The 115,343-nt window shown below is 37.8% G+C and carries 90 protein-coding genes (1 of these 90 running past the window's edge); 44 read left to right on the top strand and 46 right to left on the bottom strand.

What is annotated here, in order from left to right; genetic code table 11:
- The 4 genes from CLV62_RS03180 to CLV62_RS03165 form a co-directional block, all read right to left on the bottom strand.
- On the bottom strand, window positions 1–984 hold the 5' portion of the coding sequence (locus CLV62_RS03180) for an efflux RND transporter periplasmic adaptor subunit (RefSeq protein ID WP_110309350.1). The gene continues 171 nt to the left of window position 1, outside the view; only the first 984 of its 1,155 coding nucleotides appear in the window; the start codon lies at window positions 982–984; its stop codon lies beyond the left edge, outside the window.
- Between the two features lie 70 nt (window positions 985–1,054).
- A complete protein-coding gene (locus tag CLV62_RS03175) occupies window positions 1,055–2,311 on the bottom strand; it encodes an ABC transporter permease (protein WP_110309349.1) in 1,257 nt (418 codons plus the stop codon).
- A gap of 112 nt (window positions 2,312–2,423) precedes the next feature.
- Window positions 2,424–3,680, bottom strand: a complete 1,257-nt coding sequence (locus tag CLV62_RS03170; protein ID WP_110309348.1) for an ABC transporter permease — start codon at window positions 3,678–3,680, stop codon at window positions 2,424–2,426.
- 66 nt (window positions 3,681–3,746) lie between these two features.
- On the bottom strand, window positions 3,747–4,427 hold the full coding sequence (locus CLV62_RS03165) for an ABC transporter ATP-binding protein (protein WP_110309347.1): 681 nt from the start codon (window positions 4,425–4,427) through the stop codon (window positions 3,747–3,749).
- A 348-nt stretch (window positions 4,428–4,775) separates the two neighbouring features.
- Here CLV62_RS03165 and CLV62_RS03160 point away from each other — a divergent pair, with 348 nt between their 5' ends.
- The 9 genes from CLV62_RS03160 (at window position 4,776) to CLV62_RS03120 (ending at window position 13,564) form a co-directional block, all read left to right on the top strand.
- Complete coding sequence (locus CLV62_RS03160; protein ID WP_110309346.1) at window positions 4,776–6,674, top strand: amidophosphoribosyltransferase; 1,899 nt, start codon at window positions 4,776–4,778, stop codon at window positions 6,672–6,674.
- A 200-nt stretch (window positions 6,675–6,874) separates the two neighbouring features.
- Window positions 6,875–7,303, top strand: coding sequence for a type II 3-dehydroquinate dehydratase (aroQ, locus tag CLV62_RS03155; RefSeq protein WP_110309345.1), 429 nt, complete (start codon window positions 6,875–6,877; stop codon window positions 7,301–7,303).
- A gap of 24 nt (window positions 7,304–7,327) precedes the next feature.
- Complete coding sequence (pyk, locus tag CLV62_RS03150; RefSeq protein ID WP_110309344.1) at window positions 7,328–8,791, top strand: pyruvate kinase; 1,464 nt, start codon at window positions 7,328–7,330, stop codon at window positions 8,789–8,791.
- Between the two features lie 105 nt (window positions 8,792–8,896).
- A complete protein-coding gene (locus tag CLV62_RS03145; protein ID WP_110309343.1) occupies window positions 8,897–9,352 on the top strand; it encodes a GNAT family N-acetyltransferase in 456 nt (151 codons plus the stop codon).
- Window positions 9,353–9,356: 4 nt separating this feature from the next.
- Window positions 9,357–9,992, top strand: coding sequence for an O-methyltransferase (locus CLV62_RS03140; protein ID WP_110309342.1), 636 nt, complete (start codon window positions 9,357–9,359; stop codon window positions 9,990–9,992).
- Window positions 9,993–10,054: 62 nt separating this feature from the next.
- Complete coding sequence (gene rbfA, locus CLV62_RS03135; protein WP_110309341.1) at window positions 10,055–10,414, top strand: 30S ribosome-binding factor RbfA; 360 nt, start codon at window positions 10,055–10,057, stop codon at window positions 10,412–10,414.
- Complete coding sequence (locus CLV62_RS03130; RefSeq protein WP_110309340.1) at window positions 10,411–11,640, top strand: ABC transporter permease; 1,230 nt, start codon at window positions 10,411–10,413, stop codon at window positions 11,638–11,640. The genes rbfA and CLV62_RS03130 overlap by 4 nt, the downstream gene beginning before the upstream one ends.
- Before the next feature lie 230 nt (window positions 11,641–11,870).
- Complete coding sequence (locus tag CLV62_RS03125) at window positions 11,871–12,518, top strand: DUF47 domain-containing protein (protein WP_110309339.1); 648 nt, start codon at window positions 11,871–11,873, stop codon at window positions 12,516–12,518.
- A 14-nt stretch (window positions 12,519–12,532) separates the two neighbouring features.
- Window positions 12,533–13,564, top strand: coding sequence for an inorganic phosphate transporter (locus CLV62_RS03120; protein WP_110309338.1), 1,032 nt, complete (start codon window positions 12,533–12,535; stop codon window positions 13,562–13,564).
- Window positions 13,565–13,844: 280 nt separating this feature from the next.
- Here the strand turns inward: CLV62_RS03120 and CLV62_RS03115 are convergent, their stop codons facing one another.
- Genes CLV62_RS03115 through CLV62_RS03100 form a run of 4 tightly spaced genes read right to left on the bottom strand, consistent with a single transcriptional unit; the run spans window position 13,845 to window position 18,860 of the window.
- A complete protein-coding gene (locus CLV62_RS03115; RefSeq protein ID WP_110309337.1) occupies window positions 13,845–16,928 on the bottom strand; it encodes an Ig-like domain-containing protein in 3,084 nt (1,027 codons plus the stop codon).
- Between the two features lie 16 nt (window positions 16,929–16,944).
- Window positions 16,945–17,454, bottom strand: coding sequence for a hypothetical protein (locus CLV62_RS03110; protein WP_110309336.1), 510 nt, complete (start codon window positions 17,452–17,454; stop codon window positions 16,945–16,947).
- The gene (locus CLV62_RS03105; protein WP_146212690.1) at window positions 17,451–18,152 is read right to left on the bottom strand and encodes a hypothetical protein; all 702 of its coding nucleotides are present in this window, start codon (window positions 18,150–18,152) and stop codon (window positions 17,451–17,453) included. Before CLV62_RS03105 ends, CLV62_RS03110 begins: the two co-directional genes overlap by 4 nt.
- Before the next feature lie 27 nt (window positions 18,153–18,179).
- Complete coding sequence (locus CLV62_RS03100; RefSeq protein ID WP_146212689.1) at window positions 18,180–18,860, bottom strand: hypothetical protein; 681 nt, start codon at window positions 18,858–18,860, stop codon at window positions 18,180–18,182.
- Window positions 18,861–19,526: 666 nt separating this feature from the next.
- Between CLV62_RS03100 and uvrB the strand changes: the two genes are divergently transcribed.
- Window positions 19,527–21,545 (top strand): excinuclease ABC subunit UvrB, encoded by a 2,019-nt coding sequence (gene uvrB / locus CLV62_RS03095; protein ID WP_110309333.1) that lies wholly within the window; start codon window positions 19,527–19,529, stop codon window positions 21,543–21,545.
- 66 nt (window positions 21,546–21,611) lie between these two features.
- On the opposite strand, the gene CLV62_RS03090 is transcribed toward uvrB, so the two are convergent.
- The 4 genes from CLV62_RS03090 to CLV62_RS03075 form a co-directional block, all read right to left on the bottom strand.
- Window positions 21,612–22,469: a GIN domain-containing protein gene (locus tag CLV62_RS03090; protein ID WP_110309332.1), complete on the bottom strand. Its 858-nt coding sequence runs from the start codon at window positions 22,467–22,469 to the stop codon at window positions 21,612–21,614.
- A 300-nt stretch (window positions 22,470–22,769) separates the two neighbouring features.
- Complete coding sequence (locus tag CLV62_RS03085; RefSeq protein ID WP_110309331.1) at window positions 22,770–23,084, bottom strand: heavy-metal-associated domain-containing protein; 315 nt, start codon at window positions 23,082–23,084, stop codon at window positions 22,770–22,772.
- A gap of 99 nt (window positions 23,085–23,183) precedes the next feature.
- Entirely contained in the window at window positions 23,184–25,394 is a 2,211-nt protein-coding gene (locus CLV62_RS03080; protein WP_110309330.1) for a TonB-dependent receptor, read from the bottom strand.
- 147 nt (window positions 25,395–25,541) lie between these two features.
- Window positions 25,542–25,991: a hypothetical protein gene (locus CLV62_RS03075; protein WP_110309329.1), complete on the bottom strand. Its 450-nt coding sequence runs from the start codon at window positions 25,989–25,991 to the stop codon at window positions 25,542–25,544.
- 203 nt (window positions 25,992–26,194) lie between these two features.
- Here CLV62_RS03075 and CLV62_RS03070 point away from each other — a divergent pair, with 203 nt between their 5' ends.
- From CLV62_RS03070 to CLV62_RS03050, 5 genes are all read left to right on the top strand, one after another.
- Window positions 26,195–27,352: a TlpA disulfide reductase family protein gene (locus CLV62_RS03070; RefSeq protein WP_110309328.1), complete on the top strand. Its 1,158-nt coding sequence runs from the start codon at window positions 26,195–26,197 to the stop codon at window positions 27,350–27,352.
- A gap of 146 nt (window positions 27,353–27,498) precedes the next feature.
- Entirely contained in the window at window positions 27,499–27,969 is a 471-nt protein-coding gene (gene greA / locus CLV62_RS03065; protein WP_110309327.1) for a transcription elongation factor GreA, read from the top strand.
- Between the two features lie 87 nt (window positions 27,970–28,056).
- Window positions 28,057–28,458: an HIT family protein gene (locus CLV62_RS03060; RefSeq protein ID WP_110309326.1), complete on the top strand. Its 402-nt coding sequence runs from the start codon at window positions 28,057–28,059 to the stop codon at window positions 28,456–28,458.
- Window positions 28,459–28,745: 287 nt separating this feature from the next.
- Window positions 28,746–29,249, top strand: coding sequence for a hypothetical protein (locus tag CLV62_RS03055; protein ID WP_146212687.1), 504 nt, complete (start codon window positions 28,746–28,748; stop codon window positions 29,247–29,249).
- A 273-nt stretch (window positions 29,250–29,522) separates the two neighbouring features.
- Window positions 29,523–31,970: an ABC transporter permease gene (locus tag CLV62_RS03050; RefSeq protein ID WP_110309324.1), complete on the top strand. Its 2,448-nt coding sequence runs from the start codon at window positions 29,523–29,525 to the stop codon at window positions 31,968–31,970.
- A 24-nt stretch (window positions 31,971–31,994) separates the two neighbouring features.
- Here CLV62_RS03050 and holA read toward each other — a convergent pair whose 3' ends face one another.
- Both holA and CLV62_RS03040 read right to left on the bottom strand, forming a co-directional pair.
- Window positions 31,995–32,999: a DNA polymerase III subunit delta gene (gene holA, locus CLV62_RS03045; protein ID WP_110309323.1), complete on the bottom strand. Its 1,005-nt coding sequence runs from the start codon at window positions 32,997–32,999 to the stop codon at window positions 31,995–31,997.
- A gap of 6 nt (window positions 33,000–33,005) precedes the next feature.
- Complete coding sequence (locus CLV62_RS03040) at window positions 33,006–33,785, bottom strand: AMP nucleosidase (RefSeq protein WP_110309322.1); 780 nt, start codon at window positions 33,783–33,785, stop codon at window positions 33,006–33,008.
- 94 nt (window positions 33,786–33,879) lie between these two features.
- Between CLV62_RS03040 and CLV62_RS03035 the strand changes: the two genes are divergently transcribed.
- Complete coding sequence (locus CLV62_RS03035; RefSeq protein WP_110309321.1) at window positions 33,880–34,338, top strand: type I restriction enzyme HsdR N-terminal domain-containing protein; 459 nt, start codon at window positions 33,880–33,882, stop codon at window positions 34,336–34,338.
- A 65-nt stretch (window positions 34,339–34,403) separates the two neighbouring features.
- Here the strand turns inward: CLV62_RS03035 and CLV62_RS03030 are convergent, their stop codons facing one another.
- Together CLV62_RS03030 and CLV62_RS03025 are read right to left on the bottom strand one after the other, a co-directional pair.
- The gene (locus tag CLV62_RS03030; protein WP_110309320.1) at window positions 34,404–34,844 is read right to left on the bottom strand and encodes a carboxymuconolactone decarboxylase family protein; all 441 of its coding nucleotides are present in this window, start codon (window positions 34,842–34,844) and stop codon (window positions 34,404–34,406) included.
- 162 nt (window positions 34,845–35,006) lie between these two features.
- Window positions 35,007–37,307, bottom strand: a complete 2,301-nt coding sequence (locus CLV62_RS03025; RefSeq protein WP_245903983.1) for a GH92 family glycosyl hydrolase — start codon at window positions 37,305–37,307, stop codon at window positions 35,007–35,009.
- An 830-nt stretch (window positions 37,308–38,137) separates the two neighbouring features.
- On the opposite strand from CLV62_RS03025, the gene CLV62_RS21465 reads away from it, so the two are divergent.
- Entirely contained in the window at window positions 38,138–38,329 is a 192-nt protein-coding gene (locus CLV62_RS21465; protein ID WP_146212686.1) for a hypothetical protein, read from the top strand.
- A gap of 593 nt (window positions 38,330–38,922) precedes the next feature.
- Here the strand turns inward: CLV62_RS21465 and CLV62_RS03015 are convergent.
- A complete protein-coding gene (locus CLV62_RS03015; protein ID WP_110309318.1) occupies window positions 38,923–39,336 on the bottom strand; it encodes a helix-turn-helix domain-containing protein in 414 nt (137 codons plus the stop codon).
- A gap of 156 nt (window positions 39,337–39,492) precedes the next feature.
- Here CLV62_RS03015 and CLV62_RS03010 point away from each other — a divergent pair, with 156 nt between their 5' ends.
- Window positions 39,493–39,732 carry a hypothetical protein gene (locus tag CLV62_RS03010; protein WP_110309317.1) on the top strand — a complete coding sequence of 80 codons (240 nt, stop codon included), beginning with the start codon at window positions 39,493–39,495 and terminating at the stop codon, window positions 39,730–39,732.
- A 103-nt stretch (window positions 39,733–39,835) separates the two neighbouring features.
- On the top strand, window positions 39,836–40,234 hold the full coding sequence (locus tag CLV62_RS03005) for a hypothetical protein (protein ID WP_110309316.1): 399 nt from the start codon (window positions 39,836–39,838) through the stop codon (window positions 40,232–40,234).
- 102 nt (window positions 40,235–40,336) lie between these two features.
- On the opposite strand, the gene CLV62_RS03000 is transcribed toward CLV62_RS03005, so the two are convergent.
- The 10 genes from CLV62_RS03000 to CLV62_RS02955 all read right to left on the bottom strand — a co-directional run bounded on the left by CLV62_RS03000 (window position 40,337) and on the right by CLV62_RS02955 (window position 54,080).
- Window positions 40,337–41,464, bottom strand: coding sequence for a metallophosphoesterase (locus tag CLV62_RS03000; RefSeq protein ID WP_110309315.1), 1,128 nt, complete (start codon window positions 41,462–41,464; stop codon window positions 40,337–40,339).
- Entirely contained in the window at window positions 41,461–42,579 is a 1,119-nt protein-coding gene (locus tag CLV62_RS02995; RefSeq protein ID WP_110309314.1) for a metallophosphoesterase, read from the bottom strand. Before CLV62_RS02995 ends, CLV62_RS03000 begins: the two co-directional genes overlap by 4 nt.
- Window positions 42,580–42,688: 109 nt before the next feature.
- Window positions 42,689–43,369, bottom strand: a complete 681-nt coding sequence (locus tag CLV62_RS02990) for a zinc metallopeptidase (RefSeq protein WP_110309313.1) — start codon at window positions 43,367–43,369, stop codon at window positions 42,689–42,691.
- Window positions 43,370–43,583: 214 nt separating this feature from the next.
- Entirely contained in the window at window positions 43,584–44,858 is a 1,275-nt protein-coding gene (locus CLV62_RS02985; protein ID WP_110309312.1) for an adenylosuccinate synthase, read from the bottom strand.
- Window positions 44,859–44,874: 16 nt separating this feature from the next.
- Entirely contained in the window at window positions 44,875–45,366 is a 492-nt protein-coding gene (locus CLV62_RS02980) for a Fur family transcriptional regulator (RefSeq protein WP_110309311.1), read from the bottom strand.
- Between the two features lie 119 nt (window positions 45,367–45,485).
- Complete coding sequence (locus tag CLV62_RS02975; RefSeq protein WP_110309310.1) at window positions 45,486–46,925, bottom strand: SusD/RagB family nutrient-binding outer membrane lipoprotein; 1,440 nt, start codon at window positions 46,923–46,925, stop codon at window positions 45,486–45,488.
- Between the two features lie 18 nt (window positions 46,926–46,943).
- A complete protein-coding gene (locus tag CLV62_RS02970; RefSeq protein ID WP_110309309.1) occupies window positions 46,944–50,054 on the bottom strand; it encodes a SusC/RagA family TonB-linked outer membrane protein in 3,111 nt (1,036 codons plus the stop codon).
- A 375-nt stretch (window positions 50,055–50,429) separates the two neighbouring features.
- Entirely contained in the window at window positions 50,430–51,845 is a 1,416-nt protein-coding gene (locus CLV62_RS02965; protein ID WP_110309308.1) for a tetratricopeptide repeat protein, read from the bottom strand.
- A 102-nt stretch (window positions 51,846–51,947) separates the two neighbouring features.
- Window positions 51,948–53,639, bottom strand: coding sequence for a glutamine--tRNA ligase/YqeY domain fusion protein (locus tag CLV62_RS02960; RefSeq protein ID WP_110309307.1), 1,692 nt, complete (start codon window positions 53,637–53,639; stop codon window positions 51,948–51,950).
- Between the two features lie 120 nt (window positions 53,640–53,759).
- A complete protein-coding gene (locus CLV62_RS02955; RefSeq protein ID WP_110309306.1) occupies window positions 53,760–54,080 on the bottom strand; it encodes a hypothetical protein in 321 nt (106 codons plus the stop codon).
- 267 nt (window positions 54,081–54,347) lie between these two features.
- On the opposite strand from CLV62_RS02955, the gene CLV62_RS02950 reads away from it, so the two are divergent.
- The 4 genes from CLV62_RS02950 (at window position 54,348) to CLV62_RS02935 (ending at window position 61,983) form a co-directional block, all read left to right on the top strand.
- The gene (locus CLV62_RS02950) at window positions 54,348–56,753 is read left to right on the top strand and encodes a TonB-dependent receptor (RefSeq protein WP_110309305.1); all 2,406 of its coding nucleotides are present in this window, start codon (window positions 54,348–54,350) and stop codon (window positions 56,751–56,753) included.
- Between the two features lie 328 nt (window positions 56,754–57,081).
- The gene (locus CLV62_RS02945; RefSeq protein WP_110309304.1) at window positions 57,082–58,218 is read left to right on the top strand and encodes a PepSY-associated TM helix domain-containing protein; all 1,137 of its coding nucleotides are present in this window, start codon (window positions 57,082–57,084) and stop codon (window positions 58,216–58,218) included.
- A 404-nt stretch (window positions 58,219–58,622) separates the two neighbouring features.
- Window positions 58,623–61,004, top strand: coding sequence for a transglycosylase domain-containing protein (locus CLV62_RS02940; RefSeq protein WP_110309303.1), 2,382 nt, complete (start codon window positions 58,623–58,625; stop codon window positions 61,002–61,004).
- Between the two features lie 133 nt (window positions 61,005–61,137).
- Window positions 61,138–61,983, top strand: coding sequence for a beta-1,6-N-acetylglucosaminyltransferase (locus tag CLV62_RS02935; protein ID WP_170120005.1), 846 nt, complete (start codon window positions 61,138–61,140; stop codon window positions 61,981–61,983).
- A gap of 56 nt (window positions 61,984–62,039) precedes the next feature.
- Here the strand turns inward: CLV62_RS02935 and CLV62_RS02930 are convergent, their stop codons facing one another.
- Window positions 62,040–63,470: a CCA tRNA nucleotidyltransferase gene (locus CLV62_RS02930; RefSeq protein WP_110309301.1), complete on the bottom strand. Its 1,431-nt coding sequence runs from the start codon at window positions 63,468–63,470 to the stop codon at window positions 62,040–62,042.
- 194 nt (window positions 63,471–63,664) lie between these two features.
- On the opposite strand from CLV62_RS02930, the gene CLV62_RS02925 reads away from it, so the two are divergent.
- A complete protein-coding gene (locus CLV62_RS02925) occupies window positions 63,665–64,522 on the top strand; it encodes an outer membrane protein assembly factor BamD (RefSeq protein ID WP_146212685.1) in 858 nt (285 codons plus the stop codon).
- Here CLV62_RS02925 and miaA read toward each other — a convergent pair.
- Window positions 64,502–65,422, bottom strand: coding sequence for a tRNA (adenosine(37)-N6)-dimethylallyltransferase MiaA (gene miaA / locus CLV62_RS02920; protein ID WP_110309299.1), 921 nt, complete (start codon window positions 65,420–65,422; stop codon window positions 64,502–64,504). The genes CLV62_RS02925 and miaA overlap by 21 nt on opposite strands.
- Window positions 65,423–65,995: 573 nt before the next feature.
- Here miaA and rsfS point away from each other — a divergent pair.
- The 5 genes from rsfS to mtgA all read left to right on the top strand — a co-directional run bounded on the left by rsfS (window position 65,996) and on the right by mtgA (window position 71,968).
- Window positions 65,996–66,355: a ribosome silencing factor gene (gene rsfS / locus CLV62_RS02915; protein WP_110309298.1), complete on the top strand. Its 360-nt coding sequence runs from the start codon at window positions 65,996–65,998 to the stop codon at window positions 66,353–66,355.
- Between the two features lie 98 nt (window positions 66,356–66,453).
- Window positions 66,454–68,499: an ATP-dependent zinc metalloprotease FtsH gene (gene ftsH / locus CLV62_RS02910; protein WP_110309297.1), complete on the top strand. Its 2,046-nt coding sequence runs from the start codon at window positions 66,454–66,456 to the stop codon at window positions 68,497–68,499.
- 187 nt (window positions 68,500–68,686) lie between these two features.
- Window positions 68,687–69,538 (top strand): phosphatidate cytidylyltransferase, encoded by an 852-nt coding sequence (locus CLV62_RS02905; RefSeq protein ID WP_245903981.1) that lies wholly within the window; start codon window positions 68,687–68,689, stop codon window positions 69,536–69,538.
- 361 nt (window positions 69,539–69,899) lie between these two features.
- Window positions 69,900–71,048 (top strand): porin, encoded by a 1,149-nt coding sequence (locus CLV62_RS02900; protein ID WP_110309296.1) that lies wholly within the window; start codon window positions 69,900–69,902, stop codon window positions 71,046–71,048.
- A gap of 239 nt (window positions 71,049–71,287) precedes the next feature.
- A complete protein-coding gene (mtgA, locus tag CLV62_RS02895) occupies window positions 71,288–71,968 on the top strand; it encodes a monofunctional biosynthetic peptidoglycan transglycosylase (protein ID WP_110309295.1) in 681 nt (226 codons plus the stop codon).
- On the opposite strand, the gene CLV62_RS02890 is transcribed toward mtgA, so the two are convergent.
- Window positions 71,934–73,256, bottom strand: a complete 1,323-nt coding sequence (locus CLV62_RS02890) for an MATE family efflux transporter (protein ID WP_110309491.1) — start codon at window positions 73,254–73,256, stop codon at window positions 71,934–71,936. The genes mtgA and CLV62_RS02890 overlap by 35 nt on opposite strands.
- Before the next feature lie 373 nt (window positions 73,257–73,629).
- Here CLV62_RS02890 and CLV62_RS02885 point away from each other — a divergent pair, with 373 nt between their 5' ends.
- From CLV62_RS02885 to mutL, 5 genes are all read left to right on the top strand, one after another.
- On the top strand, window positions 73,630–75,603 hold the full coding sequence (locus CLV62_RS02885; protein WP_110309294.1) for a peptidylprolyl isomerase: 1,974 nt from the start codon (window positions 73,630–73,632) through the stop codon (window positions 75,601–75,603).
- 103 nt (window positions 75,604–75,706) lie between these two features.
- On the top strand, window positions 75,707–76,549 hold the full coding sequence (locus tag CLV62_RS02880) for a peptidyl-prolyl cis-trans isomerase (protein ID WP_110309293.1): 843 nt from the start codon (window positions 75,707–75,709) through the stop codon (window positions 76,547–76,549).
- Between the two features lie 104 nt (window positions 76,550–76,653).
- Window positions 76,654–78,024 carry a peptidylprolyl isomerase gene (locus CLV62_RS02875; RefSeq protein WP_110309292.1) on the top strand — a complete coding sequence of 457 codons (1,371 nt, stop codon included), beginning with the start codon at window positions 76,654–76,656 and terminating at the stop codon, window positions 78,022–78,024.
- 211 nt (window positions 78,025–78,235) lie between these two features.
- Entirely contained in the window at window positions 78,236–79,888 is a 1,653-nt protein-coding gene (locus CLV62_RS02870) for an OstA-like protein (protein ID WP_245903979.1), read from the top strand.
- Between the two features lie 44 nt (window positions 79,889–79,932).
- Window positions 79,933–81,777 (top strand): DNA mismatch repair endonuclease MutL, encoded by a 1,845-nt coding sequence (gene mutL, locus CLV62_RS02865; RefSeq protein ID WP_110309291.1) that lies wholly within the window; start codon window positions 79,933–79,935, stop codon window positions 81,775–81,777.
- Between the two features lie 85 nt (window positions 81,778–81,862).
- On the opposite strand, the gene CLV62_RS02860 is transcribed toward mutL, so the two are convergent.
- From CLV62_RS02860 to CLV62_RS02815, 10 genes are all read right to left on the bottom strand, one after another.
- Window positions 81,863–82,468: a cysteine hydrolase family protein gene (locus CLV62_RS02860; RefSeq protein WP_221409210.1), complete on the bottom strand. Its 606-nt coding sequence runs from the start codon at window positions 82,466–82,468 to the stop codon at window positions 81,863–81,865.
- Between the two features lie 94 nt (window positions 82,469–82,562).
- Complete coding sequence (gene pncB, locus CLV62_RS02855; RefSeq protein ID WP_110309289.1) at window positions 82,563–83,723, bottom strand: nicotinate phosphoribosyltransferase; 1,161 nt, start codon at window positions 83,721–83,723, stop codon at window positions 82,563–82,565.
- A gap of 131 nt (window positions 83,724–83,854) precedes the next feature.
- Entirely contained in the window at window positions 83,855–85,264 is a 1,410-nt protein-coding gene (rlmD, locus tag CLV62_RS02850; RefSeq protein ID WP_110309288.1) for a 23S rRNA (uracil(1939)-C(5))-methyltransferase RlmD, read from the bottom strand.
- Window positions 85,265–85,448: 184 nt separating this feature from the next.
- Complete coding sequence (locus CLV62_RS02845) at window positions 85,449–86,045, bottom strand: hypothetical protein (RefSeq protein ID WP_110309287.1); 597 nt, start codon at window positions 86,043–86,045, stop codon at window positions 85,449–85,451.
- 10 nt (window positions 86,046–86,055) lie between these two features.
- Window positions 86,056–86,544, bottom strand: a complete 489-nt coding sequence (locus CLV62_RS02840) for an RNA polymerase sigma factor (RefSeq protein WP_110309489.1) — start codon at window positions 86,542–86,544, stop codon at window positions 86,056–86,058.
- Window positions 86,545–86,671: 127 nt separating this feature from the next.
- Window positions 86,672–88,102, bottom strand: coding sequence for a POT-type proton-dependent oligopeptide transporter (locus tag CLV62_RS02835; protein ID WP_110309286.1), 1,431 nt, complete (start codon window positions 88,100–88,102; stop codon window positions 86,672–86,674).
- 125 nt (window positions 88,103–88,227) lie between these two features.
- Window positions 88,228–88,944 carry a porin family protein gene (locus CLV62_RS02830; RefSeq protein ID WP_110309285.1) on the bottom strand — a complete coding sequence of 239 codons (717 nt, stop codon included), beginning with the start codon at window positions 88,942–88,944 and terminating at the stop codon, window positions 88,228–88,230.
- Entirely contained in the window at window positions 88,941–90,113 is a 1,173-nt protein-coding gene (locus CLV62_RS02825) for an ABC transporter substrate-binding protein (protein WP_110309284.1), read from the bottom strand. The genes CLV62_RS02830 and CLV62_RS02825 overlap by 4 nt, the downstream gene beginning before the upstream one ends.
- Complete coding sequence (locus CLV62_RS02820) at window positions 90,110–91,906, bottom strand: amino acid ABC transporter substrate-binding protein (RefSeq protein WP_110309283.1); 1,797 nt, start codon at window positions 91,904–91,906, stop codon at window positions 90,110–90,112. The genes CLV62_RS02825 and CLV62_RS02820 overlap by 4 nt, the downstream gene beginning before the upstream one ends.
- Before the next feature lie 174 nt (window positions 91,907–92,080).
- Window positions 92,081–92,815, bottom strand: a complete 735-nt coding sequence (locus CLV62_RS02815) for a lysophospholipid acyltransferase family protein (protein ID WP_110309282.1) — start codon at window positions 92,813–92,815, stop codon at window positions 92,081–92,083.
- Window positions 92,816–93,159: 344 nt separating this feature from the next.
- Here CLV62_RS02815 and CLV62_RS02810 point away from each other — a divergent pair, with 344 nt between their 5' ends.
- The 5 genes from CLV62_RS02810 (at window position 93,160) to CLV62_RS02790 (ending at window position 100,456) form a co-directional block, all read left to right on the top strand.
- Window positions 93,160–93,957, top strand: a complete 798-nt coding sequence (locus CLV62_RS02810; protein ID WP_245903977.1) for a LicD family protein — start codon at window positions 93,160–93,162, stop codon at window positions 93,955–93,957.
- 282 nt (window positions 93,958–94,239) lie between these two features.
- Window positions 94,240–95,418 carry an efflux RND transporter periplasmic adaptor subunit gene (locus CLV62_RS02805; protein ID WP_110309281.1) on the top strand — a complete coding sequence of 393 codons (1,179 nt, stop codon included), beginning with the start codon at window positions 94,240–94,242 and terminating at the stop codon, window positions 95,416–95,418.
- Entirely contained in the window at window positions 95,415–98,543 is a 3,129-nt protein-coding gene (locus CLV62_RS02800) for an efflux RND transporter permease subunit (protein WP_110309280.1), read from the top strand. Before CLV62_RS02805 ends, CLV62_RS02800 begins: the two co-directional genes overlap by 4 nt.
- Before the next feature lie 47 nt (window positions 98,544–98,590).
- Window positions 98,591–99,976 (top strand): efflux transporter outer membrane subunit, encoded by a 1,386-nt coding sequence (locus CLV62_RS02795; protein WP_110309279.1) that lies wholly within the window; start codon window positions 98,591–98,593, stop codon window positions 99,974–99,976.
- Between the two features lie 120 nt (window positions 99,977–100,096).
- Window positions 100,097–100,456 (top strand): hypothetical protein, encoded by a 360-nt coding sequence (locus CLV62_RS02790; protein WP_110309278.1) that lies wholly within the window; start codon window positions 100,097–100,099, stop codon window positions 100,454–100,456.
- A 66-nt stretch (window positions 100,457–100,522) separates the two neighbouring features.
- Here CLV62_RS02790 and CLV62_RS02785 read toward each other — a convergent pair whose 3' ends face one another.
- Genes CLV62_RS02785 through CLV62_RS02775 form a run of 3 tightly spaced genes read right to left on the bottom strand, consistent with a single transcriptional unit; the run spans window position 100,523 to window position 102,115 of the window.
- Window positions 100,523–101,002, bottom strand: coding sequence for a nuclear transport factor 2 family protein (locus CLV62_RS02785; RefSeq protein ID WP_110309277.1), 480 nt, complete (start codon window positions 101,000–101,002; stop codon window positions 100,523–100,525).
- Between the two features lie 17 nt (window positions 101,003–101,019).
- A complete protein-coding gene (locus CLV62_RS02780) occupies window positions 101,020–101,799 on the bottom strand; it encodes an SDR family NAD(P)-dependent oxidoreductase (RefSeq protein WP_185144243.1) in 780 nt (259 codons plus the stop codon).
- 25 nt (window positions 101,800–101,824) lie between these two features.
- Window positions 101,825–102,115, bottom strand: coding sequence for a putative quinol monooxygenase (locus tag CLV62_RS02775; protein WP_110309276.1), 291 nt, complete (start codon window positions 102,113–102,115; stop codon window positions 101,825–101,827).
- Between the two features lie 123 nt (window positions 102,116–102,238).
- On the opposite strand from CLV62_RS02775, the gene CLV62_RS02770 reads away from it, so the two are divergent.
- The 3 genes from CLV62_RS02770 (at window position 102,239) to CLV62_RS02760 (ending at window position 104,295) form a co-directional block, all read left to right on the top strand.
- Complete coding sequence (locus CLV62_RS02770; protein WP_110309275.1) at window positions 102,239–102,544, top strand: MerR family transcriptional regulator; 306 nt, start codon at window positions 102,239–102,241, stop codon at window positions 102,542–102,544.
- Between the two features lie 174 nt (window positions 102,545–102,718).
- Window positions 102,719–103,354 (top strand): nitroreductase family protein, encoded by a 636-nt coding sequence (locus CLV62_RS02765; RefSeq protein ID WP_110309274.1) that lies wholly within the window; start codon window positions 102,719–102,721, stop codon window positions 103,352–103,354.
- Entirely contained in the window at window positions 103,351–104,295 is a 945-nt protein-coding gene (locus tag CLV62_RS02760; RefSeq protein ID WP_110309273.1) for a DMT family transporter, read from the top strand. Before CLV62_RS02765 ends, CLV62_RS02760 begins: the two co-directional genes overlap by 4 nt.
- Window positions 104,296–104,413: 118 nt before the next feature.
- On the opposite strand, the gene CLV62_RS02755 is transcribed toward CLV62_RS02760, so the two are convergent.
- Together CLV62_RS02755 and CLV62_RS02750 are read right to left on the bottom strand one after the other, a co-directional pair.
- The gene (locus tag CLV62_RS02755) at window positions 104,414–109,990 is read right to left on the bottom strand and encodes an alpha-2-macroglobulin family protein (RefSeq protein ID WP_110309272.1); all 5,577 of its coding nucleotides are present in this window, start codon (window positions 109,988–109,990) and stop codon (window positions 104,414–104,416) included.
- A 353-nt stretch (window positions 109,991–110,343) separates the two neighbouring features.
- Window positions 110,344–110,772 (bottom strand): helix-turn-helix domain-containing protein, encoded by a 429-nt coding sequence (locus tag CLV62_RS02750; RefSeq protein WP_110309271.1) that lies wholly within the window; start codon window positions 110,770–110,772, stop codon window positions 110,344–110,346.
- Window positions 110,773–111,398: 626 nt separating this feature from the next.
- On the opposite strand from CLV62_RS02750, the gene CLV62_RS02745 reads away from it, so the two are divergent.
- Window positions 111,399–111,764 (top strand): hypothetical protein, encoded by a 366-nt coding sequence (locus CLV62_RS02745; protein ID WP_110309270.1) that lies wholly within the window; start codon window positions 111,399–111,401, stop codon window positions 111,762–111,764.
- Between the two features lie 798 nt (window positions 111,765–112,562).
- Window positions 112,563–113,432: an OmpA/MotB family protein gene (locus CLV62_RS02740; protein ID WP_110309269.1), complete on the top strand. Its 870-nt coding sequence runs from the start codon at window positions 112,563–112,565 to the stop codon at window positions 113,430–113,432.
- A 106-nt stretch (window positions 113,433–113,538) separates the two neighbouring features.
- Here the strand turns inward: CLV62_RS02740 and CLV62_RS02735 are convergent, their stop codons facing one another.
- Window positions 113,539–115,254: a hybrid sensor histidine kinase/response regulator transcription factor gene (locus CLV62_RS02735; protein ID WP_110309268.1), complete on the bottom strand. Its 1,716-nt coding sequence runs from the start codon at window positions 115,252–115,254 to the stop codon at window positions 113,539–113,541.
- Between the last annotated feature and the right edge of the window lie 89 nt (window positions 115,255–115,343).

The raw sequence follows: 115,343 nt of genomic DNA, 5'->3' as shown, positions 1-115,343 counted from the left end.
AAATGCAGAATCGTTACTGAAAGACACCGTACTCTCGGGCACTGTTAATACACCTTTTGCATTAGCCACAATAATCTGGGCATTAGCACTGTAACCTGCACGTATACTTATAGTATCCGTAATTTGGGCAGCTGCTTTAATCTCGAAAAGGATTGCTCCGTTTTCTTCAACACCTTTAGGTGCAACATACTCAAGCGATGCATCAAATTTCTTATTATCAATAGCTCCAATCGACAATTTAATAGGCATTCCGGTATGTATACGTCCTACCTCTGTTTCATCGACCTTACCGATAAAAATCATATCGCTCATGTTTGCAACTGTAGCAATAGTAGTTCCTTCATTGAAATTATTAGATTGGATTACTGAGTTACCTACTTTTACAGGGATATCCAGAATCATACCGTCTATCGTAGAACGAATCTGAGTATTACTATATTTTGCCGTTTTCTTAGAAACTCCCGTACGTATAATATCCAGATTATCTTTTGCATTCTCGGCATCTTCTTGTGCCTTTTTGTAATCTGCCTCAGCTTTATCCATCTCCTCTTTAGCAATTACTCCTTTGTCGAATAATTGTTTTTGACGATTGTAATCTGCACTGGATAAATTCAAATTAATCTTTGCAATATTCAGTTGCGATTCGGCACCACTCAACTGAGCAGACTCGGGAACAACCTGTATGGTAGCAATTACTTCGCCTGCTTTTACAAAATCGCCTGCCTCCTTTAAAACGGTTTCTATGATACCTGCAATTTGTGGTTTGATAAGAACTTCGTCACGGGGAGAAACCTTTCCTGTTGCAACAGTTGCATTCTCAATATCACCCTCGACAACTTCTACAATTTCATAGATAACTTCTTTGGGTTGGCTTTTTTTCCACAGGAAAACAAAAATACCAACAACTACAACTGCTATAAGAACTACTCCAATTATACTGAAGATTTTCTTCACAGGACTTTTCTTTTTTGCGCTACTTTCCATATTTATTTGATGTTTATTTTTTGCTTTTAAGGTCGCAGACCTGTTTTTCTGTATCGGTATATTTAGTTATTTACTCTTCACGTATTGCATCAATCGCTTTAATACTCAAAGCCCGTAAAGCCGGTATCAGCCCTGCAAACAAACCCGAAGAGATAAGTATGGTCATCGAGATAATGGCTGTTCCGAAAGATATAAAAGGAGGGATAAAGAACATATCTTCACTGGCTCCTCCCCTCATTGCCGTACTTATCATCTCCAGAATAACTACGCCAAAGAATAAGCCCGCAAACCCTGCAATAAAAGTCAATACAAAACTTTCACTCACAATTTGAGAAACAATTGCCATTGGTTTTGCCCCTAAAGCACGGCGTACCCCAATCTCGCGGGTTCGCTCACGCACCGTAACAAGCATAATATTACTAACTCCGATAATTCCCGAGAGTAATGATCCTAGCCCTACGATCCAGATAAGCGATCGTATACCCAAAAACAAATTTGCAAAGGTTTGAAATTCCTTTTCAACATTAACACTTCGGGCAGCCTTGTCATCATTGGGGGCTATACTGTGATTTGTTTTCAAGATTGTTTTAATCTGATCTTCTAAAACGGATACAGGCACTCCCGGCTTGGCTGTAGCACCCATAAAGTGAATAATATCACCTTGGTTAAATGCTTTCTGCATAGTAGAGAATGGTATAAAGACAGAGGTCTCGGCATCTGCACCGATCTGAGCTTTAGAATTGGGGCGAATAACGCCCACTACCTGAAAATATATACCATTCACACGGATATAGGCGCCTATAGGGTTTTGTCCGCTATCAAATAAGTTTTCGGCAACAGTTTTACCTATTAAAGCGACTTTGCTGACTTTTCGAATATCCAGATCATTAAATAAGCGACCTCTTATTATAGTCTGAGTTTGTATTTTGAACTGATCGGGATAAACCCCCATCACCTGAGCAGAGGTCGATTTACGACCTATCACAACATTTTTGGAAGAACTTCCGCCAAATAACATGGGCGAAATATACTCAAGAGCCGTAGCCTTTTGCCTTATTATTTCAAGGTCACGATTATTCATATTCCATGAACGCCCTTTCCTGTAACCCTTATAAGGTTCGCTGGTTGCATTTGTCCAGAAGAATCCCGAATTTCGGGCAAATCCCTTTATGTTTTGCTCCATTCCTCCTTCGAGAGCATTACCTGCACCTATCAGGAAAACCAACATAAAAATCCCCCAAAAGACTCCAAAGCCGGTCATCACGCTTCGCATTTTATTTGCGGTGATGGTGCTCCATATTTCCTGCCACTTATCTAAATCGAACATAGTCTACTATTTCTTTTTGTTTTTAAGCAATTAGTGATGTCTGTATGGCATCCTACTAGTATTATATCTGTCTATTACTGCCATACTTCGAAAGCAAAAAACGTCTGCGGTCTTATTCGGAACGCATAGCTTCGATAGGACTGATACTTACCGCTTTCTTAGCCGGAATATATCCTGCAAACACCCCCGATACTATCAGAACCAAGGTGGCTGCTAAAACAATACCCAAGTCGACAGTAGGGTCTTTAAAGACACTGGGACCTCCTTCCGTCGAAGCAGGAGCTATCCTCATTCCTTCACTTATCAATTCGGTAAGCCCGACGCCGACTACCATTCCGATGTATCCAAATGCAGTAGTTATAATTATCGACTCCAATAATACCAGCTTCAATATAGAATACGGATTTGCTCCGATCGCTTTTCTGATTCCAAACTCACGGGTTCTTTCTTTTACGGTTATAAGCATAATGTTACCGACACCTACAATCCCTGCAATAAGCGAAGCAATACCTACAACCCATATAAACATGGTTATCCCGCCAAATATAGCCTCAGTTTGAACTGCCTCTTCTGCTGTATTCCATATCCATATTGCCGATTTATCTTCGGGATCAAAATTATGCAAAGCTCCCAGTTTCTCTCTCAACCTTTTAATAAAAGCTTCATTCTCGGGCATCGTCTTAATCCCTTTTACTGTAAAATCGAGTCTATCCACATTGTAGCCTTTACCATAGAGGCTTTGAGCTGTTGAGAAGGGAACAAAAGAGGGAATATTCGTACGTCCGCTTTCGTCTTTATATACACCTACCACCTGATAAGCAATCCCATCTGCTGTAACATACTTACCCAAAGGATCTTCTCCTTTAAAAAGAACTTCCTGCATCTCGGTATTAATGACGATTACTTTTCGTTTCTGATCCATATCTATCTGGTTGATAAACCGTCCCGTTCCTGTCGACATATCGATGTTACCGATATAAGCAGCATCGGGATATACTCCGTTCATCCCCCACGAACCATATTCTTTATTAAAAGAAATAGTTGATCTGCGTTCTATCTGAGCCGATACATAATCTACTTCGGGGATTTTATTTCGTAATAAGTCATAGTCCTTATTATCAAATTTAACTTGTCGGTCTACCGGCAAACCTTTGTAAGGCATCGAAACATATCCTGTCCCAACACTTACTGCATTTTTTGCCCGGTTCGAAAAATTAGCAGTTATCCCGTTTTTCAAACCATTGCCCGCACCCAGCAATACAATCAGCATGAAGATACCCCACGCAATAGAAAAGCCCGTCAAAAAAGTACGGAGTTTATTCTTACTGATAGTGGCACCAATCTCTCTTAATGAATCAAAATCAAACATAGATTTGGGAATTAGTTATCAGTTATCAGTCAGCAATAAACAAGTAACTGATAACTGTTGACTGTTTTAGCCTTTATTTATCTCTATCGACCCTATTATACCATCTTTTATATGTATCACCCGATCGGTAGCAGCAGCTACTCCTTGCTCATGTGTTACAATAATCATAGTCATGCCGTCAATCTCATTAATCTCACGAAGCAAACGCATCACATCTTCCGATGTTTTACTATCCAATGCCCCTGTAGGCTCATCTGCCAGAATGATCTGAGGCTGTGCAATCAATGCACGGGCTATCGCGACACGCTGCTTTTGTCCTCCCGACAATTCGTTAGGTAAATGCGTGGCATGGCTGGCCAATCCCATCTTATCGAGATATTCCATCGCCAGTATATTCCTCTTTTTGCGGCTTACTCCCTGATAATATAATGGAAGAGATACGTTTTCCAACGCATTCTTAAATGTTATCAGGTTAAAGGATTGAAAGATAAAACCGATCTTACGGTTACGTAGTTCTGCAGCTTTCGACTCACTGAGGTTTTTTATGAGTACATTATCTAAATAATAGTCTCCGGTGTCATAAGTATCCAATATTCCGAGAATATTCAACAGCGTAGATTTACCGGATCCCGATGCTCCCATTATAGAAAGGAATTCACCTTTGTCAACGCTCATATCTATACCTTTAAGTACATGTAAAGGTGAGCCTCCGTAGTACGTTTTATTGAGATTTCTTATTTGTATCACTTTAAGTCTGTTTATATATTTTTATCAGCCTTGCTTCTGTATTAGTATCATTTCGAAAGGAAATATCACAAAGTTCTAAATTATTTTTGTTTAGCAAACCTTTTATATATTTTTTTACCAAAACACCTGTCAAAAATTCTATTTTCAGTCAAAATGAAGGTTTAATTTCCACTCTTATCCAGTAAGACTCGGAATTTTATTATTGGTTACAAAAATTGCGCTTTTTTTTCTAACATTCTTTTTTTCTATTATTTTAAATTATTCTTCCTTTTTTTCATCCAAAATTCACCGTATATTTGTAGTATCTTTTTAAAGATAAGAAGAACATTTCCACCTTAGAATACTGTAATGACAGAAGCTTTAAAGCACGAATGCGGGATCGCAATGATCCGTCTTTTAAAACCACTTGAATATTATCAGGAAAAGTATGGTACATGGAGGCATGGCCTCAATAAATTGTATCTGCTTATGGAGAAACAACACAACCGCGGGCAGGAAGGAGCCGGCTTAGCAGTTGTGAAGCTGGATGCACAACCGGGTACTGAATTTATTTTCAGAGAGAGAGCAACAGGATCGAGTGCCATTTCCGAAATATTCGGTAATGTACACAACCACTTTGGTAAAATCTCTTCCGAGAACCTCGAAGATCCTATTTTCGCAAAGAACAACCTACCGTTTGCAGGCGAATTATTTCTAGGACACTTGAGATATAGTACTACCGGAAAAACAGGCTTGTCTTATGTACATCCTTTCCTCAGACGCAACAATTGGGCATCACGTAATCTGGCTCTTGCCGGAAACTTCAATATGACCAATGTTGACGAGCTTTTTAATGATTTATTAAAGGAAGGGCAACATCCTCGTGATTATGCCGATACTTTTGTCCTTTTGGAATCTCTGGGTCATCATCTCGATCGTGAGGTGCAATTCCAATACGATAAATACGGAAAAGATAAAACGGTAAAAGGAACTGATCTTAATAAGCTTATCGAAGAAAATCTGGACATACCATTTATGCTGCGCACTGCCAGCAAAAATTGGGATGGAGGATTTGTTATAGGCGGGTTGATAGGTTGCGGTGATTCATTTGTTTTCCGTGACCCATGGGGTATTCGTCCGGCATATTATTATATGGATGACGAAATTGTAGTGGTTGCCTCTGAACGTCCGGTTATTCAAACAACAATGAATCTCGATGTTTCCGATATTAAAGAATTGGAAGCGGGACAAGCTATCGTTGTAAAAAAAGACGGTCGTGTTATGTTTCCTCAAATATTAGAAAAGAAAGAATCGTTTGCACCTTGTTCATTCGAGAGGATTTATTTCTCGAGAGGATCTGATTCTGATATTTACAGAGAAAGAAAAGAACTCGGAAAACTATTGCTTCCACGTATTCTCAAATCTATTGATTCCGATCTTCGCAACACTGTATTTTCATTTATTCCAAATACAGCCGAAGTTGCATTTTACGGAATGACTCAAGGGTTAGAGGAATACATGCAGGAAGTAAGATTCAAAAAGATCAGAGAAAAAGGGGAACATGCAACCAATGACGATCTGAAACGAATATTAGCCATGAAAGTCCGCACCGAAAAGGTTGCAATCAAAGATATTAAACTAAGAACATTTATTTCCGAAGATAAAGGCCGTAACGATCTGGCAGCACACGTATATGACGTTACGTACGAGTCGATCCGTCCCTACAAAGACAACCTTGTAGTAATAGATGATAGTATAGTTAGGGGAACAACCCTGCAACAAAGTATCATTAAGATGCTCGACAGATTACACCCCAAGAAGATCGTAGTCCTATCTTCATCACCTCAGATCAGGTATCCTGACTGTTATGGTATAGATATGTCACGCATGAGCGAATTTGCAGCTTTCAGAGCAGCAATCCAACTTCTAAAAGACAGAAACCTGCAACAGATAATTGATGACGTTTATCAAAAATCAGCTGCTCAGCGCGATAAGCCGAAAGAGGAAATAGTTAATTATGTAAAGGAAATATATGCACCTTTCACAGAAGAAGAAATCTCTGAGAAGATAGCAGAAATGCTAACACCGGAAGGGACGGAAGCCAAGGTGGAAATCGTATTCCAAAGCATCGAGAATCTTCACAAGGCATGTCCGGACAACAAAGGAGACTGGTATTTCTCGGGCAACTACCCTACACCGGGAGGCAACCGTATGGTAAATACAGCTTTCCTTAATTATGTTGAAGGTTTAGAGAAAAGATCATACTAGGCATTAGACTTTAAATAGTACAATTCTATAAAAAAGCGACAGATTATTCTTCAAGAATATGGCTGTCGCTTTTTTTCACATTAACACATTCTTATTTTGCATAAAACTGCATCTATTTAGTATTTAATACACAAAAATTTGTCTATCTTTGTATGATTATTTCTCAGCAATCACTTTGTATAGCTAAAACACTATTATACATGAAGATATTGGTAATAAACGGACCTAATTTAAACTTATTAGGAAAACGTGAACCTTCAATATATGGCAATACTACATTTGACATGTATTTCGCCGAATTGGTTTCATTATATACTGATAGTTGCGAATTATTCTACTACCAATCTAATCACGAAGGAGATCTGATAGATAAGATACATGAAGTCGGATTTGAATATGATGGTATTGTTATAAATGCGGGAGCATACACCCATACCTCAATAGCTCTGCATGATGCAATAAAAGCGGTAACCACTCCGGTTATAGAGGTGCATATCTCTAACATACATGCGAGAGAAGAGTTTCGTCACAAATCGATGATAGCACCAGCCTGCAAAGGTGCAGTAGTCGGACTCGGACTCGAATCCTACAAATTAGCGATTGAATACATTATTAGAAATACAAAATAATTATTATAATTAAAAACTACTTTTATGTTTAAGAAAACGAAAATTGTTGCAACAATTTCAGACATGCGTTGTGATGTTGATTTCATCCAATCGTTGTACAACGAAGGAATCAATGTAGTTCGAATGAACTCGGCTCACATGACAGAAGAAGGATTCGTTCAAGTAATCAACAACGTACGTGCGGTATCTAAGACTATCGGTCTGATGATGGACACTAAAGGTCCTGAAATCCGCACAACTGCAACTGAGTCTGGTGAAAAGATTGTTGTGAAAACAGGTGACAGGCTGAAAGTGATCGGAAACATTGATGTAAAATCGACTCCAGAACAAGTAGCTGTATCATACCCAAGTATCGTAAAAGATGTTCCTGTAGGAAATCTTCTTCTTATCGATGATGGTGAAACTGCACTTAAGGTAATCGAAAAAGGAAATGACTTTCTTCTTGTAGAAGTTCAAAATAACGGAACAATCGGTAGCCGTAAAAGCGTAAACATCCCAGGTGTTAGCGTTAATCTACCTTCAATCACTGAGAAAGATAAAAAATGTATTGAAATAGCTATCAAATACGGAGCTGACTTCATTGCACACTCTTTCGTAAGACATAAAGAAGATGTTCTTGACGTTCAAAAAATATTGGATGCTCACAACAGTGACATTAAAATCATCGCTAAAATCGAAAATCAAGAAGGTGTTGATAACATCGACGAAATTTACGAACACGCTTATGGTGTAATGGTTGCTCGTGGTGACCTAGGTATTGAAGTTCCACAAGAAAACATTCCGGGAATCCAACGTTTGTTGATCCGTAAAGCAATCGAATACAAAAAACCGGTTATCGTTGCTACTCAAATGTTACACACTATGATCGAAAATCCACGTCCGACACGTGCTGAAGTTGCCGATATTGCAAATGCAGTATATTACGGAACTGATGCTGTGATGTTGAGTGGCGAAACTGCTTACGGTAAATATCCTGTTGAGGCTGTTCGCACAATGGCTCAAGTGGCTCGTGCTGCTGAAATCTCTAAATTGGAAGAGAACATTATTCCTGTTCCATTCAAAGATTCAGAATACGATAATACTTCATTCCTTGCAAAACAAGCTGTTAAATCGGTAAGCCAACTTGGTGTTAAAGCAATTATTACTGATAGTGTAACCGGACGTACTGCACGTACATTAGCTGCTTTCCGTAGCAAAAATACAGTTTATGCATTCTGTAATAAAGAGGAAGTTGCTCGTTATCTTTCGGTTTGTTATGGTGTTGACGCCCGTTTCCAAGAGGATACAGGTTACACTACTAACAAACACAAAGAATATTTCCTGAAAGCATTGAAAAATCTTACAGAAGTGAAAGCTCTGGATAAAGGTGATACTGTTGCATATTTAAGCGGAAGCTTCACTGAAGGTGGAGGTACAACTTTCCTTGAAATCAACAATGTAGGTAAAGTACTTGAAGCTGGTGACAAATATGATGTTCCGGTAGAATAATATTGCAACTTTGTATAGAAACAAAATAGCATAACTGCAACAGATGAGATAATAGCGACATAATAATCGCCTATTATCTCATTCGTTTTTTTAGCAACCATACACATGCAAATCAGAGAATACATTCCGGAAGACTTTTCTTGTTTGACTAAAATATTGCATCAGGCGGTACATAATATCCCCACCGATATATATACATATGAACAGCAAAATGCATGGGCACCCGATTCAATTCTGAAACAGAATCTCCATCTGACTAAAACCTGGGTCTGCCTTATGGATGATACAATCGCAGGATTTATAGATTTTATTCCATCAAAAGGATATATTAATTATTTATATACCCATCCCGATTATCAACGTAAAGGAATTGCCTCTTTGTTATATCAAAAAGTAGAGACAGAAGCTATAAGACTGCAAATAGAAAAACTGACAGTAGATGCATCAAAAGTAGCTCTTCCATTTTTCCTTCATAAAGGATTTACTTTAGAAAGAGAAAACATTGTAGAACGAAAAGGCGTAAAAATGATTAATTTTACCGTCGGTAAGATTATTGTATAAAAATATGGAGCAAGACAATATAGAACAATATATCCTAACGCATATAGATGAAGAGGGCGAATTGTTGAGAAATCTCAACCGAGATGCTCATGTAAACCTACTTCGTCCACGTATGATATCAGGACATTTGCAAGGAAGACTTTTGAAAATGTTTTGCAGGATTGTACAACCTAAATATATTCTGGAAATAGGAACTTATACTGCATATGCAACTCTTTGTCTGGCAGAAGGGGCTGCCGATAATGCAGAGATTCATACAATAGAAGTTAATGATGAACTGGAGGATTTCATCATGAAACATCTGCATAAATCGAAACTCAAAGACAAGATACACTTACATATTGGTGATGCGATACAGATAATACCAACAATAGATTGTATCTTTGACCTTGTTTTTATAGATGCCAATAAACGGCATTACTGCGAGTATTACGATCTGATATTCGACAAAGTTCGTTCGGGTGGCTTAATTATAGCCGATAATACCCTTTGGGACGGGAAGGTTTTGGAAACTCCTCACCCTACCGACAAACAGACAATAGGTATACAGGCATTCAATGATATGCTTGAAAAAGACAACAGAGTAGAGAAAGTTATTCTACCGATTCGGGATGGATTAACTCTCATTTGGAAGAAATAAGGTCGCAAGCTAAATAGTATACTTCGACTAACTGAAAAAAAATTACGATATACATATAAATAATGGAAACAACCAGACAACAGAAAATAAACAGATTGATCCAAAAAGAATTGGGCGAAATATTCTTATTACAAACTAAAGCGATGCCGGGAATACTAGTATCGGTAAGTGGTGTAAGAATCAGTTCTGACTTAAGTGTAGCAAAAGCGTATTTAAGTATTTTCCCTTCCGAAAAAGGACCGGAATTATTAGTGAATATCAAGACTAACGTAAAAGCAATACGTTACGATTTAGGGCAACGCCTGGGAAAACAACTGCGCATTATTCCTGCTCTCGTATTTTTTATAGATGATTCATTGGATTATCTGGAAAATATCGACCGATTATTAAAACCTGAGGATAAGAAAGAAACTGAAGAGTGAATCTATCTTTTTACATAGCACGCCGATATTTATTCTCCAAGAAATCGCATAATGCAATCAATGTGATTTCTATGATTTCGGTATGCGGTATAGCTATCGCTACTCTGGCGATGGTATGCACGCTTTCTATATTTAACGGCTTTACCAAACTGGTATCGGATTCTTTCAGCGTGATTGATCCCACTTTACAAATCTCACCTGCAAAGGGTAAAGTTTTCGACCCATCAGACCCTAATATTCAAAAAATAAAGCAACTGCCCGAAATAGATATCATCTCCGAAACAATTGAAGAACATGCCTTAGTGAGGTATGGAGAGAGACAAGATCCTGTTTTAATAAAAGGGGTCTCGGATAATTTCAAAAAGATGGCAGATATAAACCGAATTACAATAAACGGTGTTTTTGCCCTGAAAGAAGGTGATGTTGATTATTGTGTTGCAGGAGTCGGACTGGCTATGAATTTGGGATTAAGAGCTGATAACATCACTCCATTAGAAATATATTCGCCCAAACGGGATGTAAAAATACAAATGGCGAACCCCTCGGGTGCTTTTACGCAGGTATATGCCTATCCTTCGGGAATATTTTCTCTTAATCAAGCCAAATACGATGAGCAAATGTTGATTGTATCACTCAGTCTGGCACGTCAGCTTTTCAGGTATGACAAAGAGGTAACATCACTGGATATAAAACTGAAAGATGATGCTTCTGCGGATCAGGTGGAAAAGAAAATACAAGACATTCTTGGCGACAGCTTTATCGTAAAAAACAGGTTTGAACAACAAGCCGACTCATTCCGAATGGTGAATATCGAAAAATGGGTCACATTCCTTATACTTGCTTTCATCCTCATTATTGCGGTATTTAATGTAGTCGGATCACTATCTATGCTGATAGTCGATAAACATGATGACATCAAAATATTACAAAACATGGGAGCAAACAACAAACTGATCTCTCGAATTTTTTTAATAGAAGGATGGCTGATCTCGATGACAGGGGCCATTACCGGACTCATTCTGGGACTTACTCTTTGCCTCTTACAAGAACATTTCGGTTTACTAAAACTAGGGCAAACGCCCGGAACTTTTGTTGTTGATGCTTATCCGGTTTCGGTTTTAGCATCCGACATATTATTTATCTTTGTAACTGTCAGCCTCATAGGCTTTCTTATTGTACTATACCCCGTGAACACTTTAAAAAAGAAATTAAATACATATTCTTAAGGTCTCATATCTTTTTATTTATTTGGTAAATAAAAAACGATTAATCGTTATTACCTTGAAATACCACATCAGATACTTCATCTCACTTAATTGACAAGTAGATAGATTGTAACAATGTTACAAATTGTTCACTTTTTAGTGTTAAAAAAAGGTTAACTTTTTGTTTTTTACTATATCTTTGCACCAAAATATTAAAACCGAGTATCTAGACTTACAGGTTAAATAAACATATGAAGAATAACTTATTCGACAGATTTGTTCCAAAAGAAAACAAATTCTTTCCACTACTCAGTCAAATGGCTGATGTTATCCTAACGGCTTCTGATCTGATCATTGGATGTGTACAAGCAAAAAACCATGCAGAAGCAGTTGAGTTATACAAAAAAGTAAAAGATCAGGAACGTCGCGGAGATAAACTCCAAGCGAAGATTTTTGAAGAGTTAAACAACACGTTTATTACTCCATTCGACAGAGAAGACATCAATACACTGTCGAGCAGGCTGGATGACGTTATTGATCACATCAATAGTTGTGCTAAAAGAATCATGCTGTACAGTCCGAAAGTAATGCCCGAGAGTGCTAAATTGTTGGCTCTATTGGTTCGCGAATCGGCTGAATACTTGACTAAAGCTATTGACGAGCTTGATGTTTTGAAGAAAAACCCTACAAAGGTTAGAGAGTATTGTAACAAATTACATGAAATAGAATCTAAGGCGGATGATGTATATGAGCATTTCCTCATCGATCTTTTCGAAAATGAAAAAGATGCTATTGAAGTAATAAAGTTGAAGGATATCCTACATGAGCTTGAAAAAGCAACCGACACTCAAGAGGCTGTTGGTAAAATAATAAAGACTATCATCGTCAAATACTCATAAAATAAAGCAAATCAATGACGCTATTAATTATTATTATTGTTCTTGCTATTATTTTTGACTACATAAACGGTTTTCACGATGCTGCGAATTCTATCGCAACTGTAGTGTCGACCAAAGTCCTTACACCTACTCAAGCTGTTATCTGGGCGGCATTTTTTAACTTCGTTGCCTATTTCATAGCAAAACACATCATTGGAGGATTCGGTATAGCAAACACTGTTGCAAAAACAGTAGACTTGTCCAGTATCGCATCGCCTTCACATGTTATCATTGCAGGATTAGTTGCAGCAATCACTTGGAATCTTATCACTTGGTGGCTTGGTATCCCTTCGTCGTCTTCGCATACTCTTATCGGAGGATTTGCAGGAGCTGCTATTGCAGGAGGTGGGCTTAAAGCTGTTCATTTAGATACAGTTGGTATAATTGCATTATTCATTGTGGTTGCTCCATTAATTGGTATGATTGGTGGTAATATTATTACGATAATTACCCTCCATGCCATGAAAAAGGTAAAACCGGGCAAAGCCGACAGATGGTTTAAAGGCTTACAGCTTATATCATCAGCTTTACTCAGTATTGGGCACGGACTGAATGATTCTCAAAAAGTAATGGGTATTATAGCTGCGGCACTAATAGCCAATCAGGGTATACCCGATCTTCCTCACTGGATGGCAATGTCGGACATGAGCGAAATGCATGACTGGATTCCGCTAGTCTGTTTCTCGGCTATTGCAATAGGTACTATGTCGGGAGGATGGAAAATCATGAAGACTATGGGTAACCGTATCACCAAGATTACTCCTGTTGAAGGCTTTTGTGCACAAACAGCGGGGTCTATCACTCTATTCATTTCTGAAATGCTTCACATTCCGGTAAGTACTACTCACGTTATCACCGGTAGTATTATGGGTGTAGGGGCAGTTAAGCGACTATCGGCAGTTAGATGGGGTGTAACCAAAGATTTATTGGTTGCATGGATTATAACTATTCCTGTGAGCGCTCTTATGGCAGGATTCGTATATTGGATATTGACTCTTGTTTTCTAAAATAGGAAGTCTTATTTTTCGAGAAATAAATTTCAAGATATACCAAAAGTGGGGAGATATAAAATCTCCCCACTTTTTATTTCAGACAGCTAAGCTAATATGAAATAGCTTTTCATTAATCAGTTGGCAGCTCTTTGCCATGATTCTAAACGAAGGAGCATCATTACACTGATTATATCATTCACATAAATGCAAAAAACGGTTTCAATTAATCAATTGAAACCGTTTTTATATTTTGTTTTATGGTTATTTGACTAACCATCTTTAGATTATCTATCCTTTAATTCCCTGTTGTTTCCGTACCCGGGCTTCTTAGATCAGGATTAGCTAGAAACATACATCCTCTGGCATTGGTGTGATAATACAATACATATGGACCACAAGTAGCATCTGTTATCGTAAGACGCATATACCTGCGCGTAGGATTCGCTTGTGTACTTGTAAACATATAAGTTGTAGAGGCGGATTTAAATATCGGATTTGTCTCTCCTGCTATATCATACCAAACTCCTGTACCCAGATTACTGCTATTATATGCCCATTGGTATGTAAAATTTCCACTTCCTCCGGTAGCAGCTTGTCCCAGCATAATTGCCTGATAAGCACAGAATGTTGCTTCCTGCATTTTTCCATGCAGATCGGCAACGCTTACAGGGTCATATACCGAGATATCAATAGTGTCTTTTACCGTTACTCCACATGTCGTACTGGTAATTTCTACTATATACAAACCTTCTTCTTTAGATGACGCATTAGGTATTACAGGATTTTTCTCGGTTGAGGTAAATCCATTCGGACCTGTCCAGTTATATGTCGCATTAGTAACTGTAAACCCATTAAGACTAATAGGGCTGCCATAACATACCGGAGTTTGCCCGTAAGCTAAGGCCGTTCTGTCTAACGATACGAGTGTAACTTGCTGGGGAAAAGAGTTACCGCAAGCATCTGAAATACGTACTGTATAGGTCTCGTTGGCAACACCAAAATTCCCGAGATCGATTTCATGTTCCGAAGTCATAGGATCAGTCAGTCGTATTGTATTTGTCTCATCATAAATGGTATAAGTATACGGTGCAACTCCATTGGTGGCCTGTAGGGTTAGATACCCTGTTTCACCTGAAGGACAAGAGTATGCACTTGTTTTGTCTTTGTCTAAAGCCAGAGGTTGAGGATTATATACTATTGTATCTGACTTTATAGCACATCCGGTGAGGCTGTTTGATGTCATCATCCCCAATATATAGGTTCCGGCGATGGTAAGTGAAAAAGACTCCTTGCTTGTACTGGGTATCACCATAGAATTGGCACCACTTCCGGAGGGTACTTGAGTCATACGAAAATAAACAGTGCTGACAGGATTTCCATTGAGAGAAATACTTCCAGAAGGAAAAAGCTTTGTACTTATACAATCCCTCTCCAGATTATAACCCAGTTTGTCTCCTGTATAGCCTCCCTGTATAGCAGTTGTTACAGTATAGGGCTTGCCACAAGACACGATTGTAGCTGTATAGTCCCCGGGAGGCAGATATGTCTCGGGAAAACTATAATAATAATCAGTAGAACTTCCGTCTGAAGTTTTAGTATAACTTTGTGACACATACCCGTCAGGTCCGGTAATTATTACTGTATCACCTTTTCTCATATAGCCCGTGCCTAAGGGAGAGGTGGCTGACACTCTTAAGTAACCCCTGTTATCTGCACAGACACTGGTTGAGTACTTCGTCAGCGTAAATGCCGTAGGAATATACGAAGACGTTTTCGATACAAGAGTCTTGGTAAGGTTATTGCTATTGGGATAAACAAAGGTGAGAGTGTATTGTTTGTCATACTGTAAGTTGCGGGCATATTTTACGACTGTACTCATCAGTGTATCCCTTTGAATCACAGCTCCGGTATCATCTGTCACTGTTACATAGACAGGATTAGGATAACCATTGTCGCAAGGGTAACTGGAGCTATACGGCCTGTCGTAATAATCACAATACCTATCGGAACTATAATTATTGAATGTACTCAGACTCGGCGTGGGAGTATCTGTGGCAGCTATACCTGTTAACGAGTAATTGGTCTGCAATTTATAACCGTTAGCATCTGTTATATTCCGGTAGAAACTCTCACCGGTATTACAGACCCAAGTAATAGCCGGATCCGTAGACATATAATTAGTATTGTTATATACTACCTCTCCGGTCGACCGGTCGGTAATTGTAACAGTAAGGGGATAACAGAGGACTCCGTCATAATCAGTGTATTTATTTACAGTGTATGTCCTGATACCCGCACAATTGTTATCAGAAGCACTCACACTGAATGCCGGTATCTTCAGATAAAGACCTATTGAAGTTATAGCAGAAGGGCAATCTTTCACCCTTGTATAAAGAGTTAAATTAGTAGGCGAGCCTGAGGAATAATAATCCGAATATTTGCCCGGACCTAAATCAATCAGATCTTGATATGTACTACTATTACCCGAGAAGTACCTGATTCGAAACCAATCTTTAGGCGTCCCATTTAAGGGTGCTATGCCATATTCATACAAGCCATCAGAATAGTACCTATAAAAATCCGGATAATCGATAGAATTATAATAATAGTATGGGCGATAATACACTTTAGAACAGTCAGGCACACCGGGATTATATGGAGCAAAATACGTGTACGAAGCAGTTCCCGTAGGAACAGCTGTTAGTTCCTTGATTATAAATGATGTCACGCTAGTGTAACAACCGTCATTGACAGACACGGTATATGTACCGGCAGGCCATGTATCGCCAAGCGTGTAACGCCATCCGGCAGCAGCCGAGCCACTGGTGGCCTTGACAGCACTCACCACTTGCGGCACCGTTACTCCGGCAGGCGCAGATGTAATGGTAAAAGTCGGCATACTGGTTTGGTTACCATTTTCGAGAAGTACCACCACAAGTCCGGTAGTACAATTCTGATACGAATTACGCGAGGTGGGTATAGCCGCTGTACTGGTAGCAGCAGGAGCTACAAATGATAGCCGGGGCTCCTGATAAGAACCTGTGACTACTACATTATTGACGGTACGCACGATGCTTGGACCGGTTAAAGTATTACAGAAACCGGCAGCTTCGAGGTTGTAAGTGCCCGGAGGCAGGTTAGTAAATACATTGGTGCTGACAGGCCCTACAGAGAGGCTTCCTGTTGTCGACTTCAATGAGTATTGTTTATTCACAAGCTTATCCGCCGATGCACCGGCGAAGGTAATTGTGATGGTTCCGTTACTCTGGCAAGTAGAAGGAATCACAGTGGCAGAGGCTGTAACATCATTACAGTCCTGTGCATATATATTGGAAATGAAGAGTGTAAAACTCAAAAATAGATAAAGTAACTTTTTCATTGCTGATTTTCTGTTTTTAAGGTTTTACATAAATCATTTCGCACTTTCCTTTCAGTGTTTGTCCCGGATAGTTGGAAGAGCCGTAAATAATCTGATCGAAAGTTATTGTTAACTGGTTCCCCGATTGTCGGATAGTATATTCCGGAATATGAGATCCACTGATTGTCTCTGTAACTTTCTTTTCTTCTTGAGAAGACCCTGCGATTTCCTCCTTTTCGGGTAAAGCCTCCAATAGCGTCAAGACATTAGACTCACGATCCAGATTATATCTATTGCCATTATCTAAAAGCTCTCCTGAGCTAATTCTATCACCCTCTAAAGTCACTGATTTAAAAACCGGTATAAGTGGAAAATTCCATTCAGAAGAAATAATCTGTACAGAGTCGTTCAGACTCTTCTCAAAAACCAAAGCCTTAGAGTCATAATCGCGGACGCTCAATACCACTTTGTCTAAACGATAAGGGTCTTGTGAATACACAACCGAAGTCGCTAGACAAACTATAATAATTATCAATAATTTTTTCATTTTTCTTTAAACATTATATTCATAAATGTTTTCTCAGATACGCTATAATCTGCAACGATGCTATAACTTAATACGCCTGCCGTAGATACAGTGACAGAAGTATATACCGAGGGATCATAGTAAAGAATAAAATAATCAAATGCTGTAGCTGCAGCCCCCACAGACAAAGTGGCGGACGAAAGGCTCTTAGCCTGAGGAGTCCCGTACTGCGTTTTATAAATATTGAACAGATTAACTGTAAAGACACCATTCGAATACGTGTAGTTTGTAGTATTGGGTAAAGCATCACCCTTAACCGGCAAAACTACCGAGGGCATATAAAATTGGGGCTTTTTAATTCCCGAAAGGGGAATCCACAAACCAGAATTTGCTCCTGCACCGTTATTTGCCGTAGCATCATAATAATAATATCCGGATGCTGTTATACCTATAGTTTTACCGGCAGGGGCTGCAGGGACATCTGTAACATATACGATAGCCCCATTTTGTGCTGCTGCATATTGTGCATTCTTGCCTGCCAGTTGATCCCCGGTCAATCGGGGCGCAATAAATCCTTCGGCAGTAGTAGCACCTGTACTTCCCGCTACTACTTCGAGAGTAGCCGCAGGCGTCTCTGTATTTACTCCCACCTGCGCAAACATAAAACTGTTCACACAAAAGAATGAGATTAATGACAAATATATTTTTAACCTTTTCATTATTAGATGAGTTTTAGTTAGTTGTTTTTATTTTTCTCTGAATACTATATTCATAAATGTTTTTTCCGTTGGAGTATACCCGCTTACCAGATAGTATGTCAATATTCCGGCTGCTGTTACTGAAACTGAAGTAAATACAGAGGTGTCGTAATAAAGTACAAAGTAATGGTAGTCGCTCGCCACCGTTCCCGTTCTCAGAGAAGATATGGGGTTACTTGAAGCTTTAGGGGTACCCAATTGATCCTTATAAATATTATATAAGTTAACTGTGAACCTATTGGTTGAAGGAGCAGTATAATTCGCATCGGGCAATGAATACATATCGGTAGGTAAAAGAATCGTTGGAATGTAAAACTGTTCTTTACTACTGTCGGCAAATGCGACCCATAAACCCGTCCCACTTTCGGCTGTGGCATCATAAAAATAATACCCGATGGTTTTTACATTTTTAGTTTTGCCCGTAGTGGCACTCGCCACCTCTGTAACATATACGAGAGTTGCATTTTGATCTGCCCCATATTGAGCATTCTTAGCTGTCAGTTGATTCCCTGTCAATCGGGGCCCGATAAAACCATCTGCTATGGAACCGTCGGTAACCGCCGCTACATCCAAAGTGGCAGATGAAGTAGTTTTACCTATACCTACCTGACTATATGCTGTCATCGTAGATAAGATGAGTACAATGGAAAAGAATAATTTAACTTTCATTCTGATTTTCATACATTTATTAAATAAAACTTTTTATTTAAAGTTTTCCAATGAGTTTGTTAATGCTTTTTTAACGCACACAGATACCTCTAATACATTGTTGCAGGTATTATTTATACTAGATACTTTATGTTTATTTATTATTGATATTTTTTTGAAGTCTGTAAAAAGGAAATTATCCCAGAAAGATGCAGCAATAGCATCTTTACAGTTTTCACACTATCTTAGAGATTCCCACAATCTTCAAACCACAGATACGCATGTTTATTGCTGTCAAGCTTATTAAGTACGCAAAAACAGACCTTAATTGTTAAATAAAAGTCCACACAATTGTTATATAATAAATAAAATGTTGTCATTTAAGTGTTCCAGAGCACAAAACTCCCGAGGCACAAAACTAATACAAATTTATCAAATGACAAAAGTCCCTAAACCGAATTATAATTTATTATATTCTTTCTACAAAATACGTATATAGATCCTCTTTCTCTTTACTTTAGAGTTTATTCTCACAAATCATTCTATGAAACAGAGATTGCCAGCTCAACAGAATATGTTAAAAACAGGAGTGAAAAATATTTTTTCTAACGACTCGTGTCTTTTGATACATTTCTCTCTATAATTTTTATTTATAGCTATCTTTGCAGTATATCATTTATATCTATTATGGATTTTAAGATTACCTCAGCATATAAACCCACCGGAGACCAACCTACGGCCATACAGGCTTTAGTAGAGGGTATCAATGGTGAAATTCCTCATCAAACTCTCTTAGGAGTTACAGGATCGGGAAAAACATTTACGATAGCCAATGTTATACAACAGGTTCAGAAACCGACATTAATACTTAGCCACAACAAAACTCTGGCAGCTCAGTTGTATAGTGAATTCAAAGGTTTTTTTCCTGAGAATTCCGTTGAATATTTCGTTTCGTATTACGATTACTATCAACCCGAAGCATATATTCCTTCCACTAATACATATATAGAGAAAGATCTATCTATCAATGATGAAATAGAGAAACTTCGATTAGCAACCACATCTGCCTTGTTATCGGGTCGGAAAGATGTTATTGTAATATCGTCTGTCTCTTGTTTGTATGGTATGGGAAATCCCGAGGATTTTGCCAATAATACAATTCTTATAGAAAAAGGAAAAAAACTGGTAAGGGATAAATTTCTGCGGGACTTAGTCGATTGTTTATATTCCCGAAATGAGGTAGAATTCTCACATGGCAATTTCCGTGTGAAAGGCGACACAGTAGATATATTTCTGGCATACGCTGAAATAATTATCCGTGTCATGTTTTGGGATGACGAAATAGAAAGTATTGAAAGCATCGATCCCCTGACTGGAGCAAGGATAGAACGATTTGAAGAATACCGCATCTATCCTGCCAATCTATTCGTTACCACCAAGGAGAGGATACACAGGGCGATAGACGAAATATCAATAGACCTTGGAAAACAGGTTGATTTTTTCCAGTCCATAGGAAAACCATTAGAGGCTAAACGTCTTTACGAAAGGGTCACCTACGATTTGGAGATGATTCGTGAAATAGGGCATTGTTCGGGTATAGAAAATTATTCGCGCTATTTTGACAATCGCCCTCCCGGTACTCGTCCTTTCTGCCTTTTGGACTTCTTCCCCGATGATTATCTGGTAGTAATAGACGAAAGTCACGTAACACTTCCGCAGATACGCGCCATGTACGGAGGCGACCATTCCCGAAAAGAGAACTTGGTGGAATATGGATTCCGCCTGCCTGCTGCTATTGACAACAGACCTCTGAAATTTGAAGAGTTCGAATCGCTCGTAAAGCAGATTATATATGTAAGTGCTACTCCTGCCGACTATGAACTGATTCAATCGGAAGGTGTAGTTGTGGAGCAATTGATACGTCCCACCGGATTATTAGACCCTCCTATCGACATTCGCCCGAGCCTCAATCAGATTGATGATTTAATGGAAGAAATCCAAATGCGGGTGGATAAGGATGAACGGACATTAGTGACAACACTGACCAAACGTATGGCTGAAGAGTTAACCACTTATCTGGCTAATAACGGTGTAAAATGTAACTATATACACTCAGATGTTGATACCTTGGATCGTGTTCAGATTATGGATGATCTGCGTAGTGGTATATTCGATGTATTAGTTGGAGTGAATCTGCTTCGTGAAGGGCTCGACCTGCCCGAGGTATCGCTTGTAGCCATATTGGATGCTGATAAAGAGGGCTTTCTGCGATCTCACCGATCATTGACCCAGACCGTGGGACGTGCAGCCCGTAATGTGAATGGAAGAGTTATTTTCTATGCCGACAAAATAACCAACAGCATGCAATTGACTATAGATGAAACAAATCGTCGTCGGGAGATTCAGCTTGCCTATAATGAAGAGCATGGGATCACTCCTCAGCAGATAAAGAAAGCCAGAGGTTCTGCATTGGGAGGTAAAGGAACAGACAATGAACCCAAACCATATATCGAACCTACTCATATGAATATCGCAGCAGAAGCGAGAGCCGGTTATATATCGGAAGCAGACCTGAAAACGGCTATTGCCAAAACAAAAAAGCATATGACAGAGGCTGCTAAAAAGCTGGACTTCCTCGAAGCTGCTCAATACAGGGATGAGATTATTCAGTTGGAGGATTTGCTAAAGACGCATAATAAAAAATAAAAGCAGGCTTAATTCAAAGCCTGCTTTCTTCCAGATTATTTAATTTAAGACTAAAAGTCTGTTATCTTAATTAGAAGATGTACCGGATGGCAATTCGGCCGGAAATATCTTACCTGCACCATTGATAGTTCTATCAACTTGTTTTGGCGATCCCAAATAGGTGATATGCCCACTTCCATTTATTCTGGCCTTCAAATATCCCGATGCATAAGCATGAATTTTTCCCGATCCGGAAATCCCCGTATCGGCATTCTCCGACTTCACGTTCAGGGCACTGATTACGCCATTTCCTTTAACCCTCAGGTGAGTGATATTGGCTGCACCGTTTTTTGCTGTAACAGTTCCTGAACCTGTAACCGATGCTGAAAACCTCGATGCTGAAACTTCTTCTATTTGTATGTCTCCCGATCCGGTGATATAAAGCGATAAATCGGGTGATTCTAATTTTGCAGCCTGCAGCAGTCCATTGCCTTTAATATAAACATTCATATTACTCACATGAAGTTTATCGGTAGTAATAAGTAGTCCCGATCCGCTAATGGATAATTTCAAACCGGCAACATCCATATCGCCTTTCAAAACAACTTTTGAATTTCCGGCTACCGATACTTCAGCCAAGTTTTTAGAATTGGTATATATTTTTACATTTGCCTCCTCATTATAGAAGTTCACTCCGGTATTTCCCATATTACTACTCACAGATAGTTGACCCGATTGGCTACTAACATTTATATTCTTGCGAAAGTCTTGCCCAACTTCTATACGTAAATATGCTCTTTGATCGGTTTTTTGTTCGTAAACAACCTCACATCTACCTGTAACGGAGAGCTTGGTGTAATCACTTATCGAAACCTCTTCCGACACAACTTCGCTATATGCAAAAAGGGTGCATAGACTCAGTAAAATACTTAATGTTATTTTCATTATAGTTTTATATTAATTAAATCAGATATAAGATTAGAGTAGTTTAAGCTAAAAAATCCATAATTACAAGCTACAAATATATAAGAAACCCTTTCAGGTTCCTTATATAAGTAAACAATACTATTTATTTCAACATTTAATAAACGCAAAGACACGAAGCCGATAAGGTTATTTTTGCAGCTAAATAAGAATTTCTTTGCCACTTTGCGGCTTTGCGTTAAAATGAAAAATGTTAGATTAATTTTTATTGATTACTTATTTGCTTTTCAGAATAAAAAAGTGTGAAATATCATTACCTCATCACTTCGTATCTTCATGTACTTTCACTTCATAACCTAATTTCTCAATGGCTTTTTGAAGTTTTTCCTGATTTGTTTTATTTTCGTGATAAACAACCATCACAGTTTTACTGGGAAGATCAACTTTCATATCGCTGACTCCTTTCTCGAAAGCAATATTTTTTTCTATTTTTTTCTTGCAATTATCACACGTCATCGATACATCGAATGTGACCTCTTTCTTATCGTTCTTCTTTTCTTTCTTATCTTGAGCATAGGTATTAAAGCTCAAAGATACCAGACATAACATAATGATTAAAACAATTTTTGATTTCATATTCCTAAGGATATTTTGTTAAACAAATATTTAGAGCCTCCCCAACCCTCCAAAAGAGGGAGTCGTTTCTTTCCTTTGGGGAGATTAAGAGGGGCTGCCTTACTTACCAATAGTATATCTGAATCCAAGATAAAACCTGCGCCCTTGTGTGGGGCCCCATGCCATAGTAGCATCAAAATTCTCACTATACGGATTTTCTGCCGAAATTATCGGATTCTTTTGGATGAAATCTGTAAGGTTCTCACCTCCTGCATAAACGCTCCAAGTTCGGAAAAATTTTGTAATCTGGGCATTCATTACCACAAAAGATTTAAATCTGTTGTCCCAAAGAGGATTTTCGGCATCGGGAGTCGGCATACGTCCTCCCCCGTTGAATTGCGAAGTCAGATCGAATTGCCACTTTCTCAATGGAGTTTCGTACGAGGCTGTCAATAAAGCTTTATAATCACTTACCAGTGGTTTTTGTAATTCTTTGCCTCCGTAATTCACTTTCGTGTTCATCCATCGGTAGGAAGCCAGAATATTAAAGCCTCTGAATAACGGGTATGTAGCCTCCAATTGTACAACATGTGCATGAGATTTACCATTAAGATTATAGAAACTTACAGCACGCGGATCGGCTTCCATATCCATCACCACTTGTCGGGAAAAATCTGTATAGAACCATTCTGCTGAAAAAGTAAGTTCCTCACCATTAATGGGGATATGGTATGTTCCGCTAAGACCATAGTTCCATGCGCTCTCCTGTTTCAGATTATCGGCGATATTCAATGTTCGGCTACTCGCTAGTAAATAACTATTTTCGGCAAGTACAAAAACCGAACGATATCCTTTTCCGGCTGATGCCCTGAAATAAAGGTTAGGGCTTACATTGTATTTAACATGCAAACGGGGTGTTACAAACCAATCGTAAAGAGAACTGTAATCGGCTCTTAATCCGGCAAGAACAGTCAGCTTGTCATTTAAGTTCATTGTATACTGAGCATAGGCTCCCGAAACAGCTTCCCTGTCGGGCTGTTTACCCGAAACCAATTGAGGTATAGAATAGGACTGTCCGAAATTATCCCAGTTATAGCTCAGACCTGTACTGATTTTATGCATCGGAGAGAAATCCTTTTCATACATCAATGAGGCATATGCATTACTCTCGTAGAGATTGTAACGGCTTATATCAGAAAAACGTGACTTCTGATCGTGATACGAACCCGATACTATCAATGCTACACTTTCATTCTTATCGGGGTCTATGACATAGCCGTTTTTAGTAAAAAACTCGGCTCTGTTCGTATAATTAAAAATCTGATAGGGATCGTGCATAGCATCACTTTGTATAGTATGATGATCTTGTCCGCTTATACGCTCATCGTTCAGGAATTTCACTCCTGTTTGAGATATAAACTTACCGGTCTGATAATGCCATCTGTTCATTATATTAAACTGATGTTTCTTGGGCATATCAAGAAAGCCGTCGTTATTTGCATCATGGCTTCTTTTTTCATTCGAGTAGTGGAGAAAAAGCCCGGTCGACAGGTTTTCATTCACTATAATAGCTGCATCGGCATTTCCTTCGACACGTCCGACATCTCCCAAAAACAAATTAAGACTCAAAGGATCGGCGGTTGTGGGCTTCTTGTAGTCGACATTCACCTGACCCGATATAGACTCAAATCCGTTTTTCACAGAAGCTGCACCTTTGGATATCTGTACACCTTCCATCCACGGACCGGGTATATAATCGAGTCCGTACACCTTGGCTGCCCCTCTGAAATTAGGGAAATTTTCGGTCATCATCTGAACATAATTACCCGATATACCGAGTAGCTGGATTTGTTTTGCTCCTGTTACGGCATCACTATATACCACATCGACTGATGGGTTGGTCTCGAAACTTTCACCCAGATTACAGCATGCGGCACGGGTTAGTTCTTTTACGGTTAGTTTTTCTGTTTTGAGTAAATCGGTACGCGAACTTATACGTCCCGATACCGATTTGGTAACTACAACCTCCCCCAGTTCGGTGCTTTCGGTGAGAATTATATTCTGGAGGTCATTAAAACTATGGATGTGTGTTACACTATGTGTGTAGCCGATATAAGATACACAGAGCATATGGTCTTTACCTGATTTTCCTTCTATTTCAAAGTAACCGTTTTCGTCTGTCACAACTCCCGCTTTAGCATTCTCCCATTGTACCTGTGCTCCTATGACGGGAGTTTTATCGGGTGCGTATACATACCCTTTCAGCTTTTGAGCAGCAAAAGTAAAAATAGGGATAAACAGTAATAATATGATAAGTTTAAATTTTTCCATTGAATTCTTAATTGTTTGATTAGGTCTCAGACCTTTTTATTGCTTTGGTCAGTATAAATAACCATAGTTGGCTGTAATACGGAATAATAGTTGCACAAGATAACCGAGTTACCCGTACAACAAAACCTTGCTTTACAAACAATAAAATCAAATAATAAGAACTCTGATCATACTCAGATAATTACGGGGGGGAATGGGAACAGGGTCTCGTGCTTCACCAACAACAAGGGATTCGTTATTATCCGAAGCAGGAAGGTAGCCGGAAATAAAAGCAGAGACCATTGTCCAAACCATTGACTGCAATAGGTTTGGTTGATAAACGGAACGATCGAGATCCATCGAGACGCGCTTTGCTTCACAGCATTTTTCTGCATGACTGCTTACGCATAAAGAAACATCTTCGGAATGATCTTCCTGAGAGCAACATGAGGGAGACTCGCTTTTCATTTCTGTCATCGAACATGCCTCAGCATGCAACTGCATAGACATAACTTTATCTATACATCCCGAACAACAAAGATCTACAACAGTAACTCCGGCTCCAACGAAAAATACAATTGCAGCCAGAAATAAAACCAGTATGTTACGATATTTCATCTTCATATCCGGCAACAAATATATGGATTCGCTGCTTATATAACAAAAGAATAGTAATTGTTTAGTATTTTTTATTCATATATTTGCAAAAACATTTACCATTAAGGTCTCAGACCTATTTATTGCTCCGGTAAGTACAATAATGAGAGACAGTTATAGTTCTAAAATGTAACAATAGATATTTACCATTACTTACTTATATTATGAAGATATTTCAGAATCTACTAGCCTTTTTTATTTTGTGCGCCCTTGTATCGTGTTCGGATAAAGGACCCAAATTTGTTATCGAAGGAAAAATATCTGACACAGCAGATACAACCATGCTTTATTTGGAGAAGCGCGAATTGAGCCAGATTACTCTGCTCGATTCTGTTAAACTCGGCACAAAAGGTGAATTCAAATTTAAAGGAAAATCAACTCCTTATCCCGAATTTTATGTCCTTCGTCTCAACGGGCAGGTTATCAACTTAGTAATCGATTCTACTGAAACGATCAAAGTAAACGCTTCTGCCGGAACGTTTGGAACGGAATATACTGTAGAAGGTTCTGAATATAATGTTCAGTTAAAAGCGATCACTTTAGCACAAAACAAAGCCAGCCAGGCATTAGATGATCTTCAAAAAAGGTTTACCAATAAAGAGATTCAGGAACAGGAATACTTTGACCAGATACAGATTATTGCTTCTGAATATAAAGATGCTGCACTGAAAATAATATTTTCAGACACTAAAAACCCTGCATCTTATTTTGCTTTATTCCAAAAGGTAAGAGGATATTTATTTTTCGATCCTTATGATAAGTCTGACTATAAACCTTTTGCAGCTGTAGCAACAGCATGGGATCTGTATTATCCGAATTCGCCACGCACAAAGCATCTGCATGACTATACTTTGAATGCCATAAAAGTGCGCAGACAAGGCGAGCAACAACCTTTTGATATAAACAGTGCCAATGAAGTGGACGCCGCTAAATATTACAATATTGAATTACCTGATGTTAATGGTACACCCATAAGCCTTTCTTCTCTGAAAGGAAAGGTTGTTTTATTAGATTTCACTGTATATCAGTCTGAAAAGTCTCCCGAACATAATATCATATTGAACAGATTATATAATAAGTTCAAACCTGATTTTGAAATATATCAAGTTTCTTTTGATACTGATGTGCATTTCTGGAAAAACTCAGCATCGAACATACCTTGGGTTGCTGTACACGAGAAGAAGTCGTTGGATTCGCCGCTTGTTACCAGATTCAATGTACAGGCTTTGCCCGCTCTTCTATTAATTAACCGTAATGGGGAGATTGTAAAACGCTTAGTACCAGGAGAAAATATTGAAACTGAAATCCAAAAATTATTATAATTATGTGATAGGATTTTGTTTTGTCCGAAATTTAAGTATATATTTGCATCAAGCATAAAAAGAAAAGGAGTTCTGGTCTATACGACAAGGATTCTTTTTCTTTTTATCTCTTATAAAAAGTACTAATCTTTAATTAACATTTTGCTATGGCTGTTACTTACATGACCGCAGAAGGTTACGACAAGTTGAGAGAAGACATCAACTTATTGGAAACAGTGGAAAGACCTAAAATCTCAAAACAAATTGGAGAGGCTCGCGATAAAGGCGATCTTTCCGAAAATGCTGAATACGATGCAGCAAAGGAAGCTCAAGGTTTACTTGAGGCCAAAATAGGACAACTTAAAAATCTATTAGCCAACGCCAGACTGATAGACAAGAGTTCTATTGGCATAGACTCTGTACAGATTCTAAATAAGGTTACGATAAAAAACACCAAAAACAATCAACAAATGACATATATGTTGGTTGCCGAAAGTGAAGCTAACCTTAAAGAGAACAAGATTGCAATAAATACACCGATAGCCAAAGGATTGATGGGTAAAAAGGTAGGTGAAGTTGCAGAGATAAAGGTACCTAACGGAATGGTGTCTTTTGAAATCATTGATATATCTATCTAAAGTCTCTTCTAAGTATAGTTAACTGATGACTGTTAACTGATTTTAAAAGTATCAATACGTATTTACATTATTTAAAAAAGAGGTAAGATGTCGACTATTTTCAGTAAAATAATAAAAGGAGAAATCCCATGCTATAAGATTGCCGAAAACGACAGTTTCTTTGCTTTTTTAGACATCAGACCGATGACTAAAGGACATGTACTGGTTATACCGAAACATGAGACAGATTATCTTTTAGACCTGGATGATCAGATATTATCTGAAATGATTGTATACAGCAAAAAAATAGCCAAAGCTATACAAAAGGCAGTGCCTTGTAAACGAATAGGGCTTATGGTGATAGGAATGGAAGTTCCCCATGCTCACATACATTTAATACCGATCAATGCCGAAAAGGATATGAACTTGTCTAATCCCAGATTAAAGTTATCGGAAGACGAATTCCAACAAATCACTAAAGACATTACATCTGAATTGGAAAATATCTAGGTCAGAAATTTCCACAAATAACTAAAGGGTAAGCACAAGTGCTTACCCTTTTTTCTTTTATAATAGTCCGATCTCGAACCTGCTCAGACCTCACCATGACCAGGAAGAAACGGTAGGGGCAGATCTATGTGTCTGCCCAATATCGGGCGAACACATAGGTTCGCCCCTACAATGCCGGGGTAATTTATGCCCTTTGGCTCCTTAGCGTTTAAAATAATCCGTTGTTTACTCTTTTAAGGTGTATGCAATATGTCCCTACAAGCTTTTTATCTATAAAAGAAAGTATTATGGGGAAGTTTAGCCAGTCACTTGTCGAAAAGGTTGCGGCATTAATAGAGGAGGATAATTATACAATTACCGAAATATGCCGTATTGTGAGCATTAGCCGCAAGGTATTCTATGAATGGAAAGTAACCCAACCTTCTTTTGCCGAGGCACTGCAACAAGCGGAAGAAGCACGGGAAGAGAAATTGAGGCAGAGAGCCCGCCAATCGATGCGGCAAAAGCTGGAGGGGCACAGGCAGGTAGAAACAAAAACAACGTATGTGGCTTCGAAGGATAGCGATGATCCTTATAGTCTGGTAGTAAAAGAATATGTGGTAAAGGAAAAATACTGTGTACCCGAAACTTCGGCTATCGTATATTCTTTATCGGGTGGATATAACGAGTCGAAAGGCAGGAAACAGGCACAGGCTCCGAGTCCGTTGGTGATCACTGTAGACAGCGAAAAGACCAAACGGGATCTGGAAAGGTTACAAAGGAATCTGAGTGAGAAAAAAGGCTCGTGTTAGGTGTCACTTTTGTTACTTTTGTTACCTTTTTAGCTCTTGTATATTGAAAATCAATTGTTTGAAAAACTCTCAAAAGTGACACTTATTAGTCATTTACTGTTTACTTTGTTACCTGCTGATTCTTACTATTTGTAAATATTTTTAACCCGAACTGTATAATTATTTTACAATCGGAGAATGTAATTACTTATTAAAAACCTGTTAATCAGATCTCTATTTTTTTGGCACGAGTTTAGTACTCTATTTGACAGAAAAACCTTATATAAATATCCCATGAAAGCTATATTTCTCAATTTTCTGCATGTGATAAAACGATTTAAAACAGCATCAGTATTGAATATACTGGGACTATCAGCCGCACTGGTGGTATTTACCATTTGTGCTATACAAACCTATTGTGATTTAACGTTCAACAACAGCCTGAAAAATGCCGATAGGTTATACCAACTTTCAATTTATCAGGATACTAACTATGGAAAATGGTGGAATTTTGACATGTATTATAAATATTCGGAAATTATCAGGGTGAATCAACCCAAGTTTAATGCTTCGAATATGGTACGGGTTATCAGCTCTACGGATTTAAGTGTAAAGTATAAAAATAAGGGGGAGCAATTCAATACAAAGGTATCTGTAACTAGTGTAGAACCGCAGTTTTTAGACATTATTGGATTGTATATTATTGAGGGTAACGGTTCCAGTACCTTGGCAGATATAAACAAGGTAATCATTAGCGAGAAAACAGCTAAACGACTCTTTGGGGACAAAAGTGCTATGGGAGAACTGATATCTGTTTCAATGCCTACAATTCATAGATCTGAAGATGGACTAAGTAATTCATGGGATTATGTGATGATGCCTGTATGTGCAGTTTACAAAGATTTTCCAACAAATACAAGCTTCGATAATGGAATATTTACCCGTCTGGCTCCGGATCGATTTGAGGGATTTAGCCCAGAGGGTAGTATCCAGGTAGGGGGCAATTTTCGAACTTATTATTTATTGGATAATAATCAAAAGTTAGCCGATCTGGAAACTATTTTAACTGATAAGAAACTGCTTGATTTGATCAACTTAGTTCCCCCTCAAAAAGAAGATATTAAAAATGCGAAAGGAGAAGGAGATTGCGAAGTTTTAAAGAAAGGCTTAGAGTTGACTCCTTTGTGTAACATACATATCAGCCATCCTGAAACAGTGGGGCAAAAAGCTAAAAGCTGGTCAAGTATTTTGGCACTCATGGCTATAGGCGCAGTTACGTTGTTGATAGCCTATATTAATTTTATGAATTTTATAACAGCTATGGCTCCCATGCGGATACGGTCTATCAATATTCAGAAAATATTAGGAGCAAGACGTGATCTGTTAGGTATTTCGATTGTTTTAGAAACTTTGATGTTTACATTCTTCTCGTTTGCTATCGCTCTATCGGCAGTTTACTATATAAGTACCAGTGTTATTGCCAATTTTTTCACAGCCAGTTTATTGCTGAAAGATAATGTGGCGATTATTATAGGATTGGGTATTATTCTTACGCTGGTAAGCCTGTTAGTAGCACTTTATCCGGCGTTCTATTTAACCTCGTTTAATCCTGTAGCCGGTTATGGAGGAGCAGGAGCAGGAAAAGATGGAAAACAATTAAGGAATGTACTGACTACCATACAATTTGCGGCTGCAAGCATACTCATATTGGTTACACTATTTATAAAACTGCAGCACGAGTATTTCAGGTCATATGATCTAGGTATGAATTCAGAAAATGTATTAGTGGTTAACAATAAAGACTTGGATTGGCAGCCTTTATTAAACGATGCTAGTGCTTATATGCAAGAAGTTACAGGGACAGGCGGCATTGTAAACAGTACAGCCAGCAGTTTCCGCTTAGGATCAGGAATCCCTAAGTTTGGATTTATGGTAGCAGACAAACAAATCATGTATTCGGCAATGGAAGGATCAAAAAATTTCCTTGATTTCTTTGGCATAGAGGTATTAGAAGGAAAGGAGAATCTCGATAATAAGGAGAAAGAGAAAATAGAGGCAGTAAATCAAAAGATGATAAATCAGTATGGAACGGAAGTTGTTGAAAACAAAATAGTCAAAGTAAGTGCTGTTGTAGTAAGTGATTTTAATTTTATGCCTCTCTACGAAGATATGTCCCCATTAAGTATCGTATTGTATGACAACCCCAAATATTCGAATATATATTTTAAAGTAAGCGGTGAAAACACAGATAAATCAATTAAACATCTGGAAACCAAGTGGAAGGAATTTACCACAGCACCTTTCGAATATCATTTTATGAATGAGTTGGTAGACAACCTTTATAAGCAGGAAAGTAATCTGGCATCTTTGCTTTCGATCTTCTCTCTTACTGCTATCCTCATCGCTATTATGGGGGTTTACGGGTTGGTCACCTTTAATTCGAAGTATAGGGCTAAAGAGATTGCTATCCGTAAAGTACAGGGATCTACCATCGAGCAGATCATGTTATTGTTGAACAAAGGAATGTTAACACAGTTTGTTACAGCCTTTATTATTGCTGTACCTATCGCCCATTATATTGTCAGCAAATGGCTCGAGCAGTTTGCCTATAAGACGCCGATATATTGGTGGGTATTCCTGTTAGGAGCATTGATAGTACTGCTGATAACTATTCTGACCGTAAGTGTACAAAGTTATCGCGCTGCCACTGCAAACCCTATCGGAGCATTAAAAAACGAGTAACTTGCTCTTATTAGGAGAGAAAGACTAATGCATAATCTTAAACAACAACTCTCTCAAAAGCTCGCCATCGGGAGTCGAAGGATTATCTACGCCTTTGCATTTAGCATCGTAAGTTCTTAAGAGTGACATGATTTGCATGGTCTTAAAAGCATTATACCCTTTAAGTGCAAGCACATAGTCTTTTGCCTGAAAACTGTTTCTAAACCCTAATTCGGCAGCAATACCATTCTCTGATTTGTCTTTAGCCCAATAACAAATCATTAGATTGCTAAAGAAGTTGAACAATACTACAAGCGTAACAATCAAAGGGTTATTCTTGGGATTCTTCTCAAAATAATCTGCAATCTGATTGGCTTTGAAGGTATTCTTTTCAACAACAGCTTTTAAGAGTTCATAATTATTGAAGTCTTTGCTTATGCCGATATTACTTTCGATGAGTTCTGCGGTAATACGCTTTTCAGAAGGAGGTATCGACAATAGTAGCTTGTCAACTTCATTTACAACCTTACTAAGGTCATTACCCAAATAGTCGGTCAACATCTGAGCCGACTTCTGATCGATTCCCAATCCCTTTGTACTGACAAATGAGGTGATGAAGGCAGGCATTTTATAGTCGGGAATCTTCTTTGATTCAAAGACAACACCGCATTTCTCTATTCCGGCATAGAGTTTCTTGCGTTTGTCTATTGTACCGTTCTTATAATTCAATACCAATATGGTACTGGCCAAAGGATTTTTGAGGTATATCTCTAAATCCTCTATTTTCTTTAACCCTTGCGCCTCTTTTACTACAATCAATTGATGATCGGACATCATCGGAAAGCTGCGAGCCAAGGTAATCACTGTCGGCACATCGGTTTCTGATCCGTACAATATGGTTTGATTAAAATCGCGTTCTGTCTCAGGAATGACTCTCTCTAAAATAGCATTCGTGAGATCATCAATATAATAAGGTTCGTCCCCCATCAAAAGGTAGATGGGGTGAAACTTACGTGATACTATATCTTTTTTAATTTGTTCGAATGACATCTCTTATCAAAAGTCTTCGAAACGAAGATGTTTTACTGTAGATCCGTTATTGATCAGTGTAGTCAAAGCTTTGATTCCGATCATCACATGCTCGTTTACAAAATTTTGAGTCACAATACTATCGCTTCTCTCAGTTTTTACTCCGTCCGAAATCATAGGTTGGTCAGACACCAAAAGCAAAGCTCCTGTAGGTATTCCATTTGCAAAACCACAAGTAAAGAGTGTTGCAGTTTCCATATCTACTGCCATAGCTCTTATCGAGCGAAGATATTCTTTAAATTTATCATCATGTTCCCACACCCTACGGTTGGTAGTGTATACTGTTCCTGTCCAATAATCTTTATTAAAATCACGTATGTTAGACGATAACGAACGTAACAGATTAAATGCAGGCAACGAAGGTACTTCGGGGGGAAAATAATCATTGGATGTACCCTCTCCTCTGATAGCTGCAATAGGAAGAATATAATCTCCCAATTGGTTATGCTTTTTGATACCTCCGCATTTGCCTAAGAATAGAACTGCTTTAGGTTCAATGGCACTCAACAAATCCATAATAGTAGCTGCATTAGCGCTACCCATACCGAAGTTAATTATCGTGATTCCGTTTGCCGAAGCATTAGGCATATTACCATCCAGCCCTAATATAGGAACGTTAAAGTGATTGGCGAATATCTCGACATACTTCGAGAAATTAGTCAATAAAATATGTTTTGTGAACTGTTCTAACGGGCGTTTAGTGTACCGAGGTAACCAATTGTCTACAATTTCTTGTTTAGTCTTCATAATAAACCTATTTTTGTTTTATACAAAGAAGCCTTATTTCCTCTTCGGAAAGCAATTCTTCTTCTGGTGTTATTACTAAACAAAGATAGCAAAAATGTTAGAACTAAATTTACCTCAATATGATCCAAAAATAAAAAAAACGGATAAATTATATATATGGGATCAAATTCGTTCTAAGTATGTGGCTCTTACGCCTGAGGAATGGGTGAGGCAACATTTTATTAACTACCTGATAACAGAAAAACAATATCCTTCTTCTCTCATCGCTAATGAAACCCAGATATCACTCAATAATCAGCGCAAGAGATGTGACTCGGTGGTCTACGATAATTACTTGAATCCCTTAGTGATTGTTGAGTACAAATCTCCTAACGTAAAGATAACCCAAGAGGTATTTGATCAGATTGCCCGATATAATATCGTTCTTAAAGTGAAGTACCTCATCATATCAAACGGATTGGAGCATTATTGTTGCTGTATAGATTATGAAAATCTCGGTTATGAGTACCTCCCCGATATTCCTTTTTATTCAGCATTAAATAAGAACGGTTAATAACAAAAATGAGGGTAGCCGTTATTTATGGTTACCCTCATAGTATATATACAATTTTGAATGGCTTAATCTAAAGGAAGCAGTGTACTCACCCCTATTCTGTTCCATGCATTAATAGTCACAATAGCCATAATTACTTCGGCTAATTTTTCTTTACCCAGTAATGCCTCTGCTTCTTGATATGTTTCCTCAGAAACTCCGCCTTCACTTATCAGGGTTATCTCCTCCGTTAGAGTCAGGATAATTCTTTCTGTTTCTGTGTACAACTCTGTTTCATGCCAAACATTCAATAAGTAGATACGTTGTTCTGTTTCGCCTAGCTTACGGGCATCCCTTGTATGCATATTGAGACAATAGGCACATCCATTGAGTTGCGATGCACGAATTTTAATCAACTCCTTCTCGATAGGAGATAAAGTTGTAGTATGCAAATACGCCTCTAATTTTAGCATAGCTTTGTATGCTTCAGGAGCTACTTCGTGTATTTTTATTCTTTTCGATTCCATAATTCTTTGTTTATTAATGATAAACAAAACTACATCAATTATGTTTCAATAAAATTAATCTGGTTTAAGAAAGTCTGAGAGTACAAACATTTAATAGTCAACACAAGAAGAGGCTACCTTTCAGGTAACCTCTTCTTATTCTTAGATAGAAAAATCTATTTCTTATTTAACCGAAACAGGTCTGTCTGCTTTATCCACTCCAAATGTTTTTGAAGGTTGAGCACCCATTTCAAACTCTAAAGTACCACCTGCAATTACATCTCTGTGATTGATATACGATTTAGTATAAGGTTTGCCATTCAGCTTAGCACTCTGGATGTATTTATTCTCGGGATTATTGTTCTTGGCAATCACTGTAAATGTTTTGCCACCGCCTAGTTTTATGGTTGCTTCTTTCATCTGCGGGCTACCAAATATATAGTCGCCGCCGGCAGGAGCCATTGGATAGAATCCTAATGCCGAAAGGATATACCATGATGACATCTGGCCAACATCTTCGTTTCCGCTGATACCGGCTGGTTTATCGAAATAAAGAGTTGTCAATACTTCACGTACCTTTTCAGCCGTTTTCCATTGTTGCCCCACAAATGGGTATAGATATAGAACATGGTGGCTAGGCTCATTTCCATGTGCATATTGTCCGATAAGACCACTAATGTCAGGAGAAGCTTCTGCACCCAGATCACCTTGAATAGTAAACAATGAATCCAGCTTGGTTACGAAAGCTTCTTCGCTTCCAAATAAACCGATAAGACCATTTACATCATGAGGAACCAACCAAGTATATTGCCAAGCGTTACCTTCTGTATAATCATCCTCACGGTGAGTAGAATGTAATGGATTGAACGGTACACGGAATGTTCCTGTAGAAGAAAGACCTCTCATAAACTGAGTTTCCTTGTCGAAGTAATGTTTATAAGACTCGCTTCTTTTGATGAAGTAATTATAATCTTCAGTCTTACCCATTTCTTTTGCTACCTGAGCCACACACCAGTCTGCAATAGCATACTCCAGACCTTTAGCTACCGATTCGAAAGTTTCTTCTTTATCGTAAGGGATATAACCATATTCTTTCAACCAGTTAAGACCTCTTTCGTCTAACATGGCAGAAGTTTTCATTGCTTCGAAAGCTGCTTCTTTATCCGCATCAGCAACAAAACCTTTAAGGAACAAATCTCCCATTACAATAATGCCCGGATTACCGACCATACAGTCGGTTTCATTAGACATCAAGTGCCATACAGGTAGTTTACCTTGTTGTTTAAAGATTTGCAAGAAAGTCTTAGCTACATCAGTTGCCAATTCAGGATGAATAATCGTTTGCAACGGTTGAGCCGCACGATATGTATCCCACAATGAGAAGGTTGTATAATTTGTAAAGTCATTCTTTGTATGAACCTGTTTGTCTGTTCCCCAATAGTCGCCATTCACATCAGCAAATACCGATGGAGCTACCATAGAGTGGTACATAGCTGTATAGAAGTTACGAAGATCGGTTTTGCTATCCGATTTCACTACTATCTTATTCAGTTCTTCGTTCCATGCCTTATCTGCATTTGCAACTGTCTGGTCGAAATCCCATCCGGCAAGCTCAGCTTCCATATTCTTCTTTGCGTTTTCAACACTTACAGGAGACAGAGCCACTTTGGCGTATACTTTTTCTCCGGCTTTTGTACCATCAAAGAATACCTGGCCATAGATTTTACGCATAGGTGTTTTTGATCCTTCGTATACAGCGGTAGTATCTAAGATCGTAAACTTAGATATTGGTTTTGAAAATATTGCCGTAAAGTAAATGCGTTGATCTTTTGCCCATCCTTTAGAAAAGCGGTAACCCGAGATTACGCTGTCGTTTTCCTGAACCAAAGCACCGTCAACGGGCATATCCCATCCGATACCATGCTCTAAGTCGATGATAACTTTAGGGTCTGTTGATTCGGGGAATGTATATCTATGGAAACCTACCCGTTTAGTAGCTGTCAATTCCACATCAATATTAAATCTGTCTAAGTGGACAGAGTAATATCCTGCTTTTGCAGTTTCTTTATCGTGAGAAAAGTAAGAGTAAATTCCCGTAGATTCGTCTGGTAACGTACCTCTAGTTAATTTAACATCTCCTGTTGCAGGCATAAACGAGATATCGCCTAAATCGCCGATACCTGTTCCGCTAAGGTGCATATGTCCGAAGCCGATAATAGTAGAATCGGAAATATGATATCCCGAACACCAATCCCATCCCTGACTATGTTGTGTCGGCCCTAGTTGAACCAATCCGAAAGGAACGTTTGCGCCCATAAACACGTGTCCATGATCACCCGTTCCGATGTAAGGATCAACGTATTGAGTCAGATTTTCGAGTGCAGCATCTTTCTGCCCTTTGTCGCTACAAGCAATTGCACCGAGCATCAAACCCGTACAAAGACTCAGCCCCAAAGCGTTTCTCATGATTTTTTTTGTTACCATACTTTAGTTAACTTATTTAAGATTTTTGACAATGAAGGTCTCAGACCTATTTATTACATTGGTAAATATAAACAATACCATCAGCTTGTGCCGGATAGTATTGAGATAAATACCTCTTGTTTATTATATTAATTTGTTCTTGTGTACTTTGTTCACTCGTCTGTATCGGGCTGACACATAGGTCTGCCCCTACGACTAAAAATATAGCATTAACTATTTTATACTACTTGCTTTCTCTAGTTTGTGTAAAAATAGTAATAATTTTCCAAATGAAATTACAGTTCATCACCTCAATGAGGTATTCGTCCTTTTTATTACCGCTATTACGACACCCTTGAGAAAGTAACACTTACTATACAGTCGGGTGGCAAATACACGTTTGGGTGTTACTTTCATAACCCTTCTTAAGCCACTTAGAATCAAATAATAAACAAAAAATAAAGGTGACAAGGGTTACATTCCCCGATTATTTCCTGTCACTTTAGGCACCATTCATTTTCAACGTTTTACCTTCAAAAAGGTTACAAAGGTAACAAAAGTGACACTTTTTCCGATCGTTTTATATTGTTACCTTTTTCCTTTCGGTGTACCTTCTGTCTTATTAAAGATAAATAATGATAATCGGTAGTTGGATTATATAAAACGCTCTTTTAAGTTATTTATACTACGCGCAATCAAAGATTGCTTGTGTTCCTTTTGCCCAAAGCCGCAAAAGGAACCAAAAAGTCTTTGCCGACCACTTACGGTGGTGATCCGTTAACAACTTGCCGTCGGAATAAAATAAGCCGTCCTGTCGGACTTTTTGTATTTTATTCTTTTCGACTGCTTCGTTGAACGGATGCCTCACCCCCGAAGTAAACGTCGGCTTTGCTTACGCCCGTCAGGCTCTCCGACCTTGGCGGTTGCACGGGGTACCCGATGTGGGAGGAAAGCGTAAAAAACAAAAAGTAATCAAAGTCGAAAGTAGTTTTTTGTTTTCGCTTTCAAACACTTATCGGGTCGGGCAAAAGGCTCAGGCTTGATCTTTTGTTTCGTTTTGCATCAAGGCAAAATGAAAGACAAACCCGAGAGGGTGCGTCAGTAAAATATTACAGATAATCCAAATAATGACTGGCATTAATAATGATAATCGGTAACTAATCTCCAACAATTGGTTATAAGCTTGGAGTAGGCGAAGCCCAAGCGAGTTATGCGAAAATGAAAGATAATCTGTTTACAAAAAAAGGCTTTTCGATTCTACTCCTCTACAAAATATAAGGAATATCAAAGTTCCAATAGCAAATAACAGCAGTAAGGAACTTATTATATAATAAGGAATTCCTTTTTCCAGATAATGTATTAGAAAAGAAAATATTACAGTAGGTATTATTATAATAATAAGTATAATCTGGTCACCTAGACCATAGCCGAAGGTTATTACATCAGTAATTGTTAATAGTATAACTAAACAGAGGATTGAAAAACTTATGAAATTACTGGTTGTCATTAATACGATTTAAAAAATATTTTTAATTACTCCCCATCTCTACATATTCCTTAATCTTCAATTTACTGATATATTCTGCAATACCCCTCAGTAGTTCTGCTTTTGGAATCAACGCATCGATATCCTCTCTCAATTCCTCTCTTTCAACAACTTTTCCAATAAAGCAATCTTCTCCTGTTCTTTTTCCAACAGCTTTTCACATAACTCTACTATTTTATCAACGGGATTAAATTGATTACTACTATGATCTTCTATAAAATAAGCTTGATTCAGTTTTTCATTATTATGGTTATTCTCAAATATCAAAGTGACAGGATCTTCTTCCAAATCTTTAATCAGTTGTGGAGCAACCCCCAAAACCTCAGCAAACTTTTCAATCATATCGTCCTCAATTACTTTCTTGGATTCATACATCGAGACCATTGCCTGACTCATGCCCAGTTCAATTGCCAATGCTTCCTGTTTTTTGCCCAGTGTATGGCGAAAACGTTTAACTGCGTGTCCGTGATGCGTATTTTTCTCTTTCTTATCTAATGTTTCCATGTCTCCGGTATTTTTTCATTTTTAACAAAAGTAAGTAAATTCTTTAATAACCTTATGTTTATAAGCCGAATAATTATAAGTATAACCGTACTCTTTCCTGCATAACTCATTCTATATCTTTTTCTTTGTATCGATAACCTATACTGAATTTTAGCGATGACAAACCTATTGAATACTATTCTTTCACCGACACAGCCTGAATGCCAGAGTATACCTGAATATGTAGGTAAAACTTTCGATAGTATAACCGCAAAACATCAGGATTATAAGGCTCTACCCTATGTAAATAAAGGCAATGAGACATTATTGGTAGAGATCAGATTTGAAACTTCAATATTGAGTTGTATTATCGAAAACGATATCTGTACGGAAGCATATATATTTACGGATGTATAATTTAAGGTCGCAGACCTTTTTATTGCTTTGGCAGGCATAACAACCAGAGATAGTTATACTGATAAAATATCGCATTAAATATGAAACATTACTTAAAACAATTATGACCACATTAAAAGAATCTCCCTATACTTATTTCTCCGGTCTGTTGAAATATGGAAAGAGTGTGCTGAATTGTTCTTTGGAATCGATCGAAGAAAGCTTTTCCACATACGAACATTGCATTAGCCGTTACTTCAATAAGTCGGAATGGCACACAAGAATCGAGATACAACTAAAAAATGCAACATTAACATGTTCTATGGATAGCGAAAATAAATGCCAGATTGCCTATTTGCTTTTAGATAACCTGTCTGATATAGGGCATTACATCAGATATTGTGACCAAACGCATCCCTATAATCACGAAATCGACAGATGGATAACCGACTACGGATATTTACGTATTTCTTTTGAGGCGGAGCAGCTATTTTTTGTATTAATGCCCGTATCCGCTACCTAAGTAGCGTTAAATATTTAATGCGAAATTTTATCAGTATAACTGTCTCTGGTTGCTATGCTTGCCAAAGCAATAAAAAGGTCTGCGACCTTATTTCAAGATAGATCAATCGAAATGCAGATTTAAGACCACTATCTCCGAAATAGTACCTATGCGGTATTGAGGTCCTGCAAGACCTAATCCCGAAGTGACATAAACATGTGTATTGTCTTTCTTTTTATACCCATGTCCTACTTCATATATCATACTCATAATTAAATTATAGGGGAACAACTGTCCGTTATGTGTATGCCCGTAAACAGCCAGATCGGCTTGCTCGGAAGATTCCTCGGATAGTCTTTTGGGTTCATGATTCATTACAATTACAGGCAGCTGTTTATCTACGTGCTCCATAATATCGGGTAGCGATTTTCTGTTTTCAGCATGATCGTCCTCTCTACCTACAATATAGAATTTGTCGGCTACCTTTATAGCAGTATCTCTCAACATAGTCATGCCCGTTTCCGATGCTAACCATGCTATTTTTTCTTCACCGTTCAGTCGGTATTCATGATTCCCCGTAGACGCATACACTCCATAAGGAGCTTTCAATCGACGAAACTCTTCATCCATTTTCTGATCTATTAATGGGGGCAGGTCGTAATCTATAATATCGCCGACTATAAGAATAACATCAGGCTTTTGCTCCATAATCTTATCCACATACATGCTTAAGACACCCTTGTCAATCAGATGACCTGCATGAATATCTGCAACCATCACTACCCGAAGATTTTTAAGTCCATCTGCTTTTTTATTGACAGTCAAATCCATTTCTGTTACAACAGGATGCCAAAAGCGGTAATGACCATAGCTCATTGAGGAAATAACAACAACCAGCGATATCACAAGGAATATTCTTTTTAATCCGATTTTTTGCAAATTCAGTTTTCGTATCGGATCGAACCACCGTCCCTGAAATTGAATAAAATCATAAATAAGTAACAGGGCTGTTGTATATCCGATAAGTACCATCCACCATGTACCAACCAATAAAATCGGTTTTAGAATTGTAGCCGGTAAGTTGACATTGAAAATAAGTCCTGTCAAATACACTATAAGCTCTATTATAAACAATAAAGCATAAGGTATTCTATACGCGTTCTTCTTTGGTAAAACCTGCCACCCCCGAACAAATACATATACATTAAATATGAGATGCACTATAAGTGCTTGAAATAAGAAAACTTTCATTTCGTTTTCATTTTAATTACTGCATATTCGGACTGAGTACCGATGCGGAACTTTCCACCCCAAAGACCCATTCCCGAACTTACATATACATTTGTATTCCCTTTCTTCAGATAGCCATACGAATCTTCGTAGATCATATCTGTTATTAACGAAATAGGCCATATCTGTCCACGATGAGTATGCCCCGAAAATTGAATGTCCACTCCATTATTTTCGGCTTCTTCCAGATTATAGGGTTGATGATCCAATAAAATAATCGGTTTCGACTTATCCAATGAATCGGTCAACATGGCAAGAGGCTTACGGTTTGGGTTCGATTTATCATCGCGCCCTACCACATAGAACATACTATCAATTAAAACAGCAGAATCTCTGATTAGTTTAATGCCTGATTCTTCTATAAATTTGGCAGATGCCGCAGCCCCGCTTATATATTCATGGTTGCCCATAACGGTATATACTCCATATTTCGATTTTATCTTCCTCAAGTCCTCCGACATATTCTGAGCTATCAAAGGCCTTAGGCTACTATCTATAATATCTCCTGCAATCAATACAATATCAGGATTCTCTTTATTAATAAGTTCCACCCATTGTTGAAGTTCTCTTTTCCCGATTCCATAACCGAGGTGCATATCACTGAGAGCTACTATGGTCAGAGAATCTCCGTCACCTATATTCTTTGTTATCTCAATAGGTAAATCTACACGTTCTTTTATCCGGTATTTCAGGTATCCGCATAGCATCAGCAAACCGATAAAGCCTACCGTAAGACCGAAGCTCAACCAATTGTCCTTTGTATATTGATTCAGCGTATCTCTTGGCACAAGACGGGATGCACGGATCAAATCGGTTAGCAAATTGAATATGAAAAAGTAAAGAAATATAAAAAGCCAAGAGGTTCCGATTGTATATAAAACAGAAGTCACTGAAACCGGAAAATGTTCACCGGCCAGAAATAGAAGAAATATAGACCCAACCAGTATCACAGCTATCCCGATCAGCAACGAACGGGTTATGGCATTTAAGGGAATTACAGTCCAAGCCCTGTAAAAAACATAATAATTACCTGCTAAAAAAAGCGAAAGGAAAACGATAAAAAAAAGATACTTCATGATTAATCAGTTACAAGTAATTAGTTACGAGTTACAAGCTTGTTTTTTTAGAGAATGTAAAAAAAGAGTAACTATAAGGTTACTCTTTCTATTTTGGAGGGAATAAGGATTATCTCCTGCTTCCCAGTGCGATAAAGATATAATATATAAGAGTTGCCAAAGAACCTAAAGCAGCTACAACATAAGTATATGCAGCCCATTTTAGAGCGTCTTTCGCTTTATCCTTATTAGAATCTCTTACAATACCGGCAGTATTAAGCCATACTAATGCACGATTACTAGCATCAATTTCAACAGGTAATGTTACAAAACTAAAGATTGTAGTCATTGCAAACAAACCTATACCTATCCATATCAATATAGGAAAAGTATTAATCATAAAAATACCTGCCAGCAATACCCACATCACCCATTTAGATGCAAAACTAACTGTTGGCACCAAAGCCGATCTTAATGTCAAAGGTCCATAGGCTTTTGCGTGCTGTACAGCATGACCGCATTCGTGAGCTGCAACTGCTGCTGCCGCTACACTATTGCTATGGTATACACCTTCACTCAGATTCACAGTCTTATTGCCCGGATTGTAATTATCCGTCAGCATTCCCTGAGTAGAAATAACCTGCACATCATATATTCCATTATCGTGTAACATCTTCAATGCAACATCTCTACCTGTCAGACCGCTATCTAATGGCACTTTTGAGTATTTTTTAAATTTGCTTTGCAAAGTAGCCGATACAATCCAACCTCCTAAAGCAATTATACCAAATAAAATCCATCCGTAAAACATAATCTTATTATTTTAATTAAGGTCTCAGACCTGTTTATAACTTTGGCTGGCATAAGTACAACTGATAGTTATAACCGAATTATTTTGTATAATACTTATTGTTACTTAATAGCCTTTTTTACCTTATAATTATCTCTATCAAAAGATATGCCAAAGATAAACATATTAATTGTTTGTAAATTTGATAATTACTTAAAAAAGGCTAATCACGGATTCACACGAAATACTGGCGTTTAATAGTCTGATCACGATCAGGACCTACCGACACTATACTGATGGTAACATTTAATTCTTCTTCCAAAAAATTGACATACTCTATAAATTCCTGAGGAAATTCTTCCTCACTCTGCATTTTTGTCATGTCCAGATTCCAACCCGGTAGTTCTTTATATACAGGTTTTACATTATCTCCAATTTCGAAAGGAAACTCTGTTGTTTGTTTTCCGTCAATTTCATAAGCCACACATGCCTTGATAGTTTTAAACGTATCCAACACATCACTTTTCATCATGATCAACTGAGTTACTCCGTTTATCATTATAGCATAGCGAAGTGCAACCAGGTCAATCCATCCACAACGACGAGGGCGTCCTGTTACCGAACCGAATTCAAAACCTAATTTACGAAGTTCGTCTCCGGTCTCGTCAAATAATTCTGTAGGGAAAGGGCCGCTTCCCACTCTTGTACAATATGCTTTAAAGATACCGAATACCTCTCCAATATTGCTAGGAGAAATACCCAAGCCGATACAAGCTCCGGACGATATTGTATTAGATGAAGTAACAAATGGATAAGAACCAAAATCAATATCCAACATAGTACCTTGAGCACCTTCTGCTAATACTGACTTATTTTTAGACAATGCTTTATTTATATAATACTCACTGTCTACAAATGTAAATTCCTTTAGTTTCTCGACACCGCTAAACCATTCTTTTTCGACTTCAACTAAAGAACTGCAATCGAAATTATACTGATTCAAAATATCCAAATGTCGGGTTCTGACTTGTTGGTATTTCTCATCGAAACCACACAAAAGATCTCCGACTCTCAGACCTCCACGACCTACCTTTTCGGTATATGTTGGACCGATACCTTTGCCCGTTGTTCCTATTTTCGAATCGCCTTTTGCTTTTTCATAACAAGCATCTAACAAACGATGTGTAGGTAAAATAAGATGAGCTTTTTTAGATATAAGCAAACGTTTAGTCAGATCATGTCCTGATTTCTCCAAAGATTCAACTTCTCCTTTGAATAAGGCTGGATCAAGAACAACGCCATTACCTATGATATTGACTTTATCTCCTTGAAAAATTCCCGAAGGAACCGATCTTAAAACATATTTTTCACCTTCGAATTCGAGCGTATGCCCTGCATTAGGTCCTCCCTGAAAACGGGCTACCACTTCATACTTCGGAGTCAATACGTCCACTATTTTGCCTTTACCTTCGTCACCCCATTGTAACCCCAGTAGTACATCTGCTTTCATTTCTTTTTATTGGTATTTATTTTATTTTTTCTGTCTTTTTGTTTTTCTTCTCTGCTTGTTGCCTTTCTTTTAAACACTTTGCGCATGTACCATATATATACATACTGTAATATGCTATTTTAAATTTAGCAAACCTTTTTTGCTGAGTCTGAGTAAAAGGATTGGCATTCTTATATTCTTTTACTTTTCCACATGTTGTACAAATCAGATGGTCATGATTTTCGGCTCCGTATATACGTTCGTACTGAGAAATATTCTCTCCGAACTGATGCTTTACAAGCAAGCCACAGTCTAAAAGTAATTCGATTGTATTGTACAATGTCGCTCTGCTTACCCTGATACTGTGGGTGTTCATTGTTTGAAAAAGTGAGTCGACATCAAAATGTCCTTTTGTGGAGTAGATATGATCAAGTATGGCAAAACGTTCGGGTGTCTTACGATGTTTATGCTGATTGAGGTATTCAGTAAACTTATTTAAAACTTGTTCTTTTATCTTCTGATTGTCCATTTTACCAGATCAAGAATAGCAAATATACGTTTTTTTGATGAGATCACATAATCTAAAAAAAGAATAGGTGATCGTTTTTCGATCACCTATTCTTTTTTAGATTCTATTTGTACTTTTAATTATTCATCAAACCAAACTTTATCTGTCATCACATCAACACTCGGTGTATTTGGATTTGCAGAAGCTTCATCCGGAGAATACGTCCATCTTCTCATTAGTTTTGCAGGAGAAGCGTTTCTTGGTATGGGCAATTCGGGTACCTCAAATCCTTCTTTTCCTGAACGACGCCATTGAGTAAAGGCTTCTAAAGGACGATCCATAAAATCAATCCATTGTTGCAAATGAATTTCTCTCACTGGATCACTCAAAGTAGTCAAATCTGATAAATTCTCTGAAACATACTTATTGATATCTGCATCAGTAACCTCATAATATTTCATAGCTGCAATCATCGCTTGTTTATATAATTGATTAGCTTTAGATATATCTTTTGCAACCCCTAAACCTCTGGCATATGCCTCAGCTTCTAAAAATAATTGCTCTTGGTAAGAAAAGAACAATTCGGGAGATTTAGCTCTAAAAACAAATGAACTAACCAAGGCAGTCTGTCCGGTAACGGCCTCATCGTTGGCACCTATACCTATAAATGTAGCTGCTGATACTCCTTTGTCGAAATATTTTGGCAAGCGAGGATCATTTTTCGCATTCAGTGGGTCAACAACCAATTTATTCGCAAAAAATTCGATATTTACCCCATTCGTATACTTTTTAAAATATCTGAATTTGGGATTTTCTTTATCAGCAGCGTCTTCAAATGGTATTTTAAAATCTCCGGCAGAAGAATTAATCATTTTATTCGCATTCAATAGATTTGCAATCATTGTAGTTTTGGAAGGGTCTTTATCGACCATTACCATTGCAATTCTGAACTTGAGTGAATTTGCATATCGTACCCATTTATCCAAATCGCCCCCATAAGCCAAATCATACTTTGTCATTGTCAATCTGCTATTTACATCTATTTGAGCAATAGCTTGGTCCAATAAAACGATAAGACCTTCTAAAATATCTTTTTGGGTATCAAATTTAGGGTAATCGATTGCAATGTTCCAACCTTCCGAATATGGGATATCACCGTGCAATATTGTTGCAGTATATACTAAATGTGCAAAATTTATTTTACACTGTGCCGCAACATTGGGTCTGGCAGGCGATGCACTTTCAGCTATTTTAATTGCTTGTTGCAAGTTTGCTCCGCTACTTGCATAAAAAACTTTCCAAGTATTACCTAATGAATATGGGCTGATGTCATAAACATTCACATTGCCCCATCCCTTACTTCCACCCGTAGATTGTGTTTGTCCCCCCCAAACTAACGGGAAGTACAAATCACCGCTACAGCGATTTGCTGCCCAACTCATCATGGCATAATTATACAGAACATCCGGATCAACCTCGGTTGCTTTATTAGGATCTGTATTAATATCCAGCCAGCTATCACATGATGCTGTACTCATCGTTAAGACGACTGATAGTACGATATAATATATTTTTCTCATAATTAATCTTCGTTAATATTAAAAACTCAAACGGATATTAACCCCTAAAGACTTAGTTGTAGGAACACTATTGAACTCGACACCTTCTCCTGCAGAATTAACTCCAAACATACTTGATTCGGGATCAATATGAGGTACATGGTCGTTTATGATCCACAAGTTTCGTCCTTCAAGGGCAACCTCTGCATTTTGTAATAACAAACCTCTTATCCAAGATTTAGGTAATTGATACCCCACTCTTAGTTCTCTTAGTTTTACATAAGAAGCATCAAACACAGAACCTTCGGTATTGGAAGCATTTGCTATATGTCTCCAATAATCCTGCATATTAGCTACAGGTATATTATTGGGAACATAATTACCGCTTGCATCAAGAATAACACCTTTATCAATGAAAGTTTCACCTCTATTGGCTGACGTTTCTGCTGCAACTCCATTAGCACGCAAAGAAGATACTGTTCCCGAATACATTAGACCACCTTTTCTGAAATCAAGAAGAAAACTTAAACTGACTCCTTTATAAAAGAATGAATTATTGATACCCATAGTCCATTTTGGAGCAACATCTCCAATACGTTGACCTTTCTTGATTTTTCTTAAGCCGGTTGTTTCATCAATTACAATCTGCCCATCTTCATTTCTCTCCCATATAGTACCATACATACCGAAAGCCTCTCCTTTCCTTGCTTGTATTTGCAGACCCGACCATCCACTAGCCAAATTATAAATAAGATCAGGATTACCCGCAACTAGTTTCTCAACGGTCTGTTTATTTTTAGCATAATTAAGATCGATGTTCCATTCAAAATCACGAGTCCTTACAGGAACTAAGTTCAATGCCAATTCAATACCTTTGTTACGAACCTCTCCAATATTTACTTTTTTTGCAAAAAATCCTGTTGACAAAGGAACATCAACCGAAACAATCTGGTCTTTTGTTGAAATATAATAATACGTAAAATCGACTCCGATTCTATTATTTAAAAACTTCAAGTTAGTACCAATTTCAAATGAAACTTGGTTTTGAGGTTTCAGATTTTCAGGAGGATATACTCTTGGTATTGAAAACCCTAACAATCCACTGTTTGGAAATGATCCACTCAAGCTGTATTGTGCATAATAAGTAGTAGCAGGAGTATATACAAAATCTAATTGATATGGATCTTCATCACTACCTACATTTGCCCAACTCGCTCTAACATTACCAAAACTAAGAATCTTCTTATTTTCCATCAATTCCGAAAAAACAAAACTCGAGCTTACCGATGAGTAAAAATAAGATCTGTTATTTTTAGGCAAGGTCGAACTCCAATCGTTCCGACCGGTTACATTCAAATACAAAAAGTTACGATAAGCCAAACCGGCATCTCCATAAATACCCATCAAACGTTTTCGCGAAGAACTTGCCGTATTTATAACACTTGCCGCATTTGCAGGGTTATAAAGCTCATCTACGGTTAAATCCTTAGCATCCAGAATATCTCTTTTTGCTGTACGTTGATAGATATTATGTCCACCTATCACTTTCAATTCCAGATCTGAGTTCAATGATCTTGTTAATGTAACCAGAAAATCGTTATTTATTACCTGATTGTAAATATTATCATCCTGATAGCTACCTTTTAAATCGCCAAAAGTACCTTGACTTGTTACTTGTCTGCGTTTTTCATTGTAAAAGTCAATACCTAAATTGTTTGAAATAGTAATCCACTCAACAGGCTTATAAGTAAGCATTTCATTTGCAACTACCCTTTCGAGAGAAGCTGTAAACTTATTTCTTTTTAGTATCCAATATGGGTTATTTGATTTACCATCAGATGATACCCCATTTTGCTCTCCTGTTTCAGCGTCACGCCAATTGTTTTTTAATGTATGTATATCTAGATTTCGAGGCAAAGAATTCACTACGTCGGCTAATACATTCGGGTTATTCGAACTTTGCGACGGACGCCCGTGGGTTGAAGTTGTATTATATGAGAATATTGTTCTTGAAGTAAGTTTCTTACTAAAATTGTATCCTACATTAGCATTAAATGTATATCGGTTCATTTCGGTATTTGGTATAATACCTGTTTGATTTAAAGCTGTCAAACCGATCCTGTAATCTGCTTGCTCCGACCCGCCGGCCAAAGCTATACTATTTATATAGGTTTTCCCTGTTTCGTAAAAATCCTTTACGTTATCTTCATAAGCTTGAAGCGAAGTTTCCTGACCTAAGAAATTAGTTACTTTTTGACCCTGAATTTTAGCACCCCATCCATTGGAATATTTCAGATCATAATCTCCATAAGTTCCTTGCGAATATTCATTCTGAAAATCAGGCAACCTCAAAACACTATCAAATCTTGTAGAACTATTAACTTCAACACTAAGTTTAGAGCCTTTAGTCCCTTTTTTAGTCGTTATAATTATAGCACCGTTTTTAGCTCTTGCACCATACAATGCTGTAGCCGCAGCACCTTTCAATACTGTCATAGACTCAACATCATCAGCATTTATATCTCCGGCTCTGTTGCCATTATCGACACTACCTGCAACAACATTATTTGAAGCACTACCTTGAGATCCATTATCGATAGGCATTCCATCAATTACGAACAAAGGTTGGTTATTTCCATCTAAAGAGTTAGCACCTCTTATTATAATCTTAGAAGACCCCCCTAAGGTACCAGAAGCTCCGGTAACTCTAACTCCGGCAACTTTTCCAGCAAGAGAATTAATTACATTAGACTCTCTAGCCTTTAATAATTCATCAGCCTTAAGAGTTGATACAGAGTAACCTAAGGATTTTTCATTACGAGAAATCCCCATTGCTGTAACAACAACTTCATCCATTAATCTGGAGTCGTTTTCCATGACGATTCTCAGATTTGTTCCGGCAGCAACCTCTTTGGTTTTCATACCAATAAGAGAAATCACCAGCGTTTTTCTATCTGATGGAATATTCAAAGAGAAATTGCCATCTACATCGGTTACTGTTCCCACAGTTGTACCTTTAGCTACGACTGAAGCTCCAATCACGGTTTCTCCGGTATCATCCAAGATTGTACCTGAAACACGTGTAGTTTGAGCTACTGATAACCCGACACTTGCGATTATGCAAGCCAAAATCATTATCAATTTTTTCATAAACACTACTTTAAATTACTCAATTATTTTAATATCAATCAATTACCTTAGAATCCAAAGAAAACTATTTACATTATTTCACAATGGGAGAGGCAAATGTATGTTTTTTTCACAAAATATACAAAATATCCAATGTTAAATGTTAGTTTTTCTTTATTTTAAAAAGAGAATAGATATATAGAAAGAGAAATTAAGATGCTTTTAAGGATCAAAGAATCAAAAAACACATCAAATTGTCAATAAAAACCGATATGTATATTTATGCAAACAAAAAGCCGTTGATTAAAAAAATCAACGGCCTGTATTACAACCTGTTATTGAGACAAAGTAAACTACAGAACAGTTTAGGCTGTTAATATATAACAAATTAAAGTTTTAGAACTTAATGTTTTTATACAATAATCGACACTCATATGCTTCATTTAACCGAAGTAACAAAGATCCCCGATCAAGTATCTTTGAGAGATCATTTGGATAAAAAACAGAAAAAATAGAGAATAACGATTCGTCATCGAAAGATTCAATACATAATTGAAAGTTTTCTTTATCACCATTCTCCATATATAATAACGCTAATTTCTCATGAGCAACAACAGACTCTGTCATTTCGAACAACCTTTGTTGACATTCAATAGCATTTAGCAACTCATCTTTGCGAAGATATACAGCCACAAGCTTCTCCAATACCTCTTCTGCGCTTTCTTCACTAAGAGAAAGAGCCTTTTTATAAAAAATCTCAGCACCCGATGGAATATTCAGTTTCAGATATACTTCTCCTGCAATCATATTTACATCGAAAGAATCCGAGTCCCCGTTTAATGCCTTATCGATAAACTCCACAGCTTCGTCAATTTTACCTTGCAACAGATAAACATGGGCTTTTTTAGCCATAGATTCGGGAGTCTCTCCTACATATTCTTCATATGAGAATAATGCTTTTAAAACATCGCCATATTGCTCCAGACTCATGTAGCATTCAGCTAGAGACAGGTACAGCAGACTTTCTTCCGGTGACATCCGTATACATTCCTTCAACATTTCAACCGCCTCTTCCGAACGTTCCGAAAGCAGCAGACAATGCGCCTTAAGTTTTAGTATATTGATATTTGTCTCATCTAAAGCGAGAGCAAAATCAAAAGCATCTATAGCTTTCTCAAAATCCTCTTCCAGGGAATATAATTTACCTAGCATCACCCAAGTATCCACCGAATAAGGATCTATATCTAAAATTTGGTTACATACAACAATTGCAGAAGCAAAATCTGACCTCACTTCATAGGCATATGCAAGGTCATTCAGGACTTCCATATTACCGGGATCATACTCCAGACTCTTTTCGAAATAGAGTATAGCCTCATCATAATATTCCGCTTCAACATAAAGGAAACCCAACTCGGACAAAATCACATCCAAATCGGTATCTTCATCGCTAAGGATTTCGGCTGTCAACTCATACGCTTCGGCATATAGATCGAGATTCAACAAACATTCTATTTTCAGCAGATAAAGTTCAAAATCATACGATGAGAAACGAGAATTCAAGTAATGCAATGCTGTGGTATATTTTGCATCATATACGAGATATTTACCATACCTCAACATCAACGACTCATTATCCGGATGAATACTTAGCCCAAGATCTACTATTTCTCTGGCTGTTTCAATATCATCCAACTTATCATAGTACTCTGCCAAGTCGTCATATTCATCGGCATCAAAGTACACACTCTTTCCCGTCAAAAGCATCTGCTCGTAACGGGAAAGTAAATCAGAGATATTTCGTTCTTCCATAAGACAATTTGTTATTATTTATATAAATACAAACAAATATTGTGCTACATTTTACAAAACAACAGGTTTTATCATACCTGCTATACTAATTAAGGGTAACCCTTATTTATCTTTCATCTTACTCCATGAATCTTTTAATGTAACTGTTCGGTTAAACACTAAATGATCTGGCGTAGAATCGGGATCCAGATTAAAATAACCGATACGTTGAAATTGAAAGTGATCGTAAGCTTTAGCTTCCTTCAAATAAGACTCTGCTTTACAATTCGTTTTCACAATCAAAGATTCCGGATTAAGAAAATCTCTAAAATCTCCTTCTTTTTCATCTGCCGGATTTTCCGAGACAAAAAGGCGGTCATATAAACGAACTTCTATATCAATAGCGTCGCTTGTCGATACCCAATGGATTGTCCCTTTTACTTTCCGGTTACTTTCTGCCATACCACTCTTGGTCAACGGATCGTATTCAGCATATACTTCTATAACATTTCCCGCTTCATCATGTTTACATCCTGTACATTTTATTATATAACCATGTTTCAAACGGACTTCCTGTCCGGGAGTAAGACGGAAGTATTTCTTGGGAGCATCCTCCAAAAAATCATCTCTTTCTATATACAACTCACGAGAGAAGACAACCGAGTGATTTCCTGAATTTTCATCTTCCGGATTATTCTGAGCAGTAAGTACCTCTGTTTCTCCTTCGGGATAATTTGTCAGAATCAGCTTTATCGGATCGATAACAGCCGAAACACGCGTTGCTCTTTTATTAAGATCTTCACGAATAGCATATTCTAACAGTGCAAAATCGATCATGCCATCGTATTTGGTATAACCAATCCGATCAATAAAATTATGTATTGCCTCCGGCGTATATCCTCTTCTTCTGAATCCACTTATAGTAGGCATACGCGGATCGTCCCATCCGTTTACAAATCCTTCTTTTACCAATTGCAACAGTTTTCGCTTACTCATCATTGTATAAGTAAGGTTCAAACGGTTGAATTCGTATTGAGCAGGTCTGTATTCATTTGTAGCCAATTGATCTATAAACCAATCGTACAAAGGACGGTGAACAACAAATTCTAATGTGCAAATAGAATGGGTAACTCCCTCAAAATAGTCGCATTGTCCATGTGCAAAATCGTACATAGGATAAGCATACCATTGGTTGCCTGTACGATGATGGGCTTGCTTGATTATTCTATATATAATAGGATCTCTAAAATGCATATTAGATGAAGCCATATCTATTTTGGCTCTTAATACCATGCTACCTTCTTCGAAGACTCCCTGATTCATTTTCTCGAACAAGTCAAGATTTTCCTCTATCGGGCGATTTCGGTACGGACTATCGGTACCGGCTTGAGTAGGTGTACCTTTTTGTTTTGCTATCTCTTCTGCCGATTGCTCATCAATATAAGCTTTCCCTTCTTTGATTAATTGAACAGCAAAGTCCCATAACTTAGGGAAATAATCGGACGCATAATAAACATTTGCCCACTCAAAACCCAGCCATTTAATATCTTCCATTATCGCATCAACGTACTCTACGTCTTCTTTGACAGGATTAGTATCATCAAACCGAAGATTACAAATGCCGTTGTATTTCTGTGCTAAACCAAAATCTAAACAAATTGCCTTTGCATGTCCTATATGTAAATAACCATTCGGCTCAGGTGGGAAACGAGTCTGAATGCGTCCTCCATCTTTTCCTTCTTTTAAGTCTTTCTCAACTATTACTTCTATGAAGTTTAGACTTTTCTTTTCTTCTGTTGGCGTTATTTCTGACATTTGCTTATTTCGGTTATGTTCTGTTTTTAATTAAGGTCTCAGCCCTTTTTATTTCTTTAGCTAGTAATACAAATATAATTAGTTACAGCTTTTAATACAGTATTAAATATCCTGCACTATTTATTCGGGTGCCGAGTCTGATCCCGACGATGTGGTTTGAGTCTTCTGATCTTCTATGACTGCACTCTCTGCCAGAAAACTACTATATAATTGGTAAAACTCTTCAAATTTCCCATTCTGTCTATACTTATTCATGATAGCCTGGACATCATTATACAAATTTCCTGCAGTACTCAGATCATTCTCCATGGCTGCGGTATTGGATAACATCGACAACTCTGCAGCTTTATGAGCATCATCTTGTATGCTCGGTTCTGAACAAGCCAGAAAGAACAAACTAAAAAAGATGCCAAATAACAAAATTAACTTAGATAGGTTCATTTTTATATTTTCTTTTTTGCAAAGATAAATAATTTCAATACAAACTGCATAGAATTACAAAAGGGAAGTTGCATTTATGTATAAGAGTATGCATTTCATAGAACCCAACTCTTATTAATAGATAATATTTATACCCAATACCTAGATTAAGCTATAATTGACATACAATATCATTATTTATGGTGATTGACTCTAAAGTCTCGAATCTTGAACTTTGCAACTCTTTTCTAATTTATATCAATTTTAACTAAACAATAAATAAAAACCATGTTCAAAAAAGTCTATTTTTCACTCTTCTTGCTTTTCATATGTATAACATATGCTTCAGCACAAAGAGTGAGAGGAAATGTTTATGATGAAAACGGAGATCCTCTCGTTTCAGCAACGATTGTGATTGAGGGAACTAATTATTCGACTCTTACAAACGATGAAGGAGAATTCAGATTTAGAAATCTTCCTAAAGGTACATTTACTATAGTAGCAAGTTTTATTGGATACAATTCAAAAAGACAAGAAGTAGTAATAACAGAACATTCACAGCAGACTCTTCGCTACGATTTACAAGGAAGTAATACGCTTAGCGAGGTTGAAGTTTTCGGAGAACGTTTTAAGCAACCCGCAAAGCTGGATATAATTACGCGTATGCCATTACGCCCAAGCGAACAAATACAAACTATATCTGTAATTTCGGAAAAAGTGATCGCTGAACAAGGAGCCTTGACCATCACAGATGCACTGAGAAATGTACCGGGAGTAACCCTGTTCGGGTCATACGGTGGTGTGAAAGAAAGTATGTCGGCTCGTGGATTCCGTGGTATCCCTGTTTTAAAGAATGGAGTACGTATAGATTCCCAATTCCAAACAGCGGCAGGTGTAGCCGATATGCAGGGAGTAGAGAGCATACAGATGATAAAAGGGTCGGCAGCCGTAACACAAGGGGTTATTTCCGACTTGGGCAACGCCGGCGGGGTTATCAATGTAGTTACCAAAACACCTAAATTTATCAATGCCGGTCAAGTTGATTTAAGAGCAGGTAGCTGGGGACAATTCCGCCCGACGTTTGATGTTCAGTCTGTACTAAACAAAAGCAAAACAGCAGCATTTCGAATAAACGGAGCCTACGAAAGGGCAGACAACTACAGGCCTGTAGTATCTATGAGCAGAGTTTATATAAATCCCTCTTTCGAATGGCGTCCGGATGGTAAGACTGTGGTTAATCTCGAACTTGATTACCTGAATGAAAACAGAACACCTGTAACCAGTACCGTTAATTTAGCAGCAGATAGTGTTGAAGCATTATACGATATGCCACATAATAAATTTCTCGGTTTTGAGAATGATAATGTGAATACCGAAGTAACTACATATTCTGCTCGGCTTAATCGCCAGCTAACCGATAATCTAAGTATCAGGGCAGCCTATTTCGGTTCATCCTACAATGTAGACAATACAAGTACAGGGCTTGCTGTTTCGGATAAGAAGAATTATAATAAAAGACAAAGAAGCTTATCACGTAATCTTCGGGATGACAATAACTCTACATTCCAATTAGACTTCATAGGTAAAGATGTTTATACCGGAACGATAAAGCATACATTTCAGCTTGGTTTCGATTACAGAATAGCTGAAGCTACTACACGAAATCTAGGGTCTGTAAAAATTGATGTTATAGATGTAACTGCGAATAATATTAATAATTCGCGACAAGACACGACATTTAAAAACCCCGAAAGTGTAACTCCTGCAATCAATAAATATACCACATACGGATTTATGGGGCAGGAAGTCATGACGATCAACAAGTACCTGAAAGCGATATTGGGCGTGCGCTATAGCAGCATATCAACCATAAATGCTCTAGCTACAGGAACATCCGATGCAGGACCAACTATTGAAGATGCGTGGGACCCAATGTTAGGTATCATGATCACCCCTCTTAAGAACGTAAATGTTTTCGGTTCATATACCACAAGCACAAGTTTGAGAAATGCAGGATATATCCTAAACGATAGCATTACGAGAGCAGGAGCTTCTAAAACAACACAATTCGAGGTAGGTATTAAATCTGATTGGCTAAACAACAGACTACGTTTCAATTTCACTTATTTCAATATTCTTACCGATAATTTAGCGAATCCCTATTATGAAGAAGGAGCAACTGTAGCTTCCGACTTCTTTCTAAAAGCAGGTAACTTAAGAAGAGATGGTATTGAAGTTGAATTGAACGGACGTGTTCTTGAGAATCTTCAGGTAATGCTAGGGTATGCGTATCTAAATGCCAGATATCAAGATAGTCCTTCTTTTAAAAACGGATCAGCACCCATGAACGCCCCTAGGCACACAGCTAATGCATGGGCACAATATGAGGTCAACAGAGGTGTTTTGAAAGGTTTTTCAATAGGAGCAGGAGCGTACTATGTAGGGGAGCGTCCTGTTAATGACTTTTCATTACAACCTGACGGACATGGATCTTTAATTGGTTCCAGACCTTTTGATATGCCTGCTTTTACCACAGTAGACGTACAGCTGTCTTATACTTACGGTCCTGTAACGACTCGTGTATTCTTCAATAATGTATTTGATGAGTTAGGTTACAATTCTTATTATCGTGGCGGATACATAAATCAGATTGACCCTCGCAATTTTTCAGCTATCGTATCTTATCAGTTCTAAAAAGATAAAGGCTAAAATCTATAAATAAAAACAGTCCGCTAATTATAGCGGACTGTTTTTTTAATCACCATTAATAGTGATTAAGATCATAGAAATTCATCATTTATTGCGATTGCCCGATAATGAGTTTAGGTCTATCTTTGCTCATGTTATAATATAAATATACGACTTTAAATATAACTTACTGACTTAATGACAAAGTGTATCCGATGTTTTGAATAACCATTCATAACATCGGTTCATTTTTTTATGTCACTGATTTTTTTATTGCTTTCATATGAGCGTAATCAAAGCTCATACATCAAATTTTAAATTTTACTTAAGCTCAATGACAACCAGAAAATTTTTCAAAAAAGTACACTTATGGCTATCTCTCCCCGTAGGTTTAATAATTACAATAATTTGTATAACAGGTGCTATCCTCTCATTTGAAACAGAAATACTCGAATCGTACTATCCTGAACGTTATTTCGTAAAAGAAGTAAAAGAAACAAAAATTCCGGTAGATCAACTTATACCTATTGTCAACGCACAACTCAAAGATAATACAGTGGCAAGCATAAAAGTAAGCTCAAATCCCGAAAGAACTTACGTAGCATCACTTACCGATGGATTCCGCATCTCGGCTTTTGTAGATCCATACACAGGCGATTTGAAAGGAACATATAGTTTCAGAGACAGCTTTTTCTTCACCATGATGTCATTACACAGATGGCTGATGGACGGATCACGCACATGGGGCAAATATACTGTTGGTATTACCACTATATTATTTGTATTTATCCTTATAAGTGGCCTTGTATGGTGGTTCCCTACTGACAAAAAGAAACTGAAAAGCCGATTTACTATCAAGACAAAATCAGGACTCAAACGATTCCTCCACGATATCCATGTTAGCCTTGGTATATACGTCTGCATATTTCTTTTAATATCGGCACTAACCGGATTAATGTGGTCTTTTGAATGGTATCGAAATGGGGTCTGCAAACTCTTCGGGGTAGAAATTCCTGCCGAAAAAGGAGGCAAAGAAGGTAAAGGCGGAGGAGGCAAGGGCAATAAAGAAGATAAGAAGCCCAGAGAAATCAATTATCAATCGTGGCAAGCAGCCTTGGATAACTTAACTAAACAAGTACCAAATAACGAATATATAATAATATCAGACGGGGCGGCTACTGTTTTAGACAAATCTGCACCACATCTGAGAGCTACAGATAAGTATTCTCTGGACAACGTTTCCGGCGAAGTTTTAAAAACCGATCTTTTTGCCGAGCAGAAATCTGTATCTAAAATAATGTCATGGGCATATGCACTACACGTAGGAGCAGTTGGTGGGATTGTAATACGTATTCTTACATGCTTAGCTTGTATTATAGGTGGGACGTTACCTCTTACGGGATATTATATGTTTTATAGAAAGAACTTAAAGAAATCAAAGAAGAAAAGACCCATAGCCTCTGCATCTTAAACTAAGATAAAAAACGGATACGAAAGACATATACAGTATCCTAAAGGTATTAGACAATCTGTAAATATTCCTTCTAGGATATAGAAGGAATATTTAACATTTGCAGCAAACTTCAAAACAAACACTAATTAACAACAGTCGCGATGAAGAAATTATTTATTTTATTATTCGTTGCAACATCAGTTATCCTTGCTTAGTCTATAGAATGGATATGAAATAAGGATTGCAATTCTACATAAAAGGTTTTTAAACCCGACTCAAAAAAGAGATGAAGTCGAATCTCCTTATCCTAAGCTTTTATAAAAGTGAATCAATCTTTTGTGATATTTCATTGTTTTTGATTACTTTCGCACGGTTAAAACATCAATCGACAAATCGATTTTTATTTATGTTTTTAAGACTATATGAGTAAACAGGAAAAGAAAAAAGGGAAAAATACAAGTAATAAGTCCAATAAGATTGTTAAATTTCTGTGGATAGTATTCATAGCCATAATACTATGTACTGCTTCAATCTTCACACTCATTGCCACAGGTGCAATAGGTTATACTCCGCCTATTGAAGACCTTGAAAATCCTATTGATAAATATGCTTCTCAGGTATACTCCGGAGATAATGAATTACTGGGAACATATTCTCAAAGTAAAGAAAACAGAATCTATTCGAGTTACGACGAATTATCCCCCTATCTGGTAGAGGCTCTGGTTGCCACCGAAGATGCCCGTTTCTACGGACACTCGGGAATAGATGTATATGCCGTAGGGCGTGCAGTTGTTAAACGTGTTATTTTCCAGCAGGAAAGTGGAGGTGGAGGTAGTACCATCTCTCAACAATTAGCAAAACAACTATACTCTCCACCCGTTGATGATGTTATCGACAGGGTTCTGCAAAAACCAATAGAATGGGTTATTGCAGTACAACTGGAGAGAAATTATACAAAAGAAGAAATTATCAATTTGTATCTCAACAAATTTGACTTCCTTAATAATGCAGTCGGCATTCAGTCGGCAGCAAAGGTCTACTTTAATAAAAAGCCGAAAGACCTTACAGTAGAAGAGGCTGCAACACTTATCGGAATGTGTAAGAACCCTTCACATTTCAACCCTAAAAGAAGACCTGACGCCACAAAAGGGCGTCGGAATGTGGTACTGGAGCAGATGTACAAATCGAACTACATCACTAAAGCCGAGCTAGACTCTTTAAAACAATTACCTCTCACTCTAGACTATGTACGAGTAGACCATAAAGACGGTTTAGCACCTTATTTCCGTGAATACTTACGGCAAGTAATGACGGCAAAAAAACCCGATCCCGATAATTATGCATCATGGCAAAAAGAACAATATAGTCTGGATTCTCTATCATGGGAAACCGACCCTTTATACGGATGGTGCAATAAAAATAAAAAAGCAGATGGCAAACCATATAGTTTATATACCGACGGTTTAAAAATATATGCAACCATAGATTCAAAGATGCAAACCTATGCTGAAGAAGCTATGAAAGAGCATCTAGGCAAAGACCTGCAACCTTTATTCGACAAAGAGAAAAAAGGACGCTCTTATGCTCCATTCTCTTCAAGCGTTGCAAAGCAAGCCGATTCTTTGATCTACAAATCAATGAAGGTATCGGATCGTTACCGCAACATGAAAAAAGAAGGTTATTCCGAAAGCGAAATAGTGAGAGTCTTCAAACAACCTGCCGACATGAAAGTATTTTCATGGTCGGGAGACGTTGATACGACAATGACCCCATGGGATTCGATACGCTATCACAAGGGTTTTCTTCGTGCCGGATTTATGGCTATGGAACCGGCAAACGGGCAGGTTAAAGCCTATGTCGGCGGGATAGATTTTAAATTCTTCCAATACGACATGGTAAATATAGGACGCAGACAAATAGGTTCTACAATAAAACCATTCCTGTACACATTGGCTATGGAAGAGGGCATGACGCCTTGTGATCAGATGCTCCACGTGCAGCAGGTACTTATTACGGAAGATGGCAAAGAGTGGATTCCACGTAATGCCAACTCGGCTAGGATAGGAGAAATGGTATCCATCAAATGGGGATTACAGAATTCCGATAACTGGGTAACAGCTTATCTGATGAAACAAACGTCACCTTATTCTTTTGTACGTACACTTCACTCTTTCGGTATTACCGGGAAAATCGATCCTGTAGTATCCTTAGCTTTAGGTACTCCTGATGTGTCGGTTGCCGAAATGGCAGGAGCTTATACCGCTTTCGTCAATAAAGGAATCAGATCACTACCCACATATGTAACCCGCATAGAGGATACTCATGGAAATGTTATAGCAAACTTCGAGCCTCGAATGAAGGAAGTATTCAACGAGTTGACTTCCGTAAAAATGCTGGATATGCTTCGGGCCGTTATGGACGGAGGTACAGGTGGACGAATAAGATGGAGATATAACTTACGGGGGCCCATGGGAGGTAAAACAGGTACAACCCAGAACAACTCCGATGGTTGGTTTATGGCATTTACTCCAAGGTTAGTAACAGCCTCATGGGTAGGAGGTGAAGACCGTTCTATACACTTCGACAGAACAGCTCAGGGACAAGGAGCGAGCATGGCTCTTCCTATTTTCGGATTGTTTATGCAAAAAGTATATGCTGATCCAACATTGGGATATTCGACAGAAGACCAATTCAGTAAGGTTGCGGGAAATCCAAATCCATGTGCAGGGGCGGCTACAGAAGAGGTTCTTATGAATGCCGCAGACATACAGCAAGGGGGAGGTATTGACGATATGTTCAATTAAGATAAGTAAAAGAAAATATTTAATGATACATTTTAAAGGCATAACAACCTATCGCTGTTTTGCCCAGCCAAAGCAATAAATAGTTCTGCGAACTTAAGATATTATTCCTATGAATGAAGTCGCTATTTTAATCATGGCTCATAAAAACCAGGAACAATTAGAACTGCTTATCAATAATCTGATTGGCGATTTTGATCTGTATATCCATATTGATACTAAATCAACGATAGACAAGGACGAGCTCGTTGCTAAATATCCTGATGTGAAATTCTACTCTCAATACAATATTATTTGGAGTGGATACAACCAGATACTTTGTCCTCATTTTCTATTTAGTGAGGCATATAAAAATAAATACCGGTTCTATATATTAATCAGTGCACAAGATCTGCCTCTAATATCTAATGAGGCTATTAAACGTAGATTAAAAGAAGAAGATATAAGCTATGTTGTTTCTGACAAATTACCTCTGCCTCAATGGAAATTCAATGGTGGTTTTGACAGGGTTCAACTTTTTTGGGAATCCGACATAGTCGGAAATCGTGTTTTGGACAGATTAAAACGCAAAGTTATATGCAATATAAAAAAGAACCAACGGAAGTATAATTTGCGCAGGCCTTTATATAAAGATCTCGAATACTATGGCGGTTCAACCTGGTTTATCCTGCGCCATGATGCAGTGGAACATTTATTATATTTCACCGAGAGGAACCCGAAATACTTAAAGACATTCAAATACTCCTTCTGTGCCGATGAACTATGGCTGCAAACCATACTAGCAACATCCGATTGCGAAACAAAGAATGAACATATCACATATCTAGACTGGGGCAAAGGTCCTGAACACCCGCGAACTCTCAGGATAGACGATTACGATACAATTATAAACAGCTCTCATTTCTTTGCCCGTAAATTTGATCTTGAAGTAGACAAAGAAGTTGTTCACAAAATATTGGAGAGAAGAAACTCAATAACATAAAAATAAAAGGCGATAATGGAATTCCATTATCGCCTTTTATTTTTATCGGTATACCTTTAATTTACAGGCTTCAAACTTAGAGCCTCAGCCTTTTCAACCAAGTATTTATAAGCAGCATCGTATTCGTTAGGTATTACCCCATCCAGAATAGCATCCTTTATAGATGACTTCAAGCGACCAACCGTTGCCCCTTGAGGTATATTGAATATCTGCATAATCTCCTCACCAGATATAGGCGGCTGAAAATTACGAACATGATCTTTCTCCTCAATGTCTTTCATTTTCTGACGTACAATCTCGAAGTTCTTCAAAAAACGGCGTACTCTATCGGGATTCTTCGAAGTGATATCAGCCTCACACAAAGTCATAAGATCTTCAATATCATCTCCTGCTTCAAATAGTAATCTTCTGACAGCCGAATCCGAAACCACATCTTCGACCAATGCAATCGGACGCATATGCAAACCCACAAGCTTCTGAACATATTTCATTTTCTCATTCAGCGGCAGCTTCATCTGGCGAAATATACTATGAGTCATTTTCGCCCCTACAAAGTTGTGATTATGGAAAGTCCACCCCAATTTAGGATCCCAACGTTTTGTTGCAGGCTTAGCTATATCATGCAGAATAGCTGCCCAGCGCAACCATAAATCATCTGTCTTTCTTGAGATATTGTCGAGCACAGTAAGTGTATGGTAAAAATTATCCTTATGCCCTATCCCATCTTTGGTTTCAGCACCTTTCAGAGCGAGCAGTTCGGGAAATATCAACTCGAGTAATCCCGTTTTATCCAATTGAATAAACCCGATCGAGGGTTTAGGTGATAAGACGATCTTATTCAACTCGTCAATAATACGTTCTTGCGAAACTATACTGATTCGTTCTTTATTCTTGCTTATAGCATCAAACGTTTTACTTTCGATATCAAAGCCCAACTGGCTGGAAAAACGAATTCCACGCATCATTCTCAATGGATCGTCACTGAAAGTTATATCCGGATCGAGAGGCGTACGAATAATACAATTCTCCATATCTTCCAATCCACCGAAAGGATCGAGAAGCTCACCGTATCTGTTTTTATTCAAACAAATAGCTAAAGCATTAATTGTAAAATCGCGTCGATTCTGATCGTCTTCCAAGGTACCATCCTCTACAAAAGGTTTGCGTGAACCTCTTTCGTACGATTCTTTTCGAGCACCTACAAATTCTACTTCAATATCTTTATGCTTAACCTGTGCAGTTCCAAAGCTCTGAAAAACGGACAGTTTTGTAGGTCTTCCCAATCGTTTAGCAACAGCCGCTGCCAAATCGATACCTTTACCTACTGTTACAATATCTATATCTTTCGATTTTCGATGCAGGAATATATCTCTTACGTATCCTCCGATAGCGTAACACTCTAACCCCATCTCATCGGCACATTCGCTTATTATATCAAATATCTTCCCCGAAAAATGCTTATCTATATATTCTTTATCTAAATGCATCAAATAACGTTAAATATTTATTCCTCTGTTTTTTATTTGTAGGGCGCAGACCTATGTGTCTGCCCGATTCAGGGCGAACACATAGGTTCGCCCCTACAATAGATAAAAAAGGTCTGCGACCTTTGCTGCAAAATTACAACAATAAGACGTACTTGCCGCAAAATAATATTATTTTTGTAAAAAACACATCGGTTATGAAAAAGTCTATATATGCCTTTATACTATCTTCAATGATTCTCACAGCAGTTTCATGTGGAGATAAAAAAGATCCGCAAGCAATTCAGTATCTTGATAATATACGTACCTTATATGAGCAAGGAGAGTACAACGCTGCTCTTCAGCAAATAGATAGTATTCAAGTTCTATTTCCGAAAGCTTTTCAGGAGATAAAGGATGCCTTGGCTTTAAAGCAGGAAGTACGAAGAGCTTCGGACGAAAGACAGATCACAGACTGCGACTCGTTAATCGTCATATATCAGCCCAAGATTGATTCTATCAAGAAATTGTTTATTTACAGAAAAGAAAAAGACGATGACTATGGAGTCTATATACCTAAAACAGTTTCAAGTAATACACCTGCATCTACAATGTTACGATCGGGAGTTAACGATAATGGCTCCATGTACATAGAAAGTGTATATATAGGAGGACAATTACATAACACAATACGAGTGAGTACCAAAGACGGTGAATTTGCAGAAAGCTTATCAATAGAAGGAGACGGTTTTGTGTTCAGATTCAGCCATATGGGTAAGCAATACGAAATAATACAGGCAACCTCTATTCATGACAATGGTCTGGCTAATTTTATCTCCACAAATACAGATGCACCACTTACTGTTACTTTGAAAGGGAAAAACTCAACTTCATTCCCTCTCGCTAGTGTTCAAAAGAAAGCTATCAAAGACTCTTATCAGCTTTCCAGACTAATGCTGCAACGCGACAGTTTAGCCACAGCAAAGGACAAAGCACAGATGCGTATAAAATACCTGAATGCAAAAAGAGACAGTATACCTGTGGTACTGCCTAATTCACTGAAGCAAGAGCAGTGATTTAACTTTCTCGACCTTATCGTTATCGGACAAAGTGGCATCTATCCAATGTATATGAAATCCTCGTTTCTCCATACCTCTGAACCAAGTCATCTGACGTTTGGCAAATTGATGTATGGCAATCTCGAGTTCTGAATACATCTGGTCATAAGTGATCTCTTTCAGGAGATATTGAGTCACAAACTTATATTCCAAACCATAATACAGAATATCATCGGGAGCAATACCAGCATCAAGCAGCGATTGCACTTCTTCGATCATACCCTCTTCAAGTCTTGATTTTAATCGTGTCGAAATTCGTTTCCGTCTGAGTTCCCTGTCAATATCAACTCCGACAATAAGGCTGTTTAATGGAGGATATTCGTTGCAATCCGCATTATTTTTATTTTTATACTCTTCTATCTCAATCGCTCTTATTGCTCGCTGAGCAGTATCTACATCGGTAGTATTGTGTAAAGGTTTATATAAAGCCAACATTGCAGTCAACTCAGGCAATAACTTACCTTCCAATTGCTTACGCAGGTCTTTATTCTCGGGTACATTAATTAAGTTATACCCTTTCAATACAGATTCAATATACAAACCCGATCCGCCACACAAAACGGGAATCTTATTACGCTCTTTGATAGAGATGTATGCCTGATAAAAATCGTGCTGATATTCAAATATATTATATTTATATCCCGCATCACGAATATCTATCAAATGATATGGTATTGGCTCTCCATCAACAATATAGTCCGATAAGTCTTTCCCTGTTCCGATATCCATTCCTCTATACACCTGACGCGAATCTCCACTAATGATCTCCGTATTCAAATCATAAGCTAACTTACAGGCAAAGGAGGTTTTACCTGAGGCGGTCGGACCTACTATTGTGATTAAATCGAATGAACCCATATTTCTTAATTATATTTTCGCAATTCAAGAGTATCTTTTTCCGAATCATAAAAGTACTACAAAAAGTATACATCAAGTACTCAAGAAAGTAACAAAACACACAATCTATCCGATTTATTTAAATCATTGACTGTGAATCAAAATCCCATTAAAAGGTTACAAAAGTAACAAAAGTAACACCGCATGCGCACTTTATATTTGTCACCGTATTATAAAATAAAAACGGAAACTACCACTATTCAAACGGGGACTACTACACCAAATCGACCGGCAAACCGAATGTGTAACCTTTCTACAAACTTGTAATTGATTGCATCCATACTATATAGATAAATGAAACCTTGACTCACATTAATAAAAAAACAGTTATATTTGTACCCTATTAGGTCTCCGATCTAAAAATTGCTGTTTTCGAATATAACATGTTCAAATTGTTATAAGGTCTCAGACCTTTTTATTGCTTTGGTAAGCACAACAATTGACTGTTATGATTCTTAAATACAACATTAAATCCTTTCTGTTAGTCACTTGAAAAAGTATAACATTAAAATTAAAACAATTGATCCTCAAATAATGAATGACGTAAAAAATTTAGTAAATCACATAATTGCTGCTTGCCAGGAAAAAAAAGCTAAAAACATTGTAACCATCGACCTATCCGAATTACCGGGTGCTATCTGTAAATATTTTGTAATCTGCGACGGAAATACTCCGATGCAGGTTTCAGCTATTTCAGATGAGATAATAAACAGTGTTAAGAAGAAAGTACAGGACAGGCCTATTACTACTGACGGTTTGCGTGAAGCAAGATGGGTAGGAATTGATTATGGCACAGTTATTGTTCATGTCTTTATACCAGAATTGAGAGATTTTTATGACTTGGAACATCTATGGGCTGATGCAAAGCTTGAAAGAATTCCGGATATAGATTAATCTCTTCGAATGAACAATCATTTTTTCTAGATGTTATTCATACACGGAACAGAACATCTAAAAAACATAAACAATTAGTTAGTTCCTGATTATACTATATGGAAAAAAAAGATAACAAAAATTTACTTCAGAAGGGCGGAAAAGGACCTAAAATTCCTGTGTCAAGCTACTGGATATACATTATTGCATTAGCGTCTATCATAGGAATATACTTCTTCTCACAAGATGCTGTAGTGAAAAAAGTGGGTTGGTCTGACTTCCAAAAATACACTGAACAAAACTATGTAGAAAAGATTGTTGTATTCAACAAGAAAAACGAACTTCAGGCATTCGTACGCCCTGATTCCGCACAACATATCTTTCAGGAAGGTGCTGCCAAGATGGGTAAAAACCCTTCTATAATAGTTAGTATTCCTTCGGCTGACAAATTTTCTGATTTCTATGACAAAGTAATTGCAAACAGTTCGAATAAAATTGATGTAAGCTACGAAACAGGAAGTGATTTCACCGATATTCTCGTCGGATTACTGCCCTTCGTATTACTTATAGGTCTTTGGATATATATTATGCGTCGTATGTCGGGAGGTGGTTCCGGCGGCGGTGGCGGAGTATTCAGTGTAGGGAAATCAAAAGCTCAGTTGTATGACAAAGCTTCTCCCGATGCCAAAACCACATTTAAAGATGTGGCAGGATTGGCAGGCGCTAAAGAAGAGCTTGAAGAGATGGTTGAATTCCTTAGAAACCCGACCAAATACACCGAAATCGGAGCAAAAATACCTAAGGGTGCACTACTTGTAGGCCCTCCGGGAACAGGTAAGACATTACTGGCTAAAGCCGTAGCAGGCGAAGCAGATGTACCGTTCTTCTCGATGTCAGGTTCTGACTTTGTTGAAATGTTTGTGGGAGTAGGAGCATCTCGTGTAAGAGACTTGTTTAAACAAGCCAAGGAAAAAGCACCTTGTATCATTTTCATTGACGAGATAGATGCCATAGGTCGTGCCAGAGGTAAAAACCCTAACATGGGTTCTAACGATGAACGCGAAAACACATTGAATCAGTTATTGACAGAAATGGATGGTTTCGGGACAAACAGTGGAGTTATCGTACTTGCTGCAACTAACCGTGCCGATATTCTCGATAAGGCTCTACTTCGTGCAGGGCGTTTCGACCGTCAGATTTATGCTGATCTACCGGATATCAATGATAGAAAACAAATATTCAAAGTTCACCTTCGCCCAATTAAAATAGACGATTCGGTTGATTTGGAATTCCTTTCACGCCAGACACCCGGATTTTCGGGAGCCGACATAGCCAACGTTTGTAACGAAGCTGCTTTAATAGCTGCACGTAACGGAAAGAAAGTGGTTACAGAGGGTGATTTCACAAGTGCTATCGACCGTATAGTCGGAGGACTTGAAAAGAAAAGCAAAATAACAACTCTCAACGAGAGAAAAACGATAGCTATTCACGAAGCAGGCCATGCCACGCTAAGCTGGTTCCTTGAACATGCCGATCCATTAGTGAAAGTAACAATCGTACCACGAGGTAAAGCCTTGGGTGCAGCTTGGTATCTTCCTGAGGAAAGACAGATCACAACCAAAGAGCAAATGCTTGATGAATTGTGTGCATTACTGGGAGGACGTGCTGCAGAAGAGGTTTTCATCGGACACATATCTTCGGGTGCGATGAATGACTTGGAACGTGTAACCAAACAAGCGTATGCCATGATTTCATACATGGGTATGAGTGATGCGTTGCCTAACATTTGCTACTATGATTCTTCGGGGCAGGGTTATGGATTTACCAAACCATATAGCGAAGAAACGTCGCTACTGATCGACAAAGAAGTACAGGCGATGATCAACAGCCAATATGAAAGAGCAAAACAACTTTTAAGAGAACATACTGAAGGTCATAACAAACTGGCTGATTTACTACTCGAAAAAGAAGTTATTTTCGCTACCGATTTAAAAGATATATTTGGTACACGTCCATGGATATCTCGTTCAGAAGAAATCCAAAAGGAAGTAGACCATAACACGGCTAAAGCGGAAGAGAAAGAAAAGCTGGAAAAAGAAGCACAGACTGAAACTGAAATCAGTTCTCCTCCGGGAATAATCGCAGAAGAGAATCAATCTGAGTAACTTAAAAGATAAACAAAGAAGGTATAGTTTTCACGAACTATACCTTTTTTATTATATTTGCACTCGTAATGCCAAAATCTCGAATCTTATATTGCTCAAAAGCAGAATATACACGACAACAAGAGATAAGAGCACAACATAATATTAATATTGTAATCTGATTACATACACAAAAACTATCAAATAAGTGTTGAATATAAAAAATCTCGGAGTCCGTATCGCAACCGGTATCGTATTTATAGCCGTCTTAATGGGTGGCATCTTATATAATCAATATTCCTTTCTGATAGTATTTTCGCTGATTACAGTACTTGCTCTATATGAATTCTACGGATTACTTTGTAAAACTCAAAATGCAGAATTAAGCAGAATCCTAAATACCCTAGGCGGCTTACTTCTATTTATTGGCGGATACTTCTTCTTCTCTTCTGCTGATAAATTCCTCATAACTCTGGTTCCTTATGGCATTTATGTTCTATCATTATTCATTTCAGAACTATACTTAAAACGTACTAATCCCATCCAATCACTTGCATATGCAGCATTAGGGCAAATATATCTGGCTATCCCCCTTTCTCTACTCAGTTATCTGGCTTTTGGCTACGATATGAATCATGGAGCGTATCACTACGCATTCCTGCTGGCTTTGTTTGTATTTATATGGGTGAACGATTCGTTTGCATACCTCACAGGTTCTTTATTCGGCAAGCATCGTATGTTTGAACGCATATCACCTAAAAAATCATGGGAAGGCTTTTTCGGGGGAGCAATATTCGCTATCGGCGCATCCGTTATATTTGCAAACTATTTCACACAACTCCCTTTATGGGGATGGATCGGATTCGCTCTTATTATGATCATCTTTGGCACTTTAGGCGATCTAATAGAATCTCTTTTCAAAAGAACTCTGAATGTTAAAGACTCGGGAAATATTCTTCCCGGACACGGTGGGATTCTCGATCGTTTCGATAGCGTTATCTTTTCGATACCCGCTCTGTTTGTATACGTCGAAATTGTATCGTTTTTCATTTACAAGTAAGGCATGAAATCTAATACTTCTAAAAGTAACAACATACGATCTTTCAATTCAGGTGTAATCCCATCAAAGAAGTAGTAATCTTGAACATTATTCTATCATTACACACTATCCAATAACTTGTATTCATAAAAAACGACTGACAAATCATTATAAATGCTCGATTTTTAGAAAAAACACAATAGATACCTTCTATATGGTATAGATAATAAAAAAAGATCTTAGTACTTTTGTACGTTCGCACACTTAAGGTCGAATACCTTTATGTTCATTTGGTAAGCAGAACAACTAGAGATAGTTATTATGCCGGTAAAACATTACATTAAATATTTAGCGCCACTTATTTATTTCATTCTATACGATTATGAAAAAACTATTCATCATCTTATTTTTATTTCTTTCATTTCTAGTCACATATGCACAGGATGCAGATACAACCTTACTTCGAAAATTAGTAGAAAAGCAAGTACTGACTCAGCAAGAAGCTGATGAGATTATACTGAAAAATCAGCCTGAAAAAACAAATAATGAAACAACGCTTATTCCTCAGAAGATCAGAGAAGCTTTTAATACTCCCTATTTGAATTTTGGAGGATATGCCCTTCTAATGTATAAATATAGTGATGTTTTACCTATAAAACATGACCTAAACCCCAGACTTGTTTTCATTAGTATGAACGGTAAATTATATAACAATATAGGATATACGGTGTTGGCAGATTTCGTAAACCCTTTAATTCATGAACTTTACGGAATATGGTCTCCTTCGAATGCTTTCAACCTGAAGGTAGGGCAGATGAAGGTACCCTTCACTATAGAAAATCAATTTTCATTAACTCAGCTGGAGACAGTCTATAACACGAGGTCTATTTCAAGTCTTGCCAGTATGGCAGATGATGTTATGAAACTTCAAAATGGCAGAAATAACGGAGGACGTGATATCGGTATTAATGCGTCGGGAAGTTTAATAAATATGAAAGGTTATGACCTGATGGAATATGGGATCGGTGTATTCCAAGGATCGGGAATATCTTCTCCTGAAAAGGATAATAAAAAAGATTTCTCTGCACAATTAATTTTACAGCCTATAAAAGGATTCCGCTTTGGAGGTAGTGTATATTTCGGTGCAGCAACTTACACTTTATCTCCGGATATCCCGGTAGCTACTCATGTCAGAGACCGTTGGGCGTTGAGTACCGAATATCGAGGAAACAGATTCTATGCTCGTGCCGAATGGCTGCACGGTAATGATGGAGGCATCAAAAAAGAGGGTTTATATGGAACAGCCCTTTATAATGTTGTACCTAAGAAAGTGAACGTAACATGCAAAGTCGACTATTACAACAAGAATAAAAATACTAATGCAGAAGTAATTGATTACACAATTGGAGCCAATTACTATTTCTTTCAGCAATGCAGGGTACAATTAAATTATACATATTCGGACTACTCTACACAATGGGGAGCGCGCAATTCGAACGTTGTATATTCTCAGCTACAATTCTTATTCTAAGGTCTGCCCCTATAAGTAAAACATAGCATTAAATATTTAGTGTTACTCAAGGCTTGTCACAAATAGGTGATAATTTACTACTTTTGCATCAGAGTTAAAGATATCTCATCCCAACCCTTTTCTGATGAGAGAGGGGGGGGTAAAAGAGAGAGCATGATAGTAAAGAAAGAATATCTTTGCGTCTTTGCGTTCTTTGCGTTTAAGATAATTTATTTTCTGATTAGCAATTTAAGCCGGCAATGAAGAGATTCTGGAAATGGGTTCGCAATATTATTATTTGTCTTTTTCTGCTTAGCATATTACAAGTTGTAATATTTAAATTTGTGCCTGTATATTACACTCCATATATGGTCTCGAATAATATTACTCAGCTGTTTACAGAAGGAAAGATAGAATGCGAACATACATGGGTTCCTCTGGATAAAATCTCTCCAAAACTACCTCTAGCAGTTGTAGCCTCAGAAGACAACCTGTTTATGGATCATTCGGGATTCGATTTTAAACAAATCGAAAAAGCACAGGACGAAGCCGAAAAGGGGAAACGATTGCGTGGAGCCAGTACCATTACTCAACAGACTGCAAAAAATGCTTTCCTTTGGCATGGAAAATCATATATCAGAAAAGGGCTCGAGGCCTACTACGCAGTACTGATAGAATTTATCTGGGGTAAGAAACGAATTATGGAAGTGTATCTCAATTCCATAGAAATGGGAGAAAATATATATGGAGCAGAAGCCGTTGCACAAAAACATTTCAATAAATCGGCAAATAAGCTTACGGCAGGAGAATGTGCCCTTATAGCTGCTACCCTACCCAATCCGAAGAGATTCAATTCGGCAAAACCATCGAATTACATTCAGAAGAGGAAAGCAAAAATACTGAGTCTTATGGGTAAAGTTCCTCCTGTAAATTTTGATTAAACGATGCACTGATCTTTCTATAGAGAAAAGCCTGCATTATACCACGCATTCCTAAATAAGTAATAAAGGCAAACCAAAGAGCATTATTCCCCCAATTATCATACAACGAATAATAAATAGCAAAAAAGCAAGCAGCAGCTACAAACATAGAATTTCGCATTTGCTTCGAAGCCGTTGCCCCGATAAAAATACCATCCCAGAGGAATGCTGAAAATCCGGCAATGGGAATAAGTAATACCCAGATCTGATATTCTTTACAAGCGGCAATAACATCTGCTTTATTAGTCAATAATTGCAATATTTCATCCGTAAACAACCCATAGATACAAGTAAAGAATACGGCTAGAAGTGTACCCCATAGAAAAAGATATTTAATCAACTTCTTTAATACGTCGTGCCTCCTTGCTCCTATGTACTTACCTGTAAGAGCTTCTGCCGAATAGGCAAAGCCATCCATAATATAGGAGAATAAGGTAAACATCTGCATCAATAAGGCATTCGCAGCCAGTGTAGTGTTACCCATCTTCGCAGACGAAGATGTAAAAAATGTTGTTACGGCAATAAGTAACATCGTACGAAGAAAAATATCTGTATTCACCCGAAAGAAAGGTATAAAAGCAGCAATATTCTTTAATCGGTTAAAGTCCATATTCATTCTCACTCCCTTATATTTGAAATACCAGATAACAAAGGCTATTAAAAAGCCCATCACCTGTGCTATGGTTGAGCCCAAAGCAACACCTTCGATGTTCATATTCAGAACATATACAAACACCAGGCTCAGACTTATATTGATTATATTAACCGCTATTGCAATATACATAGGAGTTCGGGCATCCTGCATTCCCACAAACCAACCCGAAAAAGCATACATTCCCAATACGGCAGGTGCAGCCCACACATAGATATGGAAATAATTACCTGCATATAGCCGAACATCGCTGCTTGCCTTGATAACCCTAAAGGCTGCATCAAATATAATATTCTGAAAAAGTATGATTAATAATCCTGCTGCAAAAGCAATCAATAGAGAGCGGAGTAATATGGTAGCGGTTTCCTTATGATTCTCGGCACCATAAGCCTGAGCAGTGAAGCCACTGGTACCCATTCTTAGGAAAGAAAAACTCCAATACATAAAATTGAAGATAATACTCACTGTTGCAATGGCTCCGATATAAACTTCTAGACTTAAGTGACCTACAATAGACATATCCACCATACTTAGCAGGGGCACTGTTATATTCGAAATAATATTGGGTATGGCAAGTCTCAGTATATTCTTATTCATTTCCATTAAAGTAAGTCCTGCAAAAATAAACAATATAAGCAGTATAAAATATTTAATGCTATATTTTTAGTCGTAGGGGCAGACCTATGTGTCAGCCCGATACAGACGGGTGAACACATAGGTTCAACCCCTACACTAAAGCAATAAAAAGGTCTGAGACCTTAAAAGAGATTGTTCGATTTGTTAAATATTAAGATTCATTCTGATAGCTTATATCTTAATACTGAAAAGATTTCGGAAAATCTTAATATCTTTGCAGTCAGATAAAACCGCCGGAGTCTTTATAAATACTTATCGACCTGTTTTGCGAGTTTTTCTTTTAAAGAACAAGCTTGTTACCCGTAACTATTTATTTGTTATCTGACCTAATTTTATGAATATAATTAAATTCGCTTCCGTACTTCTTGTCTCTTTGGCTTTTCATACAGCTTACGGACAATCAGCCGATCCGGTATTGATGCGAATCAATGGAGAGCAAGTCACTCTATCTGATTTTCAGTATGCTTATAATAAAACAGGCAATAGCAACTCAACGAAAGATCAAACAGTCGATCAGTTTTTAGAATCGTTTATTAACTTCAAGCTTAAGATAGAAGAAGCCAAATATTTGCAACTAAATCAAGAGGCCTCATTCAAAGAAGAGTATTCCAGATATCTAGATCAGACTGAAAAGCTATACACAACAGATACCGTATCCGATCATATTATTGCCCGTAAAATCTATGACAGATTAGGTGAAAATATTCAGATAAGCCAGTTATTTATTGCCTTTCCAAAGGGAGATATCTTACCAAAAGATACTCTTGAAGCATATAATAAGATTGTATCAATAAGAGAATCAACAGCTAATGGAGGTTCTAATAAATTTGAAGACTTGGTTCTCGAATTTTCCAATGACAGCGTAAGCAGAAACTCTAGCATACCGGGATATCTTGGATGGAAAACGGCTTTGATGCTCCGAAAAGATATAGAAGAAGCTATGTACGCTACAGCGATCAACTCTATATCACAACCGATAAGAACGAATGAGGGATATTACCTCATAAAAGTATTCAATAAGAGAAAAGATCCAGGGCAAATAAATCTGGCACATATCTTTTTACCTTATCCATATGCCGATTCGGATATAAATCAGAAAGACAGTGTTCGCAGTTTGGCGCAGGAGATATATACAAAGTTAACGATGGGAGCTAGTTTTGCTCAGGCAGTTTCAATCTACTCTGCGGACGAACAGACTTCTCCTCGCGGAGGTGTTCTCGGATGGTTCGGAGTGGGCAACCCTCTACCCACAGTTTTCGAGTCGACTCTTTATAGCCTCAATATTGGGGAAGTGTCACCACCTATGGAAATGGACTATGGCTTTCATATTTTTAAAATTCTCGATAAAGTATATCAGTTACCTTGGGAAGATATGAAAGGTGAAATCCTGAAAGCGATCACCCAAAGCGATAGAAATGAATTGATAAAGAATTTACAGAGAGAAAGGTTATCTCAAAATTACCCTTATACATTGAATTCTCTTGTATATAATCAACTCGAATCTATAGCCAACACATATCATGTTACAGATTCTGTCTATTTTGAGAAAGTAGCCTATCTGGATAATCAAGTCTTATTATCCATTGAAAAACAAAACTATAAAGTTCTCGATTTTATAGACTTTTTGGTTGAAAATCCTCAGACTAATTTTAATTTATCAACAGATATTCTATCGCATAAAGTCAATGATTTTATTTTGGAGAAACAGCAGGAAGTTCAGAAATTAACTCTAGCCGAAAAACACCCCGAATTTCGCCACCTCATTCAAGAATACTACGAAGGAATTTTGTTATTTAATGTAATGAATCAGCAGGTATGGGAGAAAGCACAGAATGACACTCAAATGTTACAGCAGTTATTCGACAAAGATCCACTGAAATATAAATGGGAATCGCCCAAGTATAAAGGATATGTTATTCATGCAAAAGACAAGACAACCATCATAAAAGCGAAAGAGTTAATCAAAGAATATGGTAATTCACCCGATTTAGCTCAGATTTTATCGAAAAATCTAAACACCAATACCGCACCTTCCGTTCATATAGAAAAAGGCTTGTGGGGAAAAGGGGAGAACGGATTTATCGACAGGTCTGTTTTTAAGACAAAAAACGACAGAGAAATTATAGGATACCCCGAATTCATAATAGAAGGAAAACTAATAAGTGCTCCCGAAACTTTAGATGATGCAAGAGGGCAAGTTATTGCAGATTACCAATCCATTATAGAAACAGAATGGATAAAGAATCTCCGTAACAAATATAAAGTAGAGATTAACCGGGATGTGCTTCAAAGCATGGTAAATCAGTAATCGGCCATTCAGTAAGTGAGAATTTTATTATACCATAAAAAACGGACAAATGCTTAAACAGAGAAGAAAATCAGTGATATACATAATACTGATAACATCAATCATGATATCAGTATTTGCAGCCTGTTCCTCTAAAACAGAGGCTAATCCGGATAAAGCAAACAATCCGATTGTTTCGGTCAATCAGAAAACATTATACCGGGCTGATATAGATGCTGCTATCCCCGAAGGGCTGAGTGCTGCGGACAGTACTACAGCCGCAGATACCTATATCAAGATGTGGATTAATGATGAATTGATTTACGAGAAAGCAAAACAAAATGTAACCGATCAGGATAGAATAAACGAACTTGTTGAAAACTACCGTCAATCGCTTACTGTATTTACCTATCTCGAGCAATTACTTAAAGAAGAGTTATCCAAGAAAATATCGGAAAGCGAATTAAAGGATTACTACGACAAACATCCTGAGAGCTTCGAATTGGAATCGAGCCTTGTTAAAGGCTTGTTCTTAAAAATACCCCGTTCATCCAATGAAGTGAATAACTTTAGACAATGGTACCAATCAAAAGCCGAAACAGCTAAAGAAAAAATCGAAAAAGCTTCATTCCAAAATGCAGTTATCTATGATTATTTCTACGATCGTTGGGTTAATTTTGACGATATAGCCACCAATATTCCAACTCCGATAGCAAATGTAGATCAGTTTGTAAAAACAAATAAGAACTTTGAGACACAAGATTCTTTATACGTTTATCTTCTGCATATCGAAGAATACGCCCTATCGGGAACAACCGCTCCTTATGAGTATGCAAAACCGCAAATAACCGACATCTTGATAAATAAACATAGGGAAACTTTCTTAAAACAAATCGAAACCGATTTATATAAGAAGGCAACAGATGCCGATGAGATAAAATACTATCAGAAAAAGGAGAATAACTAGAAGAAATAGTAGGCTGATAAAGGCTTATAACTTCTTTTAATATATTCCAAATATAACTTCGACCTATTATTGCTATATTTACGCCTCTTTTAATAATATACAGGATGACCGTTTTAAAGAAAGCATTACTTTTTTTCAGCTTAATAAGCTCTATTTCATTTAATTTGAAAGCCCAAGACAATGTTATTGATCAGGTAGTTTGGGTAATTGGAGACGAGGCACTACTCAAATCCGATATCGAAGGAGTAAAATTGCAAATGCAACTTGAAAAAGAGCATTTCGAAGGTGACCCTTATTGCATAATTCCCGAACAGTTAGCTGTTCAAAAATTATTTCTGCATCAAGCCAAATTAGACAGTATTGAAATCGGCGCAAGCGAAGTTTCAAGAATGGTAGAGAGAGAAGTAAACAGACGAATTGCCATTGTCGGATCACAGGAAAAACTGGAAGAGTATTCGCACAAAACAATGAGTGAATTACGTGAAGAGTTGAGAGAACCGATGCGTGATAACCAGATCATCCAAGAAGTTAAGCAAAAAATAGTTGGTAATATAAAACTGACTCCCTCCGAGATCAGAAACTATTATACGGAACTATCACAAGACAGTTTGCCATTTATACCTACTACAGTACAAGTGGAGATTATTACGATGCTACCCTCAATACCTGTTGCTGAAATAGACGCCGTTAAAAATCGTTTAAGAGAATTTACCGACAGGATCAATAAAAAAGAATCGAGCTTCTCAACATTAGCTTTACTATATTCCGAAGACGTAGAATCTGCAAAAAGAGGTGGAGAGCTCGGTTTTATGGGACGTGCACAACTTGTGCCTGAATATGCCAATGCCGCATTTATGCTGAATGACCCTCAGAAAGTATCGAATATTGTAGAATCTGAATACGGTTTTCACATTATACAGCTTATAGATAAAAGAGGCGACCGGATAAATACACGCCATATACTACTGAGTCCTAAAGTGCCTGCTGAAGAATTAAAAAAGACTACTGCTCGTATGGACTCACTTCTGACAGATCTTCAAGCTAAGAAATTTACTTTCGAGGAAGCTGCTACACATATTTCAGCCGACAAAGACTCACGCAACAACAAGGGTCTTATGGTAAATAAAAACGAATACAGCAATTACGGAGGAACATCTCACTTCGAAATGCAGGATTTACCCGTTCAGGTATCTAAAGTCGTTGATAAAATGGCAGTAGGAGAGATGTCTAAACCTTTTACAATGCTCAATAATAATGGAAAAGAAGTTGTTGCAATTGTGAGATTAAAAGGAAGAATTGACGCTCACAAAGCCAACCTTGCGGATGACTATCAGGTAATGAAATCTATTGTTGAAGGTAAAAAGAGAGATGATGTTCTTAAAAAATGGGTACAAGATAAAATTAAGACAACTTATATAAAAATTAATGATGATTGGAAAAACTGTGACTTCCAATATTCAGGTTGGATTAAATAAATCGGTACCGCAACTTATTACTCTCGAGTAACAGACATCCTGAGATTTATTTTGTAGGACTTAAACAATTTACATCTTTGCTATATAGAAATTAAGTAAATGAAGGTATTCAATGATATACTTCACAATTGTAACAGGCTACTGTTGTTATACTTCACAAAGTAATAAAAAAGGTCTGCGACCTTAACTTCTGATAGCAAGCACAAAGAAGATGAACAACGATATAAAGAATTCTCCAAGAAACAGGCGCAAAATGCACATAGCAGCTATTTTGTGCCTGCTTGTTCTATATACCTCGGCTCAGGCTTGGGTACAACAACAGAAGCCTCAACATCCTATAACCCCTCAAACCGCTGCATCGGCAGCTAATAAAAAAGTTATCCAATTGATTCAGGCCGAAACCCTGAATAAAAGAATAGGTTTTGATCCTCAGATCTTGATAGACAATGTAGTTATGTATCATGATGGAGCATTTATGTATTGCGATAGTGCCTATCTGGATGAAGCCACCAATCAATTTGAAGCATTCGGAACTGTGCGTGTCGAACAGGGAGATACTCTCTTTCTATACGGTAGCTATCTGCAATACGACGGAAATACCCAATTATTACGGGTAAGAAATAATGTACGTCTGGTAAACAGAGATGTAACACTATTCACCGACAGTCTCGATTACGACAGACTAAACAATATAGGCTATTACTTTGACGGAGGTATGCTCGTAGATTCTCTAAATGAGCTGACATCCTATTGGGGACAATACGAACCATCGAAACAGCTTGCACTATTCAGAGACAGTGTGAAACTTACCAACCCTAAATTTGTAATGTTCACCGATACTTTGCTATATAACACAAACAACAAGGTCGCCACAATATTAGGCCCTACACGAATAGAATCGGATAGTGCAACCATATACTCAACCAGAGGTTGGTATGATACCACTAACGAACTTTCGTTACTATTGGATCAATCACGAATTATCAATAAAGAGGGAAACAGAATATTGATAGGAGATTCTATATCCTACCATAAGAAGGATGGCTATGGAGAGGTATTCGGGAATATGTTCCTCCAAGATACGATCAAAAAAATAATACTCACTGGAAATTACGGCTACTATAACGAGATTACCAATTATGCAATGGCAACCGACTCTGCCCGAGCCATTGAATATTCTCAGCCTGACAGTTTGTTTCTTCATGCCGATACGCTAAAGCTTATTACCGATTCGATATACCGTGAAATAAAGGGATATTATAATGTACGTTTTTATCGTACTGACTTACAAGGAGTATGCGACTCACTGCTATTTAAAACAAAAGATTCGATTCTTTACATGTATAAGAATCCTGTTTTATGGAATGAAAACAATCAGATATTGGGAGACTCAATAAGTATATTTTTCAATGACAGTACAATCGACAGGGCACACATAAGACCAAATGCTTTCTCCATAGAACAGAAGGATTCCTTACACTTCAATCAGTTGAAAGGGCGGAGCCTGAAAGCATTCTTCGAAGGTAAGCAGATCAGGCACATTCTGGTAGAAGGAAATGCTGAATCGATATTCTACCCCGAAGAGGAAGACAAATCGATGATGGGCATGAATCAGACTGAGAGTAGTTATCTGTCTATTGACTTTAAAGATAAGAAGATAGAAAAGCTCAAACTCTGGCCTAAGGCTACAGGAAAGATGATTCCTCTCTCAGACTTAAAACCGGATATGGGCAGGTTACCCGACTTTGAATGGCTCGATTATTTACGCCCCCTTGATAGAGACGATGTATTCAGAAAAGTGAAGCGAAAAGGCGGTTTTGATCCAAGCAAGCCACGATCGAATGTGTCCGCTGAGCCTCAATAAAGCCGGACATAAACAGTAATTAAGCAAACTCAACGACTAAAGCAATGAATGATATTATACATTTACTTCCCGATTCGATAGCTAACCAGATAGCTGCCGGTGAAGTTGTACAACGCCCTGCATCTATAGTCAAAGAGCTTCTCGAAAATTCGATTGATGCAGGAGCAACGAGCATCCAACTTATTATAAAAGACGCAGGACGTACACTTATACAGGTCATCGACAATGGTAAGGGAATGTCAAACACCGATGCACGCTTAGCTTTCGAACGGCATGCGACTTCTAAGATTCGTACAGCTGAAGATTTATTCGCATTACGAACCATGGGATTTCGTGGAGAGGCTCTGCCTTCTATTGCTGCTGTAGCACACGTAGAATTAAAAACAAAACGTAAAGAAGACCAGGTAGGAACACATCTGGTTATTGCAGGATCGACAGTTGAGAAACAAGAAGAAATAGTTTGTGCAGATGGCAGCAACTTTGCTATCAAGAATATCTTTTTCAATGTTCCCGCACGTCGTAAGTTCTTAAAATCAAACGAAACCGAACGTAAAAATATACTTACCGAACTCGAAAGGGTTGCCATGGTAAACTCCGAGATTGAATTCTCTTTTATAGAAAACGATATTGAGGTGATTAAATATCCTGCATCTAACCTCAAGCAGCGTATTATCAATGTGATTGGTAAGAACTTCAATCAACAATTGATATCGATTGAAATAGAAACCACTATTGCAAAAATATATGGTTTTGTAGGTAAGCCCGAATCGGCTCGCAAAGCACGTGCCCAACAATACTTCTTTGTGAATGGCAGATATATGCGTCATCCCTATTTTGCAAAAGCTATAACATCAGCGTTTGCACCACTAATACCCGTTGGCGAAAATCCTAACTTCTTTATTTACATAGAAGTCAGCCCTGACACTATTGATGTAAATATACACCCAACCAAAACAGAGATTAAGTTCGAAAACGAGCAACCCATCTGGCAGATACTAGCAGCCACTGTTAAAGAAGCATTAGGCAAATTCAACGAGGTCCCGACTATTGACTTCGATACGCTGGATGCTATCGATATACCGATACATACCCCGGGAGTCACCAATGCTGCACGACCACAGGTTAACGTAAACCCTGCCTACAATCCTTTTAAATCGGCCTCATCAGGTGGTAGCAGCCAAGGAGGAGGAAATAGCTATCAACGCCCTAATTTCGATTGGGAAAGTTTGTACAAAGGTTTTGAGACGGATACTAATATTGACAGTTCGGAAGCAGGAGAAGTGATCGAAATAAGATCATCAGAATCTGATCTGTTTGAAGAAAGTTTAAACTCCCTACATTACCAATACAAAAACAGATATATACTCACTTCTGTTAAGTCGGGATTGATGATGATAGATCAGCGTAAGGCTCACGTACGCATACTCTTTGATCAGTTTCTACAAAATATAAAACTAAAAAGAGGTATCTCACAACGAACCCTATTTCCTGAAATAGTAGAATTTTCAGCTTCGGAAGCTGCCATGATTCCTTATTTATTAGATGATATAGAAGCAGTAGGTTTCGACCTCAGTAATTTAGGAAATAATGCTTATGCTATAAACGGTGTTCCTTCCGAAATAGACAAAGTTAATTCTGTGGAATTAATTCATAATATGGTTACCAAGAGTATTGAAACCGGTAGTGATGTAAAAGACGAAATACAAGAAGCTTTGGCATTATCACTGGCGTATGCTGCCGCAATACCATACGGACATCGATTAACCAATGACGAGACTAGCGATATCGTAAACCGTTTATTGGCTTCACCATCCCACAAGTATACACCTGATGGCAAGCTTATTATTTCAATCTTTGATGATTCAGAGATTGATAGAAGATTTAAATAGTAAGTTATTATATATAAAAGAGAAGCGACTACTTTCTAGCTGAAAGTAGTCGCTTTTTATTTTTTACCGGCTTAAATTCCCTATATTATTTAGCTGCTACATCATAATCTTTTGCATTCACCACCGTAGCATAGAAATAGTTTAATGCTGCAAGAAATGCATTATGTACGTTCTCACCACTAACAGGTTTTCCATTAATTTCTAAGTTAGGAGCCGCACAGGCGTCACCTATAACTGTACAATTGTAGCCAAAATCTTTAGCTGCACGGGTAGTTGCATCCACACACATACTTGTCATCATTCCGCAAATAACAAGGTCGGATATACCTTTTGACTTCAAATAATCCGACAGTTCTGTCTCTCTAAAACTATTCGGATAATGCTTCACAATTATTTTCTCACTTTCTAGCGGGGCAACTTCCGAATGAATTTCGACCCCTTTTGTACCCGGCACAAAAAATATGGAACCCGGACGATCGGATACATGTTGTATATGTATAACAGGAAGCCCCTCTTTTCTGAATTGTTCTAAAACTAACTTGGCATTTAAAACAGCTTCCTCACTGCCGACAAGAGGCATATTTCCACCTGTAAAGTAGTCATTCTGAATATCAATTATAACTAATGCTTTTTGTTGTGCGTTCATTGTTAATGAGAAAATTAGTAATACGATAAAACTTATTGTTTTCATTCTGAGTAAATATAGTATTTAATGATATAATTACAGCCATAACTAACAGACTATAGTTGTTATACTTGTCAAAGCAACAAAAAAGGCTGCGACCTTAGTCTATACCGAGTGTTAGTTTACAGATTTCGATTTCTCGCTCATTTCCCGTATTCTTACCCATTACATCCGAAAGCTTCACAGCTTGAAGAAACTCACCCTTCGGATTAGCCTTTATTGCTGACAACTTAATCACAATATTCAAAGGTTTCACACCTACATCATTCGTAAAGTAAGTCCCGATTCCATACGTATCGTGTACACGATTACCTACAAAATCCTTTATACGTTTTACTTCTCCAAGATTCAACGAATCACTGTAAACTATTGTTTTTGATGCAGGATCAATACGGTTTTCTTTATAGAACTGAATCGCTTTTTCAGTAAACTCAATAACATCACCGCTATCACAACGCACTCCGTCAAACAGTTTTGCTTGTTTCAGACTGAATGACTTGAAAAAAGAATCCGTTGTATAAGTATCTGTCAATGTAATACCCAGACTTCCTTGAAATACCTCCACCCAAGCTTCGAGAGCTTTAATATTGGCTGCACGGTATCCAAATAAAGCACCATGATACATAAACCATTCATGCGGCATAGTCCCGATAGGAGTGGTATTGTGTTTCATTGCCAGATACACATTACTTGTACCTTTGAAATGATCGCCTGAGCTCTCACGAAGAGTACCTACTACTTCGTCATGTACATCGAATGAAAAACGGCGGCGAGTACCGAAGTCTGAATAATCGGCTTCCATTTCAACCAGAGCTTTCGCCTTTTGTAATGTCTTTTCCTTTACTCCTTGAGGCGATTCTCCAACCATTATAAAATACAGTTCGGAGATTATTGCCATAAGAGGTACTTCCCAAAGCACTGTACGATACCAATGACCTTCTATCGACACCTTAAGATCACCTCCTTCTTGTGTTATCTGAACTTCTTCGGGATTATATTGATAGCCTTCAAGAAAATCTATAAATGCAGGATCGAAGAAATAACAACGTCTTTCTATATATTTCTTTTCCTCTTTGCTCATTTTCAACTGAGTCATAGCTTCCACTTCTTGTTTAAGACGTTCAGCAAAGCCTTCTGGAAATTCGGTATGACCTCTGTTTATGAATTCATATCTTACATACGAACGCGGATATAGCTTTTGTATGGCAAGCATTACAGAAAACTTATATAGATCGTTGTCCGTAAAATGTTTTATAATCATAATCGGTTGTGTTCGGGGCCTAAGACCTCTTTATTACTTTAGAAGATGTAACTGCCATTATTTCTAAATAATGGCAGTTACACTCATATAAACTTACTTCTTAACTAAATAACACCGAAAACACGAAATTGTTATTTCTTAATCAATAAAACTACATTCTCAACATGATGTGTATGAGGAAACATATCCACCGGTTGAACCTTCTCCACCTTATATTTAGCATCAAGCAGGTTTAAATCTCTTGCTTGTGTGGCAGGATTACAACTCACATAAACCACTTTCTCGGGCTCGGCAAATAATATTGCTTCAATTACATTGTCATGCATTCCTGCACGGGGAGGATCGGTTATAATAACATCTGGCTTACCGTGTTCATTGATAAAATCCTGAGTTAAGATATCCTTCATATCACCTGCATAAAACAAGGTGTTTTCTATTTTATTATTCTGAGAATTGAACTTTGCATCCTCAATAGCATCTTCCACATATTCTATACCTACTACCTTACGGGCATTACGAGCCACGAAATTGGCAATGGTTCCTGTCCCTGTATATAGATCATATACCAGTTCGTCACCTGTCAATCCGGCAAAGTCACGGGTTATCTTATATAAGTTATAAGCTTGTTCGCTATTGGTCTGATAGAATGATTTAGGTCCTATCTTAAATTTAAGACCTTCCATTTCTTCATATATATAGTCATTACCTTTCCAAGTCAAGACCTCTTGATCAGTTATCGTATCATTGGCTTTCTGATTGATGATATATAATAAAGACGTAATCTGAGGGAATTTTTCGGCAATAGCATTTAATACATCCTCGTGCTTTTCTTTGTCGTCATCATAGAATACCACAATCACCATTAATTCTCCTGTACTGGATGTGCGAATGATTAAGGTACGCATCAATCCCCCCCTGTTTCTCAAGTCGAAGAATGTATATTCCTTTTTATAGCAATAATCACGGATGAAATTTCGAAGCTGATTCGACACATCATCCTGCAGCCAACATTTATTGATTTCCAATACCTTATCAAAACAACCGGGAATATGGAAACCAAGTGCATTCATATTATCGAATGTTTCACCCGATTTCACCTGATCCCATGTCAACCATTTTTTATTCGAGAAGGTATATTCCAGCTTATTTCTATAAAATGTAGTCTTTTCAGATCCTAAGATCGGCTTTATTTCGGGTAAATCTATTTTACCGATACGAGTCAGATTATCCTCTACTTGCTTATGCTTATATCTTAATTGTTCCTCATAAGGTAAGATTTGCCATTTGCAACCGCCACAAACCCCGAAGTGTTCACAGAAAGCATCGACACGTGTATCTGAATACTTCTCGAAGCGAACAGGTTTACCTTCGGCATAATTCTTTTTCTTACGGCTTAATTGCAGGTCAACAATATCACCGGGAACTACGAAAGGGATAAACACGATCATATTATCGATCTTTGCAATAGCCTTACCTTCGGCTGCAATATCTACTATTTCGACCGAAGGGTATATCGGTTGTGGTTTTCTATCTTTTCTCATTTCTATTCAGGTCGCAGACCTCTTTATTATTTTTGTAGTTGACATTAACAAGCCTTTCTCAATAAACAATATAGCAACAGACTGTTATCTTGTATATACTTGTGCTGCAAAAGTAATATAAAAAATTAAGCCCATAAATCAATATCGATTCAATGGGCTGATTATTCTGAAAAATAAACGATTATTATTCGTCCAATTCCTTTAGCTCATCCAAACTTTTCAAAATCGAATTGATATTCTTATCGTATAGCGTCTTATATTGGTAGTATGTGAATAATGTTACTAAAATAAACACACATGTCAAAAACACCCATGAAAATAGATTCAAACTAAGTTGAGCATATAAATAAGTACAAAGCCCCCCCAGAAGAGGGATGGAGAACCACGTTATTAGTTTTTCCCGTTTTATCCAGATATTGTACCTGTTAACAATACGTATATTATCGCTAACTACAGCAGAAAAATCTATTTTCATCAAATTATATATCTTAAATGCCTGCCATACAAAACTTAAAAGGCAGAGAAAAAACATAGAAACCAAAAAGAGAGGCCCTATTGTTTTATCTTTGATTTGGAATCGGTCATCATATATAAATAGTATAAAAGGGGCAATCGCAAGAACCACAAACGCTCCTATCGTTTCATAGCGCAAAATCTTACTTAGCGATTTATTACTTTTAGTTTCCAACATCTCTTTTACAATACGAGTATTCAATGATTCGTTTTGCTTTAATCTTTCATCTAAAGCAGCCCACGTATTTTTCAGTTCATCCAGTTCCATAATTTAAATGTTAGTTATTCGACATTTGTTTTAGTTTCTCTTTGGCACGTTTTAGTTTTGTGCCTACATTACTTAACGTAAGCCCCGTAATATCGGCAATCTCCTGATAGGACTTCTCTTCGAGATAAAGCAGAACGATAGCACGCTCCAAAGTTTTTAACTGATGTATCAGCCGGTACATTTCTTTTATACTTTCGCCCATATCATCGGGCTGAATCAAAGATTCGTGTAACATCGCTATGGGAACTCTCTGCGGCTGACGTACGACTTTGCGAATACCCGAGATGCAGGTGTTTAAAGCTATCCTGTATATCCATGTAGAAACGGTGCACTCATTTCTGAATTTAGGAAATGCTCTCCATAAGTTGCACACGACTTCCTGATAAAGGTCTTCCATCGGATAATCGTCAGAAATATAAAAGGAACATACTTTATAAATGACTCTCTCATGTTGCCGAATCATTTCTATAAAAATTTTCTCCGCTTCACTCTCGTTCATTCTCTGCTTTTCTCTATTAGTCGCATATTTTCTTAAGAAATGACAAATCTCTGCTTTTTTATCGAAAAAAAGTCCCCAAGTAAAAACTTGAGGACTTCTCATATATTAATTATCAATACCGAATGTATTATGCTATTTCAGCTTTCTTAGCGTCCATTTTCCGAGTTATCTTTCCATAAATAACGAGGGCAATAGCCGAAACCAATCCTATTCCGAAGAAAAACACCCAGATATAGTGTGCATTCTCAGTAGCCGCAGCATATGCTTCGGGGGTTGAGAATCCTTTTGGATCGGGACAATATTTTTGTAAAAGAAATCCTGAAATACCAAATGCAAGCAACGAAGATACAAATGAATGCAAGTGGCTAAAGCCAAGGTAAAGCCCTTCTTCACCCTTAGGAGCTTGAAGAGAAAAATATTCCAGGAAACGAGGAGATATAAAACATTCAGCCAATGCTTGGAATGCAATACCCACAATCATCATAAAAGTTACAGGATGAATAGTACCGAAAAGCAAATCATTACCCATCAGAGAACCTCCTGCCATGATACATGCCGATATTGGGATAATAAACATACCAACAGTCATAGAAGCCAAAGCCGAACGTTTTTGCATCACGGTTGTCACTAAGTTAACAAGAAGAAATACAACCAGTGGGTTTACGTTTGCGATCCATCCGGGAGATGCTTCTTGACCTACCAAACGAATAACGTATTTAGGCATAGTAGCATACATCTGTTGTTGTACCATCCAGAAACCACTTACAATTAAGATAAGAGCAATTAGGCGTCCATTCTTACAAACTTTCACCAAAGCTTTAAATATATCCGAGAAGGTTTTTCCTTGTCCTGAAACATTAGACGATTGATAGAAGAAATAAACCGCCACTAAAGCAAGCAACGTCATAGAAGCAGAGAAATAATTCAGATATACTAAACCTAAGTCTCCCAAACTTTTACGAAGTGGATCTACCACAGTTTTTCCTGTGAAAGCTCCAATGTTTACCATCATATAGAATATAGCAAATCCGCGTGCACGCGTGCTTTCAGTGGTTTCACGCGCTACCGTTCCCGATATTACAGATTTGATAAAAGCTCCACCGATAACAATCAATAAAAGGATGGGAACAATAGACCAACGTTGAGAGCTATCCAGAAGCCCTGTAAATTCGGTATCATGCCCGAAAGTAACAAGTCCCCTCTCCTGAAAAAACGAAGAGAACATTCCCTCTCCCGTTCCAGCTCCATAACTAACCAGCCCTGCATTTTCGAACATAGTCGGGAATATACCCAAACCGAAGTATCCGATCGTAAGAAGTGCAAAGGCTATAATAATAGATGTTCTGAAACCTATTTTATCTGCATATGCACCGACAAAAGTAGGCAGAAGATAAAGTAATGCGGAAAATGTACCTGAGATCAATCCCGATTCGACATCAGAGAAACCCCATACATTGGATAAATAAATAGTAAGAACGATAAAGACGGCATAATATGCCAGCCTTTCCAATAATTCGACGGAATTGGCAACCCAAAAGGCTTTAGAGAATTTAGTCATAATAGTCTAGAGTCTGTTTTTATATTTAAGAATAGTGATATATTTAAGGTCTCAAACCTTTTTTATTGCTTTAGTAAGTAAACAAAATTGCCGGCTATCATTAGTTATCAGCAGTTCATAAAGCCTTAAAATGGTTTTATATAGTAAGTTATAGCAGCAGACATAACTCTATTAGCAGATCTTGAGAACGGATCTGTTTTATGGCTACTATAGATATCGGAAAAACCCATATAATAACGCCCTTCTATCGCGAAATTACCGGCACTTGTACGAAGTTCGAAACCCATTCCGGCAACTAAGCCGTAATCGAATTTATTTTGAACCTTCAAACTATATTGGGCAGATACTTTAGAGGTTACGCTTGACTCTCCGGTCTGGTCAGATATAATAGGATTTTCCCCATAATCGGAAAGTAACAAGTCTTTTATTTTTTGTTCTCCTACCAGAAAACTAATCTGAGGTCCTAGATTTATAAAAACACGTCCTTTCCTTCCAAAATAAATATGAGTAAGAAAAGGTATTTGAAGATAGGCTAATTTTTGTATGTACTTTGATTCTGTCTCTTCTGTAAATTTTTGCTCATACCCCTGAAGACTGTAATTCAATTCTGCGATAAACCCCAATCGATTTTCTGTAATATATCGGGCTGACAGCCCGCCTTTGTATTGTTGAATCATTTTAGTACCCAAATGATCTGCGGGATCTGTAGTTACAAAGCTCATTGTTGAGAATGTAGGTCCAAAATTCACCCCGAAATTCCATTCGGGAACAAATTTATCTTGGGAATATCCTTTGATGCAAGCCAAAGCAAGCAGCAAAACAGCTAAGGTTCTTTTTATCATTTGCCGTATTCTATTTTATCGACACTACCATCAGTCTTATAATGAACTATATAAAACCCATTATTCATATATCCGCTTGTCGGATTTACTTTACTGAAGGAAATTGGTGTTTGCAAAGTCAATACTGATATTGAATTTATATTAGATTCGAAATTTTTGCCATATTTAAATAATCCTGTCAGGAAATATATACCCGTATCATAACCTAAAGCTCCGTATTTAGGATAAGTATTAATCAAAGACTTATCATTATACCACATCTTATAATTCGAGATAAATTGCTTAGTCTTGTAGTTATCATCCGACATATAGAATGGAGTATATATATATGTATCGTTTTTATAAAAACTGGTAAAAAACTGAGGATAAGTTTGCCACTCAGGATGCCCGAACAGAGACAAGGCAATATTAGGCTGTTCTTCTCTGATTGATCCCAAGACAGGTAACAGCGCCTCTAATAACTGAGCTGAACCCGAAGCGGCAATTATTACATTCTTTCGATTCATATCTAATGCCGACATCAAGTTAGTTGCCAAGTTCTCATTCACGGCAACACTATGGGCAAGCATTCCTCTTTGATTTAATTGTCCATTCAGCGTTGTAACAAACTCTTTTTTGCTATTATTCCCACTCTCTATTACATAGATAATATTATCATTACCAAATAGATTGGCTAGAATTCGGGCAGTATTATCATACAATATCTCAGAAGGGGCATTCAACTGAAATACCTCTGTATTTTTTTGTGCTTCGTTCGTTTTAGTAGGAAAAGGTATTGCATATTTTATCCCTTCTTGCTTCGCAAAATTAGAAAGGACATCTACCTGATCAGGGGAAAAACCGCCTATAATGAGATCCAGATCCCTCATCTCAGACGTTTCCAGCAGGCTCTCCAATTTTTCCGTTCCTGTTTCAGAACCCATATCGAAAATATATACATTGGCAGAAAAACCTTTGGACTTCATTTCTTCCAATGCCAATAAAAAGCCTTCGTAATATTCTATAAAACGAGCACTTTTCCCCTCCGATTTAGTTATGAAAGGAAGCACAACCCCTACTTTAATTGCATCTATATCTTGTAGATTCCATTCGGGAACAGATTCAGATTGGGAATATCCTTTGATGCAAGCCAAAGCAAGCAGCAAAACAGCTAAGGTTCTTTTTATCATTTGCCGTATTCTATTTTATCGACACTACCATTCGATTTATAATGAACTATATAAAATCCGTTATTCATATACCCGCCTGCAGCATTTACTTTATTAAAAGAAATTGGAGTTTGCAAAGCCGGTACTGATATTGAATTTACACTGGATTCGAAGTTCTTTCCGTGTTTGAATAATCCCGTGAGAAAATAAATACCCGTATCATAGCCTAATGCTCCGTATTTAGGATAAGTATTAATCAAAGACTTATTATTATACCATTTCTTATAATTTGAGATAAATTGTTTGGTCTTATAATCATCATCCGACATATAAAATGGCGTATATATATAGGTGTCGTTCTTGTAAAGGTCAGTAAAGAACTGAGGATAGGTTTGCCATTCAGTATGTCCGAATAGAGACATATTGAGATTAGGTTGTTTCTCTCTGAGAGAACTTAAAACAGGTAACAAAGTTTGTAATAACTGTGCAGAACCCGAAGCGGCAACGATAACATTCCTACGATTTGCATCCAATGCCAATGCCAGATTAGCTGACAAGTGTTGGTTTGCAGCCACACTGGTGGCACGCATCCCTTTTTGGCTCAATTGGGCATTCAATGCTGTTACAAATTCTTTCTTATCATTATTTCCGCTTTCGGTAATATAGATAACATTGGCATTGCCAAACAGATTGGCTAAAGTTCTGGTTGTATTATTATATAATACTTCATGAGGTGCATTTAATTGAAACACCTCTGTATTTTTTTGAGTCTCATTCGTTTTAGTCGGAAAAGGTATGGCATATTTTATCCCTTGCTTCTTAGCAAAGTTAGAAAGTACATCTATTTGATCAGAAGAAAAACCTCCGATAATAAGATCCAGATCTTTCATTTCGGACGTTTCCAATAAGCTTTTCAACTTGGTTGTTCCTGTTTCAGAACCCATGTCGAAAACATATACATTAGCCGAAAGACCTTTTACTTTCATTTCTTCCAATGCCAATAAAAAACCTTCGTAGTATTCAATAAAACGTGCGCTCTTTCCTTGTGATTTATTGATGAAAGGAAGCACAACTCCCACTTTGATTGCATCTATATCCCGTAATGTACTTACAGGTGTTTGCCCATTCTGATAAGAGGAATTACTACTCTGAGGCTGAAGCGAAGGAATAAGAATAGTCATGCCTTGCTTTAATCCATTCTTTAAAACAGGGTTGAAGTCTGTCAGAGCTTCGGGTGTAGTATTATATTGTCTGGCAATACCATAAAGGGTTTCTTTGGGTGCTACCTGATGTTCTATGAAACGGCTCTTTGCCTGAGCAACGGGTTGAGCAACATTATTTGAAGGACGAGTTGCGGGAAGTGATGGTATTAGTAATGATTGCCCCTCATGTAAAGGCTTTAATTTTAATTCGGGATTAGCATTTACAAGATCATCCACTTTCAGACCAACTTGCTTAGCTATTGAGTATAATGTCTCTTTAGATTTTACAACATAAGACCGCCCGTTTGAATTTACTGCCTGATTTACAGGGGGATTAATTACAGGTATTTTAATCTGTTCGTCTAATTTCAAGCCCTTCTCAGCCTTTGGATTTAATGCATAAATATCACTAACCGAAATATTATATAAGCGAGCTATCGAGTAGGCTGTTTCTCCTTTTGCAACTGTATGTATTGTATACTTACCATTACCTTGCAAAATTTCGGTTTTGAGAGCCGATACAGATGCTCCTTCTGCCGCAGACAAAGAAAGAGTGGTTGCTAAAACAAGATAACAACCTGCAAGTATGGATTTAACGTATTTAAAATTCATTTAAGTGTGTATTTATTATTCTAAACAAAGGTATAAAAATTAGTCGTATTTTTCATAAATAAGGCCTTAGACCTTTTTATTGCTTTAGTAAGCATAACAGCAATAGTCTGTTATAATTCGAAAGTATATCATTAAATGCTTTCATTTACTTAATACCGTTTGTTCCTCAAAACTCTATTTGTATTTATCCCAGAGTTCCGATTCTATGATTTTATGAGTTCGGTTCATCAAATCGGGAATATCAAGCTCGGTAAGCCCTTCGGTCGGGATAGGATCATGAACTATTATTTCCATTTTTTTGCCCAAATTCATTGCTCTCGAATGTATTTTCAATATATCAAAAGGTCCATTCAAAGTAACCGGAACAATAGGCAGCTGCATTTGAGTAGCGATTATGTATGCTCCTTTTTTAAACTTCCCCATTTTCCCGGTATAAGTTCGTTGCCCTTCGGGAAAAATAGCCATTGAAACTCCTTTTTCCAGTTCTCTTTCTGCCTTATGTATAGTCTGTGACAACGCCCGTGTATTCGAGCTGTCAACAAAAACATGCCCTGCAATTTCGGATGCTTTGCCTACAAATGGTATTTTACGTAATTCATGCTTCTGTACCCATTTAATATTATGACCCAGATAGCCATAGGTAAGAAAAATATCAAACGCCCCTTGATGGTTCGCAACAAAAATATAAGACTGATCGGGATCTAATTTATCGTTCTGCCTAACTGTAATTTTACATAAAGCAGCTCTGCAAACTATTTTAGACCAATATTCGGGAGGAGTATACCCCCAGAATTTACGGTTTCCGATTGAACAACCCAGCATCACAAGAATTGCCGTAACAATGCTGGTCACAACAAGAACAGGAATAAAAATAAGCCATTGATACAAGAAAGAAAGAACACCCTTCATCTTATTCTACTATAAGTAATGTGAAACATTTATTGCCATGTTTTATAATTATAACTGTCTTTGGTTATCACTTCCAACTAAGCAATAAAAAGGTCTTAAGCCTTAATTTTAAGGTTCAGATAAACAAAAATACATTTTTTTGCTCTCTTCTGAAACAAATGCTTCACTTTAAGATAACAGTGTCCTCCTGTTACCCTTCATAAAAGGCAAGAAAAAAGCTTCTAAAGCAGTAAAATAAAGTTACAAATTAAATAATGAAGAACATTATTCTGTCTTTTATTACAACATGCCTTCCTTTCTTAATAGCTTAAATGATTACATTTGTCTACTCGATGTTAATAGATATGGAAGAAGATTTAAGAGAATATAACCCTGAAGGTTCGGACTTGAGAAAATTACAACTCAAAATGTTTGAAATACTCCAAGTAGTAACCTCAATTGCCGACAAACACAGCATCCCCTATTGGTTAAGCGGAGGCACTCTGTTAGGTGCTGCACGGCACGGTGGCTTTATCCCTTGGGACGATGATATTGACATAGAACTCCTTCTCCCCGACTACAGAAAATTACTAAGAATCCTAGAAAAAGAACTTCCCTCGGATTTCTATTTACAGACGCCTAAAGACAAAGGCTATCGTCTGTTATTTTCAAAGGTAAGAGACAAACATTCTGTTGTTGCTGAAGAAGATGATATACTGGATAATTACTCAGAAAAAGGAATATACATAGATATATTTCCGGAAGAGAGAAGCTATAAACCTCTAAAAAACATAGTCGACTTTTTTTATGGAAGATCATACCGCCGACTCAAACGAGGAAACCCATTTCATTCAATAAACTATTTTTACGAGTATACATTATCACTCTTTATGTACCCTATCGGCATTCTATTGATTTGGTTTGCCAGAGGATTATGCTCTATTACACGTCCCGAGAATATTTTACATAGCTATGGAATTGGCAATACTACCAATCATCATGCTAGTTATATGTTTCCTCTGAGTACAATTGAGTTTGAAGGGAAAATATTCTCAGCTCCGGGGAGTACCGATGCTTATCTCAAAAAACAGTATGGCGATTATATGAAGATTCCTCCCAAAGATAAAAGAGCTACTCATTTTTTGAAAGTGAGTTATAAATAAAAAAGCTTTTGATTACCCTAAAACTATAATCAACTATAGTTAATCTACTTACCAAAACTACAAAGAGATCAAAACGTTCTCATAATACTAATATCACTTAAATTTAACGAACAATACACAACAAGAGTGTGTTCAAGTTTAGTATTTTGATTCGGATTACTAATTTTACATTCCTCTATAGGATGAAACATGTCCCGAACCACAATACTATTTATGTTGAGTGCCGTTTTTTTTCGGCTCCTTACCTGAATATGTTTCGCTTTATGTAATTAATGTCTATTTATGAAAAATATCAAACCTATCCTTTTTGTCATTTCTCTATGTATCTTGCTATTGGGTGCATGCAAAAAGAATGAAACACAGCCTCCTGTTGTAGAAGTAGAAAATGTGAAAGTTGATAATATCCAGATTTTCGGAGATTATGTCGGTCTCATCAAAGCTGCCCGTAATGTGGAAATACGTGCACGGGTAGAAGGCTTTCTTGAAAGAATGACATTTGTGGAAGGAAAAAAGGTAGCTGCCGGCGAACCTCTTTTTTACATCAATACGGCAACCTACGAAGCCAGAGTAGAAAAAGCAAAAGCCCAACTAAAGAAAGATGAAGCTATGGCTGCCAAATCGAAAAGAGACGTAGAAAGGTTACGCCCGCTATATATGCAGAATGCAGCCAGTCAACTCGACTTGGATAATGCAGAAGCAGCTCTGGACGTGGCAAATGCCAGTGTATTGATGAGCAAAGCCGATTTAGCACAAGCCGAACTTCAATTGAGCTATACAATAGTAAGATCGCCCTTATCAGGCTATATAAGCGAACGTTATGTAGACATAGGTACTCTAGTGGGAACATCAGGTACTTCGCTGCTGGCAACAGTAGTTCAAAGAGATACAGTCTTGGTGGATTTCAAATTGACATCATTAGACTATCTGAGAAGCCAACGCCGCAATGTGCACTTGGGAGAACAAGATTCCACCCGGTCGTGGCAACCGACAGTAGAGGTAACATTGGCTGATAATACCGTTTACAGCAAAAAGGGAATTGTAGATTTTGCCGCACCTCAGGTAGATCCCAAAACGGGAACATTCGGAGTACGTGCTGTTCTGCCAAATCCAAATCAAGTACTTCTTCCCGGACAATTTACACGGGTAAAACTATTACTTGATGTATTGGACAATGTAATGGTAGTACCTCGCAAGGCAATATCAATAGAAAAAGGAGGTGCATTTATATTCGTAATTCGCCCCGACAGTATTGCCGAAAAACGTTTTGTAGAAACCGGACCTGAACAGAATAACAAAATTGTAATCACAAGAGGACTATCTACCACAGAAAAGATTGTAGTAGAAGGTTTTCAAAAGCTCACTCATGGAGAGAAGGTTATACCCAGAACTCTTGACGAGCAAAAGAAAATAGACACACAGGTAAGACTAGATCAAAATAACCAAAAGGAGGAAAACAAATGAAAGCCGGATTTTTTATAGACAGACCCGTACTTTCGACCGTACTTTCTTTGCTTATCGTTATTGTCGGAATTATCGGGTTGGCACTTCTACCTATCGAGCAATATCCGCAGATAACACCTCCGGTAGTTAAAATCAGTGCATCCTATCCCGGAGCAAGCGCAACCACCGTTTCTCAGGCAGTGGCAACACCCATAGAGCAGGAGTTGAACGGTACTCCCGGTATGATTTACATGGAGTCGAGCAGTTCTAATTCGGGAGGGCTGTCCATTACAGTAACTTTTGATGTAAGTACCAATGTCGATTTAGCTGCGGTTGAAATACAAAACAGGGTGAAACTTGCAGAATCCCGTCTGCCTGCCGAAGTGCTTCAGAATGGGATTTCAGTAGAAAAACAAGCAGCCAGCCAATTACTCACGATAGCATTGGCTTCGAACGACCCTAAGTTTGACGAAATATATCTGAGCAACTATGCAACCATAAACGTTCTGGATGTTATCAGACGTATTCCCGGAGTAGGTAGGGTTTCCAATGTCGGCAGCCGTTATTACGGTATGCAAATATGGGTGTATCCCGATAAAATGGCAAGCTTCGGACTCACAGTAAAAGACTTACAGAACGCTTTAAAAGATCAGAATAGAGAATCGGCTGCGGGTGAACTCGGTAAGCAACCTATAATAGATGTAGATGTAGCAATGCCCATCACTGCACGTGGACGTTTATCGACCGTAAGCGAATTTGAAGACATTGTAGTAAGAGCAAGTGGCGACGGGTCATTTATCCGTATGCGAGATGTGGCACGCGTGTCATTAGAAGCCTCGTCTTACAGTACCGAAAGTGGATTGAACGGAAAGAGTGCAACCATCCTCAGTATATATATGCTACCGGGTGCTAATGCTATGGAAGTAGCCAATCAGGTAAAATCTACGATGGTGGATCTTAAGAAAGATTTCCCCGAGGGTATCGACTATCTGATCCCTTTCGATATGACAAAATATATTTCTGAATCCATCCACGAAGTATATAAAACACTTTTCGAAGCTTTATTTTTAGTGATACTTGTGGTTTTCTTATCGCTACAAAACTGGCGCGCATCTATCATTCCTATTGTAGCCGTTCCGATATCTCTGGTCGGAACATTTGGATTTATGCTTATGATGGGATTCTCCCTCAACATGCTTACTCTATTGGGACTGGTTCTCGCTATTGGTATAGTCGTTGATGACGCCATAGTCGTTGTTGAGAATGTCGAGCGGATTATGGAAGAAAAAGGAATCAGCGCAAGAGAGGCAACCCATATCGCCATGCAGGAACTGGTTGGTGCATTGGTTGCAACAGCTCTTGTATTGGCAGCCGTATTTGTTCCCGTAAGTTTTCTTGATGGTATTACAGGCTCGCTTTATCGGCAATTCTCGGTAACAATAGTCGTCTCGGTAATTATATCGGCAATAGTAGCCCTTACCCTGAGCCCTGCGATGTGTGCCATTATATTAAAACCATCTCATAAAAAAAAGAATGTCGTATTCCGAAAGATCAATACATGGTTAGCCGCAGGAAATTCTAAATACGGAACTCTTCTGGTAAAAGTAATTAATAATCCACGCCGAATTATGGCAGGATTCGGAATGGTACTCATCCTTATATTTGTATTTAATAAAATAACACCTACAAGTTTTATCCCTCAGGAAGACCAAGGCTACTTTACAGTAGAACTCGAGATGCCCGAAGGCACAACTCTCGAACGTATGCGTACTGTTACCGAGAGAGCCATAAACTATCTGGATCATCACGATGCTGTAGATTATGTGCAAAACGTAACGGGATCGAGTCCTCGTGTAGGAACTAACCAAGGACGTGCTACTTTGACCGTTATCCTTAAATCGTGGGAGGAACGAAGCGAAGGTGTTAATGATGTAATAAGAGATGTACAAAAAGAATTCTATAATTACCCCGAAGCACGGGCATTTGTAAGCAGCCCGCCAGCCATACCCGGATTGGGAGGCGCAGGAGGTGTGGAAATGAAACTACAAGCACGGTCGGATGCTACTTGGGACGACCTTGTTGCAGCCAGCGATACATTTGTATATTATGCCTCTAAAGCCAAAGGTATTGCCAACGTATCATCCTCTTTGCAATCTGAAATACCTCAACTGTACTTTCATGTAGACCGGGATCAGGCCATGTTACTGGGAGTACCCATGTCTGATATTTTTTCTACGATGAAAGCCTATCTTGGGTCGGTTTACGTGAACGACTTCAATATGTTTAACCGTATCTACAAAGTATATATTCAAGCCGATCAATCGTTCAGAGCAACAGCAGACGATATAAATCTCTTTTTTGTAAAGACAGAGAATGGTTCTATGGTTCCTCTTACGGCATTGGGTAAAACAAGCTATACAACAGGTCCCGGTAATATCAGCCGATTCAATATGTATACATCGTCATCTATGCAGATAACACCTGCACAAGGTTACAGCTCGGGACAAACGATGGAAACAATAGAACAAATAGTTAAAGAGAAACTACCCGAAAATATAGGTCTTGCGTGGAGCGGATTATCATTCCAAGAACAAAAAGCGACAGGACAAACTGGTATTGTTTTAGGATTGGTATTCTTATTTGTATTCCTCTTCCTAGCCGCTCAGTATGAAAGTTGGACAGTTCCTATCGCTGTATTGCTATCCATGCCTATCGCCTTGCTTGGTGCATTCTTAGGAATTACCGCCTTAAGGCTTGATAATGATATTTATTTTCAGGTTGGTTTAGTTACTCTGATAGGATTAGCTGCTAAAAATGCGATCTTAATCGTTGAGTTCGCAAAAATACAGGTAGACCAAGGTATGCAACCCGTATTTGCAGCCATACAAGGTGCAAAATTACGTTTCCGACCTATTTTGATGACATCATTTGCATTTATACTTGGTATGCTTCCTATGGTAATGGCTTCGGGACCCGGTTCTGCGAGCAGGCATTCAATAGGCACAGGTGTGTTCTTTGGTATGATAGTAGCAAGTACACTTGGTATTGTAATGGTTCCTTTCTTCTTTGTGATGGTATATAAAGCAAAAGAGAAGTTCAAGTTACCCGACATAAAATATCCCAAGATATTTAAACGAAAAAAATAATCAATAAATATCATAAGTACTTATTGATAACCTTTAAACGAAGATAAATGAGCAAACTCAAATATATATGTAGTGTATTAGTCCTCTGTAATGTTATATTCTTCTCTTGTAAGATAGGAAGTAAATATCAACGCCCCGTGATGGACGGCATGCCACATTCTTTTGAAGCCAAAGGACTGGAGGAAGGAGAAGCTGCCGACATAGGATGGAGTACATTATACAAAGATTCTGTTTTACAAAACATGATCACAAAAGCCCTTGATCATAACAGAGATGTACTTATTGCAACCGCCCGCATCAATGAAATGATTGCCAACAAACGCATTTCATTTGCAAATATATTTCCCGAAATAGGCATTGATGGAGTCGCACAAAAGGAACATCTCAACTATGGAGGAAATAATCCAAAATATACTCCCGAAATACATACTAACTTAACTTTTGGTTGGGAGGTAGATATATGGGGAAAACTCCGATGGGCAAACGATGCTGCAATAGCTTCATATATGCAATCGGTAGAAGCCCAGCAAGCATTACGCCTCACCATCATTGCCGAAGTGGCACAAAGTTATTTTAAACTGCGAGCTTTAGATCGCGAATTGGAGATAGTGAAACAAACACTGGAAGCTCTTCAAGAAAGTGCACATTTTGCCAAATTGAGGCATGAGGGAGGTTTGACCTCTGAGATGCCTTACCGTCAAAGTTTGGTAGAGGTGGCACGTACCGAACCTCTTATACCAAGCTTGGAAAATGAAATAAAACTAATGGAGAATAACATGTCTGTTCTTTTGGGTGAGTTTCCGTCGGGCATTCCACGCAGTAACACTGACATAAGCACCCATTCCATATTACCGGGTCTACCGGTAGATGTTCCCTCTTCGTTGTTGGAACGTCGTCCGGATGTAATACAGGCCGAACAGAAATTAATAGAAGCCAATGCCAAAGTAGGTGTAGCCTTAACAAGTATTCTCCCGTCACTGAATCTTACGGGTCGGTTAGGTGCTGAAAATTCGGAGTTGACAGACTTCCTTAAAAGTCCGGCATGGTTTATAGGCAGCTCCCTTGCAGGACCAATATTCAATATGGGAAAGAATAAAGCCATCCATCAGGCAGCTAAAGCTGCTTACCAACAGGAAGTATACAGCTACGAGAAAACAATTCTAAGTGTATTTATGGAAGTAAACAATGCCATTAATACTTATCAGAAAACGCAAGAAGTACGCAAATCGCGAGAAACATTATATAGCTCTGTACGCTCTTATCAAAAACTCGCCCGACTACAATATGTAAACGGCATCGTAAGTTATATGGATGTATTGGATGCTCAACGCCAGTTGTTTGATGCTGAGATTACCCTCAACAATGCTATTTTGGATGAACTTACGTCAACCGTACAATTATATAAAGCTCTGGGAGGCGGACTCGTTAAGTAAAGAACAGGGCAATTATTCATAAATTACATATATATCTTTTCGTTTTTAATAGATAAAACAGGGCTATTTCGGCAACAATTCCTATATTTGAATATCACTATTTATTAAAAACAATTCGATATGATTTATGCAATAATTTTAATTGTGTTAGGGCTTATAGCTATTCTATTCAACAAAAAGCCGATAACCAAACAAGCAGCCGTTGTAAAAGTATGGCTGGCTCCATTATTTATTATCTGGGGAACAGTAGGAATTGTAATTCTGAGCACGATACGATACAGTGTAATCGACGAAAATGCAACGTACTGGTATTTTTTGATTTTGGGCAGTTCAATAGAAATACTTATAGCAGTTTTCTTTATTTACAGGTATATCAAGTTGAAGAAAAATCCCCAACCTGATGACAATCTGTTTTTACCGCAAACTATTTTAGGTGTTGTTGCAATTCTGGTTGGAGTAGCAACTATTCTTGTTAAATAAATATACTGTTGTAATGAGCAAAATATCCCCTCAGTTTTAATGTCTAAGGGGATATTTCTATTTAAATCAAAATGGCTTGTCAACATGTGCATAAGGCACTTTCGCCACAATCTTCCAAACTCCGTTAAATTTGAGTAAAGAAATATAATCGGTAGCTATCAGCTCTTTATTTCTAAATAATAGCACTTTTACGGCGGCGGCATTGCCCGTTACATCAATGGAGGCAAAATCATATGTCAATGTTCGCAATCCTGGATTTCCTTTATTGTCCTTTTTATAATCATCCACAGCCTTTTTCCATTCCAAAAGGGGAAATCTTTTCAGCTCCTCACCATCTGCAGAGAAAATTGCAAAATCGGGATGAAACAATTCTAACATTTTATCGGTATCCAGCTTATTAGCTACAGCATTAATATATTTCTCTTCTAACAATTCTTTAATTTGCTGTTCTTCCATATTGTTTACTTTTTCGTTTTCTTGTGAGGCAATCGAAGGCAGTATAATCATTACAAATGCCGCTAATAAGAATATTTTTTTAATCATCATACAATTCTGTTCATTAGTTAATTTGTAGTTAGTCCACCATCGACAGACATGATAGAGCCTGTAATCCACTTAGCCTGATCAGATGCCAAAAACAAAGCCGCCTGAGCTACATCTTCAGCCTCTCCTATTTTGCCCAAAGGATAAATGGTTTGTATCATTTCCCTAAATCTTTCCTGTTCGTGAGGTGTAAGCTTCTCTATATTCAGATTAAGCTGTGGAGTCTGTATACTGCCCGGTGCAATGGCATTTACCCGAACTCCTTTTTTACCCATCTCAAAAGCTAGCGATTTGGTAAAAGAATCTATTGCACCCTTCGTCAGCGAGTATGCTGTGGAATCTCTTCCCGACAGCATTCTGTGAGAAAAATAAGATGAGATATTAATTACATTTCCTTTAGACTCTATTAAAGATTCTAATAAATACTGAGTCAAAAAATAGGGTGCTCTGATGTTTAGGTTGATATGCAGATCCAGAGCTTCTTCACTCGTTTCTTTAAAAGGAATAAAGCGCCCTATTCCTGCATTATTTATTAAAATGTCAACTTTAGGAATAGTTCTTAATATCTTCTCCGAAATTGTTTTCACAGAAGGCAAAACTCCCAGATCAGCCGCAAACGTATAGATACCAACGCCATAAACCGACAAGTCTTGTTTTACTTGTTCTAATTTTTTTTCATTTCGGGCAATAAGAACAATGTTTGCTCCATTCCCGGCAAAGACTTTAGCAATAGCTAAGCCGATGCCATCACTCCCTCCTGTTACTATTGCGTATTTACCTTTTAAAATTTGTTGATCCACTTTTTATATTTTAAAAAAATTACTGTTATGCAACTTCGGTATGGTGGGTCGCGGATACAACTTCAAACAATCCCAAAGAAAAACACTCCTGAGTATGTGCTGCTTTCATGTGTATATCCAGAGCTGCTGCATCTTTAAATATTTCCCAGAGGATAAATTCATCCGGTTGAGCATTGTTTTGAAATATCCTGAAGATTTCACACCCCGGCTCTTTAACGGTTTCGTTCACTAGTTTTGCTACTGCAATTCTAAATTCTTGTATTTTATTTGTTTTGCATTTTAAGATTACTGTTGATTCTACTTTTCTATTATCCATTTCTTTTTTTTAAAATTAATTACACAAATTGCCTAAACAATGCAACAATTGTCGATTATTTACAATTGCAAATTAAGGATATATTATTTAGATTTGCAACAATAATTGTAATTTATTTACAAAATGAAAAAAAACGAAAACTTATCCTTTGATTTTGAGTTTCTTGACAAACTAATTGTCGGTATTGGCGAAGTATCTCAAATAACAGGTATTCCCACAAGGCAAATCCGTTATTGGGAAGACAAAGGCATTATCAAAAGCCTAACAGAAGAAGAAGGCAAGAACCGCAGATACAATTACGAAAATATCAAGCGGATGCTTTTAATTAAAGAATTACTGGATGAAGGCTACACGCTGGATGCTGCTACCAACAAGCTGAAAAACAGAATGGAAATGATAGAAGATACGCTAAAGAGGTTAAAGAAATAATTTCCCGAAAATATATCCGGGTGAAAAGGTTTCCTGTCATTTAATTGCGTAATTTTGAGGCTTTAATTATGGTCTCAGACCAAATCTGTGGCTCTGGTAAATGTCATAACCGGAAAACGTTATTACTGAATAATATGACAATACTTATTTGGCTATATTTATTTCACATACATTATGGATTTTCTTGAACTTGCAAGTAGGAGACAAAGCACACGCAAATACGACACAACCAGATCGGTAGAAGCCGAAAAGATCGAACGGATTATAGAGGCCGCCCGACTGGCTCCATCTGCTTGCAATGCACAACCCTGGCACTTTGTAGTAGTAAACGATGCCCAATTGATTGATGAAACTCTTGAATCAATTGAAAATCCGACAGAAAGTGAAACACAATCCGTACATCTTGTTCTAGTGGACGAATCGGAACTAAAGAATAAGGTTGCAGATGCTGCTTCTGCGCGACTACTGGGAATGAATCACTTCACAAAACAAGCTCCCATACATATTCTTCTGGTTGAAGAAAAGGTTAATCTAAGTTCGGGGATCGGAGGCGTTATCAAAGACAAACATTTTGCCTATGTAGACATAGGTATTGCCGCTTCACATATTTGTCTGGCTGCCGAAGCCGAAGGATTGGGAAGCTGCATATTAGGCTGGTTCAACGAATCAAAGATAAAGAAACTGCTAAACATACCCGACTCTAAACGAGTCATACTCGACATACTGATCGGCTATCCGGCTCAGGAATTGAGACCTAAAAAACGCAAGCCAACAAACGAAATAGTATCATACAATACGTATAAAAAATGAAACTTTCTCAAAAACAGGTTGGGCATATAACTATGTTCAGTGTTGTTACTTTTTTTGCAATCAACATTCCCATCAGTAAATACCTCCTTCAATCGGGGTATATCAGCCCTTATGGGCTTACTATTGCACGAATGGTATTTGCTACTATAGCTTTCTGGACAGCTTCACTTTTTGTGACTAAAGAAAAGATTGATCGTAAAGATCATTTTACAATTTTTCTGGGGGGACTTTTAGGTATTACATTCAATCAGGGACTATTTATTTTCGGATTGAATAATACTTCTCCTGTCGATGCATCTATAATCACAACAAGCACCCCTCTTTTTGCCATGGTTATAGCTGCTCTTGTACTAAAAGAGCCTATCACAACAAAGAAGGTTTCGGGTGTATTATTAGGTGGGCTCGGTGCTATATTCTTAGTTTACACAAGTCATCATGGAGATATTACCACCGACTCAAGCATGAAAGGGAATATGGCTGTAGTATGCAGTTCGCTAAGTTATGCGTCCTATCTGGTTGTAACCCGTCCTTTGACTGCTAAATATTCCTCTATCACCTTAATGAAGTGGATGTTCTTGTATTCAACCGTTATATTACTTCCATTTTTATATAAAGATTTAGTTAGTGCTCCTCTATTCTCCCAATCGGAAGTATTGCCCTTTCTGCTTATCGGTTATACATTGCTCTTTGCGACATTCATTGCATATACACTTATACCTGTGGCTCAAAAAAGAATCAGGGCAACAACTATCTCTATGTACAATAACCTACAACCGCTTATAGCATCATTTATTGCTATCGGTTTAGGACAAGACAGTTTTTCGGGGACTAAAGCTTTATCTGCTGTTATGATTCTCATCGGGGTATATCTGGTTACACAGAGTAAATCGAGAGCCGATGTGGAAGCTGAACAAAAAGGAGTGGTGGCGGAGAATGAATGATTACTCAGACCTCAGATTGGATATATAATAATACTTTATAAATAAGCCAATTTACATTACATAAAAAAGCCGTATACATTATTGTATACGGCTTTTCTTCAATATTATCGATTTACTCTTATTGCTTGACCTCGACCCACATACCCGAAGTACGACTTTGAGTTTGCGGTTTGTACATTGCCTCACAAGATACTGCAGGCAGATAGAACCGACCGCAATACGCTGCTTGCAAACGAACTTTAACGGCTGTTGAATATCCATTGCCGAGATTAAAGAATGTCATCACCCTATCGTCTCGTATATCCTGATAATTAAACGATCCACTGGTAGCATCAGCGGCTGCATTAAACAATCGGTTATTGAATATCTCCCAACCTGAAGGGAATATCTGGGTTAGTGCCAAATCGGTGATAGATTCGCCCGAAACGTTTTGTATAATCACATTCGCAAAAAACTCAGTTCCTTGCTGAAGCGAAGTTATATCTACCTCATTGTTATTATCATCTACATATTTCACATAGAGATTTATTCCGTCATTTTTAGGACGAGATGTATCTACCAGAGGTTGAGTGCGTCCAATCAGACGAACATACAATTGCCCTTCTCCTTTATTGGTAAAATTGATATTTACAACTTCTTGTGGCTTAATCGTATATTCATGGAATACCTGAGCCGAATTTTCAACTTTTTGAGGTGCGCCGTTCAAACTCCAGTCATAAGCTATTGCTCCTTTACCCATCTTTTCAGCCAACTGAGACATGGCTATCAAACCATACGCTGCTGTTTGAGTAGAGATATAATCGGAGCTTAATTCTTCCGATACTTGGGAGGCTAACGATAATGCTTTTTCGGTTCTGCCTAAAAGCAGGTTAGTTTCCATTATCATGGCAACGTCACGAGCCGGACTACCATAAGTATTATTAAATGCTGAATAATTATCAACAGTTAAAGGTACATTCGATATTATCTGCTGTGCTGCATCCTTTTTACCTGTAATAGCATATGCTGCCGCCAATCTCCAACGGGCTTGTATCGAAAGATCTTTCATTTCCTTCAATCGGTTCATTGCTCCTAATTCGGGATCGCCTGCCAAAGCTAAAGTATACAAGCGATATGCTTGTTGCAGGTCGGTCATCGAATACGAATAGTAAGAACTGTAAAGATCTCCCCTATTCCATCGTTGTGCTGATTTTTTCTGGAATTGTTTCCATTTACTGATAACAGATTCCGGAACATTATATCCTTTATTTTTAGCTTCGATCAGGAAGTGTCCGGCATAAGTACTCACCCACTCTGTTGGGTATGAACTACCCGGCCAGTACACAATACCACCATCACCCAATTGGCGTGACGACAATATTTTGATCGCTTCATTGATATTATATTTCATCTTCTCGGTTTCTTTTTCCGAGAATTTTCGGAATGCACTTACATATAATAGAGGGAATACGCGTGAAGTTACTTGCTCCGAACAGCCATATGGATAATCGTAGAGATAAGCCATATTCTTACTTAAATCAACAGCCGGCATACGTGACACTTCAAGTTTAACCCAATCATCAGAAGTTGGCGAATCAAGATTAATATTTAATTCGTGTGAATCACCGGCTGAAACCAAAGCCTCCGAAGTCAATATAATCGGAGGATTAGGATTTCTCACTTCTATATCTATGGTTTCATTTGAGCTTTCGCCTCCGCCACTTGCTTTAATGGTTACCTTCTCAGCTCCTGTTTTCTTCGCAACTTTCACTTTAAAGTAAATCACTTTATCTCCTGTTTCGGTAAACGTAACCGATTTGGTTGTTCCATCTGTAAACTGGAATAATCCGTTTGCTGCCTGAACTGTTACATTTACAGTCTTCACCTTTTTATCCATTGCAAAGACATTTACAGGAAGTAATATCTCCTCATCGGGTCCCGCAACTCTCGGAAGGGTAGATAAAACCATCAACGGGTTTTTCACCGCCACTGTTTTTTCGGTGTTTCCATATGCTCCTTCTTGCGATCCGGCTACTACCATCACACGTACTGAACCGATATACGGATCGAGCTTTATCTTATGAGATTGTGTTTCGCCTTTCTTCATCGTGAACGGTCCTAAGAATTTCACAACCGGTTTGAATCTGTTCAAAGGATTGCTCGATGGTTTAAGAGTTTCGTCACCACCAATACTAAGCAATGGACCCAATTTTCCGGCTTGCGCTCCTACTACCATATCGAACATATCCCATGTACGAACTCCCAATGCCTGATAAGCATAGAAATCTGTCCACGCATTGGGTGTTTTAAATGAAGTCAGATCAAGCAGACCTTCATCTACCACAGCCAGAGTATAGGTCATTGCCTTTTTATTTTTCTCCGATACCGAAACTGAAAATTCCTTTTCAGGCCGAAGTTCATCAGGCATAGTTATAACAGGAGTCAATATCGTATTCTTATTTTCAACCTTGATATTCAATACGCCATACAAACGTATGGGCAAATCATTATCGGTTTGAGCATGAGGTTGCAAAAGTGTTGCAAAGATGAAGAAGTTCGGGTTCATTTCGTCCGTTACTTCAAATGTATATTTTGTATCTTCCTTGGCACTGGTTTTAGCCCAATCGCGTTGTATTACCTTTGTTCCGTCTTCGATGCTGATTAATACTCTACCATCGGAACTTTTAGGAATGGTTACCGTTACTTTTTCACCCACCTGATAAGGTGTCTTTTTATCCGTAGAAAAAGATAGCATAGTTAGTCCCGAAGCATCTTCTTTGTTTGAACGTCCTTTCCATGCAGGCCAGTCTACATATATAACTTTACCTGCTATATGTCCGCCTTGTTTATCGGTTGCCATCACCAAATAGCGTCCCCATTCGGAATCTTCTACTTTAAAGCTGACTTTGGCTTTTCCGCTAACAGTTGCCACGTCTTTATCCAATACTACATTGGCAGATGTATTGTTGACATAGGAAGATAAATCGTCGTTATTGCGGTTCCACCACCACGACCATTTAATCTTATATATTTTCACATTGATATCCGATCTGTTAAGAGGTTTTCCGTCGGGAGACAAGGTTGCGATATCCAACATATTGTCTTTTCCTGTTTCCAACATTTCGTAGTCAGATTCGTTAGGCGATTTGATACCGACATATGCCGAGTAGGGAGAATAAGCCGCAGTCTGCGAATAGATACTTGCATCGCCTCCCGTTTCGAATACCCTCGATACTAAAGTTGCCTTAAGCATCCCCGGCGCATTGGATGCCGGAGGTAGTTTTCCTGCCACATTAGCATTGCCGCTTGCATCGAGCCTTCCTTCAAATATGGTATATGTATCGGTACTGAAATTACTTGCAGGATTATTAAACGAATATGCCTCATATCCTTTAAATGGATTTCCGGCAACAGACAAAGTCATCTCAACACTTGCTTTCAGGTTAGATGCTGCTGCTCCATGCAACCATTGCGATGACAAAGTGCTGTTCAAGACACCTCTGCTCGCATCAATCAGTTCTCCGACATTCAACCGGACTTTTAACCTGTTAGGTTTTACGGTTTCTATTTTTATGGTTTTAGAGAAAGTCGCTCCCCCTACTTTTATATCTGCCCGCCAGTTACCTGTAATGGCTCCCGGATCGGTTGCCAGCTTGAAGGTATAGAACCCGTCTTTGCCCGATGTATTTACATGTTTCTGATACAACTGACCGGTCGGTGTAAATAAATCCAATGATACAGGATGCCCTTTAGGCAGGGGATTTACTTTATCATCCAATATAAATGTCAGGTAAATAGAATCGCCCGGACGCCAGACACCTCTTTCTCCGTATATATAACCTTTCAAGCCTTTTTGTATTTCTTTTCCACTGACATCAAAATTACTTAGGGATAGAGAAAGATTAGAAGTCAGTTTCAAATAGCCTTTATCTTTATCTTTTGCAGCAACCACCACAAAAGGAACTCCGCCTTTATAATCGATAGTAGCAAATCCGTCGCCATCGGTTTTAGCCGATCCTATACGCTGCATCTGAAAATTATACACATCCACAACTGCTCCCGATATGGGTTTTGTGGTAAGTATATCGGTTAATGCGACCGTTACTTTTTTGTCTGAACCTATTTTGGCTACTAAACCTATATTAGAGGCAAACACAATACAGTCGGATGAGCGGTTGCTGTAATAACTGCTTTTACAAGGGTCTTCCCTTTCTTCCCAATCGTAATCCTCCCAATCTATAGGATCATAATAATAGGTTTGAGGAATGTCCCAAACAGCTTCGTCTTCTTCCGACATACGATTGTCGAATCTCTCCAAACCCGCTTCCTGAGGCACTTGAGGTACTATTCCACTACAGGGGTATAATGAATATTCTTTCTTCATCGTAAACTTAACCCGATAGATTGCACCCGGCTCTTGCTTGATGAGTGTGGATAGGTCTATTAAGAAATTATTCCACTGATCCAATCGCATGGTATGGTCTTCATCGAGCCTGATTTGCTTTTTAAGCACTAAACGACCGAAGCGTCTCAATTCGTTATCACCTCCAAAATCATTCGATTGAAGGTATCCTAATACATTGTTTTCAAATATCTTGACAATTGTAACATCTACAGCCCACAGGTTGACCGCCTGGAAGGGTATGTTCAGATTATCGGAATTGGGGAGAATATTACCCGAGTTGAGCAATTTAATCTCAGGTTTATTCTTTTCAAGAGATAATTGGTAATTGTAGTTCTTATCCAAGGTTTTATTTTCAGAGCTTTTCAGTTCTTTAAAGATATTCAGATCGACACTTGTATTGCTACTGTTGCCATCTAAATAGAGTTTCAGTACGTTCTTTTGTATTTCGTATGAAAAATTTTCGATTCCATTCGGATTGACCAACCCTTGTATATTCTGATTGTTAGATAACGGGTCGCTGAATGTAATACGGATACATTCCGACGGCTCGTAAGCGGTACGCACATCAATAACCGAGAATGTGGAAGCATTAATTGCAGGAATCACTATCGGAAGTTTTTCCGCATCTCTTTTTGCTCCGATAGGCGAGCCGTCCACTTTCAGTGTATAGGTCAGATCCTGAGTTGTTCTCTTGAGGCTGTCAATGGTAAAGGCATACCGACCTTTTACGTCCGTAGCTTCTATTTTTACGACTGCTGTATTGGAATTTCCTTCTACCGATAGCATTTTTTCAATATCGGGCATAGAGGCTTCGTCTGCTAATGATAGTGTTCCTCTCACTGTATTCCATGTGAGGTCATTGTCCTTTGTTGGGGAATAGGGTAACATATCTACCGCAAAATTTTGCTCGGGTACTTTAAAGTAGAAGTAAAATTCTTTGAAGTCTTTTTCTACTTGAAGTACTTTATCGAGTTTAAACCAAGCATCGTAAGTCTCGCCTTGCTTTAACTCCCCCGGTTCGGGTACAAATTTGATGGTTCGTGTATTTACCCAATAGGCTTTCCCTTTAATTTTAGGTGAAAACTCGAATAAATCCTGATCTACCTCCGCATTCAATTCGACAGAAGGCATATCCTGATTCAATTCAATTTGTATGGAAGATACGGAGGAAACCGATCCGTAGGTAAAAGCTGCAATATAACGTGCAAATTCGGGGTCGATAGTACGTGAACCCTTACGGCTACAGGCGTTTGTCAGTAACAAAAACCCTATTGTCAGAAATAATACCAATATTGGGTTTATTTTTCTCATGAAGTGCTATTTTTAGTAAATGTGTAAACTTAGAACAAAGATAAGTAAACTTCTCAGAACACAGATAACCACAGATTTATATTTACTGTCGCGCCTCTCACGAGGCTTGCCTTTCATTTTGCCTTGATGCAAAACGAAACAAAAAATCAAGACTGTGCCTCTTTGCACGACCCGATACGTGCTCGAAAGCGAAAACAAAAAAATACTTTTGACTCTGATTTCTTTTTGTTTTTTACGCTTCCAATCACATCGGATACCCCGTGCAACCGACAAGGTCGATAGCCTGACGGATGCCAACCTACGCTAAACAAAGGAATGATTGCCGTTGGACTCTTTATAAAATTTAAACCTGTTTAACGGTTTACTTTTAGTTCTTCTATTTGCTTATCTTTTTCTTTTAGAAGCCTTTCGTATAATTCGGAAACTTTATCAAGTGGATTGTATATATTTTCTTCTCTTTCAACAATTTTCTGCCCCATAATATCCCCTTGTGAATTTTCTGCATGTGTCATTGAAAATTCATTTTCATATACATTATAAGAATTTATCACCTCCTCAGGCTCAAAATTTTTCAGGAAATTAACAGGAACATTTAGAGCCGTTGCGAATTTATCAAGGACAGAATCATCTATTACTTCTTCGAGTTCCAAAGCAGATACTTTACTTTGAGACATGTTTACTCTGAAAGCTAAATCTTCCTGTGTGATATCCATACTAGTTCTTGCAATCCGCAAATTTCTTCCGTGATTGATTTTCTTTCTCTTTTTGGCTACAGTTTCCATATTTATATATCGTTATCAGTTGATTAAACAAATGTGTATCGTTGAAGTTTAGTGCTAAATTAAGATATTTTACCGCAACTTGGGTAATAATTTACCATATTCTCGGTTTTTCTCTGCCAAAAGTAAAATATCTGCTGATATTCAGCAAATATAATATCTTGTAGTAAAATATTTTATTACATGATTAGCTCCTATTTTTGTGATAAGGTCTCAGACCTTTTTATTGATTTGGCAGGCATAAAAACCGGAGATAGTTATACTGATAAAACATCGCATTAAATATTAGACGTTACTTATAAAAAGAATCCTGATTTGATAGTCGAAATACGTTTTTCGAAAGCTACACGCTCGTGCCGCACTCGAGGTAATGCCTGCACAGAAGCTTATTTGCAAATCGACGATATTAATTATAGTTATTCAACAACCAATCTGTATTTATTAACCTGAATCTAAATGTGTTTGAAATGGTGCTTAATAATGAAAGGCACAAAAAAGAGGGAATGACTCGGGTTATTTCCTCTTTTCTTTTTATTGGTTATTTTTGAAGATAATTATATTATTTTATTCTCTACGTTAAACTATTTTGTTGTTTCTTAGTCAAACGAAATACCTAACAATTTAACATTATGAAAAAAGTAATATTATTAATGTCCGTTTTGCTTTGTATAAGTTTGATTAGTTATGCCGGTAACGGTAGAATCTATAAAGGCAATTCAACTGCTTATTCTGATATTGTATATACCGTAAGCGATGGTAGAATATACAATGGTAACTCAACTGCTTACTCTAATATTGCATATACCATAAGCGATGGCAGAGTCTACAGAGGTAATTCAACCGCATACTCTGATATTGTATATACCATAAGCGATGGCAAAATCTACAGAGGTAACTCAACTGCATACTCTGATATTGTATATACCATAAGCGGTAATAGAATATACAACGGTAATTCAACTGCTTATTCTAATATTGCGTATACAACCGAATAAGATTGCCGAACATTTCTTCATTTATTTTTAGTCTGTTTTTTCATTTTAAAGGATTTACAAGTTCTTTAATCGTCTTAATTACATCCGTCAGGCTACCGACCTTGCCGATTACACGGGGCACCCGATGTGGGAAGAAAGCGTAAAAAACAAAAAGAAATCAGCATTAAACGTATTTTTTGTTTTCGCTTTCGAGCACGTATCGGGTCGGGTAAAAAGGCTCAGTCTTGATCTTTTGTTTCGTTTTGCATCAAGGCAAAATGAAAGACAAACCTCGTAAGAGGTGCGTCAGTCAGTTACAAGCTTCTTTTTTAGCAGATAAGCCCACTTTTTTTATCTATCTGTAAAGGATAAGGTATGATAAAAAAGGTGACAGGAACAAAGAGAAAAAAGAAGTGTACAAAAAGTGTCACTTTTGTTACTTTTGTAACCTTTTAAATCATTAATTACTGATAAACAAGATATTAAAAAAATCGAAAAAGTGACACTTTATAGTCACCTTTGTCACTTTACCGATTACTTTTTGTGACTCTTGTCACCCTTTTGTATAACTAAGGTCTAAGACCTGTTTATTGCTTTGGTGTAGGGGTGAACCTATGTGTTCACCTGTCTGTATCGGGCTGACACATAGGTCTGCCCCTACGACCAAAAATACAGCATTAAATATTTACAGCTACTTATTTAAGTTATTGACCCGTGTAAGATATTAACGGATATAAGCCATACGACCTCAAACAATTAATGAACATTGTTGTTATTAATATTGATTATATAATTAAATTCAATAATAAGATTTAGTTTATGAAATATTCTGTTTGGTCGTTGCTGATATTAACAGCAAGTTTAATGTTTACGGGGTGTGTCACTAAGGGAAAGTTTAAAAATCTGGAAACAGATTATAAACAACTGCAAACTGAATTTCAGGGAAGTCAATTGCAGTTGACCGAAAGCCGCACTCGTGCAACAAGTTTAGAAGAAAGTCTGGCAGAAGCCCGAAAAAACAATGAGGAATTGCGTACAGCTTTAGCTGAAATGCAAAATTCATTGAATAAGAGTCTTCAGCATAGTTCTCAAGGTAATGCGAATATTGGAAAACTGGTAGATGAAATCAATGCATCCAACCGCTTTATTCAGCATCTGGTACAAGCTAAAAACAGATCCGATTCTTTGAATCTGGTGATGGTTAATAATCTTACCCGTTCGCTCAGTCGCGAAGAAATGAAGGATCTTGATATTCAAGTATTGAAAGGCGTTGTGTATATTTCACTGTCCGACAACATGTTGTATCGTTCCGGCAGCTTCGAGATAAGCGATAAAGCAGGTGAAACTCTTAGTAAGATTGCGAAGGTCATTCTGGATTATAAAGAGTATGATGTATTGGTGGAAGGAAATACCGACACCGATCCTATTTCCCGTCCTAACATCCGTAACAACTGGGATTTGAGTGCTTTACGCGGCTCATCTGTTGTTCAGGCATTGCAAAATACGTATGGGGTTGATCCTAAACGTCTGACTGCTGCAGGACGTGGAGAGTATAATCCGATTGCCAATAACAACACTCCCGAAGGAAAAAACCGTAACCGTAGAACGCAGATAATCATTACTCCTAAACTGGATCAGTTTATGGAACTGATTGAACAGGCTCCGCCAAGTTCTCTCGACGGAAATTGATAATCATCGGTACGAATGGTTCTTATACAGCAAAGGTTGTCTCGGGTTCTCCCGAGGCAACCTTTCTTTATGAAACCAAAACCGTTAAAACAATATGGTGTGGGACCTACTGCCGGCTTTCGTTGAAATCCTTGGGTAATACTCCGTATTGTTTCTGGAAACATTTCGCAAAATAAGAGGGGCTGTTAAATCCGGTCATGTAGCAAACCTCATTTACCCGGTACTTATTTTCTGCCAGTAATTCAGTAGCTTTCCGAAGCCTTACAATCAGCAGAAGCTTATTGGGTGTAATCCCTGCCAGATTCTTTATTTTAGCAAATAAGCCCGAACTGCTTATGCATAACTCTTCGGCTAACTGTTCGACAGAGAAATCGACATTCGAAATATTCTTTTCTATTATGTCATGTAATTTGGTCAGGAATTCTTCATCCGCTTTATTTCCTGCAATGCTCTTTAAAGAAGTAAAAGGGGTTTCCGTGAACCTTTTCAGGAGGCTCTTTCTTGATTCGAGAAGGTTATTTATCTGAGCCGAAAGGTAAGACATCGAAAATGGTTTTTCTACATAAGCATCCGCCCCTATTTCCAGCGCTTCAATCTTAGAGACGATATTCGTTTTGGCAGTCAGCAGGATAACCGGAATATGATTCCACAGGATAGAGATCTTTACTCTTTGACAAAACTCTATTCCATCCATTTCACGCATCATTATATCACTGATGATAATATCGACTTCGTTCTTCTCCAGCATCTTGATTCCCTCTAAGCCATTATTCGCCAGAAGCACGTGATAGGAGGCAGTGAAATTTTTATGCAGAAAATACTGCATGTCCAAATTGTCTTCCACAATCAGAAGCGTTGGTTTATCTTCTAATAGAGACTCCTGATTATATGAATAAACATTCTCTAAGTCTGTTTTCTCCTTTTCAATACTGACGGCTGATTCTACTGTCTCTTCCTTGTCGGAATCTATCTTGTGAATTATAGGCAGTTCTACGGAGAAAGTCAAACCTTTACCCATTTCGCTTTCTATCGTAATCTTTCCGGCGCAAGCATCTATTATAGATTTCACCAGATATAAGCCGATTCCCGTCCCGGACTTATCACTTCCCGAAATCTGGTAAAACGGCTTGAATATATTCTCCCGTTCATTCTCAGGAATACCCATACCGTTATCAATGACAGAAATACTGTATTTATCTGCTGCGGTATCCACATGAAGGTTCAACTCAATATAGTCTTTCGTGTATTTCGAGGCATTATTCAACAGGTTACTTACCACCTTTGTCAGATTCTCGACATCTATACCTGTACGGAAGTTTTTATCATTGTATGAGTAAATAAACTTTATGCTTTTATGTTCTATGAATGATTTAAAGCGATCGTGGATAGCCAGAAGAAATTCATAAATATTCTGATCCGATAGCGAAATCCGGATTGTTTCCCTTTCTATTTTTCTGAAATCGAGCAATTGATTAACCAGAGACAGCAGCCGCTGACTGTTCCTGTCTATAATAGTGAGGTCAGACACAATATCCTCAGGTAGAGAATGGCTGTTTGCCGTAATCTGTTCCAACGGTCCTATAATAAGGCTCACCGGAGTACGTATCTCGTGTGCAATATTGGTAAAGAAATTTATCTTCGAATCATAAGCTTCTTTCTCCTGATCGGCTTTCATTTTATCGATCTTCTCCTTATTCTTCTTTTCCTCTTTTCTTTTCTGGAAGTTCAGCAATAGAATCAAAAGGGTGATCACCACTATAATATAAAAGCAGATAGACCACTCATTCCACCAGAATGGAGGCGTTATAATAATCTTTCCCATCTATATACATTGATGCACTAAACTAATACATAAACATTAATTCCATAAAAGGTATTATATCATATAAGGATTAGATAAACAATCCACCT

This window comes from Indolivaga alginatilytica (genome assembly GCF_003201355.1).
GTDB classification, from domain to species: Bacteria; Bacteroidota; Bacteroidia; order Bacteroidales; family Dysgonomonadaceae; genus Dysgonomonas_A; species Dysgonomonas_A alginatilytica.
The sequence above is the reverse complement of the archived record's forward strand: the minus strand, read 5'-3'. Positions and strand labels throughout refer to the sequence as shown.

Coding starts and splice junctions, on each gene's coding strand:
- CLV62_RS03175 (WP_110309349.1), bottom strand. CDS start 2,311: ATGTTCGATTTAGATAAGTGGCAGGAAATATGGAGCACCATCACCGCA.
- CLV62_RS03170 (WP_110309348.1), bottom strand. CDS start 3,680: ATGTTTGATTTTGATTCATTAAGAGAGATTGGTGCCACTATCAGTAAG.
- CLV62_RS03160 (WP_110309346.1), top strand. CDS start 4,776: ATGACAGAAGCTTTAAAGCACGAATGCGGGATCGCAATGATCCGTCTT.
- aroQ (WP_110309345.1), top strand. CDS start 6,875: ATGAAGATATTGGTAATAAACGGACCTAATTTAAACTTATTAGGAAAA.
- pyk (WP_110309344.1), top strand. CDS start 7,328: ATGTTTAAGAAAACGAAAATTGTTGCAACAATTTCAGACATGCGTTGT.
- CLV62_RS03145 (WP_110309343.1), top strand. CDS start 8,897: ATGCAAATCAGAGAATACATTCCGGAAGACTTTTCTTGTTTGACTAAA.
- CLV62_RS03140 (WP_110309342.1), top strand. CDS start 9,357: ATGGAGCAAGACAATATAGAACAATATATCCTAACGCATATAGATGAA.
- rbfA (WP_110309341.1), top strand. CDS start 10,055: ATGGAAACAACCAGACAACAGAAAATAAACAGATTGATCCAAAAAGAA.
- CLV62_RS03125 (WP_110309339.1), top strand. CDS start 11,871: ATGAAGAATAACTTATTCGACAGATTTGTTCCAAAAGAAAACAAATTC.
- CLV62_RS03120 (WP_110309338.1), top strand. CDS start 12,533: ATGACGCTATTAATTATTATTATTGTTCTTGCTATTATTTTTGACTAC.
- CLV62_RS03115 (WP_110309337.1), bottom strand. CDS start 16,928: ATGAAAAAGTTACTTTATCTATTTTTGAGTTTTACACTCTTCATTTCC.
- CLV62_RS03110 (WP_110309336.1), bottom strand. CDS start 17,454: ATGAAAAAATTATTGATAATTATTATAGTTTGTCTAGCGACTTCGGTT.
- CLV62_RS03105 (WP_146212690.1), bottom strand. CDS start 18,152: ATGAAAAGGTTAAAAATATATTTGTCATTAATCTCATTCTTTTGTGTG.
- CLV62_RS03100 (WP_146212689.1), bottom strand. CDS start 18,860: ATGAAAGTTAAATTATTCTTTTCCATTGTACTCATCTTATCTACGATG.
- uvrB (WP_110309333.1), top strand. CDS start 19,527: ATGGATTTTAAGATTACCTCAGCATATAAACCCACCGGAGACCAACCT.
- CLV62_RS03090 (WP_110309332.1), bottom strand. CDS start 22,469: ATGAAAATAACATTAAGTATTTTACTGAGTCTATGCACCCTTTTTGCA.
- CLV62_RS03085 (WP_110309331.1), bottom strand. CDS start 23,084: ATGAAATCAAAAATTGTTTTAATCATTATGTTATGTCTGGTATCTTTG.
- CLV62_RS03080 (WP_110309330.1), bottom strand. CDS start 25,394: ATGGAAAAATTTAAACTTATCATATTATTACTGTTTATCCCTATTTTT.
- CLV62_RS03075 (WP_110309329.1), bottom strand. CDS start 25,991: ATGAAATATCGTAACATACTGGTTTTATTTCTGGCTGCAATTGTATTT.
- CLV62_RS03070 (WP_110309328.1), top strand. CDS start 26,195: ATGAAGATATTTCAGAATCTACTAGCCTTTTTTATTTTGTGCGCCCTT.
- greA (WP_110309327.1), top strand. CDS start 27,499: ATGGCTGTTACTTACATGACCGCAGAAGGTTACGACAAGTTGAGAGAA.
- CLV62_RS03060 (WP_110309326.1), top strand. CDS start 28,057: ATGTCGACTATTTTCAGTAAAATAATAAAAGGAGAAATCCCATGCTAT.
- CLV62_RS03055 (WP_146212687.1), top strand. CDS start 28,746: ATGGGGAAGTTTAGCCAGTCACTTGTCGAAAAGGTTGCGGCATTAATA.
- CLV62_RS03050 (WP_110309324.1), top strand. CDS start 29,523: ATGAAAGCTATATTTCTCAATTTTCTGCATGTGATAAAACGATTTAAA.
- holA (WP_110309323.1), bottom strand. CDS start 32,999: ATGTCATTCGAACAAATTAAAAAAGATATAGTATCACGTAAGTTTCAC.
- CLV62_RS03040 (WP_110309322.1), bottom strand. CDS start 33,785: ATGAAGACTAAACAAGAAATTGTAGACAATTGGTTACCTCGGTACACT.
- CLV62_RS03035 (WP_110309321.1), top strand. CDS start 33,880: ATGTTAGAACTAAATTTACCTCAATATGATCCAAAAATAAAAAAAACG.
- CLV62_RS03030 (WP_110309320.1), bottom strand. CDS start 34,844: ATGGAATCGAAAAGAATAAAAATACACGAAGTAGCTCCTGAAGCATAC.
- CLV62_RS03025 (WP_245903983.1), bottom strand. CDS start 37,307: ATGGTAACAAAAAAAATCATGAGAAACGCTTTGGGGCTGAGTCTTTGT.
- CLV62_RS03015 (WP_110309318.1), bottom strand. CDS start 39,336: ATGGAAACATTAGATAAGAAAGAGAAAAATACGCATCACGGACACGCA.
- CLV62_RS03010 (WP_110309317.1), top strand. CDS start 39,493: ATGACAAACCTATTGAATACTATTCTTTCACCGACACAGCCTGAATGC.
- CLV62_RS03005 (WP_110309316.1), top strand. CDS start 39,836: ATGACCACATTAAAAGAATCTCCCTATACTTATTTCTCCGGTCTGTTG.
- CLV62_RS03000 (WP_110309315.1), bottom strand. CDS start 41,464: ATGAAAGTTTTCTTATTTCAAGCACTTATAGTGCATCTCATATTTAAT.
- CLV62_RS02995 (WP_110309314.1), bottom strand. CDS start 42,579: ATGAAGTATCTTTTTTTTATCGTTTTCCTTTCGCTTTTTTTAGCAGGT.
- CLV62_RS02990 (WP_110309313.1), bottom strand. CDS start 43,369: ATGTTTTACGGATGGATTTTATTTGGTATAATTGCTTTAGGAGGTTGG.
- CLV62_RS02985 (WP_110309312.1), bottom strand. CDS start 44,858: ATGAAAGCAGATGTACTACTGGGGTTACAATGGGGTGACGAAGGTAAA.
- CLV62_RS02980 (WP_110309311.1), bottom strand. CDS start 45,366: ATGGACAATCAGAAGATAAAAGAACAAGTTTTAAATAAGTTTACTGAA.
- CLV62_RS02975 (WP_110309310.1), bottom strand. CDS start 46,925: ATGAGAAAAATATATTATATCGTACTATCAGTCGTCTTAACGATGAGT.
- CLV62_RS02970 (WP_110309309.1), bottom strand. CDS start 50,054: ATGAAAAAATTGATAATGATTTTGGCTTGCATAATCGCAAGTGTCGGG.
- CLV62_RS02965 (WP_110309308.1), bottom strand. CDS start 51,845: ATGGAAGAACGAAATATCTCTGATTTACTTTCCCGTTACGAGCAGATG.
- CLV62_RS02960 (WP_110309307.1), bottom strand. CDS start 53,639: ATGTCAGAAATAACGCCAACAGAAGAAAAGAAAAGTCTAAACTTCATA.
- CLV62_RS02955 (WP_110309306.1), bottom strand. CDS start 54,080: ATGAACCTATCTAAGTTAATTTTGTTATTTGGCATCTTTTTTAGTTTG.
- CLV62_RS02950 (WP_110309305.1), top strand. CDS start 54,348: ATGTTCAAAAAAGTCTATTTTTCACTCTTCTTGCTTTTCATATGTATA.
- CLV62_RS02945 (WP_110309304.1), top strand. CDS start 57,082: ATGACAACCAGAAAATTTTTCAAAAAAGTACACTTATGGCTATCTCTC.
- CLV62_RS02940 (WP_110309303.1), top strand. CDS start 58,623: ATGAGTAAACAGGAAAAGAAAAAAGGGAAAAATACAAGTAATAAGTCC.
- CLV62_RS02935 (WP_170120005.1), top strand. CDS start 61,138: ATGGCTCATAAAAACCAGGAACAATTAGAACTGCTTATCAATAATCTG.
- CLV62_RS02930 (WP_110309301.1), bottom strand. CDS start 63,470: ATGCATTTAGATAAAGAATATATAGATAAGCATTTTTCGGGGAAGATA.
- CLV62_RS02925 (WP_146212685.1), top strand. CDS start 63,665: ATGAAAAAGTCTATATATGCCTTTATACTATCTTCAATGATTCTCACA.
- miaA (WP_110309299.1), bottom strand. CDS start 65,422: ATGGGTTCATTCGATTTAATCACAATAGTAGGTCCGACCGCCTCAGGT.
- rsfS (WP_110309298.1), top strand. CDS start 65,996: ATGAATGACGTAAAAAATTTAGTAAATCACATAATTGCTGCTTGCCAG.
- ftsH (WP_110309297.1), top strand. CDS start 66,454: ATGGAAAAAAAAGATAACAAAAATTTACTTCAGAAGGGCGGAAAAGGA.
- CLV62_RS02900 (WP_110309296.1), top strand. CDS start 69,900: ATGAAAAAACTATTCATCATCTTATTTTTATTTCTTTCATTTCTAGTC.
- mtgA (WP_110309295.1), top strand. CDS start 71,288: ATGAAGAGATTCTGGAAATGGGTTCGCAATATTATTATTTGTCTTTTT.
- CLV62_RS02890 (WP_110309491.1), bottom strand. CDS start 73,256: ATGAATAAGAATATACTGAGACTTGCCATACCCAATATTATTTCGAAT.
- CLV62_RS02885 (WP_110309294.1), top strand. CDS start 73,630: ATGAATATAATTAAATTCGCTTCCGTACTTCTTGTCTCTTTGGCTTTT.
- CLV62_RS02880 (WP_110309293.1), top strand. CDS start 75,707: ATGATATCAGTATTTGCAGCCTGTTCCTCTAAAACAGAGGCTAATCCG.
- CLV62_RS02875 (WP_110309292.1), top strand. CDS start 76,654: ATGACCGTTTTAAAGAAAGCATTACTTTTTTTCAGCTTAATAAGCTCT.
- CLV62_RS02870 (WP_245903979.1), top strand. CDS start 78,236: ATGAACAACGATATAAAGAATTCTCCAAGAAACAGGCGCAAAATGCAC.
- mutL (WP_110309291.1), top strand. CDS start 79,933: ATGAATGATATTATACATTTACTTCCCGATTCGATAGCTAACCAGATA.
- CLV62_RS02860 (WP_221409210.1), bottom strand. CDS start 82,468: ATGAAAACAATAAGTTTTATCGTATTACTAATTTTCTCATTAACAATG.
- pncB (WP_110309289.1), bottom strand. CDS start 83,723: ATGATTATAAAACATTTTACGGACAACGATCTATATAAGTTTTCTGTA.
- rlmD (WP_110309288.1), bottom strand. CDS start 85,264: ATGAGAAAAGATAGAAAACCACAACCGATATACCCTTCGGTCGAAATA.
- CLV62_RS02845 (WP_110309287.1), bottom strand. CDS start 86,045: ATGGAACTGGATGAACTGAAAAATACGTGGGCTGCTTTAGATGAAAGA.
- CLV62_RS02840 (WP_110309489.1), bottom strand. CDS start 86,544: ATGAACGAGAGTGAAGCGGAGAAAATTTTTATAGAAATGATTCGGCAA.
- CLV62_RS02835 (WP_110309286.1), bottom strand. CDS start 88,102: ATGACTAAATTCTCTAAAGCCTTTTGGGTTGCCAATTCCGTCGAATTA.
- CLV62_RS02830 (WP_110309285.1), bottom strand. CDS start 88,944: ATGATAAAAAGAACCTTAGCTGTTTTGCTGCTTGCTTTGGCTTGCATC.
- CLV62_RS02825 (WP_110309284.1), bottom strand. CDS start 90,113: ATGATAAAAAGAACCTTAGCTGTTTTGCTGCTTGCTTTGGCTTGCATC.
- CLV62_RS02820 (WP_110309283.1), bottom strand. CDS start 91,906: ATGAATTTTAAATACGTTAAATCCATACTTGCAGGTTGTTATCTTGTT.
- CLV62_RS02815 (WP_110309282.1), bottom strand. CDS start 92,815: ATGAAGGGTGTTCTTTCTTTCTTGTATCAATGGCTTATTTTTATTCCT.
- CLV62_RS02810 (WP_245903977.1), top strand. CDS start 93,160: ATGGAAGAAGATTTAAGAGAATATAACCCTGAAGGTTCGGACTTGAGA.
- CLV62_RS02805 (WP_110309281.1), top strand. CDS start 94,240: ATGAAAAATATCAAACCTATCCTTTTTGTCATTTCTCTATGTATCTTG.
- CLV62_RS02800 (WP_110309280.1), top strand. CDS start 95,415: ATGAAAGCCGGATTTTTTATAGACAGACCCGTACTTTCGACCGTACTT.
- CLV62_RS02795 (WP_110309279.1), top strand. CDS start 98,591: ATGAGCAAACTCAAATATATATGTAGTGTATTAGTCCTCTGTAATGTT.
- CLV62_RS02790 (WP_110309278.1), top strand. CDS start 100,097: ATGATTTATGCAATAATTTTAATTGTGTTAGGGCTTATAGCTATTCTA.
- CLV62_RS02785 (WP_110309277.1), bottom strand. CDS start 101,002: ATGATGATTAAAAAAATATTCTTATTAGCGGCATTTGTAATGATTATA.
- CLV62_RS02775 (WP_110309276.1), bottom strand. CDS start 102,115: ATGGATAATAGAAAAGTAGAATCAACAGTAATCTTAAAATGCAAAACA.
- CLV62_RS02770 (WP_110309275.1), top strand. CDS start 102,239: ATGAAAAAAAACGAAAACTTATCCTTTGATTTTGAGTTTCTTGACAAA.
- CLV62_RS02765 (WP_110309274.1), top strand. CDS start 102,719: ATGGATTTTCTTGAACTTGCAAGTAGGAGACAAAGCACACGCAAATAC.
- CLV62_RS02760 (WP_110309273.1), top strand. CDS start 103,351: ATGAAACTTTCTCAAAAACAGGTTGGGCATATAACTATGTTCAGTGTT.
- CLV62_RS02755 (WP_110309272.1), bottom strand. CDS start 109,990: ATGAGAAAAATAAACCCAATATTGGTATTATTTCTGACAATAGGGTTT.
- CLV62_RS02750 (WP_110309271.1), bottom strand. CDS start 110,772: ATGGAAACTGTAGCCAAAAAGAGAAAGAAAATCAATCACGGAAGAAAT.
- CLV62_RS02745 (WP_110309270.1), top strand. CDS start 111,399: ATGAAAAAAGTAATATTATTAATGTCCGTTTTGCTTTGTATAAGTTTG.
- CLV62_RS02740 (WP_110309269.1), top strand. CDS start 112,563: ATGAAATATTCTGTTTGGTCGTTGCTGATATTAACAGCAAGTTTAATG.
- CLV62_RS02735 (WP_110309268.1), bottom strand. CDS start 115,254: ATGGGAAAGATTATTATAACGCCTCCATTCTGGTGGAATGAGTGGTCT.